At 62.5% G+C, this 115343-nt stretch carries 104 protein-coding genes, 1 tRNA gene and 1 pseudogene (1 of these 106 running past the window's edge); 31 read left to right on the plus strand and 75 right to left on the minus strand.

What is annotated here, in order from left to right; all coding sequences use genetic code 11:
- The 6 genes and pseudogenes from HUS66_RS04775 to HUS66_RS04800 form a co-directional block, all read right to left on the minus strand.
- Window positions 1–116 (minus strand): annotated as a pseudogene (locus HUS66_RS04775) (sulfate adenylyltransferase subunit CysD); the annotation flags it as partial.
- Window positions 117–349: 233 nt separating this feature from the next.
- Window positions 350–1084 (minus strand): phosphodiesterase, encoded by a 735-nt coding sequence (locus tag HUS66_RS04780; RefSeq protein ID WP_175069825.1) that lies wholly within the window; start codon window positions 1082–1084, stop codon window positions 350–352.
- The gene (locus HUS66_RS04785) at window positions 1084–1530 is read right to left on the minus strand and encodes a DUF1249 domain-containing protein (protein ID WP_175069826.1); all 447 of its coding nucleotides are present in this window, start codon (window positions 1528–1530) and stop codon (window positions 1084–1086) included. Before HUS66_RS04785 ends, HUS66_RS04780 begins: the two co-directional genes overlap by 1 nt.
- A 4-nt stretch (window positions 1531–1534) precedes the next feature.
- Window positions 1535–2176: an NUDIX domain-containing protein gene (locus HUS66_RS04790; RefSeq protein WP_175069827.1), complete on the minus strand. Its 642-nt coding sequence runs from the start codon at window positions 2174–2176 to the stop codon at window positions 1535–1537.
- A gap of 85 nt (window positions 2177–2261) precedes the next feature.
- A complete protein-coding gene (locus HUS66_RS04795; RefSeq protein WP_175069828.1) occupies window positions 2262–4256 on the minus strand; it encodes an alkaline phosphatase family protein in 1995 nt (664 codons plus the stop codon).
- A gap of 158 nt (window positions 4257–4414) precedes the next feature.
- A complete protein-coding gene (locus HUS66_RS04800) occupies window positions 4415–5137 on the minus strand; it encodes a tetratricopeptide repeat protein (protein WP_175069829.1) in 723 nt (240 codons plus the stop codon).
- 307 nt (window positions 5138–5444) lie between these two features.
- On the opposite strand from HUS66_RS04800, the gene greB reads away from it, so the two are divergent.
- Window positions 5445–5987, plus strand: a complete 543-nt coding sequence (greB, locus tag HUS66_RS04805; protein ID WP_175069830.1) for a transcription elongation factor GreB — start codon at window positions 5445–5447, stop codon at window positions 5985–5987.
- A gap of 45 nt (window positions 5988–6032) precedes the next feature.
- Here the strand turns inward: greB and HUS66_RS04810 are convergent, their stop codons facing one another.
- Window positions 6033–7073, minus strand: a complete 1041-nt coding sequence (locus HUS66_RS04810) for a methyltransferase (RefSeq protein ID WP_175069831.1) — start codon at window positions 7071–7073, stop codon at window positions 6033–6035.
- A gap of 3 nt (window positions 7074–7076) precedes the next feature.
- Window positions 7077–7955: a methyltransferase domain-containing protein gene (locus HUS66_RS04815; protein WP_175069832.1), complete on the minus strand. Its 879-nt coding sequence runs from the start codon at window positions 7953–7955 to the stop codon at window positions 7077–7079.
- A gap of 232 nt (window positions 7956–8187) precedes the next feature.
- Between HUS66_RS04815 and HUS66_RS04820 the strand changes: the two genes are divergently transcribed.
- The 3 genes from HUS66_RS04820 (at window position 8188) to HUS66_RS04830 (ending at window position 10775) form a co-directional block, all read left to right on the plus strand.
- Window positions 8188–10266: a putative bifunctional diguanylate cyclase/phosphodiesterase gene (locus HUS66_RS04820; protein ID WP_175069833.1), complete on the plus strand. Its 2079-nt coding sequence runs from the start codon at window positions 8188–8190 to the stop codon at window positions 10264–10266.
- Window positions 10267–10325: 59 nt separating this feature from the next.
- Window positions 10326–10402, plus strand: a tRNA-Arg gene (locus HUS66_RS04825).
- 10 nt (window positions 10403–10412) lie between these two features.
- Complete coding sequence (locus HUS66_RS04830) at window positions 10413–10775, plus strand: hypothetical protein (protein ID WP_175069834.1); 363 nt, start codon at window positions 10413–10415, stop codon at window positions 10773–10775.
- A 30-nt stretch (window positions 10776–10805) separates the two neighbouring features.
- Here HUS66_RS04830 and HUS66_RS04835 read toward each other — a convergent pair whose 3' ends face one another.
- Window positions 10806–12767, minus strand: a complete 1962-nt coding sequence (locus HUS66_RS04835; RefSeq protein WP_175069835.1) for a diguanylate cyclase domain-containing protein — start codon at window positions 12765–12767, stop codon at window positions 10806–10808.
- A 467-nt stretch (window positions 12768–13234) separates the two neighbouring features.
- On the opposite strand from HUS66_RS04835, the gene HUS66_RS04840 reads away from it, so the two are divergent.
- Window positions 13235–13453, plus strand: a complete 219-nt coding sequence (locus HUS66_RS04840) for a hypothetical protein (RefSeq protein ID WP_175069836.1) — start codon at window positions 13235–13237, stop codon at window positions 13451–13453.
- 171 nt (window positions 13454–13624) lie between these two features.
- On the opposite strand, the gene HUS66_RS04845 is transcribed toward HUS66_RS04840, so the two are convergent.
- The 3 genes from HUS66_RS04845 to HUS66_RS04855 all read right to left on the minus strand — a co-directional run bounded on the left by HUS66_RS04845 (window position 13625) and on the right by HUS66_RS04855 (window position 16852).
- Complete coding sequence (locus HUS66_RS04845; protein ID WP_175069837.1) at window positions 13625–14659, minus strand: hypothetical protein; 1035 nt, start codon at window positions 14657–14659, stop codon at window positions 13625–13627.
- A 95-nt stretch (window positions 14660–14754) separates the two neighbouring features.
- Complete coding sequence (locus HUS66_RS04850) at window positions 14755–15765, minus strand: porin (RefSeq protein ID WP_175069838.1); 1011 nt, start codon at window positions 15763–15765, stop codon at window positions 14755–14757.
- A gap of 439 nt (window positions 15766–16204) precedes the next feature.
- A complete protein-coding gene (locus tag HUS66_RS04855; RefSeq protein WP_282848169.1) occupies window positions 16205–16852 on the minus strand; it encodes a ProQ/FINO family protein in 648 nt (215 codons plus the stop codon).
- 228 nt (window positions 16853–17080) lie between these two features.
- Here HUS66_RS04855 and HUS66_RS04860 point away from each other — a divergent pair, with 228 nt between their 5' ends.
- The gene (locus HUS66_RS04860; protein ID WP_175069824.1) at window positions 17081–17623 is read left to right on the plus strand and encodes a hypothetical protein; all 543 of its coding nucleotides are present in this window, start codon (window positions 17081–17083) and stop codon (window positions 17621–17623) included.
- Between the two features lie 152 nt (window positions 17624–17775).
- On the opposite strand, the gene HUS66_RS04865 is transcribed toward HUS66_RS04860, so the two are convergent.
- The 4 genes from HUS66_RS04865 to HUS66_RS04880 all read right to left on the minus strand — a co-directional run bounded on the left by HUS66_RS04865 (window position 17776) and on the right by HUS66_RS04880 (window position 21606).
- Window positions 17776–18333 carry a dihydrofolate reductase gene (locus HUS66_RS04865; protein WP_254628695.1) on the minus strand — a complete coding sequence of 186 codons (558 nt, stop codon included), beginning with the start codon at window positions 18331–18333 and terminating at the stop codon, window positions 17776–17778.
- Window positions 18330–19103, minus strand: a complete 774-nt coding sequence (locus tag HUS66_RS04870) for a thymidylate synthase (RefSeq protein ID WP_254628721.1) — start codon at window positions 19101–19103, stop codon at window positions 18330–18332. Before HUS66_RS04870 ends, HUS66_RS04865 begins: the two co-directional genes overlap by 4 nt.
- 226 nt (window positions 19104–19329) lie before the next feature.
- Window positions 19330–20139: a prolipoprotein diacylglyceryl transferase gene (gene lgt / locus HUS66_RS04875; RefSeq protein WP_175069840.1), complete on the minus strand. Its 810-nt coding sequence runs from the start codon at window positions 20137–20139 to the stop codon at window positions 19330–19332.
- 63 nt (window positions 20140–20202) lie between these two features.
- Complete coding sequence (locus tag HUS66_RS04880; protein ID WP_175069841.1) at window positions 20203–21606, minus strand: response regulator; 1404 nt, start codon at window positions 21604–21606, stop codon at window positions 20203–20205.
- A gap of 64 nt (window positions 21607–21670) precedes the next feature.
- Here HUS66_RS04880 and HUS66_RS04885 point away from each other — a divergent pair, with 64 nt between their 5' ends.
- Window positions 21671–21856 (plus strand): hypothetical protein, encoded by a 186-nt coding sequence (locus tag HUS66_RS04885; RefSeq protein WP_175069842.1) that lies wholly within the window; start codon window positions 21671–21673, stop codon window positions 21854–21856.
- Window positions 21847–22644 (plus strand): NRDE family protein, encoded by a 798-nt coding sequence (locus HUS66_RS04890; protein ID WP_175069843.1) that lies wholly within the window; start codon window positions 21847–21849, stop codon window positions 22642–22644. Before HUS66_RS04885 ends, HUS66_RS04890 begins: the two co-directional genes overlap by 10 nt.
- Before the next feature lie 117 nt (window positions 22645–22761).
- Here the strand turns inward: HUS66_RS04890 and ptsP are convergent, their stop codons facing one another.
- Window positions 22762–25023 carry a phosphoenolpyruvate--protein phosphotransferase gene (gene ptsP, locus HUS66_RS04895; protein WP_175069844.1) on the minus strand — a complete coding sequence of 754 codons (2262 nt, stop codon included), beginning with the start codon at window positions 25021–25023 and terminating at the stop codon, window positions 22762–22764.
- Between the two features lie 66 nt (window positions 25024–25089).
- Window positions 25090–25581 carry an RNA pyrophosphohydrolase gene (locus HUS66_RS04900; protein ID WP_175069845.1) on the minus strand — a complete coding sequence of 164 codons (492 nt, stop codon included), beginning with the start codon at window positions 25579–25581 and terminating at the stop codon, window positions 25090–25092.
- A 223-nt stretch (window positions 25582–25804) separates the two neighbouring features.
- Here HUS66_RS04900 and HUS66_RS04905 point away from each other — a divergent pair, with 223 nt between their 5' ends.
- Complete coding sequence (locus HUS66_RS04905) at window positions 25805–26458, plus strand: HAD family hydrolase (RefSeq protein WP_175069846.1); 654 nt, start codon at window positions 25805–25807, stop codon at window positions 26456–26458.
- 498 nt (window positions 26459–26956) lie between these two features.
- A complete protein-coding gene (locus HUS66_RS04910; protein WP_175069847.1) occupies window positions 26957–28351 on the plus strand; it encodes an FAD-dependent oxidoreductase in 1395 nt (464 codons plus the stop codon).
- 160 nt (window positions 28352–28511) lie between these two features.
- On the opposite strand, the gene rsd is transcribed toward HUS66_RS04910, so the two are convergent.
- From rsd to yrfG, 9 genes are all read right to left on the minus strand, one after another.
- On the minus strand, window positions 28512–29018 hold the full coding sequence (gene rsd, locus HUS66_RS04915; RefSeq protein ID WP_175069848.1) for a sigma D regulator: 507 nt from the start codon (window positions 29016–29018) through the stop codon (window positions 28512–28514).
- Between the two features lie 139 nt (window positions 29019–29157).
- The gene (locus HUS66_RS04920) at window positions 29158–29688 is read right to left on the minus strand and encodes a disulfide bond formation protein B (protein ID WP_175069849.1); all 531 of its coding nucleotides are present in this window, start codon (window positions 29686–29688) and stop codon (window positions 29158–29160) included.
- Between the two features lie 68 nt (window positions 29689–29756).
- The gene (gshA, locus tag HUS66_RS04925; protein WP_175069850.1) at window positions 29757–31364 is read right to left on the minus strand and encodes a glutamate--cysteine ligase; all 1608 of its coding nucleotides are present in this window, start codon (window positions 31362–31364) and stop codon (window positions 29757–29759) included.
- Window positions 31365–31536: 172 nt separating this feature from the next.
- The gene (locus HUS66_RS04930; protein WP_175069851.1) at window positions 31537–33897 is read right to left on the minus strand and encodes a Tex family protein; all 2361 of its coding nucleotides are present in this window, start codon (window positions 33895–33897) and stop codon (window positions 31537–31539) included.
- 104 nt (window positions 33898–34001) lie between these two features.
- Complete coding sequence (gene msrB / locus HUS66_RS04935) at window positions 34002–34499, minus strand: peptide-methionine (R)-S-oxide reductase MsrB (protein ID WP_175069852.1); 498 nt, start codon at window positions 34497–34499, stop codon at window positions 34002–34004.
- A gap of 228 nt (window positions 34500–34727) precedes the next feature.
- On the minus strand, window positions 34728–36308 hold the full coding sequence (locus tag HUS66_RS04940) for a phosphoenolpyruvate carboxykinase (RefSeq protein WP_175069853.1): 1581 nt from the start codon (window positions 36306–36308) through the stop codon (window positions 34728–34730).
- 241 nt (window positions 36309–36549) lie between these two features.
- Entirely contained in the window at window positions 36550–37431 is an 882-nt protein-coding gene (gene hslO, locus HUS66_RS04945; protein ID WP_175069854.1) for an Hsp33 family molecular chaperone HslO, read from the minus strand.
- Between the two features lie 61 nt (window positions 37432–37492).
- The gene (locus HUS66_RS04950) at window positions 37493–37879 is read right to left on the minus strand and encodes an RNA-binding S4 domain-containing protein (protein WP_175069855.1); all 387 of its coding nucleotides are present in this window, start codon (window positions 37877–37879) and stop codon (window positions 37493–37495) included.
- Between the two features lie 2 nt (window positions 37880–37881).
- Window positions 37882–38583, minus strand: a complete 702-nt coding sequence (yrfG, locus tag HUS66_RS04955) for a GMP/IMP nucleotidase (protein WP_175069856.1) — start codon at window positions 38581–38583, stop codon at window positions 37882–37884.
- Window positions 38584–38656: 73 nt separating this feature from the next.
- Between yrfG and nudE the strand changes: the two genes are divergently transcribed.
- A complete protein-coding gene (gene nudE, locus HUS66_RS04960; protein ID WP_175069857.1) occupies window positions 38657–39247 on the plus strand; it encodes an ADP compounds hydrolase NudE in 591 nt (196 codons plus the stop codon).
- Window positions 39248–39282: 35 nt separating this feature from the next.
- Here nudE and HUS66_RS04965 read toward each other — a convergent pair whose 3' ends face one another.
- From HUS66_RS04965 to nrdR, 14 genes are all read right to left on the minus strand, one after another.
- A complete protein-coding gene (locus HUS66_RS04965; RefSeq protein WP_175069858.1) occupies window positions 39283–40350 on the minus strand; it encodes an oxidoreductase in 1068 nt (355 codons plus the stop codon).
- Between the two features lie 396 nt (window positions 40351–40746).
- A complete protein-coding gene (ilvD, locus tag HUS66_RS04970; RefSeq protein ID WP_175069859.1) occupies window positions 40747–42591 on the minus strand; it encodes a dihydroxy-acid dehydratase in 1845 nt (614 codons plus the stop codon).
- Between the two features lie 256 nt (window positions 42592–42847).
- Window positions 42848–43570 carry an ATP-binding cassette domain-containing protein gene (locus tag HUS66_RS04975; protein WP_175069860.1) on the minus strand — a complete coding sequence of 241 codons (723 nt, stop codon included), beginning with the start codon at window positions 43568–43570 and terminating at the stop codon, window positions 42848–42850.
- A complete protein-coding gene (gene thiP, locus HUS66_RS04980; protein WP_175069861.1) occupies window positions 43570–45288 on the minus strand; it encodes a thiamine/thiamine pyrophosphate ABC transporter permease in 1719 nt (572 codons plus the stop codon). Before thiP ends, HUS66_RS04975 begins: the two co-directional genes overlap by 1 nt.
- A gap of 42 nt (window positions 45289–45330) precedes the next feature.
- Window positions 45331–46344, minus strand: coding sequence for a thiamine ABC transporter substrate binding subunit (gene thiB, locus HUS66_RS04985; protein ID WP_175069862.1), 1014 nt, complete (start codon window positions 46342–46344; stop codon window positions 45331–45333).
- A gap of 100 nt (window positions 46345–46444) precedes the next feature.
- Window positions 46445–48877: an endopeptidase La gene (gene lon / locus HUS66_RS04990; protein ID WP_175069863.1), complete on the minus strand. Its 2433-nt coding sequence runs from the start codon at window positions 48875–48877 to the stop codon at window positions 46445–46447.
- 128 nt (window positions 48878–49005) lie between these two features.
- Window positions 49006–50253, minus strand: coding sequence for a DUF945 family protein (locus HUS66_RS04995; protein ID WP_175069864.1), 1248 nt, complete (start codon window positions 50251–50253; stop codon window positions 49006–49008).
- A gap of 148 nt (window positions 50254–50401) precedes the next feature.
- Window positions 50402–50875 (minus strand): phosphatidylglycerophosphatase A family protein, encoded by a 474-nt coding sequence (locus HUS66_RS05000; protein ID WP_112054714.1) that lies wholly within the window; start codon window positions 50873–50875, stop codon window positions 50402–50404.
- Complete coding sequence (gene thiL, locus HUS66_RS05005; protein ID WP_254628696.1) at window positions 50872–51852, minus strand: thiamine-phosphate kinase; 981 nt, start codon at window positions 51850–51852, stop codon at window positions 50872–50874. The genes HUS66_RS05000 and thiL overlap by 4 nt, the downstream gene beginning before the upstream one ends.
- A gap of 13 nt (window positions 51853–51865) precedes the next feature.
- Window positions 51866–52375 carry a transcription antitermination factor NusB gene (gene nusB, locus HUS66_RS05010; RefSeq protein ID WP_175069865.1) on the minus strand — a complete coding sequence of 170 codons (510 nt, stop codon included), beginning with the start codon at window positions 52373–52375 and terminating at the stop codon, window positions 51866–51868.
- Complete coding sequence (gene ribH, locus HUS66_RS05015; protein WP_092522121.1) at window positions 52372–52854, minus strand: 6,7-dimethyl-8-ribityllumazine synthase; 483 nt, start codon at window positions 52852–52854, stop codon at window positions 52372–52374. Before ribH ends, nusB begins: the two co-directional genes overlap by 4 nt.
- A gap of 118 nt (window positions 52855–52972) precedes the next feature.
- Window positions 52973–54142 (minus strand): bifunctional 3,4-dihydroxy-2-butanone-4-phosphate synthase/GTP cyclohydrolase II, encoded by a 1170-nt coding sequence (gene ribBA, locus HUS66_RS05020; RefSeq protein ID WP_175069866.1) that lies wholly within the window; start codon window positions 54140–54142, stop codon window positions 52973–52975.
- A 187-nt stretch (window positions 54143–54329) separates the two neighbouring features.
- A complete protein-coding gene (gene ribD / locus HUS66_RS05025; protein WP_175069867.1) occupies window positions 54330–55463 on the minus strand; it encodes a bifunctional diaminohydroxyphosphoribosylaminopyrimidine deaminase/5-amino-6-(5-phosphoribosylamino)uracil reductase RibD in 1134 nt (377 codons plus the stop codon).
- 40 nt (window positions 55464–55503) lie between these two features.
- Window positions 55504–55983, minus strand: coding sequence for a transcriptional regulator NrdR (gene nrdR, locus HUS66_RS05030; RefSeq protein WP_092522115.1), 480 nt, complete (start codon window positions 55981–55983; stop codon window positions 55504–55506).
- A 163-nt stretch (window positions 55984–56146) separates the two neighbouring features.
- On the opposite strand from nrdR, the gene HUS66_RS05035 reads away from it, so the two are divergent.
- Window positions 56147–57931, plus strand: coding sequence for a sugar phosphorylase (locus tag HUS66_RS05035; RefSeq protein ID WP_254628697.1), 1785 nt, complete (start codon window positions 56147–56149; stop codon window positions 57929–57931).
- 111 nt (window positions 57932–58042) lie between these two features.
- On the opposite strand, the gene HUS66_RS05040 is transcribed toward HUS66_RS05035, so the two are convergent.
- The 5 genes from HUS66_RS05040 to HUS66_RS05060 form a co-directional block, all read right to left on the minus strand.
- Window positions 58043–58462, minus strand: a complete 420-nt coding sequence (locus HUS66_RS05040) for a DUF6691 family protein (protein ID WP_175069868.1) — start codon at window positions 58460–58462, stop codon at window positions 58043–58045.
- A complete protein-coding gene (locus HUS66_RS05045) occupies window positions 58459–58917 on the minus strand; it encodes a YeeE/YedE family protein (protein WP_175070105.1) in 459 nt (152 codons plus the stop codon). Before HUS66_RS05045 ends, HUS66_RS05040 begins: the two co-directional genes overlap by 4 nt.
- Window positions 58918–59066: 149 nt before the next feature.
- Complete coding sequence (locus HUS66_RS05050) at window positions 59067–59933, minus strand: MBL fold metallo-hydrolase (protein ID WP_175069869.1); 867 nt, start codon at window positions 59931–59933, stop codon at window positions 59067–59069.
- Between the two features lie 376 nt (window positions 59934–60309).
- A complete protein-coding gene (locus HUS66_RS05055) occupies window positions 60310–61530 on the minus strand; it encodes a glycosyl transferase (RefSeq protein ID WP_175069870.1) in 1221 nt (406 codons plus the stop codon).
- Between the two features lie 88 nt (window positions 61531–61618).
- Window positions 61619–62479, minus strand: a complete 861-nt coding sequence (locus tag HUS66_RS05060) for an HAD-IIB family hydrolase (protein ID WP_175069871.1) — start codon at window positions 62477–62479, stop codon at window positions 61619–61621.
- 372 nt (window positions 62480–62851) lie between these two features.
- Here HUS66_RS05060 and HUS66_RS05065 point away from each other — a divergent pair, with 372 nt between their 5' ends.
- On the plus strand, window positions 62852–63367 hold the full coding sequence (locus HUS66_RS05065) for a gluconokinase (protein WP_175069872.1): 516 nt from the start codon (window positions 62852–62854) through the stop codon (window positions 63365–63367).
- Between the two features lie 434 nt (window positions 63368–63801).
- Here the strand turns inward: HUS66_RS05065 and HUS66_RS05070 are convergent, their stop codons facing one another.
- The 8 genes from HUS66_RS05070 to HUS66_RS05105 form a co-directional block, all read right to left on the minus strand.
- Entirely contained in the window at window positions 63802–65103 is a 1302-nt protein-coding gene (locus HUS66_RS05070) for a TRAP transporter large permease (RefSeq protein WP_175069873.1), read from the minus strand.
- Window positions 65103–65720, minus strand: coding sequence for a TRAP transporter small permease subunit (locus tag HUS66_RS05075; protein ID WP_175069874.1), 618 nt, complete (start codon window positions 65718–65720; stop codon window positions 65103–65105). The genes HUS66_RS05070 and HUS66_RS05075 overlap by 1 nt, the downstream gene beginning before the upstream one ends.
- A 101-nt stretch (window positions 65721–65821) precedes the next feature.
- Window positions 65822–66862, minus strand: a complete 1041-nt coding sequence (locus HUS66_RS05080) for a TRAP transporter substrate-binding protein (RefSeq protein WP_175069875.1) — start codon at window positions 66860–66862, stop codon at window positions 65822–65824.
- Between the two features lie 81 nt (window positions 66863–66943).
- A complete protein-coding gene (locus HUS66_RS05085) occupies window positions 66944–67732 on the minus strand; it encodes a FadR/GntR family transcriptional regulator (RefSeq protein ID WP_175069876.1) in 789 nt (262 codons plus the stop codon).
- A gap of 207 nt (window positions 67733–67939) precedes the next feature.
- Window positions 67940–69205: a serine hydroxymethyltransferase gene (gene glyA / locus HUS66_RS05090; RefSeq protein ID WP_175069877.1), complete on the minus strand. Its 1266-nt coding sequence runs from the start codon at window positions 69203–69205 to the stop codon at window positions 67940–67942.
- Window positions 69206–69390: 185 nt separating this feature from the next.
- A complete protein-coding gene (locus HUS66_RS05095) occupies window positions 69391–70830 on the minus strand; it encodes a polyphosphate:AMP phosphotransferase (RefSeq protein WP_175069878.1) in 1440 nt (479 codons plus the stop codon).
- Window positions 70831–70927: 97 nt separating this feature from the next.
- Window positions 70928–73570 (minus strand): FtsX-like permease family protein, encoded by a 2643-nt coding sequence (locus tag HUS66_RS05100; RefSeq protein ID WP_175070106.1) that lies wholly within the window; start codon window positions 73568–73570, stop codon window positions 70928–70930.
- A complete protein-coding gene (locus HUS66_RS05105) occupies window positions 73570–74298 on the minus strand; it encodes an ABC transporter ATP-binding protein (protein WP_254628722.1) in 729 nt (242 codons plus the stop codon). Before HUS66_RS05105 ends, HUS66_RS05100 begins: the two co-directional genes overlap by 1 nt.
- A gap of 223 nt (window positions 74299–74521) precedes the next feature.
- On the opposite strand from HUS66_RS05105, the gene HUS66_RS05110 reads away from it, so the two are divergent.
- Entirely contained in the window at window positions 74522–75289 is a 768-nt protein-coding gene (locus tag HUS66_RS05110; RefSeq protein ID WP_175069880.1) for an arylesterase, read from the plus strand.
- On the opposite strand, the gene HUS66_RS05115 is transcribed toward HUS66_RS05110, so the two are convergent.
- Together HUS66_RS05115 and HUS66_RS05120 are read right to left on the minus strand one after the other, a co-directional pair.
- Window positions 75280–76170: a DMT family transporter gene (locus tag HUS66_RS05115; protein ID WP_175069881.1), complete on the minus strand. Its 891-nt coding sequence runs from the start codon at window positions 76168–76170 to the stop codon at window positions 75280–75282. The two genes, HUS66_RS05110 and HUS66_RS05115, sit on opposite strands and share 10 nt — an antisense overlap.
- A 176-nt stretch (window positions 76171–76346) precedes the next feature.
- Window positions 76347–76616: a SelT/SelW/SelH family protein gene (locus HUS66_RS05120; protein WP_175069882.1), complete on the minus strand. Its 270-nt coding sequence runs from the start codon at window positions 76614–76616 to the stop codon at window positions 76347–76349.
- A gap of 83 nt (window positions 76617–76699) precedes the next feature.
- Between HUS66_RS05120 and HUS66_RS05125 the strand changes: the two genes are divergently transcribed.
- From HUS66_RS05125 to HUS66_RS05145, 5 genes are all read left to right on the plus strand, one after another.
- Window positions 76700–78016, plus strand: coding sequence for an MFS transporter (locus HUS66_RS05125; RefSeq protein ID WP_175069883.1), 1317 nt, complete (start codon window positions 76700–76702; stop codon window positions 78014–78016).
- Between the two features lie 105 nt (window positions 78017–78121).
- Window positions 78122–78553, plus strand: a complete 432-nt coding sequence (locus tag HUS66_RS05130) for a PAS domain S-box protein (RefSeq protein ID WP_175069884.1) — start codon at window positions 78122–78124, stop codon at window positions 78551–78553.
- Window positions 78554–78685: 132 nt separating this feature from the next.
- Entirely contained in the window at window positions 78686–78946 is a 261-nt protein-coding gene (locus tag HUS66_RS05135) for a PA3496 family putative envelope integrity protein (RefSeq protein WP_254628699.1), read from the plus strand.
- A 199-nt stretch (window positions 78947–79145) separates the two neighbouring features.
- Entirely contained in the window at window positions 79146–80807 is a 1662-nt protein-coding gene (gene ettA / locus HUS66_RS05140; RefSeq protein WP_175069885.1) for an energy-dependent translational throttle protein EttA, read from the plus strand.
- Between the two features lie 261 nt (window positions 80808–81068).
- Window positions 81069–82421 carry a DUF2254 domain-containing protein gene (locus HUS66_RS05145; protein ID WP_175069886.1) on the plus strand — a complete coding sequence of 451 codons (1353 nt, stop codon included), beginning with the start codon at window positions 81069–81071 and terminating at the stop codon, window positions 82419–82421.
- A gap of 78 nt (window positions 82422–82499) precedes the next feature.
- Here HUS66_RS05145 and lpxL read toward each other — a convergent pair whose 3' ends face one another.
- The 13 genes from lpxL to HUS66_RS05210 form a co-directional block, all read right to left on the minus strand.
- A complete protein-coding gene (gene lpxL, locus HUS66_RS05150; RefSeq protein ID WP_175069887.1) occupies window positions 82500–83438 on the minus strand; it encodes an LpxL/LpxP family Kdo(2)-lipid IV(A) lauroyl/palmitoleoyl acyltransferase in 939 nt (312 codons plus the stop codon).
- A gap of 24 nt (window positions 83439–83462) precedes the next feature.
- Complete coding sequence (gene alr / locus HUS66_RS05155; RefSeq protein ID WP_175069888.1) at window positions 83463–84563, minus strand: alanine racemase; 1101 nt, start codon at window positions 84561–84563, stop codon at window positions 83463–83465.
- Between the two features lie 338 nt (window positions 84564–84901).
- A complete protein-coding gene (gene rpoS / locus HUS66_RS05160; protein WP_175069889.1) occupies window positions 84902–85876 on the minus strand; it encodes an RNA polymerase sigma factor RpoS in 975 nt (324 codons plus the stop codon).
- Between the two features lie 120 nt (window positions 85877–85996).
- Complete coding sequence (locus tag HUS66_RS05165) at window positions 85997–87226, minus strand: peptidoglycan DD-metalloendopeptidase family protein (RefSeq protein ID WP_175069890.1); 1230 nt, start codon at window positions 87224–87226, stop codon at window positions 85997–85999.
- Window positions 87227–87243: 17 nt separating this feature from the next.
- Window positions 87244–88176: a DUF368 domain-containing protein gene (locus HUS66_RS05170; protein WP_254628700.1), complete on the minus strand. Its 933-nt coding sequence runs from the start codon at window positions 88174–88176 to the stop codon at window positions 87244–87246.
- The gene (locus HUS66_RS05175) at window positions 88173–88853 is read right to left on the minus strand and encodes a protein-L-isoaspartate(D-aspartate) O-methyltransferase (RefSeq protein WP_175069891.1); all 681 of its coding nucleotides are present in this window, start codon (window positions 88851–88853) and stop codon (window positions 88173–88175) included. The genes HUS66_RS05170 and HUS66_RS05175 overlap by 4 nt, the downstream gene beginning before the upstream one ends.
- On the minus strand, window positions 88840–89586 hold the full coding sequence (gene surE / locus HUS66_RS05180; protein WP_175069892.1) for a 5'/3'-nucleotidase SurE: 747 nt from the start codon (window positions 89584–89586) through the stop codon (window positions 88840–88842). The genes HUS66_RS05175 and surE overlap by 14 nt, the downstream gene beginning before the upstream one ends.
- An 87-nt stretch (window positions 89587–89673) precedes the next feature.
- Window positions 89674–90783 carry a tRNA pseudouridine(13) synthase TruD gene (gene truD, locus HUS66_RS05185; RefSeq protein WP_175069893.1) on the minus strand — a complete coding sequence of 370 codons (1110 nt, stop codon included), beginning with the start codon at window positions 90781–90783 and terminating at the stop codon, window positions 89674–89676.
- The gene (ispF, locus tag HUS66_RS05190) at window positions 90773–91273 is read right to left on the minus strand and encodes a 2-C-methyl-D-erythritol 2,4-cyclodiphosphate synthase (protein ID WP_282848314.1); all 501 of its coding nucleotides are present in this window, start codon (window positions 91271–91273) and stop codon (window positions 90773–90775) included. The genes truD and ispF overlap by 11 nt, the downstream gene beginning before the upstream one ends.
- Window positions 91274–91275: 2 nt before the next feature.
- Complete coding sequence (ispD, locus tag HUS66_RS05195; protein ID WP_175069895.1) at window positions 91276–91998, minus strand: 2-C-methyl-D-erythritol 4-phosphate cytidylyltransferase; 723 nt, start codon at window positions 91996–91998, stop codon at window positions 91276–91278.
- Entirely contained in the window at window positions 91995–92291 is a 297-nt protein-coding gene (gene ftsB / locus HUS66_RS05200) for a cell division protein FtsB (protein ID WP_175069896.1), read from the minus strand. Before ftsB ends, ispD begins: the two co-directional genes overlap by 4 nt.
- An 85-nt stretch (window positions 92292–92376) precedes the next feature.
- On the minus strand, window positions 92377–93534 hold the full coding sequence (locus tag HUS66_RS05205) for a GNAT family N-acetyltransferase (RefSeq protein ID WP_175069897.1): 1158 nt from the start codon (window positions 93532–93534) through the stop codon (window positions 92377–92379).
- A gap of 260 nt (window positions 93535–93794) precedes the next feature.
- On the minus strand, window positions 93795–94052 hold the full coding sequence (locus HUS66_RS05210) for a hypothetical protein (RefSeq protein WP_175069898.1): 258 nt from the start codon (window positions 94050–94052) through the stop codon (window positions 93795–93797).
- Window positions 94053–94062: 10 nt separating this feature from the next.
- On the opposite strand from HUS66_RS05210, the gene HUS66_RS17640 reads away from it, so the two are divergent.
- Window positions 94063–94242: a hypothetical protein gene (locus tag HUS66_RS17640; RefSeq protein ID WP_217487932.1), complete on the plus strand. Its 180-nt coding sequence runs from the start codon at window positions 94063–94065 to the stop codon at window positions 94240–94242.
- 274 nt (window positions 94243–94516) lie between these two features.
- On the opposite strand, the gene gap is transcribed toward HUS66_RS17640, so the two are convergent.
- Entirely contained in the window at window positions 94517–95518 is a 1002-nt protein-coding gene (gene gap, locus HUS66_RS05215) for a type I glyceraldehyde-3-phosphate dehydrogenase (protein ID WP_175069899.1), read from the minus strand.
- Window positions 95519–95738: 220 nt separating this feature from the next.
- On the opposite strand from gap, the gene edd reads away from it, so the two are divergent.
- The 8 genes from edd (at window position 95739) to HUS66_RS05255 (ending at window position 107923) form a co-directional block, all read left to right on the plus strand.
- The gene (edd, locus tag HUS66_RS05220) at window positions 95739–97625 is read left to right on the plus strand and encodes a phosphogluconate dehydratase (protein ID WP_175069900.1); all 1887 of its coding nucleotides are present in this window, start codon (window positions 95739–95741) and stop codon (window positions 97623–97625) included.
- A gap of 70 nt (window positions 97626–97695) precedes the next feature.
- Window positions 97696–98664 (plus strand): glucokinase, encoded by a 969-nt coding sequence (glk, locus tag HUS66_RS05225; protein WP_175069901.1) that lies wholly within the window; start codon window positions 97696–97698, stop codon window positions 98662–98664.
- Window positions 98661–99677: a D-hexose-6-phosphate mutarotase gene (locus HUS66_RS05230; protein WP_254628701.1), complete on the plus strand. Its 1017-nt coding sequence runs from the start codon at window positions 98661–98663 to the stop codon at window positions 99675–99677. The genes glk and HUS66_RS05230 overlap by 4 nt, the downstream gene beginning before the upstream one ends.
- Window positions 99674–100549, plus strand: coding sequence for an aldo/keto reductase (locus tag HUS66_RS05235; protein WP_175069902.1), 876 nt, complete (start codon window positions 99674–99676; stop codon window positions 100547–100549). Before HUS66_RS05230 ends, HUS66_RS05235 begins: the two co-directional genes overlap by 4 nt.
- Window positions 100550–100678: 129 nt before the next feature.
- Complete coding sequence (gene pgi, locus HUS66_RS05240) at window positions 100679–102373, plus strand: glucose-6-phosphate isomerase (RefSeq protein WP_175069903.1); 1695 nt, start codon at window positions 100679–100681, stop codon at window positions 102371–102373.
- Window positions 102370–103344: a carbohydrate kinase family protein gene (locus tag HUS66_RS05245; RefSeq protein ID WP_175069904.1), complete on the plus strand. Its 975-nt coding sequence runs from the start codon at window positions 102370–102372 to the stop codon at window positions 103342–103344. The genes pgi and HUS66_RS05245 overlap by 4 nt, the downstream gene beginning before the upstream one ends.
- Before the next feature lie 123 nt (window positions 103345–103467).
- The gene (locus tag HUS66_RS05250) at window positions 103468–106032 is read left to right on the plus strand and encodes a GAF domain-containing protein (protein WP_175069905.1); all 2565 of its coding nucleotides are present in this window, start codon (window positions 103468–103470) and stop codon (window positions 106030–106032) included.
- A 127-nt stretch (window positions 106033–106159) separates the two neighbouring features.
- The gene (locus tag HUS66_RS05255) at window positions 106160–107923 is read left to right on the plus strand and encodes an EAL domain-containing response regulator (RefSeq protein ID WP_254628702.1); all 1764 of its coding nucleotides are present in this window, start codon (window positions 106160–106162) and stop codon (window positions 107921–107923) included.
- A 141-nt stretch (window positions 107924–108064) separates the two neighbouring features.
- Here HUS66_RS05255 and HUS66_RS05260 read toward each other — a convergent pair whose 3' ends face one another.
- From HUS66_RS05260 to zwf, 3 genes are all read right to left on the minus strand, one after another.
- Window positions 108065–108727: a bifunctional 4-hydroxy-2-oxoglutarate aldolase/2-dehydro-3-deoxy-phosphogluconate aldolase gene (locus tag HUS66_RS05260; RefSeq protein ID WP_112054396.1), complete on the minus strand. Its 663-nt coding sequence runs from the start codon at window positions 108725–108727 to the stop codon at window positions 108065–108067.
- A gap of 302 nt (window positions 108728–109029) precedes the next feature.
- On the minus strand, window positions 109030–109695 hold the full coding sequence (gene pgl, locus HUS66_RS05265) for a 6-phosphogluconolactonase (protein ID WP_175069906.1): 666 nt from the start codon (window positions 109693–109695) through the stop codon (window positions 109030–109032).
- Window positions 109696–109744: 49 nt separating this feature from the next.
- Complete coding sequence (zwf, locus tag HUS66_RS05270; RefSeq protein WP_175069907.1) at window positions 109745–111238, minus strand: glucose-6-phosphate dehydrogenase; 1494 nt, start codon at window positions 111236–111238, stop codon at window positions 109745–109747.
- Between the two features lie 268 nt (window positions 111239–111506).
- On the opposite strand from zwf, the gene HUS66_RS05275 reads away from it, so the two are divergent.
- The gene (locus tag HUS66_RS05275) at window positions 111507–112373 is read left to right on the plus strand and encodes a MurR/RpiR family transcriptional regulator (RefSeq protein WP_175069908.1); all 867 of its coding nucleotides are present in this window, start codon (window positions 111507–111509) and stop codon (window positions 112371–112373) included.
- 126 nt (window positions 112374–112499) lie between these two features.
- Window positions 112500–113201 carry a LolA family protein gene (locus HUS66_RS05280; RefSeq protein ID WP_175069909.1) on the plus strand — a complete coding sequence of 234 codons (702 nt, stop codon included), beginning with the start codon at window positions 112500–112502 and terminating at the stop codon, window positions 113199–113201.
- 43 nt (window positions 113202–113244) lie between these two features.
- On the opposite strand, the gene HUS66_RS05285 is transcribed toward HUS66_RS05280, so the two are convergent.
- A complete protein-coding gene (locus HUS66_RS05285; RefSeq protein ID WP_175069910.1) occupies window positions 113245–113604 on the minus strand; it encodes a RidA family protein in 360 nt (119 codons plus the stop codon).
- A gap of 144 nt (window positions 113605–113748) precedes the next feature.
- Between HUS66_RS05285 and HUS66_RS05290 the strand changes: the two genes are divergently transcribed.
- Entirely contained in the window at window positions 113749–114942 is a 1194-nt protein-coding gene (locus HUS66_RS05290; protein WP_175069911.1) for an MFS transporter, read from the plus strand.
- 23 nt (window positions 114943–114965) lie between these two features.
- On the opposite strand, the gene HUS66_RS05295 is transcribed toward HUS66_RS05290, so the two are convergent.
- Window positions 114966–115343, minus strand: partial view of a universal stress protein gene (locus tag HUS66_RS05295; protein WP_175069912.1) — the 3' end only. It continues 477 nt past the right edge of the window; only the last 378 of its 855 coding nucleotides appear in the window; the start codon falls outside the window, past its right edge — the gene reads right to left on this strand; its stop codon occupies window positions 114966–114968.

The raw sequence follows: 115343 nt of genomic DNA on the forward strand, positions 1-115343 counted from the left end.
ATCGAATAGAGCATGACCGGGTTGGCGAACTCGGCGGCCACCTCACGGATGATATGAATCGACTCGGCTTCGAGTTGCTTCAGATGGGTCTGGCGTTCGGGGGTTAACTCAGTCATCGGCGTTTCGGGCTCTATTGATGGCAGACGAACGGCCGGTAAAGCTCCGCTTGTGGCGGACTCGCGGCAGCGTAATAGCGCTAGGGTAACGAGGCGACGCTGATAACGTCAAAGAATGAAGAACTATCTTTTAAGCTTCATTCGCTATAAAGAGATCCACACGAAGTGACCCAGCCCTGGCCTAGGCGCTTCGTTCAGCGGTGATGCGAGGACATAACGCGAGGCAGTGAGGCCTACAAGTCGACCCGTTCGATCCAGGTGGTCAGCTCATCACCGTGGAAATCGACCACTCGATAGCCGGGACGAGAGGCCTCGTCGACGGCGAAATGCGGCGAGCCGCCCAGAAACTGATCGGTCGTGGACGGGCAGCCGAATACGGCCACTTCACCCTCGGCCAGCGACTCGCGACTGGCAAAGGCCTGGTGAATATGGCCACAGAGGATGGCCCGCACCTGGCCATAGGCGGCCAGGGTCTGCCATAACGCCTCGCGATCGTGAAGGCCGATGGCATCCATCCAGGCCGAGCCGATGGCCACCGGCGGATGGTGCATCACCAGCATGGTCGGGCGCTCATCGCCCTCGAGATGTTCGGCCAGCGCCTGAAGCTTGGCCTGGCCAAGCTCACCATGGGGCTGACCGTTGACGCGAGTATCGAGCAGCAACAGGCGCCAGTGGCCCAGATCGACCTCACCATTGAGCTCGCGATGCTCGGCCATCAACTCAGGCTGGTCATGGTTGCCGGGCAACCAGAACCAGGGGCAGCCCAAGGACGCGAAGGCCTCCTGGGCATGCGCATAGGACTTGAGGGTTTCATCCTGGCTGATGTCACCGGTCACCAGGAGTACGTCCGGGCGCTTTGCTTTAGCATGCTCGAGCACCGCATGCAGCTGGCGCAGCGGAAAGCCGGTGCGCGAGCGCGCCTGGGGGTCGGCGTGCAGGTGGGTATCGGTGACCTGAACCAGCCGCATCAGCGCAGCACCGTAGCGTCCAGAGAGTGACCATGCGCCATGCCATGCTCGAGCCATTCGCCAAGGAAGCGGTTGAGCTGGAGCTTTTCATCGGGCTGGTGCATACGCGCGTTAGGGTAGCGATAGCGGCCATGGAAATGACGCTGACGCTGAAAATCGGTGACTTCAGCCATGCGCACGTCATGGTAGAGGTGAACCCGCATGCAGGGAGGGTCGATAACGGCATCGAGCACCCCGGACTGGCTGACACGCACGATGGTGGTGTAGGGAGCGCACTCGAGCACCTCGAGGTGCAGGGTGCCAAAACGCTGCTCGCGACCGGACAGGGCGACCTCGCGTCGCTCACCGGCACCCAGCTCGCCCAGCAGGCGGCTGAGTCTCAGGTAGTTGGCGCTGCACTCGCCCTGCAGGGTCTTCAGATCGGTGACATAAGCGGTTCTGGCCACAGGGTTACCTCCGTGCGCGCAGTGAGGCCCGCTCGCGCGCCAACCAATGGAAGGCGATCAGGCACATGGCGTTGTCGAGTCGGCCGGCATCGAGCAGTTCCCAAGCCTTCAGATACGGTATCACATGCACCTGAATATCCTCGTGCTCCTCATCGAGCCCATGCACACCCCCAAGCCCAGCACTATCCACTAGGCCACAGAACAGGGTGACGCGCTCATTGCAGGCCCCGGGGCTCGGGTAATAACTGTGTAGTTCGATCAGCTCATCGATCGGGCAGTTGGCCTCCTCGATGGCTTCGCGCCTGGCCACCTCGGCCGGGCTTTCCCCAGGCTTGATCAGCCCCGCCACGGGTTCCAGCTTCCAGGGGCTGACCGCATCGTCCAGGGCGCCCGCGCGGATCTGCTCAACCAGCACCACCACATCGCGTTCGACATCGTAAAGCAGCACCCCCACAGCATCGAAGCGCACGTGCACCTCGCGCACCACCTCATCGCTCCAACCGCCCTCGAAGTGCCGATGGCGAAGGCGCCGGCGTTCGAGGCGAAAGAAGCCCTGGTAGAGGCATTCGTCTTCCAGACGCTCGACATCGACCGGGCCGAAGCGCGGCGGGTCAAGCTCGGCAGTCGGGTCATGATGCTCGCCCATTAGGCCTCCGAGTCGAAATCAAAGACGCCATTATCCTGACCCGGCCACGCCCTGCCAACCTTGGCGATAAGGTCAGCGACGCCATTCAGCGCTCGTCGCGAGGCGGAAAGCACACGTCGAAGCCGCGGGCATCGAGCTGGCGGACCTCTTGGGGACGCCCCTGGTCATCGAGGCGAACCAGGCCAATGCCGGCGCCGTTCCACAGCCGCTCGCCGGCTTTGGCCCGGTCAGGGTCGCGAGGACGAATCCGCAGCGCACGACGCTTGGTGAGTCGGTTGAGCGGCGAGCGCGGCGCATATAGCCAGCGATTCAGGCGGTCGAACCAGTCGAGCAGCGTATCGGGGAAGGTGTTCTTCAGCCCGCTCGAGGTGATCTGCCAAAGCTGTGGCCCACTGTGACGGTGTCGCACTTCGATATCGTAGGCGAAGGAATAGTGCACGTCGCCGGAAAGAATCACGTAGTTACCCGGCGTGCGCGAATGACGAAAGATGTTGAGCATGACGCTGGCCGCCCCGCGATGGGCCATCCAGTTCTCGGCATCCACCAGTAGTGGCTTGCCGGCCAGCGCGAAGAGCTTCTGCACGGCCTCGATCAGCTTGACACCGAACATCGGCGCCGGCGACACGATCAGCACCGAAGGCTCATCGAGCAGTTCCTGCTGCAGATCGCACAGGGCTTCCCAGTCCATCAGTCCCGAGGGGCGATGGCGACGCACCTCGCTGCGCCAGCGCCGAGTGCGGGTGTCGAGCATCAGCAGTTTGGGCGTGCCGGGGACGATTACCTCCCAGCCCTCGAAGCGCAGCAAGCGCGCGATGACCGCATCCTGAGACGCGGCCTCCAGCCAGCCGCTGGCGCTTGCCGGTATTTCCGCTGAGGCTGCCGCCGGTCTTGCATCCTGGGCGTCGCTTGGCGTCGCGGCCCTAGCCAGCAGATTGGCCAGGTCATCGAGTGGCGTCGCCATCCGGTCCGGGTCATTTCCCCAACCCTGGCAGAGCAAATAAGCCAGCAGCGCATTGCCGATGATGCGCCGCGAGAAGTCATGGCCGTAAGCGCTCTCTTCCCAGGCCGCCGTAAGGTTCCAATCATCGGTGACATCATGATCGTCGAAGATCATCAGGGTCGGCACATTGGCCATTACCCGTGCCACCGACGGCAAATCGGCCACGAACGCCTCGATCACCACCGCTTCCTGGTCGTACTGGTTGCGGTTATCTTCCTCGAGGGCTGGCACGGCCGGCGTGATCAACCGCCAGGGCACCGGCGACCAGGCCAGCAGGTACATGGCCAGCATTTCCGCGAAGGTGATCAAATGATTGTGCGCATGGGCGGTGGTAAAGACCGGCTTGCGCACCCCACCAAAGAAGCGCTCTCGCAGGGCCTCGGTAGCGTAAACGTCGGGCAGCAGCGCTTCGCGGGCATAGTAGCCCTTGGGCGAGGCATAAAGATCAGGACTGTTTTTCACCTCGGCGCCTTCAAGGGTCTCGTCGACCAGCCCCAGGCGCGCGATCAGCGCATGAATGGCGGCGAGCATGGGGCCCGCGACATCGTCGGCATATATCTGGTCGCCGGTCATCAACAGCCAGGCCGGCCGCTCGTCGGCCTCTTCCCAGCGCTCGCCCAGCCACTCATCGGCGCGCACCAGACCGTCGCCGCCGGGATGGTGAGGCTTGCGACAGGAACCGTGCAGCAGCTGTCCGATCCGGGAAGCGATCACGAAGCCGGGCAATGCGGCACCGTGATAGCACAGATGCGGCGCCCAGTCGGCGATGCTCCGGGCGTTGTCCGGGGCATCACGAATCACCAGGTCGTAATCGATACGCACGTCCTGTGGCAGAGGCGTCTCGAGCGTCACATCGATCAGGTGCACGACGGCATGGCGTCCCACCGGCAGGCAGCGACAGTGCGATTCATCGAGCGCCAGCCGCCGCCCTTCGCTAGCGTCCGACGGGATCAGCACGAGCTCGAGGGGCAGCGCACGACTGCCCACCAGCCACAGCACCAGCCGCTCGGGGCTTAAGCGACGCAGCAGCGGGCCGGCGAGTACATCAGGCAAAGAGGTTAGGTCATCAGTCGGCATCATGGGCACCAAGAGTAGCGCAGCCACTGGCACCGCGTCTCGCCTGCGATGACGTCTGCATCTTGTTGCCTAGGTCATGCCCTGGATGCAGGCCGTATCTCCCTTGGAAAGACATCTTGTCGAGAGAATTTCTCCAGGCTCTTTTTATTTATCCCCGCTGGTCATCCCAGCTTAGCTAGCCGACGACTTGCCTCTTCTCGGAGGGCCGCGTCCGTTGCGGCACGCGCCGGTCTGATCTGACCCTTGATGGCTTGCTCGAGATGCGTGCGGGCGTCATCCATGCGTCCCTCCTCTTGCAGGAAAGTGGCATAGTAGAAGTGCACGTCGATGCCCTGGGGGCGAATCGCCACTGCGCGCTGGAACATGCGCTCGGCGGTGGCGTCATCGCCAAAGGCCAGCGGCCAGCCCGGCGCCCGATCATAGAGCGCTCCCAGCGTCACATAGGCCGAGCCCTGGAGCCCATCTGGGTCCAGCGCAACGGCGCGTTCGAGCACCGCCCGGGCTTCCTTGGCAAGCCCCAGTGCTGAAAGGCCGCTCTCGGCGCGAGCCTGGGATGCATAGATGATGCCCTGCCATACCAGCGGCTCGGCCTGGTTAGGGTAGCGCTCACTCAGCACTCGGGCTTCGGCGGCCAGGTCCTCGAGGGCCTTGGCCTGCTCGTCATCGGGCAGTTCGGTACTGACACGCTCGAAGCGTTCTACCAATGCGCTCAAGCCGGCTTTCCAGGCAGCGCCAGCCACTTCAGTGTCGGTTTGGGATGCCTGGGTACTTGTACCATTGGCTGCCGCCTGGCCTTGAGTGCCAACATCGGCCTGGGCAAGCAGCGGTGCTGCCAGACAGCCACACAGCACCAGGGCGGTAAAGCGAGAAGACAGAGCTAGCATGGCGAACGTCCTCAAACGAGCAGATGGCAGGAGGTATTGTCTTCACTGCATTCTAACGAACGTTTGATTTTATGCCTGCTCGACTTGCGTCGTAGTCGCGCTCCTGGCATGGCATTGTCTGACCCTGGGCCTAAGATGAACGAGGCCTGTGCTTAACGAGACGCGCATCGAAATGTCATGGTTAGGGCAGCCGACAGCCTCCTTATGGGCGCTATGAACGATAGCGAGCAGAGTAGCGAGCAATGGAGAAAAAGATGAAGAGACAGCTGAAGCCAGACCTGAAGATAGACCTGAAGAGAGCCATGCCATGAAGGGCCGCAACATGACGCGCTGGCGGGACCCCGCCAAGGATCCGCGCCAAGAACCCAAGAGCCAGTTGATCACCGCTGAGGGCCATGCTCGGCTGAAGGGTATCCTCGATCATCTGTCCCGGGTCAAGCGCCCAGCCCTTTCGGCCAAGGTCGGTGAGGCGGCGGCGCTCGGCGACCGCAGCGAGAACGCCGACTACACCTACAACAAGAAGGAGTTGAACCGCGTTATCGCGCGTATCCGCTATCTGACCAAGCGACTGGATGAGCTGCAGGTGGTGGACCGCCTGCCGGCGGATACCGGCAAGATCTATTTCGGGGCCTTCGTCACCCTCGAGGATGAAGACGGCGAGGAGCTCGAGATTCGCATCGTCGGCCACGACGAAACCCGCAGCGATCTTCGCTGGATCAGCGTCGACGCGCCGCTGGCCAAGGCACTGCTCGGTAAATCGCTGGACGAGGAAGCGACGGTCGCCGCCCCCGCTGGGCGAACCACCTATGTGATTACCGGGATTCAGTACCGCACTCCTCCGGCGAGTTAGGGCGACCCGGCAGACCTCCCCTCCTCACGAGGCGCGAGCAACCTGCTACAGACGACCCGCCGATTTTTTCGCCAGATAAACCCGGAACCGCCGGTCATCGGCGAGGACCCGGAAGCCGCCGAATGCCGCTTCCAGCAGGTCCGGATAAGGCAGAAAGGCATTGGCAACCAGCACCAGCTGCCCGCCGGGAGCTAGGTGCGCTGGCGCCTCGCGGATTAGCCGTGCCGCCGGGCCATAGTCGATGGTCCGCTCCTGGTGAAACGGCGGGTTACTGACGATGGCATCGAAGCGCCGACCCTCGAGCCGAGAGTATACATCGCTTTCAAGCGCCTGCCCGTCCAACTGATTGGCAGCAAGAGTGCGACGGGCGGCTTCTACTGCGAAGGCGTTGACGTCCACCGCCGTGACCGCTGCACCGCGACGCGCCAACCAGGCCGCCAGGATGCCATCGCCACAGCCCACGTCGAGTACCGACCCTGCCCACTCGCCCTCACGCTCATCCTTGGCCCCGGCATCAATAGCCGGCAGTATCCCCGGCAAGGTCTCGAGCAGCAGCCGGGTGCCATCATCGAGCTTGCCATGACCAAACACGCCCGGGTGGCTGGCAAGCGTCAGCCCCTCCGCCTCGAAACACGTCCAGGCCAAGTCCGGGTCGATGCCCACCGGCTCCAAGCGCGTTTCAAACAGGGTGCAGCGGCGAGCGCTGTCGCGCTTGCGACAGCCAAGCCCCAGAGACGCCAGCACCTTGAGGACACGCTTGATCCCCCCATTGTTTTCGCCCACAACCTGTAAGGGCGTTCCGGCCGGCAGGGACTGGCAAAGCCTGAGTAGCCACCATTCCCCCAGCGCATGGCTTTTGGGCCAAAACAGCACGGCCCCGGGCGGTGTGCCCAGGGTCTCCTGTAAGGCCGATAACGCCACCTTGCCGGCTTTACGCCAGGCTGCTACGACACCGTGATCGGCAGACAGCAGACGCCCCTCTCCGCCTTCCAGCCACCTATCCCGGGGGGGCGCCACCCACAGCCAGTCACGGTAGTCCATGGCTTGGCGCTCCAGCAGCTGGCAAACAGCAGTCTCAGCGGGCATCTGTCAGGCTCCCTGGGGTGATGAAGGGTGGGATGAAAAGGGTAATGAAGAGGAGGCAGCTGACGTGCTGTCGACGTCAGCGGTCGGCCGAGCCAGGGTATACAGCAGGTAGCGCCCCAGTCGCCAGTGGGGTTCTGCGTCGCAGTAGCGCCGCTCGAGTTCCACCAGTTTATCCAGGGCCTCAGGCGCTAAATCGCGCGTCGTCAGGTAATCATGGAAGACACGCACGCCGGCGCGAGCCTGGATGTCGAGCCCCGCTTCGCTGGCCCAGGTCTCGATCTGATCATGCGTCAATGGCGAGATCGGTGTGAGGCGCTGTCGCTGGCCGGTGCCGGCGAGGCGATCCGCCAACACCTTGTCGAGATTCCCCTTGACCACGTTGGAGAGCCGCAGGGCATCACGATTGAAGACCATCAACGACAGTTGGCCGCCAGGGGCAAGTGCCTCCGTCAGTCGCATGAGAGCATCACGCGGGTCGGACAGCCACTCAAGCACGGCATGACAGACGATCAACTGCCAGGGTCCCGGCGCTCGCTCGGAAAGGGCCTGCAACGGGGCCTGAGTCAGCTCGACCTGAGTGTCGGCCAGTGCTTGCCGAGCGCGTGCCAGCATCTCTCCGGACGGCTCGAGCAGCGTTACCGGATGTCTGCGCTGATCGAACCAGCGCGACATCTGGCCAAGTCCTCCGCCCACATCCAGTACCGGTTGGCCAGCGAGCTCGAGATGACGTGGTAGCAGGTGATCGAGCACGGCGAGGCGAATATCGCCCCGCACGCTGCCATAGAGCCCTGCAGCGAACTTATCGGCCAAACCGTCAAAGTAGCGATCGCCATTCGCGGACAAATACGCCGCCGGGGGATGAGGGGAGTAGTTGGCGACCATCAAGGCTCCGGGCAAGAAGGAATCAAACGGCCATTCTAGCTGGAAACGCCCACTGACTCATTGCCCTCATGGACATACATGGTCGACGTGTACGGGATACGATATGATTCCGGTTATCATTAATTATAACCAAAAACCTCATATCTTTTAATTAGCTAACAATCATTAATTACCGATCGCCTGCGCCAAGCGCAACGGTGCGATACGCTTTCCTACGCCGGGAACAACACCATTGACTCAGCTTGCCACCCTGCCCGACCAACTGACCAAACTACTGGATTCTCCTAGCCTGGCAATTTCAGTGGCCGACGGCGACCTGCATGGTAACCCCTTGATTTACGTCAACGAAGCTTTCGAATGCCTGACCGGGTACCGTCGCGACGATGTGATCGGCCACTCCTGCCGTTTTCTGCAAGCCCCAGATACCGATCCGGAAGCGATCAAGCAGCTAGGCGTCGCCATTGAACAAGGCACCCCGATCACGCTGACGCTGAAAAACAGGCGCAGAGATAACTCAGAGTTCTGGAACGAGCTCAGTCTTTCGACCATACATACCGGATCTGGCCGCCGCTTGCTGGTGGGGCTTCAGCGCGATGTCAGTGAGCGTGAGCGGGCCTGGAAGCAGCTGGAACTGACTCAGGCCGTCTTCCGCAACACTCATGACGGCATTCTGGTCACTGATGCCAGCAAACGAATCATCGATACCAACCCCGCCTTCACTCGCCTGACCGGTTATAAACAGGAAGAGGTATTGGGCAAGCGTCCCAATTTGCTGTCGTCGGGCAAGCACGACTCTGGCTTCTACCAGAGCATGTTCGCCGCCGTCGAAGAGCGAGGCTTCTGGACGGGCGACATCTGGAATACGCGCAAGGACGGCAGCCAGTTGATCGAGAACACCACCATTTCGGCCATTCGCAATGATCATGGTGAGATCATCAACTATATCGGCGTGTTCCGCGATATTACTCAGCGTCGCCTGAATCAAGCACGCCTGGAGCGCATGGCAAGCTACGACACGCTGACGGGGTTATTCAATCGAGGCCATTTCAATATCTTGCTGGAGCGCCAGCTCGAGAGCCTGGAGTTCACCCAAACGGGCATTGCCGTGCTGTTTCTCGATCTCGATGACTTCAAGCCGATCAACGACCGCTTTGGCCATGCCAGCGGTGACGAACTGCTGGTGGAGATCAGCCGTCGACTCAAGCGCCTGATGCGCGCCAACGACCTGACGGCTCGCTTCGGCGGTGACGAATTCGTGATTGCACTGAACGGTCTCGGTACGGCCGAAAAAGCGCGCAAGGTCGCCAAGAAGGTCCTCGATGATATTGTCCAGCCCTTCGCACTAGACAACGGTGAGCTGGTGACGGTCTCGGCGTCGGTGGGCATCGCCTTTACCACCACTCATGACACCACCAGCTCGGCACTGCTGGACGCCGCCGATGCCGCCATGTATGAGGCCAAGCAGCAAGGCAAGAACTGCATCGCCGTGGCCGATTCTCGCCTCACCGAATCAATGGCCGAAGACGCGCACATGCGCATCAAGGCCGCCTTCGACCGAGGCGAAATCGAGCTTTTTTTCCAGCCCGTTCTCTCTCTGGCGACCAATGAGGTCATCAGCTTCGAAGCCCTGGCGCGCTGGCGTCATCCCGAAAAGGGGGTTCTTGGCCCTCAGCACTTCATCGACACTATCATCCATTCATCGATGAGCTTGCCTTTCGGACGCTGGCTGATCGACCAAGCAGGCCAGATGGCCGACCTGCTGCGTCGCCAAGGCTATCATGCCTTGATTGGGGTCAACCTGAGCCAGGACCAGATAGAAACAGGCGCTTTCATTGAAGCGCTAACCGCCACCCGCCACCGATATGATCTCAGCGCCCCCTTCCTGATTGCCGAAGTGCTCGAATCCACGCACTTCCATGATCTGGACCTGGCATGCAGCCTGCTGAACGAAGCGCGCAATCAAAGCGCACACATTGCCCTGGACGACTTCGGCTCCGGCATTTCTTCGATCACCTACGCCAGCCAATTGCCTCTGCATACCATCAAAATCGATCACAGCGCAGTGAAGCACGTGGATACGCGCCCAGCTCAACGCCAGTACATCAGTGGAATTGTGGCTATGGGGCACGCCATGCAACGCGAGGTACTCGCCGAAGGCATCGAAACCGAATCCCAACTGACCAGCATCCGGGAATTGGGCTGCGACATGGCCCAAGGCTATCTGATTGGCAAGCCGATGCCTCTTGACGAGTTACATGAAAGTTACTTATGCGAAACGGCGTCGCCCCGTTATCCGCTGCGTAAGCTATGAACCACAAGATACGGGTTTATCTCGTGCCATCAGGCGCTTATAATACGGCTCCTGCCAAAGCCCCCTTAGCTCAGCTGGATAGAGCAATCCCCTCCTAAGGGATAGGTCGAAGGTTCGAATCCTTCAGGGGGCGCCATGACGCCCGCATGATTGCCACGTTTTCCCCTGTCACCGCGCACCATGCAGCACGGGCGATCAGCGGACACCCAATGGACACCATGAGCAAAAGCCCCGGCCAAATGGCAGGGGCTAGTCTCTTTGCCGCTGGCATAACATGCGCCTCACAGATCGCAGTCATTGCCTCGTTGGCATTGCTTGCAGTGAACCCAGCGTTGACCGTCTTCGTTCTAGATCATAAATGCTGGCGTCTCGCCGCCATCAATGTCATGAACACACTCAACGACGGGGTGGCCGTGATGATCGGTACGGCAGGTGATGCGGTATCCATCTCGATTATTGCATTCAACCCGACGATTCAACCCAGCTATTTAACCCAGCCATTCACTTGAATTCCACGCAATTGAACTCCACTTGGCCAATCAGACAGGCACAACGCTCTCAATGGTCCGGTTACGCCCCTTCCGCTTGGCCTGATAGCTAGCGTCATCGGCACGCGCCAGGATCTCATCGATAGTCGTATCAGTGACGAAAAAGCAAGCAGCGCCCAGGCTCAAGGTGACACGATAGGCTTTACCCTCCGCCGATACGCTCAGGTCTGCCACCGTTTCCAGCAGTCGTCTTGACACCGTTCGCGCCTGCGCAAGAGTGCAGCTGGGCATGAGAATCGCAAATTCATCCCCCCCTTGGCGGGCCACATAATCATTCTTGCGCACCAGCGGCGCAATCCCGCCGGCAATGGCTCGCAGCATCTCATCGCCCAACGCATGGCCACCCTCGTCATTGATCGGCTTGAAGTGATCCAGGTCGAAAATCATCAAGACGGACTGCTGGTCTCGCTGCTGCCATTCGATAAAGGCCTCTTCAAGGCGACGCTCGAAGCCTCGACGATTGAGCAGGCCTGTCAGCGGGTCGTGCTCGGCCTCCCAGCGTTGCAACGCCTCTTGTTCGCGGCGCAGCGTAATGTCCTTGACCGTCCCAACATGACCCAGCAACGCTTGCCATTTCATGACTTGCCCAGTGTGCACCTCAAGCCAGAGCACCTCGCCACTAGCCCGCAAATAACGCACCTGGCGCAGGAAATCGCGACCATGCCGCATGGCCGCGCGCCACAGGTCAACGAAGTCATCGCGGTCTTCGGGATGAATATGCTGCATCCAATCTTTACTATGGAGATCATCACCCTGGTAGCCAGTCAACTCAGCCAGCGCGGGATTCATGTAGTCCACCTCGCCATCGGGTGACGCCACGAACATACCCACCGGCGATGACGCCAGCACCGCATCAAGGAAAGCCTGGCGCTCATGAAGGCTGGCCGTCGCCTCTTCTGTCTGGCGTTGAAGGCGGTTAAATGTCGTGGCCAACTGGCTCAGCTCGCTCATCCGTGAGTGAATATCCACCCGCTTACGCTCACCCGCAGCCACCTGACTGATTTGATGTTCCAGACGATGCAGCGATCCCAGTGCCAGCTTCAGCAGCCACCACAGGAGCGGTAGCATCAGCACGATGGTCACCAGGCCAACCCACCATAGTTTCTCCACCAGCAGCCCAATGGGCGCCTGCACCTGAGACATCGGTCGGGTGACCTGGACGACCCAACCCGCACTCCAGGCCTGCGCATAAGCTCGCAGGGCCTCGGTACCATCGGCCAGCTTGCCCTGGCCGGCTCCCTGCCATCCCAGCAAGGCTTGTTCACGCAGACTGTCGTTACCGTTACTGTCAGCCTGCTGCATGACCAAGCGGTTATCAGGGTGCGAAAGCAAGATGCCGGAAGAGCTGATCAGAGAGGCGAAGCCATCATTGCCGATACGAATACGCCTGAGGCTATCGAAGAAACTGCTGGTCTCGACATTCACCGCCCCAACCAATTGGCCAGCAAAGCCTCCCCGCTCATCCGCGAGTGGCACTGTCACCATCACGAACGGCTTGCCAGACGCTTTACTTAACAGCGGATCGCTGACATAGGGCCTCACCACGGCACGAGCAAACCGAAAGTAGTCGCGATCCGTGACATCGACCCCATTCAAGCGTTCCAAACGAGGATAACTGGCGGTGACCTTGCCCTCTTGGGAGACAAGCGCCAGGCGATCAAACAGGGCAAGCAGCGGGGGGCTCGTGATCAGGGCTTCGCCAGATGCGCTCGCAAGCCGCGGACTGATGCCATCGGCAAGGCGTTCAAGTGCTTCAATGCGTTGCTCAATCGAGCGATCGACCTGACGGGCGATCAGCCCGGCTTCATAGTTGAGGTGGCTGATATTGGCCTGACGAATCAGCTCGCTGCCCGTCAGGTAGGTAAACGCCAGCGTCGCGACGACCAATACACTCCAACCGATGCCGATCCACAGCATGAGGCGGGAATGAAGCGTGCTCAGAATTCGCATCATGCTGAAAACCCTAATAACTCATGACTTAATACCCTTACATTTTATCATGACAAGGATCATTTAATATTCTTAGCGTCGCCATCTATTATGCTAAGGAAACCGAGCAAAATTGACTCTTGTTTGGATGCACGATGGCGCCTATTGCCTGACATCCACCAGCCTCGATCAATAACACCATACAACACATACATTTACCGCCACTCCTGATGTGCAGAGACGTATTGAAAAAACACCTGAGCCCAGCATCGTTGACCCCGCAAGAGATGTAAGGAATCTCCCCCGTCTTCTACCAATACACAGGACCCATAAAGGGATCTTGAAGCCAAAGCCAGAAGCTGTTTCTAAGCCGCTCCGACGCGGACAACGCTTGGCTTCCACTACCTCACCCCATCGAGTGGCGATAAGGCCTGGCTATACAGCACGGCGACAAGGGGTGACTACAGGCGAGGTGCGAGATGAAGACATCGATGAACCTGACCAGACTGACGACAGGACTGATGGCATCATTGTTGCTTGCGGGGTCGGCCCTGGCGATGGATTCTGCCGCCATCGAGGAACGCATGGCGAAAATTAGCGAACAGACCGCCACATCAGAGGCGTCCAGGGTCGAGGCGCTGGAAACCCAGGTGAAGGAGCTTGAAGCCTTGATCCAAATGATGCTCGACGAGGAAGACAGCGACTCCTGAGGCCGACCGTCAGGCCAGCAGATCTGCGGCCTGCCTCCCATCCAGAGAAGAGCCTTCCAGCCAGAGAAGAGCCTGCCATCCTGGCAGGCCTTTCTCTGCCACCCTGGCGTTTACCCAGGCGCTCTGTCTGCCTCGATGCCAGAAAAGCAGACAAGCACGCAATAACGCGCCTCAGTCGAGTTGCTTGACGCGCAGCTCATAGTTGTTGACGCCCGTCATTGCCGAGCCAAATTTCTGGCCATTGACCCAGATACGGTACTTGCCGGGCTCGAGGCGTGTTTCAAGATCGACATCGCCATCGAAGCCTTCACCGGCATCTCGCATCACGACCTTGCCGGCCTCATCCCGTACCTCGAGCTCGATCCGGTAGGTGCCTTCATAGCCGGTCGGATAGGTCGAAGTGGTGATCGCCACGGCACCGGGTTTCTGGACTTCGAACGACAGTACCTCGCCGCGGGCACGAATCTTCACGTCGGTCACGATGGTCTGAAAGGTTTGTGCCTGCGTCGCTGTGGCAGGCGCAGCCGGCTGTGATGCGGTTTCAGGCGTTGCGGAAGCGTCCGGCGCCTCGGGTTGGCTCGGTTGGCTCGGTTGGCTCGGTTGGCTCGACTGGCTAGCGGTAGTCGCGGCCGGTGCCGCCAGAGCAGCCACCGCATCATCATCATTAACGAAGGCGCTACGGTTGCCATCGCGATCGACGCTTGTCGTAACCGTGCCACCATCATCCAGCACATCGGTACGCTTGCCCTGATCGTCGAAGCCCGTCACGGTGACGAAAAAGCTGTTGCCCCGCGAGCCCTTGGAACCATACTTCTGCCCCTCGACTCTCAGCACATAGTCGCCGGGCTCGAGGCGCTGGCGCATTTCCAGGCCGCCGTTCTGACCCAGGGCATCGCCGCGGGCGATCACGCCCCCATCACTATCCAGCAGCCTCGCCTTGACCCGGTAGTCTTCCGACTGACCGCCGGGCACATCGCTTTTGAACAGGTAGTCACCGGCCGTATCGACCGTAAAGGCATGCTCGTGCACGCCATCGTAGTTGAAGCTCTGGCTGCGAGCGTCATTCTCCGGCTGCAGGAAGCCGGTCAAATCCATCGCTTTGCCTTCCTCACGAAAGCGATCTTCGACGGCACTGGCCAGGCTGACACTGCTGATCAGCGTAAGGCCAAGGGCAACCAGCACCCCGCTGACAATGGGCTGTTTCATGGGACCTCTCATCAAGACGAAAAAAGCCGGCCCAGGGGGCCGGCTTTCGTTATATAAGCCTGAGGCTGCGGGGTCAAACCCCGAAAGCGAAAGGCTTAGAACAGGTAGGTGATACCGGTAGCAACGCCGTCGCCTTCGTCGTTTTCACGATCGTCGGAAGCGACTTCGATGTAGGTATACATGGCGCTGGAGATGTTGTAGGTGCCACCCACAACGACTTCGGTGCGGTCATCAACGTTGCTGGCGTCGTAGCTGACTTCCTGCACGGCACCGTAGACGTCGCCCATGCCGTAGCCGTAGCGCGCACCCAGAGCGGCGAAGTCGATGTCATCTTCAGCGGCGCTGCCGTCTTCAAACTGCTCGTACTTGGCAGAGAGGCGCAGCGAGCCTACGGTGTACTGAGCGGTCACACCGTACTGGTCACCGAAATCGGTTTCCGGGGTAGTGGTAACGTCGAAGGTATCCAGGTTGTCGTAGACAGCGGCGAGGGAGAAGGCGCCAACGGTGTACTTGGCACCGCCGAAGAAGGAGGCTTCGCCGGAATCGCTGAGGTTCTCGTCTTCAGCGTCACCCTTGTACTGGCTACCAACGGCGAACTGCAGGCCACCGAAGGACGGCGAGGTGTAAGTCACCTTGTCAGTCTCGCGAGCACTACCCACACCACCTTCGGTTGTGGAATCTGAAACGTCGAAATATTCGTTGTTGGTGATCGGGTCCTGAATCCAGTCGTCGATCAGCTGATCGTAGGAGCCGAGACGCACGTCACCGAAGGAGCCCTTGACACCGACATAGGCCTGGTCACCAGACTCGTCATCATCGATGTCGGTCTTCATCTCATCAGCTTGGATGTCGTCGAACTCGAGCTTCAGGTAACCGGTCACGTCGCTGGTGATGGCGTGCTCAGCGGCGAAGCCGAAGGTAGTACCGTTATCGCCGATTTGGTCACGAGAGTCGCCGTTAGCATCCTTGACACTGGCGTAAACCATCTGGATGTTGCCGTAGATATCCAGCTTGGTGCCGTCCTGGTTGTAGACGGTAGCAGCGGAGGCAGAGGCGGAAACTACCATGGCGCCGGCGATAGCAGTCGCTAAGAGTGTCTTTTTCATCGCGATAAGTCCTTTGTATGACTAGCTTCAGGTTTCGATCGTGAATGCTGCTTGATGCAGCCGGCCTTTCGGTTTTTCCCGCCCGGGCATACTGCTCAAACCCAAGCGTCTATCCGATATTGGCCTTGTTATAATCCAATGCTCGCAGGCAAACCATATACCGGGATTTTCCGGAGTGCAACAAGAAAAAACACTGTTTTTAATCTCGATGCACGATGCATATGGAACGCTTTCTACTCACTGCTGTCGCTTCACGAGTCATGCAGCGGCACGAGGGTGGCATGCCGGTGTGACAATGCGATGACGATCAGCGGCGCCCATCATCCATGGTCGTTGCGTCGACGCAAAGCCGTGATCATCAACGCTTTATCGATTTTTCGCGGGACTCTCTAGCGGGACTCTTTCGTGGAACTGTTTCGCGGGACTCTTTCGCGGGACCTCAGCGCGAGGAGTGCTTGGCAAGCAGCGCCCCGAGCTTGCGTTCCAGGCGTTCGGCGGGCGCCTCTGATGATGGGTCGGCAACAGCAGATGAGGCCGGCTGCGCCTTGTGCGCGCCGGCAGACCGATGCTCAGAGGCCCCATCATTGGCCCGCGCACTGCCCGGACCCGCGCCGTCCTGCCGCCCTGTTTGTCGCTCTGCCCGCTTGCGGTTTTTACTACTGGCCTGCTTGTTGTCGGCACTCTTCCTATCAGCCCTCGGTTTGCCGTCAGGAGAAGTTGCCTTGCCCGAACGCTCTAGCTGCTGCTGGGCGCGCAGCTCTTCGAGTTTCTTGCGCGCATAGCGAGCCTCACCTTCGGTGACCGGGCCTTCGACCTCGCCATCTAGCCCAACCCGTTCGGCATGCTCACGCACCGCTTTCAGGTACCGGGGCAGGTGCACATAGCAGGCCAGCGCGCGGCGCACCAGCTTCTCTGGCCAGGGTTCGCGGGCCAGCAAGTCCTCGTGAATACCCACCCTCAGCGGCCGGGTATGCCCTTTGAAAAAGGCATCCGGATAGCGACGGTACCATTGGTTCAGGAGCGCCTGGGGAGATGGGGCTTCCCCAATCGGCAGCGAGGCCTGAGCGTTTCCATCACTGGCTTGCACATCAGAGGCCGGGGCAGACGACCCGGTTTCTTTCGCTGCAGGTGCTTTCGCTGTAGGTGCTTTCGATACAGGTTCGTGCGCTGCGGGCGTTACAGATTCTTGCGCTGCGGCTTCTTCCGCTGATGGTTCTTGCCCTGGAGGCGTCATGGCGGCGGCATCAGGGTCATCGTCAGACGAAGTAGACCGATCTGATGTGCTTTGAGTGTGCGGAGTTGACGATGACGCATCATGAGCAACGGGCCGAGTGCGATGGGCCAGCAAGGCCGCCAACCCCTGGCTACGGGGGTGCGCATGGCCATCGGCGGTATGCGGCGCGCGCGCGAATTTTTCTTCGAGTTCGCGGCACTTGGCTTCAAGTTCCTGGTGTTTAAGGGCCAGCTCGTGGTGCTGCTGCTCGAGCTCATGGCTCTGCCGCTCAAGCTCATGGCTCTGCCGCTCAAGCTCATGGCTCTGCCGCTCAAGCTCATGGCTGTAGCGTTCGAGCTCACGATTGCGAGCCTCGAGCCGGTGATTTTGCTCCTGGAGCGCCGCCACCTGCCCTCGCGCTCTCACCAACTCATCGACCTGCGCTGTGGCGCAGGCTTCAAGCGTCGCCAGCAAGGTGGCGGTACGTTCATTGTTCAAGGCATGCCCCTCCATGCGCGGCTGACGATAGTTGGCCAGTCCACTTGTCCCGGCCGAACAGGCCGTATGCTGACCGCTCGAACGCGGGCCGGAAAGCCCGGCCCGGCATTTACTCAAGCCACCCTAGGCAAGTGTGTGCCACCCTGACCTTTCTGACAAACGGTGCATGGCCAAACGGCGATTCGAGACACTCTCCGCCCGCCGGCAAGCCCTCGACCAGCCCTTAACCGGCGAGTCCTTAATCGACGGCGCTGCCATCCCTGCCTTCCGCCGACGGATTCTGACGCTGACCGGCAACGCTAGACGCGCCGATACTCGCAGAAAGCATAGGCCGGCTGCCCTTGCACCGGTGTGCCGTCGACAGCCTGCTCCCGCCGCCAGCACGGCCCTTCGAACTCGGGAAAGAAGGCATCTCCTTCAAGGATGATGTCGACTTCGGTGAGGTAGAGCCGGCTGGCGAGAGGCAAGGCCTGAGCATAGATCTGGGCGCCGCCCATCACCATGATTTCCTCGACGCCGTCGATCATCGCCTGCTGATCGGCGAGATCCAGAGCGCTGGCCAGGTCATGACAGACACTCACACCCGGGTGTTCAAAGCTCGGGTCGCGGGTAACCACGATATTGCGCCGCCCCGGCAGTGGGCGGCCGATCGACTCGAAGGTCTTGCGGCCCATCACAAGTGGCTTGCCCTGGGTCATGGCCTTGAAGAACTTGAGATCCTCGGGCAGGTACCAGGGAAGCTGGTTATCGACCCCGATCACCCGGTTACGGGACATGGCCGCGATCATCGCCACCGGCACCACGGTCTCGATAGATGCTATCGCCTCTTGGGCATCACGCATGGTCGTATCGCTCATACCGCCACCTTGGCCTTGATATGGGGGTGGGCCTCATAGCCATCGATGCGGATGTCCTCGAAGCGGAAGGCGAAGAGGTCATCGATCTCGGGGTTGAGCCAAAGCGAGGGGGCGGCCAAGGGCGGCCGGGACAGCTGCAGCTCGGCCTGTTCCAGGTGATTCGAATACAGGTGGGCATCCCCCAGCGTATGCACGAACTCCCCCGGTGCGAGGCCGCAGACCTGAGCCATCATCTGCGTTAGCAGGGCATAGCTGGCGATATTGAAGGGGACACCCAGGAAAATATCGGCACTGCGCTGATAGAGCTGGCAGGACAGGCGACCGTTACTGACATAAAACTGGAAGAGCGCATGGCAGGGCGGCAGAGCCATCTCGTCGACCAGCGCCGGGTTCCACGCAGAAACGATCAGGCGACGCGAGTCCGGGTTGTGCTTGATCTGCTCGATCACCTTGGCGACCTGATCGACGTGGCCGCCCTGGGGATGCGGCCAGCTGCGCCATTGATAGCCATAGACCGGGCCCAGGTCGCCGTTCTCGTCGGCCCATTCGTCCCAGATCCGTACGCCGTTTTCTTTCAGATAGGCGATGTTGGTGTCGCCGGCCAGGAACCACAAAAGCTCATGAATGATCGAGCGCAGGTGCAGCTTCTTGGTAGTCAGCAGCGGGAAGCCACGGGCCAGGTCGAAACGCATCTGATGGCCGAAGACGCTCCTGGTGCCGACACCGGTGCGATCATGCTTGATAGCGCCATGTTCGAGCACATGGCGCATCAAATCCAGGTAGGGTTGCTCGAGCGCCGTGGCGCCGCAGGCTTGATCATTCGGCTCGGTCTGAAGAGCCGCTTCATGCGTGTCGTCTGACATCACGGTATCGCCAAAGGTTGTGACAAAAAGGCGTAGTGTACTGAGCCAGTGAATCCGCCGCCAACCCTTCAGGCCAGCGACTTCGCCAGGATAGAGCTCCTGGGCAGATGAGTACCCGTCAGGCGAACGCTGCTCAGGCCCGCGCCGGATCAGTGCGGCGGGCATCATCCACCGGGCGATGGCGTGACCAAAGCATCAGCAAACCACCGGCCAGAATCATTGGCAGCGACAATAACATGCCCATGGTCAGCCAGTTCCAGGCGATGAAGCCCAGCTGTGGGTCAGGCAGGCGCACGAACTCAATCAAGAAGCGGAAACCGCCATAGCAGACCAGGAAGAGTCCCGACACCAGTCCGCGACGCCGCGGGGTCGCGGACACCCACCACAGAATGGCGAACAGCACCGCCCCCTCGAGAACGGCTTCGTAGAGAGACGAGGGGTGACGAGGGGCCGGCCCCATGCCGGGAAAAGGCATCCCCCATGGCAGGTCGGTCAACCGGCCGGGGAGCTCGGTATTGATGAAGTTCCCGATCCGCCCAGCGCCCAGGCCGATCGGTACCAGCGGTGCCACGAAATCGGTCAACTGGAAAAAGGCCAATCGATGCTTGCGAGCAAACAGCAATGCCGCCACGAGCACGCCAAGCAGCCCGCCGTGGAAGCTCATGCCGCCATCCCAGACCTGAAACAGCCATAACGGATCGGCGAGCAGGCGGTCGAGACCATAGAAGAAGGCATACCCCAGCCGGCCACCCACAACGACGCCGATGGCGGCATAGAAAATCAGATCCCCCACATCATCGCCAGAGAGACCTACCCGGCTGGCGCGACGACGGCCTAGCCACCAGGCGGCAACAAAGCCGATCACATACATGAGGCCGTACCAGTGAACCTTGAAAGGACCAAGGGCAATGGCTACCGGATCGATCGCGGGGTAATTCAGCATCTTGTATCCAGATGTATTGAAGTAATGAGATGTGTGAAAAAGTGCGGAAAGTGAGCGGCCACCTCAGCCAGAGGCGCGACCCAGCCCCGGCAACCAGCGCCAGATCATCTTGATCAGCGCCTGAGGACGATAGGGCTTGGCCAAATGATCGTCCATGCCGGCGGACCTGAAGTTCTCGCAATCGGCCTTGCTAGCGTTAGCGGTCAGGGCAATCAACACGCTTCGCTCACCCTCACCGCTTTCGGTCTCACGTAATGTCTCCCGCGCTCGCCAGCGGCGACTGGTCTCCAAGCCATCGAGCGTAGGCATGTAAATATCCATGAACACCAGGTCGTAGAACTGTTCTGCGGCGAGTTTCAGCGCCTCTTCGCCGCTCTCGGCCACATCGACGTCGAAGCCCTCGGCTTCGAGAACATTACGCGCCAGCATGCTATTGACCGGACCGTCATCGACGACCAGCACCTTGGGCCAATACGGCACCTTGTCGCTTTTTTCAGCGAGCACAGAAGGTTGACCCAGCAACTCCGGCATCGGTTCCGAAAGGCTTGTGACCAAGGCGGTAATATCGGCCAAGCGTTCACGCAAGCGCTCCTGCCCCGGAGGGGCGGCATCGTCGGTGAAATACTGGCTGAGTTCCTGGACCAAGGGCTCGAGCTCACGCTGCAGCAAGGTCATGTAAGTCGACTTGAGTCGCGAGTCTTCTCGCGCGCGATCGCGGGCCTGGACCAACTGACCGGAATAATCCGGCACACTGTCCACCGAGTCGAGGATGCAGAGTTCATGGTCATGACGATCGCGTAATGACAGCATGCGCAGCCCATGCCAGCCGCCCTTGCTATCATGCAACCGCACCTTGGCCCACTCGGCAGCGGGGGCTTCGCAGCGAAGCATGCACTGAGCGCTCAACCCCTTGAGGTCTGCCTTGCTGCAGCCCATCAGTTGCTCAAAGGCGGTATTGGCATCCACCAACACATCATTGCGCATCATGAAGGCCGGCATCGACAAGCCTGCCAGCATCTGCTCGAGCTGAGGACGTTCGGTCAGTCGACTCAACAAGGTATCAAGGCTGTCGAGCAGGGATTCCAAACGCGTCACGGGACTGCCCATCTGAGCACCTCCCAGGTGAGCGCGCTTAGGCTTTAGCCAACTGGGCAGTTCCTTCTGGACTTCGCGCAAGAGCCTTTCGAGACGCTCGTAGGGCACGCCGAGGTGAGTTTCCCAGCGCTGCAGACGATGACGAACCATGACGAGGAAAATGCTGACGATCAGCCCGGTGCCGACCAGCAGCACCAGCATCAACACAGCCAGTGCAAGCGACGTGCTTTGCACCGCAAGCGATGTCCGCCATATCATGACCCAGGCCACGGCGCACAGCGTCACCAGTGATGCTTCGGCCAGCAACAGAGGCCATAGCACCGGCCATATCAGCCGCTGCCAGAGGCTATCTGGACGCGTTTCCACTCGCATTGACTGCCTTTTCGGTTCATCGGTCGAAGATTGGCTGAGTGTACGTGGCTGTGGGAACCCTGTCATGAAACCGATTGCCGATGTCGGCAATCGCCTACATACAAAGCATATCGCCTATTGCCTCTATGCCAAGCACCACCATGCTTATGGCGGGGAAGAAGACCCGGGCAGGAAAGATACCGCAATAGCCACGCGCCTATCAGACTTTGCGGCTTCGGCGTCGCAGGGTAAAGTGGCGGCATGTGCCTGATCGCTTTCGACTACCGCCCCCACGCTTCTGCCTGGTTGCGCCTGGTGGCCAACCGGGATGAATTCTTCGCGCGGCCCAGCGCGCCCTTGGGGGCATGGAACGAGGAACCGGATATCATCGGCGGTCGCGACCTGGTCGCCGGTGGCAGCTGGCTAGCCGTGCACCGCCGGGGACGCTTTGCCGCCGTAACCAATGTCCGCGATCCCGCTATCGAGCCGCCGACCGACGGCCCTAGCCGGGGACATCTGGTACCCGAGGCCCTAAAAGTGGATGACCTCTCGGCTTGGCTGGAGACGCTGGCCAATGGCGGAGCCTATGGTTACGCGGGCTTTAACCTGTTAGTAGGCGATCACTCAGGCCTCTGGCACCTGCACCGCGGTCGAGATACCGTTCAGCTCAAGCGCCTGACCGCAGGCCTGCACGGTCTCTCGAATGCCAGGCTCGACACGCCCTGGCCCAAGCTGACCCTTGCACGCCAGGGACTGGCCGACAGCCTCGCCAAAGGCAACTGGCCGCAGTTGGCACTGGCCGTAATGCGCCAGCCATGCCTCGACATCAACGATCAGGCACTGCCCGACACCGGGGTCGGCCTCACCCTTGAGCGCCAGCTGGCCCCGCCCTTCATTGTTGGCGAGACCTATGGCACCCGCGCCACCACTTGGCTGGAATGGCACCGCAACGGCCACCTCGAACTCGGCGAACGCCGCTTTGGCGCCAACGCCAGCAACCTCGGCGAAACAAACCTATCGGTCTCGACAGAACATTGGGATAGCACGCTGCAGGCATGATATCTGCCGCCTTTATCACCCTGGCTTTCAGCCCCGCCTACTGAGCTTCGCTTTCCAGGCACGATCCAGGCACGATCCAGGCAACATCCCTCTCGAAAATCGACTTAGCCCCTAGTCCTAGTCCCTGGGCGGAAGCAGGTGTGCAAGCTGCCACTCACCCAACCGGGCATTGAGGTGGGCGCGCACCGCCGAAGGCGTCGACAGCGACAGGGTTTCCTGCACGAGTGCCTGGGCCGCCGGCAAGGATACGCGACGAATGGCGGCTCGTACTCGTGGCAAACTGGGAGCATTCATCGACAGGGTATCGAAGCCCATTCCCATCAACAGCAGTGCCCCGGCCGGATCCCCCGCCAGCTCGCCACATACCGACGTCGGCATGGCAAGCGCAGAGGCCTCATCGGCCAGGCGTGCGAGCGCGGACAGAACGCCCGGATGGCAAGGATCATAGAGCTCGGCCACCCGTGGGTTGTTGCGATCCACCGCCAGCAGGTACTGAGTCAGGTCATTACTGCCCACCGAGAAGAAGTCCACCCGCTCGGCCAGTGCTCCAAGCTGGAAGAGCGTGGCCGGCACTTCGATCATCACGCCAATTTGCGGGCGCTCGATCAGCATACCCTCCTCTTCTAGCTCGGCCTGGGCTCGGTCGATCAGGCGCAGGGCACTGTCGACCTCCTCGACGTTAGTGATCATCGGCAGCAGAATCTGCAAATTATCCAGGCCATGGGATGCCCGAAGCATGGCGCGCAGCTGGACCATCAACACCTCGGGGTGGTCCAGCGTCACGCGAATGCCACGCCAGCCAAGGAAGGGGTTGGCTTCCTCGATGGGAAAATAGGGCAAATCCTTGTCGCCGCCGATATCCAGGGTGCGCATCACCACTGGCAGTGGCGCAAAACTCTCGAGTTGGTCGCGATATAGCCGAGTCTGCTCCTGCTCGCCAGGGAAGCGCTCCGTAATCATGAATGGCACTTCGGTTCGATAGAGCCCTACCCCACTGACACGCGGCTTGAGTGACGCGACCGCATCCACGGCCAGGCCGGTGTTGACCATCAGCTTCATCACATGAGCATCAGGCGTTTCGCTGGGCAGGTCCTGCTCGTGCTCGAGCACCTCGGCCAGTGCATCTTCCTCGGCGATCAGGTTCTGATAGTGCCGGTTGAGTTCCTCTGCGGGACGCACGAACAGCCGGCCACGATGCCCGTCGAGGATCACCGGCGCGCCGTTGAGTCGCGTCAGCGGCAGATCGACCATGCCGAGTACAGTCGGCACACCCATCGCCCGGGCCAGGATCGCTACGTGAGAGGTGCTGGAGCCGCGAATCGATACCAGGCCGGCGAGCTTGCCGCGAGGAACCTCGCCAAGGGTCGCCACGCTGATCTCGTCACCAACCAGAATGGTCCGCTCAGGATAGGTAGAGGGCGTCTCAGCGCTTTCTTCCTGAAGATGCGCCAACACACGTCGGCCCAGGTCGCGCACGTCGGCCGCACGCTCACGCAGATAGTTGTCGTCGACTCGCTCCAGGTACTGCACATGGCGGCGCACCACGTCGGCCAGGGCGCCGGGCGCCCACTGCCCTTCACGGATACGCTTCTCGACCTCCTGCCCAAGGGCCGCCTCGCTGAGCATCTGCTGGTAGACCTCGAACAATGCCAACTCTTGGGCACTGATCCGGCTGGCCAGGCGTTCGCCCGTGGCGCGCAGTTCATCACGCACCTTGAGAATTGCCTCCTTGAGCCTGGCGATCTCGTAATCGATATCGGTAGGAATCAAGTCAGGCACGCTGTCCAGGTCAGCGGGTGGGGCAATCAACACGGCGTCACCAATCGCCATGCCCGGCGAGGCGGCAACCCCAGTGAACATGGCCTGGCCATCGGCCCTCACCGGGCTACTCAAAGCGCCGGTGGCCAGCGCATGGGCCAGCACCCCGCCCAGCTGGGCGGCCATGGTCACCAGGAAGGCCTCATCGCCCTCGTCATAACGCCGCTTGTCCTGCTGCTGCACGACCAGGACGCCAAGCATGCGGCGCTGGTGGATGATCGGCACCCCGAGAAAGCTCGAAAAACGCTCTTCACCGGTTTCTTCGAAGTAACGAAACTGCGGATGCGCCGGCGCATCTTCCAGGTTGAGCGGCTCCTCGCGTTGACCGACAAGCCCGACCAGACCTTCACCCAAGGGCATGCTGACCTGCTTGACGGCACGCGAATGCAGCCCGATGGTTTCCATCAACACCAAGCGCTCTAACTCGACGTCGTAAAGATAGAAAGAACAAACGTCGGTGCGCATGGCCTTGCGGATGCGACGGACCATGGTCGAGAGCGCGGCACCCAGGCTGCGCGCCTCGTTGACCTCCTGGACGATACGACGTAGCACGTCGAGCATGAGCGTTCTTCTTGTCATTGTCGGTTTGAATTGCCGCCGGCTTGAATGTCGGCGCCCGGCCCGGGGTCAGTCGCCCCCCAGAGCCAGTCGCTGCGCGCGGGGGGCCAGCTCGCGCAGAGCGCGGCGGTAGACCTCTCGCTTGAAGGGCACCACCTGCCCCAAGGGATACCAGTAGCTCACCCAGCGCCAACCATCGAACTCAGGCTTGGGGGTGGTATCCATGCAGACCCGGCTGTCGGTACAGCGGATCCTCAGCAAAAACCATTTCTGCTTTTGGCCGATGCATACCGGCCGTGAATGGGTTCGTATCATGCGTCGTGGCAGACGGTAGCGCAGCCACCCTCGGGTACAGGCGAGCAGTTCGACATCGGCCTCGGTAAGGCCGATCTCTTCTTTCAGCTCCCGGTACAGGGCCTGTTGCGGTGTCTCGTTGGCCTGGATGCCTCCCTGGGGAAACTGCCACGCATTTTGTCCTACCCGACGCGCCCAAAGCAGCTGGCCCTCGTGGTTGGCAATGATAATGCCAACATTGGGGCGAAAGCCGTCAGCGTCGATCACGGACATCACCTTATGAATCCAATATTGAGGCCATTCTTCCACAAAGCTGGAAAGGGCATCAATACACTTCACAGCGCCCAGCTGCAGCGGTGTTCAATGCCGAACCACTCTGCAATAATCCGCCCTTGATTCAGTTGCCTCCCGGCGACAGGTTCACGCCCTGCGGCACAAGCCCTTTGGCGCACCCCCTGTCGTCCTCCGCCAACACTACAAGGAGTGTGCCTTGAGCCTGGCCATCTTCGATCTTGACAACACCCTGATCGGCATCGATAGCGATCATGCCTGGGGAGAGTTCCTGCTCGAACAGGGCGCAGTCGACCCGGTTGCCTACCGGGAGGCCAACGAACGCTTCATGCGCGATTACGAGAACGGCACCCTCGATATGCATGCCTTCCTTGAAGTTGCCCTGAAGCCGCTGGCCGAAAACACCCCCGAGCAGCTGGCCGCCTGGCACCAACAGTTCATGGCCAGCAAAATCGAACCAGCCATTCTGACGCGCGGCGAGGAGCTGGTGGCACGCCACCGTACGCGAGGCGACACCCTACTGATCATTACGGCGACCAATCGCTTCATCACCGGCCCCATCGCCGAGCGACTGGGTATCGATAACCTGATTGCCGTCGAGCCGGAAATTCATAACGGGCGCTATACCGGCCGTGTCACCGGCACGCCAAGCTACCGAGAAGGCAAGGTCGTGCGGCTTGAGCAGTGGCTCGAAGGTCGCGGCGTGACCATGGATGGTGCCTGGTTCTATAGCGACTCTCATAACGATCTGCCACTGTTGGAGCAGGTGGACCACCCGGTGGCCGTCGACCCCGACCCCAGGTTGCGCCAGCACGCCCTGGATCAGGGCTGGCGCCTCATCAGCCTGCGCTGAGCCAACACCTCCCCTACCCTTTCTCCCGCACCCACATCGCCCTGCTCCGCCGTATTGCTCTCAGTGGCAGGCAGGGCCGTTGCACACCAAGGGGCACACAAGGATCGCCAGCCGGCCCTTGTTCCTACTCGCTTGGCTGCTTTCAGTGCCCTGTCCACCTGCAGATGGCACGAATCGGCAGGGCATATCGACAATTCATGGCTATGATGAAATTTATCCATTGGTGCAATGCAGCAAATATTGCAAACCGCACTGATGCGACAACCCACTGATTTTTATGTGATAAATGTGAATTTAGGAACCCAAGGTATTCCTTATAGGGTTCCTCTTCAGCATAAAGTCGAGCTTTGGGATGGATTTTATTTGTCTGCGAAGAAGCTATAATGCCCGCAGATGCTTCATGTCGACCCTGTAGGCGGCAGCGCCTTGCCTGCAGGCTCAGGGCCTCCGAGATTGTCTCGGAGGGTTCGTCCCGCACCAAGACAAGCGAGAGACCCCATGACTACCCCGACCTACGATGTGCTGATTGTCGGAGGCGGCGTTTCCGGCACCGCCCTGCTATATGAACTGGCCCGTTACACCGATCTCAAGGCCGTCGGTCTGGTCGAGAAGTACGATCATGTGGCGATCGTCAACTCCCATGGTCGCAACAATAGCCAGACCATTCACTGCGGCGACATCGAAACCAATTACACCCTCGAGAAGGCCAAGGTGACCAAGCGGACCGCCGGCATGGTGATTAATTTCGCCACCAAGCTGACCCCGGCCAAGCGAGACAAGGTCGTCTACAAGTATCCGAAGATGGTGCTAGGCGTGGGCGACCGCGAAGTCGACTTCCTGCGCAACCGCTTCACCAGGTTCTCCGAACTCTTCCCCAACATGAAGCTGCTCGAGCGCGACGACATCGCCGAGCTCGAGCCCAAGCTAGTAGAAGGCCGTCGCCCGGAAGAACCGATCGTGGCCATGGGCTCAACCGGTGAATATACCGCGGTCAACTACACCACCCTCTCCGAGGCCTTCGTTGAAGAAGGAAAGAAGGCCGCCGACGAGAAGGGCATGCACTACGACGTGCATCTTTCGACCGCCGTCGAGAAGATCCATCAGGAAGGGGATCTCTTCAAGATCGAGACACCCAACAAGGGCACCCTGACGGCTCGCTATGTAGTGGTCAGCGCCGGCGGTCACTCCTTGCTGTTCGCCCATCAGATGGGCTATGGCCTCGACAAGTCCTGCCTGCCAATGGCCGGTTCCTTCTATTTCACACCGAAGGTGCTCAACGGCAAGGTCTATACCGTCCAGAACGAAAATCTGCCGTTTGCCGCGGTTCACGGCGACCCGGACGTACTGGTCGAAAACAAGACCCGCTTTGGCCCTACGGCTTTGATGCTCCCGCTGCTCGAACGCTACAACGGCAAGACGTTCATCGAGTTTCTAAAGGTCTTGCGCCTGGACCAGAACGTGGTCAAGGCCCTGTGGGACCTGCTCAAGGTGCGCGACATCCGCAACTACATCTTCAAGAACTTCATGTTCGAGGTGCCCTGGCTGCGTGAGCGCCTGTTCCTCAAGGACGTGCAGAAGATCGTGCCTAGCCTGACCGTCAAGGACGTCAGCTTTGCCAAGGGCTTCGGCGGCGTGCGCCCGCAGCTGATCGACAAGGAAAAACAGAAGCTGGTCATGGGCGAGGCCAAGATCAACCCGGGTACCGGCATCGTCTTCAACATGACGCCCTCTCCGGGCGGCACCAGCTGCCTTGGCAATGCCGAGAAAGACATGTTCCTGGCCCAGCAATTCCTCGGCTTCAACATCGACACCGACGCCTTCGAGCAGGACCTGCTAACCGGTGAGGTGCCGTTGACTGACCTGGAGCGCCCCGAGGCCTCATCGCTGATGTAATCTCACTGCCCTGAACTTCAAGTTCAAGTTCAAGTTCAAGCCCAGAACGCAAAACGCCCCGGTCGTGTACCGGGGCGTTTTCGTTGGCGCCTGACCAAGATATCTCGATCGGGGCGAGGCCTAAGGCAGGCACCAGGCTCAGCCCCATTCAAGACTGAGCTCAGGAGCTGGTCACGCCGATAGAGCGCTGGGCCTCTGCTGGCGGTGAATGTGCGGCATGCAGACGACCAATCAGCTGGTCCTCCAGATCGAACCGCGACTCCAAGCCCCGTGCCAGGCGATCCAACCAAGCCGGTAGGCGACACAGATAGTATTCGCAGCGATCCGGGGTGGCGTAATCAGCATCGAATGACAGCACCAGTTCAGTGGACATCTCGAGACGCTCGAGCAGCTGGTCGGCAATGGTCAGCGCTTCGTCGTCGCCAAAGGCCTTGGCTTCCTCGCGCAGCTGCGGGTAAATCTCGAAATGGCCGGCGCTGATATAGTCCATGAGCAGCTCACTGAAGCCATCGATCTGCGCTTTTTCAACCGACTCGAGAGCGTCGTCGCAATCCTTCCTGAGCGCGACGAAGCTATTGAGCATCACTCGGCGCTCCTCGAGCCAACGATCGATTAACCGGTGAACTCCACCCCAGCGCTCCAATGCGGTTTGGCAATCTTCCAGCATAGTGGCCTCCCAAGCCCGGGCTCTATGCCCTCTAACGTAACTCCGTTGTGAGCAAGACTCCGCTTCCAGAGATAGCCTGTCAATGCAAAGATGTCGCCTCTATTGATCCAGGACAACCCTTAGTCAACGCACGGGCGTTTCAAGCAGTCGCTTGACGACGGCGCCCGCTCAAGGCGGAGCGCAACACGCCAAGCGGTGCCAGTGCCAGCACCACAAAGCCGATCAGGGTCCAACCCGGCAACGACAGGCCAAACAGCCGCCCGCCGACTTCCGCACATTCTCCGGAGCCTACCAACACCATGCTCAATACCTTCTGGAGCGGCAGAATCTCCAGCATGTAATCAAGCCCCGGACCACAGCTGGGCACCTCGCTGGGCGGCAGCGACTGGAGCCACAGGTGGCGCCCGGCAAGCCCTATCCCAACCGCCACCGTAAGAAGCCCCAGCACTCCGTAGACGATGCCTCCCCATCCACGTGGCCCATGCAGCGCGGCCAGAGCAAGCACCAAAGCAGTGGCCAGTACCGCGACACGCTGGAAGATGCAGAGCGGGCAGGGCTCCAGCCCCATGACGTGCTCAAGGAACAGCGCAACGCCCATCATCAGCACACAAAAGCCCAGCCCTGCCAACGCAAAGCGTCGCGGCGTCCACGCCTCGAGAGATCGCATCATGCGGAACACATCCTTAAAGAAAATCAGAGACCAAGGCCCCACCCTAGCTGGGGAGGCCCGACCAGCATTCAGGCATCGCCGATGGGGCGAGGTTCCCGCGCCTGAGCGAAATAGTGCGCCAAGAAGTCGTCGAAGTTTTCCACTTCAGCCGCCTCGATGTCGCCCTGCTGCTGCAAGGAGGTCTCGCGAAGCTCTTCCAGCAGCGCATCGCGGGCGCGATCCATCGGCTCGGCGCGCCAGGCATTCGCCTGCTCTCTGGCCAACTCAAGAGTTGCCTCGACGAAGTCTTCATCGTTGTCGCGCAGCCGAGCCGCCAACTGACCGGAAGGCGTCAGGCTCGGATCATCGAGGCGCGGTTTCAGTGTACTCAGCGCCTGGGCATGGGCGTCGCCACCTTCGATGATATCGAGCAATTCGGCCACGTCTTCGAGCTCCGAGAAAATCACGTGGCCGCGCTCGGCAAGACGCTGAGCCTGGCCGTCGACGGTCAGGCGCAGCTCGGGATCACGGCCACGCTCGACAACGAGACGACGATTATCGTCGAGCCGGTCGCACTCTTCATCGGAAATCCACGGGCTTTCGGCCAGCAAACACCACATCAGGAAAGTATCGAGGAAGCGCATCTGCGCCTCGTCGACGCCGAGTGCCATGAAGGGGTTGAGGTCGAGACAGCGCACCTCGATGTACTCGACGCCCCGCGCCTCGAGGGCCTGGGTCGGGGTCTCGTCGTGGCGTGCCACCCGCTTGGGGCGAATATCGCTGTAGTACTCGTTTTCGATCTGCAGGATATTGGCATTGAGCTGCCGCCATTCGCCGTCCACCTTCACGCCCTTGTCCTGGTAAGCCGGCCAGGGGGTGGAGATGGCGTGACGCAGGGTGCCAACGTAGTTGGACAACGAGTTGAAGCAAATCTTGAGCTGCTCCTGCACCTTGTTCTGGTAACCCAGATCGGACATGCGCAGCGTCGTGGCATAGTCGGACAGCAGCGTGCGGCGGCCATGACGATGCAGCTTGTCAGAGGCGGGCCGGCCGTCGAGAAAGCTCTCGTCAATGGCCGGCGAGGCACCGAACAGGTACATCAAGAGCCAGCTGTTGCGCCGGAAATGCCGGATCAGACCGAAGTAGCGCAGCGACCGATAATCCCCTTCGGTGTCGCGACCCGCCTGGCGGTCGAGCTCCTTGAGCAGCGGCCAAAGGTTGTCCGGCACCGAGACGTTGTAGTGCAACCCTGCGATGGCCTGCATGATGCGTCCGTAGCGCACGTCCAAGCCCTTGCGATAGACATGCTTCATGGTGCCGACGTTGGAGTCGCCGTAGTCGGCGATGGGCACGCTGTCGTTGCCATTGAGCCGTGAGGGCATACTGGCCGGCCAGATCAGCTCTTCGCCCAAGTAGCGATAGCTATAGCGATGCAGGTCGCCGAGAAACGCCAGCGCATCCGCCGGCCGACAGTGAACCGGTGTAATGTACTCGAGTAGCGCCTCGGAGTAATCGGTGGTGATGTACGGGTGCGTCAGCTTCGACCCCAGACGACGAGGATGTGGCGTCGCGGCGATCATGCCGTGGGCATCGGCGCGCAGGCCCTCCTTCTCGATACCACGACGCAGCCGGCCGATCAGCCCTTTGCGGGCAGGCCCCTTGAGACGGGAGAGAACGGTGGCGAGTTGCTCGGACAAGGTGAACACCCCATGTCATGGAAGGGCGGGGCCGGGCCCCTCTCTTCGCTCTTGAAAACGGGGCGAGCGCCATAGGCGTGACGCTCGCACGAAACGGGTTCCCACAATCGGGAGCTCAAACAAGTAATTATGCGGCCTCGATGGCAGCTTTCAAGGCGCCATCAGCAGGCCATCACTTGGTCTTGTGCTTGGCCTGCAGAAGAGCCGCACCCAGCGCGCCCACCGGCTGGTCACTCCGCGAGGCTTCGCTTTCCTGGCGACGCGGTTTGCGCTCACGGGTGCTGCGCCGCGAATCACCGCCGCGTCCGCCGCTGGTTTCTGCTCCTGGCGCTTCGGGCTCGTCGTCCAGCCGCATCGACAGGCCGATACGCTTACGCGGAATATCCACCGCCATCACCTTGACCCGCACGATGTCGCCGGCCTTGACCACGCTGCGCGGGTCCTCGACGAAGCTGTGCGACAACGCCGAGATATGCACCAGGCCATCCTGGTGGACGCCGATGTCGACGAAGGCGCCGAAGTGAGTGACGTTGGTCACACTGCCCTCGAGCAGCATCCCGGGTTCGAGATCCTTCAGGGTCTCGACGCCCTCGCGGAACTCGGCGGCCTTGAACTCCGGACGCGGGTCGCGGCCCGGCTTATCGAGTTCTTTGAGGATATCGCTGATGGTCGGCACACCGAAGCGCTCATCGGCATGCTCGGCGGGCTTTATCGCCTTGAGGGTGGCGCTATCACCGATCAGGCTCGCCACCTCGCGGCGCCCGGCCTTGGCGATGCGCTCGACCAGCGGATAGGCCTCAGGGTGCACGGCGCTGGCATCCAGGGGGTTGTCACCGTTCATGATACGCAGGAAGCCGGCACACTGCTCGAAGGTCTTGGGCCCCAGCCGGCTGACTTCGAGCAGCGCCTGACGGCTCGCAAAGGCGCCTTCGGCGTTGCGGCGAGCAACGATGTTTTCGGCAAGCCCGGGGTTGAGACCCGAGACCCGCGAGAGCAGCGCGCTGGAGGCCATGTTGAGATCCACCCCCACGGCGTTGACGCAGTCCTCGATCACCGCCTCGAGGCTGCGGGAGAGCTGCACCTGGGAGACGTCGTGCTGATACTGGCCAACGCCGATCGACTTGGGCTCGATCTTGACCAGCTCGGCCAGCGGGTCCTGCAGACGACGGGCGATCGAGACCGCCCCACGGATGGTGACATCGAGATCCGGGAACTCCCGGGCCGCATACTCCGAGGCGGAGTACACCGAGGCCCCGGCCTCGCTGACCATCACCTTGCTGACCTTGCGGCCACTCTGACCGCCCAGACGACTGATCAGGTCGCCGGCCAGCTTGTCGGTCTCGCGACTGGCCGTGCCGTTGCCTACCGCGATCAATTCGACGCCGTGCTTCTCAACCAGCTTGCCGAGCACGGCAAGCGACTCATCCCAGCGATTCTGAGGCGCATGAGGGTAGATGGTGGCGTGCTCGAGGAACTGGCCGGTAGCGTCCACCACCGCGACCTTGCAGCCGGTACGCAGGCCAGGGTCGAGGGCCAAGGTAGCCTTCGGGCCCGCCGGTGCCGCCAGCAGCAGATCCTTGAGGTTGGCGGCAAAGACGTTGATCGCTTCAAGCTCGGCGCGTTCACGCAGCCGCCCCATCAGCTCGGTTTCGAGGTGCGTGTAGAGCTTGACCCGCCAGGTCCAGCGCACCACCTCCCGCAGCCAACGGTCGGCCGGGCGGCCGTGATCCTGGATACCGGCCTGGCGGGCGATAGCGACCTCGGCCGGGTGCACCGGCGCCTCATCCTCGCCGGGCAGTTTCAGGGCCAGTGCCAGGACGCCCTCGTTGCGACCGCGGAACATCGCCAGCGCGCGATGCGACGGCACCTTGACCAGCCGCTCATCATGTTCGAAGTAGTCGGAGAACTTGGCGCCCTCCTCGGCCTTACCCTCGATCAAGCGAGCGCTGAGTTCGCCCTCCTCCCAGAATCGCTCGCGCAGGCGACCGACCAGCTCGGCATCCTCGGCAAAGCGCTCCATGAGAATTTGCTTGGCCCCATCGAGAGCCGCCTTGGCATCCTCGATGGCCGGGGTATCACCCTCGGCGGCACGCAAATAGCCTTGGGCTTCCTGCTGGGGATCGAGAGAGGGATCGGCAAGCAGTGCATCCGCCAAGGGTTCCAGGCCAGCCTCGCGGGCGATCTGAGCCTTGGTACGGCGCTTCTTGCGATAGGGCAGGTAGAGGTCTTCGAGTCGCTGTTTGGTGTCGGCATCGCGAATCTGCTTGGCAAGCTTGGGGTCGAGCTTGCCCTGCTCGTCGATGGCGGCCAGCACCGCCTCGCGGCGCTCTTCGAGTTCACGACAGTAACGCAGGCGCTCGTCGAGCTGGCGCAGTTGGGTGTCGTCCAGCCCGCCGGTGACTTCCTTGCGGTAGCGGGAGATGAAGGGCACGCTGGCCCCGCCATCGAGCAGCTCAACCGTGGCCGCCACCTGCTGGGGGCGAACAGCGAGTTCTTCGGCGAGGCGAGCATTGATCTTGGCTTGTGCGTCCATGGAGTCCTTGACGTTCGACCGACGAAAGATCGCGACAAGGTATCATAAACGCTTCGGCATCGCTGCCTGACGCGGGGCCGGCGCAGAACCACCCCGTCTGGCCGTCAGGCTGCGACGAAGGTCAGCGCCAAGCCGTTGTTGCACCAGCGCAGGCCGGTGGGCTCTGGGCCGTCCTCGAATACATGCCCCTGATGCCCACCGCAGCGCGCGCAGTGATACTCGGTGCGCGGCCAGATCGCCGAATAGTCGACCTCGGTCAGCAGATGGCCTTCCAAGTGGGTGAAGAAGCTTGGCCAGCCGGTGCCGGAGTCATATTTCATGTCGCTCTTGAAGAGCAGCAGCTCGCAGCCCGCACAGCGAAACTCCCCCTTTCGGGTTTCCTTGTCCAAGGGGCTCGAATGCGCAGGCTCGGTACCCGCCTCGCGCAGCACATGAAACTGCGCTTCGCTGAGCCGCTCACGCCACTGCGCCTCGCTGAGCTCGAGCACCTCGAGGCCCGGAGCGCGCTCCAGGTTCGGTTTGGGCCGGGCATTGGCCAGTGCGGGAAACAGACTTGCCATGCCACCGGCGCCAAGCAGACCGATAAAGTGTCGACGTTTCATTACTACCTCCACTGATGGCACCGATTCATCCAAGATGGCGACGGTTCGCCTGAAAGATCCGGTGCTTAACCCGAGTGCCTGGATATGCGTCAGCACTTGAAGACAGGCATCCAACTACTGCTGCCAGAAAGGCGACACCCACAAAAAAGGGAAGCCGCGGCTTCCCTTATCTGACTCTCGATTCGCGCCGGGGTTCGTCCCGGCGCTAACCTTTGGACCGATAGGCGCTTACGCCAGTTTCGGCCCGGCTGCCACGATCGCCTCGTCGACGCCGGCAAACTTCTTGAAGTTGTCGACGAACTTGGCCACCAGGTCCTGCATGTGACGATCATAGGCGGCGCGGTCCTCCCAGGTCTCGCGCGGATCGAGCAGGCTGGAGTCGACGCCCGGCACGGAAAGCGGCACCTCGAGATTCAGGCCCTCGACGGTGCGGGTCTCCACGTCGCGCAGCACGCCGGACTGAATGGCGCTGATGATGCCACGAGTGGTGGGAATCGCGAAGCGCGAGCCACCCTCGCCATAGGCACCGCCGGTCCAGCCGGTATTGACCAGGTAGACGCGGGCGTCATTCTCTTCGACGCGCTTGATCAGCAGATCGGCGTACTCGCGCGCCGGGCGCGGGAAGAAAGGCGCACCGAAGCAGGTCGAGAAGGTCGCTTCCAGACCTGCCGAAGAGCCCATCTCGGTGGAGCCGACCTTGGCGGTGTAGCCGGACAGGAAGTGGTAGGCAGCGGCTTGCTTGGACAGCACCGATACCGGCGGCAGCACGCCCGACATGTCGCAGGTCAGGAAGATGATGGCGTTGGGCTCGCCTGCCCGGTTCTCCGGCACCCGCTTCTCGATGTGCTCGAGCGGATAGGCGGCGCGCGAGTTCTGGGTCAGGCTGTCATCGGCATAGTCCGGGCTGCGGCGGTCATCGAGCACCACATTCTCGAGTACCGCGCCGAACTGGATGGCCTGCCAGATGACCGGCTCGTTCTTCTCGGACAGATCGATGCACTTGGCATAGCAGCCGCCCTCGATGTTAAACACCGTACCCTTGCCCCAGCCATGCTCATCGTCGCCGATCAAGTAGCGCGCCGGGTCGGCTGACAGGGTGGTCTTGCCGGTACCGGACAGGCCAAAGAACAGCGTGGTCTCACCGTCTTCACCGACGTTGGCGCTGCAGTGCATCGGCAGCACATCATGGGCCGGCAGCAGGAAGTTCTGCACCGAGAACATGGCTTTCTTCATTTCGCCCGCGTAGTGCATGCCGGCGATCAGTACCCGGCGGCCGGCGAAATCCAGGATCACCGCCGCTTCGGAGTTAGTGCCATCGCGAGCCGGGTCGCAGGCGAAATGAGCGGCATTGAGGATGGTCCACTCATCCTTGGTGGCCGGATTATAGCCTTCGGGACGCACGAACATGGTGCGACCGAAGAGATTCTGCCATGCCGTCTCGGTGGTCATGCGTACCGGCAGGTAGTACTGCGGGTCGGCCCCCACATGCAGCTCGGAGAAAAAGCTGTCGCGCTCGCCCAGGTAGGCCTCGACCCGCTGCCACAGCGCCTCGAAGGCGGCCGCATCGAAGGGGCGGTTGACGCTGCCCCAGTCGATCTGGCTGCTGGTCGACGGCTCATCAACGATAAAGCGATCCGCCGGCGAGCGCCCCGTGCGCGCCCCGGTGTTCACCACCAGAGCGCCGTTGTCGGCCAGCCGCCCCTCGCCGCGAAGCAGGGCATGCTCGACCAGCTCAGCGCTGCTCAAGTTGGTGAATTGCTGATGGCTGACGGTCGCGTCGACGCGAGGCACGGCTTGGTTCGTGGTCATTTAGGTGTCCTGGGCCCGAAGGCACTTCTCTCTCGATGGCCGGCGCGTCATGACGCGCCCTCTGTGTTCGCACCGGCGCCGGTGACAGGTGAGCCTGTTCTTGTGGGGAAACGGCGCCGGGCGGCTCGAATGGTCGAGCATTATGGCAAAAAGGGACGCCTGGGAAAACGTCCCGTTTCGCTATCGTTCGTGTAGTTTTTCTACTACATAGAAGCACTTATCCGACGATGGCGTGAATCGCTCAATGCAGGGTCGGCGAAGGCGCATCAGGCGACTCGATCAGCGCCTCGATTTCCGCGGCACCAAAGTGGTAGCGGGTATGGCAGAAGTGGCACTGGGTGTCGACGGCCTGCTGCTCCTCGAGGATGCTGCGCAGCTCCGCCTCCCCCAGGTTGTGTAGTGCCCGCGCAATGCGCTCACGAGAGCAGCTGCAGGCGAAATACAAGGGTTTGGGATCGAAGACCCGCACGGTTTCCTCGTGATAGAGGCGATGCAGCAGCTCACGCTGCTCCAGGCCGAGCAGTTCTTCATCCTTGAGGGTGCTGGCCAGATGCACGGAGCGTTCCCAGGCGTCCTGGTCCTGGTTCTGGCTTTCATCAGGCAGGCGCTGCAGCAAAAGCCCACCGGCCCTGTGCTGTTCGGCATCCGCCGCCAGCCAGAGTTTGGTTGGCAGCTGTTCGGAGCGGGCGAAGTAATCTTCCAGGCAGCCGGCCAGGCTGTCTTCGGTCAGCTCGACGATGCCCTGGTAGCGGTTGCCCTCTTTCGGGTCGAGGGTGATCACGATACGGCCATCGCCAAGCAGCTCGCGGAAACCGGCGCCATCACCAGGAATGGACTGATCCTCGGCCAGCCGAGCGATACCGCGCAGCTCTCCGCCGGGGTTGGACTCGGCCATCAGCAGGCCCAGCGGTCCGTTACCGCGCACCTCGAGGCTCAGTGTGCCGTCGAGCTTGACGGTCTCGGTGAGTAACGCAGCGGCTCCCAGCAACTCGCCCAGTAGTCGGGCCACCGGCGCCGGGTAGGTCTGGGTATCGAGCACCGCCGCATAGGCGGCGTCGAGGGTCATCAGCTCGCCGCGCACGTTGGTGTCGTCGAGCAGGAAGCGTTGAATCTGATCGGTCATGTGAAGATTTCCGGTAACGTCGAATCTGGGGAATGCGGACCCTGTCGAGGACTGGCGGCGCCTAGTCGCCCGAGTCGCGCATGAAGCGTTTGATCTCGCGCCGATCGCGGCGGTCGGGCCGCTTCACTGGGTGCTGCATGGCCTGGTTGGCCAGCCGGCGCTGCTCGGTTTCCTTGGCACGGCGTGCAGCGCTTTCTTCGGTCTCGCGGTATAGGGTGCGCGCCTCCGGGGCGCCGCGACGCTGGCCGGAAAGCTCAAGCACCTCGACCTCATAGGTATCCCAGCCCTGCGGCACGCGAATCAGAGCCCCCACCTCTACCATCTTGCTGGTCTTTGCACGGCCACCGTTGTAGTGCACCTTGCCACCCTCGACCGCCTTCTTGGCGAGCTGGCGGGTCTTGAAAAAGCGCGCCGCCCACAGCCATTTGTCGAGCCGTACGTCGGCCATGCTCAGCCCTCCCCTTGCTGTTGAGACTCGGTATGGGACTCGTCGCCGGGGCGCTCGCTGGGCAGGATGCTCGCGAAGCGATCCAGGGCGATAAATTCCTCGAGATCGCGTTCCGGGCGACGGCTGTCGGGCTGCTTGATGCCCAGCAGATGGCGGATGCCGAACTCGCGGGCGCTCTCTAGCACCGCCGGATTGTCATCGATGAAGAGCGTCCGGGCGGGATCGAAAGGCTCGATTTCCTGCAGGGCGAACCAGAATTCCTGCGCCTCCTTGGGAACGCCGACATCCGCCGAGGAAACAATCGCATCGAGAAAGTCCTCGAGCCCGGTCAGCGGCAGCTTCAGCGCCAGGCTCTCGCGGTCGGCATTGGTCGCCAGCACTACCCGAGGATGGGCATGCTTGAGCCAGGTAAGAAAATCCATGGCGTCGCTGCGCAAGCCGATCAGGTGCTGCACCTCACGCTTCAGGGTGACGATATCGACGCCCAGCTCGCGGCTCCAGTAGGCCAGGCTGTACCAATTGAGGGTGCCCTGCTCTGAAATGATGCGCGAGCGGATTTCCTCCTGGCTGGCGGCATCCAGGCGGTGCAGCTCGACATAGCGCCGTGGCAGGTGCTCGAGCCAGAAATGGCTGTCGAAATGCAAGTCCAGCAGGGTACCGTCCATGTCCAACAACACGGTATCGATGGCGCGCCAGTCGATCATCGGCCAAGGGCTCCGCAGCAATGAATAGAGTGCTATTGTACCCCTTCACGCCATCGCTGCCCACGGAGCCCCTATGCCACAAGACGCCGACTGGCCACAGAAACCCCGCACTCTGGCACGCCGCGAGGTGGCCAGGAGCCGACTGTTCGCCATCGAGGAAATGGAGCTGCGATTTGCCAACGGCGCCGAGCGCACCTTCGAGCGCCTGATGCCACGCGGCAACGGCGTTGGTGCGGTGATGATCGTGGCCATGCCCGACCCCGAGCATGTATTGCTGATTCGCGAGTATGCCGCCGGTTTCGACGACTACGTGCTGACGCTGCCCAAAGGGGTGGTCGACCCCGGCGAGGATATCGTCGGTGCAGCCAATCGTGAGCTGATGGAGGAATGCGGCTTCGGCGCCCGTCGCCTGGAACCGCTGGTCGAGCTGTCGCTGGCGCCCAACTACATGCATCACCGCATGCAGGTGATGCTGGCGAGCGACCTTTACCCTCACCGGCTGCCCGGCGACGAGCCGGAACCGCTGATCGTCGAGACCCACGCCATCGAATCATTGCCGAACCTACTTGCCCGGGAAGACTTCCATGAAGCCCGCGCCATCGCCGCGCTTTACATCGCCAGAGACCGGCTGCGCGAGGACAGCCCGTCGATGGATCTCTGGTAGCCCTGACACCTCAGGACGGCGAAACGGCCCGTGGACTAGCGCTGGCGCATGCCAGTGCCCTCGCGCAATTTGACCCAGCGCTGCTGGCGATAGCTGTCGAGGCCTGCTTCCAGCAGCATCATCACCTTGATGGCCGAGCCGGCATCGACTGGGTTCTCCGCCTGGCCCGCCAGCGCATCAGCGATGCCCTGATAATAGGCCAGGTAATCACCGGGCAGCGTCGGATGCTCGTGGGCCACCAGGGCCTGCGACGCTTGGTCCCACGTGCGCAGCGTGCCGTGGTGGGTATCGACACCCCACGCTGGCCCCGGCGTTTCGCCGGCCTTGAGGCGATCTTCCTGTGGGTCGAGACCATACTTGAGGTAGCTGCCCTGAGTCCCGTGGGCGGCGAAGCGCGGCGTCGGCTCGGCGATCAAGGCACTGGCCTTGAGCGTCACGCGGCGCTCCTCATAATCGAGCAGCGCCACGAAATCATCATCGGTCTGAGCACCGTCACGACTCACCGCCAGGTCGAGCAGGATGCGCCGCGGCATGCCAAACAGCTCCAGCGCCTGGTCCAGCAGGTGCGGCCCCAGGTCATACCAGATGCCACCGCCGGGTTGGGCCTGCTCCCGCCAACGATCGCGCACGTCGGGACGAAAGCGGTCGAAGCGTGACTCCAGTGATACCAGGCGACCCAGGTCGCCAGCTTCCAGCAGCGCCTTCAGGGTCAAGTAGTCGCTATCCCAGCGGCGGTTATGGAATACCGACAGCAGCCGGTCGCTCTCATCTGCCAACCCGCGCAGCAGCTTCGCCTCGGACAGGGTCACCGTGAATGGCTTGTCGACGACCACATGCTTGCCGGCGGCGAGAGCTGCCTTGGCCAGCGGAAAGTGGCTCTGATTGGGCGTCGGGATCACCACCAGATCGATGTCGCTGCGCGAAAACAGCTCCTGTGGCTTCGCCTCCACGGCCATCTCGGGCAGGCTTGCGTGCACCTTGTCGGGGTCACTCGAGGAAATCGCCACCAGTTCGAGATTGGGCGTGGCCTGGATCAATGGCACGTGAAAGGTCTGGCTGGCAAAGCCGAAGCCCACCACGCCGACCGTAAACTTCTGCTTCATCGCGGATCCTTGAGGTATGTCGGGAAGATAAGCGCCCTTATGGGCCTGAAGAGGTCGCGACCGATAGAGCCGTCGCGCCCATGCATATCATCAAACGGTCAGAGAATCGTCATATCGACCTTGGTCGAATCAACCATACTGAAGAGTGGCTGTTGTTTTCCACCATCGTGGTTTTCCATGATCAAGGGAGGCTGGTTTGATGTGTTACAGCGAGGAAAGTCTTTCACTGCTGCTGCTGTGGTTTGAATTGGAATGTGAGCTATATGCGCCACTGGAAGAAGAAGAGATGATTCCCGAGGCGGCGTAAGGCCAGGATCTGCCGAATTTCATAAAGGCCCGCGCCGGAAGGTGCGGGCCTCATTATTGCAGTTAAGCGCATTAAGGTTGGCGAGCGCCTCAATCGAGCTTGTCGAGATCGCGCACCGCGCCCTTGTCGGCGGAGGTAGCCAGCAACGCATACGCCTTCAGCGCCGCCGACACCTTGCGCACACGCTCGATGCTCGGCTTCCAGGCCTGCTTGCCGCGCGCCTCCATAGCTTCGCGACGCGACGCCAGGGTGGCGTCATCCAGCAGCACGTCGATGCGGCGACTGGGGATGTCGATGCGAATCGGATCGCCCTGTTCGACCAGGCCGATGGCACCACCGGCCGCAGCCTCCGGAGAGACGTGACCGATGGAGAGGCCCGAGGTCCCGCCGGAGAAGCGCCCGTCAGTCAGCAGCGCACAGGCCTTGCCCAACCCCTTGGACTTCAGATACGAGGTCGGATACAGCATTTCCTGCATGCCCGGTCCGCCCTTGGGCCCCTCGTAGCGAATCACCACCACATCGCCCTCGCTGACCTTGTCGGCAAGGATATGTTCGACCGCCTGATCCTGGGACTCGACCACATGGGCGCGGCCCTCGAAGACCAGGATCGAGTCATCGACGCCAGCAGTCTTGACCACGCAACCATCGACGGCGATGTTGCCCTTGAGCACCGCCAGCCCACCCTGGGGTGAGAAGGCATGGGCGAGGTCGCGAATGCAGCCGGTGGCACGATCACCGTCCAGGCTCGGCCAGCGAGCACTCTGGGAAAATGCGGTCTGGGTGGGAATACCGCCGGGGCCCGCGCGGAAGAACTCGACGACCTCGGGGCTCGGCGAGCGCATGATGTCCCATTCCTCAAGCGCCGCGGCCAGGCTGTCGCCATAGACGGTCGGCACACGGGTATCGAGCACCCCGGCCCGATCCAGCTCCCCGAGAATCGCCATGATGCCGCCGGCCCGATGCACGTCCTCGATATGATACTTCTGGGTGTTGGGCGCCACCTTGCACAATTGAGGCACTTCTCGGGACAGCCGGTCGATATCGTCCATGGTGAAGTCGATCTCGGCCTCCTGCGCTGCGGCCAGCAGGTGCAGGATGGTGTTGGTTGAGCCACCCATGGCGATATCCAGGGTCATGGCGTTCTTGAACGCCGCCTTGGCACCGATGGCACGCGGCAACAGGTGCGCCTCATCACCCTCGTAGTAGCGCTTGGCCAGCTCGACGATGCGGTGGCCCGCGGTCTCGAACAGCCGCCGGCGATCGGAGTGGGTGGCCAGCATCGTACCGTTGCCGGGCAGCGCCAGGCCCAGGGCTTCGGTCAGGCAGTTCATCGAGTTGGCAGTGAACATGCCTGAGCAACTGCCACAGGTTGGGCAGGCGCTGCGCTCGACCTCGTTGAGCGTCTCATCGTCGACGCTGTCGTCGGCAGCCATCACCATGGCATCGACCAGATCCAGGCCGTGATCCAAGAGCTTGGTCTTGCCGGCTTCCATGGGCCCGCCAGAGACGAAGATTACCGGCACGTTGAGGCGCATGGCGGCCATCAGCATTCCCGGCGTGATCTTGTCGCAGTTGGAGATGCAGACCAAGGCATCGGCGCAGTGAGCATTGACCATGTACTCGACGCTGTCGGCAATGATGTCGCGACTCGGCAAGGAGTAGAGCATGCCGTCATGGCCCATGGCGATGCCATCATCCACCGCGATGGTATTGAATTCCTTGGCCACGCCTCCGGCCTTCTCGATCTCGCGAGCCACCAGTTGGCCCATGTCCTTGAGGTGCACATGGCCCGGCACGAACTGGGTGAAGGAATTGGCCACGGCGATAATCGGCTTGTGGAAGTCGTCGTCCTTCATGCCGGTGGCGCGCCACAGGGCCCGGGCGCCAGCCATATTGCGGCCGGCGGTGGTGGTACGAGAGCGATATTCGGGCATGCAATCCTCTGTCTTCTTGCGCGTCTCGTGGCTCGAGACGTCGTTTTCGTCGTCCTGGCGCCACGGTCGTTGCCGGGCGCTCGGTGTCCAGTGAACCGTCGATTCTTACATGAGCCTGGGGCGCATGGAAGCCACATGGCAGCGCCCGCCCTCTCTCCAGCTCTCTCCAGAACTCTCCAGAGCTCCCCAGCACTTTCCAGACGATCTCAGCCGGGCTCTGCACAAGGGCCTTGGCAAGTACGGCCTGCGGTCGCTGCTAGGCTGTTACCAGCCGCCCATCCAGCAGCTGCAGACGATGCTGGGCCAGGGCGTCGACGTCTTCCGGATCGTGGCTGACCAGCAGCACCGCGACGCCAGCCGCCTGCTGGCGGCGCACCAGGCCCCAGAGCGCCTCGCGATTGTCGCGATCCAGGCCGCTGAAGGGCTCATCGAGCAGCAGCACGCGGGTCTCACGCAGCAGCGAGCGCAGCAGCGCTACCCGCTGCTGTTGCCCGCCAGAGAGCTCGCCGGGCAAGCGATCATGCAGCCCGCCCAGGCCGACCTCGGCGAGGCCATCGAGAATGCTCTCTCGCTGGGCGTCCGAGAGTTTGAGGTCCGGCGCAAGCCCCAGGCCGACGTTGATCCAGACCGGCAGGTGTTCAAAGAGGTTATGGTCCTGAAAAACCGTGGTCATGCCGCGTGCCCAGGGCGGTTGCTCGACCAGGTTTTCGCCTATCTCCTCGTTCAGCCCCTTGGGCAGGCTCTCGCCCTGCCCCTCACCGAACCTCTCACCCACCGCCTCACCAACCCAGCAGAGCCTGCCCGCGCTCGGGGTGAGGAACCCCGCCAACAGGTTAAGCAGGGTGCTCTTACCCGCCCCGGAGGGCCCGGATACGGCCAGGCACTCACCCGGCGCCAGGTGAAAGGTGAAAGCGAAGTCCGGCGTCTCGCCCGGATCGCAGCGCGTGTAGTGAAAACTCAGATGATCGGCACAAAGCATCAGGGCTCCGGGCGGTCGTTGGCAGGGGGCTGAGGAAAATCCGGTCGAGGCGGACAAGCAAATGGATAGCGCGGCAAGCGACGCGTCAGCCAGGCAAAGCACATGAACAGCGCCGCCACCGTTGCCAATAGCACCAGGGCAGTCGCCGCCGCGGTCTGCCAGCGATAGCTGCCAAGTTGCTGGTAGAGCAGCATCGGCAGCGTCGGCGCCGAGGGGCTGCCGAACAGGGCAATGACGCTGAAGTCGCCCAATGACAGGGTCATGGCATAGGCAAGGGCCAGCGCCGCCGGTCGCCGCAGCCGCGGCCATAGCAGCCAGCGAAAGCGCGCCAGGCCTTGAATATCGAGCTGATCGGCGAGCCGCCGCTGCGCCACCGGCAGGCCAAGCAGCGCCCCGCGCAGCACCTGCATGACGAACGGCAGGGCCATGAAGCCATTGACCAGCACCACCAGACCGTAGCCCTGCCAGCCGCCACCGAGCCGCGGACGCAACAGCAGGAAGAGCCCGGTACCCAGCACCAGCGCCGGTAGCACCAGAATCAGCTGTCCGCTGCCCTCCATCAGCCCCGCCGTCAAGCGCTGCCCGCGTGCGGCCAGCCAGCCGCGACCGGCGAGCAGGGCAAGCCCCAGCATCAGCGCCAGGCTCCCCGCGCCGGCAGCCATGACGAGACTTCGCCCCAGCGCCGGCCACAGGCTCGACTGAGCGGCGAGATCGGTCACACCCCCGAGCCCCGCCAGCACCACCGCCGCCAGGGGCGGCAGCAACAGCAGTGACAGGGCCACGAGCCAGCAGCCATCCGTGAACCGCGAGACGCCCAGGGCGTCGCGGCGCTGCCAACGGCCCTGGAGCGGCATTGCGTCGTCGCCGGCCACCAGCGACGGCGCCCCGCCCTGACTGAGCGCCAGGGCCCAGAGCCCCAGGCAGATCGTTAGCTGGACGAGCGCCAGGAGTGCCGCCAGCGCCAGGTCGTTATCGAACTTCAGCGCCTGATAGAGCGCCACCTCAAGCGTCGTCGAGCCGGGGCCGCCGCCCAGGGTCATGACGATGGCGAAGCTAGTGAAGCACAGGGTGAAGATCAGCGCGGCGAGTCGCGGCAGCAGCCGCTTGAGGGCCGGCCATTCGAGGGTGCGCCAGATGGCCTGGCGTTGGAGGCCAAGCTGCGCCGCCAGCCGCCAGTGGGCGGCGGGGGCGCGTTCGAGTTCCTGCAACAGCAGTCGCGCGGCCAGCGGCAGATTGTAGAAGACATGGGCCAGCACGATGCCGGAGAGGCCATAGAGATAGCCCGCCGGCGCACCCGTCAGCGCCTCCCACAGCGGCGCCGCCCAGCCCTGACGGCCATGCACCGCCACCAACCCGAACAGCGCGATCAGGCTGGGGACCACCAGCGACAGTTCCATGGCACGCAGCAGCAAGCGGCGCCCGACAAAGCGCGGCCGCCTAGCCAGGGCCACCGCCACCGGCACCGCCAGAGCCAGCGAGACAAGCGTCGAGAGGCTGGCCTGCCAAAGGCTGAAGCGCAGCACGCCAGCCAAGTAGGGCTCCCGCCACAGGCTAGACGGCGAGACGCCGGGTGCCTGCACCAGCAGCGCACCAAGACTGCCAAGCCCCAGCCCGACCAGCGCCGCCAGCGCCGTGAGCCCGGCCCACAGAGGCAGCTGGGTCAGCCGCCGCTGGCCGTGAGGCGACGCCTTGCCCGCTGTTAGCGCCTCAGATGCCATGGCACGCGGCCAAGACCTGAGGGGGCCTGGTCTTCACCCGCATCATCGGGTACTGGCGTTGAGCCATTCACGGATCCACTCGCGGCGATGGGCCTGCACCTCGTCGGGGGTGAAGGTGAAGCTCTCGGGCTCGATCAGTCGATCAAAGACCGCCGGGCGCTCCTCGCCGAGTTCGATGGCCGGGTACATGACGTTGCCAAGCGGTATATGGCGCTGGAAGTCCGCGGTCAGCACGAAATCCAGAAAGTCGCGAGCGAGCGCCGGATGCTCGCTGGTCTTGAGCATCGCGGCGGTCTCCACCTGCAGGTAGTGGCCCTCGGCGAATTCGGCGGCCTGGTAGCGATCGGTGTTCTCCACGGCCATGTGGTAGGCAGGCGAGGTACTGTAGGAAAGTACCATCGGCGCCTCGCCGTTCATGAACAAGGAGAAGTAGGCCTGGCTCCAGCCGCCGGTGACGGTCAGGACGTGATCGTTGAGTTTCTCCCAGGCGGCAGGCGCCTCGTCGCCGTAGACCCGCTTCATCCACAACAGCAGCCCAAGACCGGTAACGCTGGTGCGGGGGTCCTGAATGATCACCTTGAGATCATCCGGTGCCGCCAGCAGCTCAGCGAAGCTCTTGGGTGGGTTGGGCAGGGCCTCGCGGTCATAAACGAAGGCAAAGCGCCCCCAGTCATAAGGAAGAAAGACGGGATCGTCCCACTCTACCGGCAGCGACAGGCGCGACAGGTTCGCCTGGTGTGGAGCCAGCAGGTCCAGGTCGCGGGCTTCGGCCATCAGGTTCATGTCCAGGCCAAGCACCAGGTCGGCGGCACTGCCCTCGCCTTCCAGACGCAGCCGCTGCAACAGGTCGACGCCGCCCGAGAGCGCCACGAACTCGAGCCGGCAGTCGCCGCAGCGGGCCTCGAAGGCTTCCTTGATACCGGGGCCCGGGCCCCATTCGGCGACGAAGGAATCGTAGGTGTAGACCGTCAGGGTGCGCGGCTCGTCGGCCATCGCGGACACGGCGGCGAGCCCGGCCACCACCCCCAGCGCCGTGCAGATCGGCTTGGCATTCATGATTGTGTCGGTTCCTCATGCGCAGGGCCCCAAGCGGGGCCCTCTCATGGTGATAGTGCGGCCAGTGGCTGCCCACGGCCGCTAGATAGCAGACCGGTTGCTAGAAGACGACCTTGGCCACGTCCTTGTACTGCTTGGCGAAGTGCACCGTCATGCCTTCGCGCAGGTAGTCCGGCAGCTCGGCGTAGTCGCGACGATTGGCCTCGGGCAGGATCACCTCGAAAATGTCGCTGCGCCGGGCGGCGATGATCTTCTCGCGGATACCGCCTACCGGCAACACCTGGCCGGTCAGGGTCAGCTCACCGGTCATGGCCAGAGAGCGACTGATGGACTGATGGCGCGCCAGCGAGAGCAGTGTCGTGGCCATGGTCACACCCGCCGAGGGGCCATCTTTGGGCGTCGCTCCCTCCGGCACATGCAGGTGGATGAAGGCGTCATTGAAAAAGTCAGCATCGGCACCGAACTCCCCCAGATGACCCTGCACATAGCTGTAAGCGATGTTAGCAGACTCTTTCATTACATCGCCGAGCTGGCCGGTGAGCTTGAAGCCGCGATCCAGGGCATGCACCTTGCCGGCCTCCACCGGCAAGGTCGCGCCACCCATCGAAGTCCAGGCAAGCCCGGTGACCACACCCTCTCCCTTGAGCACCGTTTCCTTACGGAACGGCGGCGCGCCGAGGAATTCCTCGAGGTTGTTGACCGAGACCTTGACCGTCTGCTGATCGTGCTCGAGCAGCTTGACCGCCGCCTTGCGCACGATGCGGTGCAGCTGTTTCTCCAGTTGGCGCACGCCGGCCTCGCGGGCATAGCCCTCGATCACCTGGCGAAGCGCCGCATCGGTCAGATTGATGCGCTTCTTGGGGATCTTGTCGCGTTTGAGAAGTTTCGGCCAGAGGTGGTGCTTGGCGATGGCCACCTTTTCCTCGGCGATATAGCCGGACAGGCGAATCTGCTCCATGCGGTCGAGCAGCGCTCCGGGAATCGAGTCCAGGGTGTTGGCGGTGCAGACGAACAGCACCTTCGACAGGTCCAGCCGCACATCGAGATAGTGATCGAGGAAGTCGACGTTCTGCTCCGGGTCGAGCACTTCGAGCAGCGCCGAGGCCGGATCGCCCTGGAAGGACTGGCCGAGCTTGTCGATCTCGTCGAGCATGATCACCGGATTCTCGACTTCCACTTCCTTGAGCGCCTGAACCAGCTTGCCCGGCATGGCGCCCACATAGGTGCGACGGTGGCCCTTGATTTCGGCCTCATCGCGCATGCCGCCTACCGAGAAGCGATAGAACTCGCGGCCCAACGCCTCGGCGATGGAGCGTCCCACCGAGGTCTTGCCGACCCCGGGCGGCCCCACCAGCAACAGAATCGAGCCGCCCACGTCGCCCTTGAAGGTGCCCTCGGCGAGGAACTCGACGATGCGTTCTTTCACATCGGCGAGGCCGTCATGGTCGCGATCCAGTACCGTGCGGGCGTGCTTGAGATCGAGCTGATCCTGGCTGGTGATGCCCCAGGGCAGCGAGGTCAGCCAGTCGAGATAGTTGCGGGTGGTGCCATACTCCGGCGAGCCGGTCTCGAGCACCGAGAGCTTGTCGAGCTCATCGTCGATGCGGCTCATCACCCGCTCGGGTACCTCGAGCTCGGTGAGACGCTTCCTGAAGGTGTCGACGTCGTTGTCGCGGTCGTCCTTGGAGATGCCCAGCTCGCGCTGAATCACCTTCAGCTGCTCGCGCAGGAAGAACTCGCGCTGGCGGTCCTGCATCTGGGCGTTGACCTGATCGCTGATCTCGCTCTGCAGCTGGGCGACCTCGATCTCCTTGCGCAGCAGCGGCAGCACCTTCTGCATGCGCTCCATTACCGGCCAGGTCTCGAGAATGGACTGCAGCTCAGGGCCCTTGGCGGAGGTCATGGCGGCGGCAAAGTCGGTCAGCGGACCCGGCTCATGAGGGCTGAAGCGGTTGAGATAGTGCTTGAGTTCTTCGCCGTAGAGCGGATTGATGGGCAACAGTTCCTTGATGCCGTTGATCATCGCCATGGCATAGGCGCGGGTCTCGTCCTCGTCGGCGTTGACCGGCTCCTTGGGATAGCTGACCTCGACCAGGTAGGGCGGCTTCTTCGACAGCCAGCGCTGGATGCGAAAGCGCCGCATGCCCTGGGCGATGAACTGAATCTGATCATCCTCGCCCTGCACCTTGTGCATGCGCACGGCGGTGCCGGTGACCGGGAAGTGGCCGTAATCCAGTTCGTCGATCTCGGTATCGCCCACATAGGCGAGGCCAACCGTATGATGCGGCGTATTGCCCACGCGCTTGATAGTCTCTTCCCAGCGCGGGCGATGAATCACCAGCGGCTGTACCTGCGCCGGAAAGAAGGGACGGTTGTGAATCGGCAACAGGTAGATCCGCTCGGGAAGGTAGTCTCGAGTCGGCACCACTGCGCCACTTTCGATGTGAGCATCTTCGTCCGGCGTCCCCTCGTCGGAGGCCCGGTCATCGCGTTCATAAAAGACTTGCTGAAGATCGTCGTCGCGCTCGCTCATGATCCATCCTGTGATCCGGTTGGCCATATGACCCTAGGCCATGGAATGCGGGCGGCGGCGGCGAACTTCAAGTCATGCACTGCTTCGGGAACGAACCGGGCCCAGCCAATGAGCTGGGCCCGAGTGCCTCACAGCAGTGGCGGCAGGGGACGGCCATTGACGCTCGGCCGTCCGTTTTCGATGAGGATATTCAGGCGTTCGGTGGTCATCGGCAGGCCCAACTGCATCACCGCCATCGGCGGCACATCCTGCCAGTCGAACTGGCCATTGAGTCGACGCACCCAGCGCAGGCGCTGCTTGGGCTGGTCCAAATCCTCGAACGACAGGTTCTCGGCGCCTTCACCGTCGAAGGTCAGCTCACCACTCAGTTCGGTGTCCATGGAGAGCATGTCGCTCTTAACGGCGAGATGATCCAGCGTCAGTGTTGGCGAGTCAACGAATAGCGCCAGCAGCTGGGGCTCAAGGCGCTCGAGCAGAGCGGAGAACTCGGCATCGTTGAGCTCTTCGATGGGCGTTCCGCCAGCTGTCTCATCATCGAGGGCGGTCTCGAGGGTGCGGACCGCGTCAGCATTGATCTGCGACAGCGAGAAAGCGAGCTCACCGGAAAGAAGAGGCTCATCGCCGACCCGCGCTTCGCCGAGTTTGAAGGTACCGCCCAGCTGCAACTCCTCGGCACCGAGACTCAGGTCGCCCTGATAACTCAAGTCGACGAGTTCGACCGTGGGATTGTAATCCCGCGCCATCGTCAGGCTATCCAGTGCGAAATTCGCCTGCTGATCACGCTCCTGGCCCGTTTCGTCCTGTTGGTAGCGAGAAGTCAGCGTCAGGCGCCCCAGCTTCAGGCTTCCCTCCTCGTCACGAAACTCCAAGGGTGCAATCTCACCGTCCAGGTGCACGTCGTTAGGCTGCCCCTTGACGGTGAAAAAGCCACCTTGGCTGATCAGCCGGTCATCGGCGTCCTGGATGTCCATGGCAGAGAAATCGAGGCGCCCGGTGAAGTCACCGCTCAGGGTCTCGATCTCGGCGTGCCAGCGCGGCGGCGCCGCTTCAAGCTTATCGGCGAACAATGTCTGGTCGTCCGCAACGACTTCCATCTCGCCGGAAAGCCGCGTGCTGGTAAGCCCGTGGTTGGCCGTGTAGGGAAAACTCAGGCTAAAGCGCTCATCGCGCTTGAGGGTGAGAAGGATCTCACCGCTGGAGGTGAACCAGCCCTGCTCGATGTTCTTACGCTCGAACGTGACATCCTCGCTTTCCTCGAGGGACTTCAGGCCCCGCGCCAGCTCGTCATCGAAGCGTTCGCTCGAGTAGACCTGAGCGGCGAGATAACCGCCACCCACTAGTACGACCGCCGTCACGGCCACGAGTCCCTTGCGCATTGTGTTCCCTCACTGGCAATGCTCATCGCTTGGCGATGATGAATGAATGTCGATCGAGCGCTCTATCAGCGCCCCACACTGGCTAACTGGCTCACGCGGCTAGGCTGTGTTTGAAAAGTCGACGAGCGCAGTACTTTTCAGACATTGCCTAGTGCAACCACAGCCAAAGATGGATGGTACTCCAGGCATAGATGCCGGCCAGCACGTCATCGATCATGATGCCGAAGCCACCGGCCACACGCCGGTCGGCCCAGCGAATCGGCCAGGGCTTGTAGATATCGAAGACCCGAAAGATGGCGAAACCCCATAGCGCCGCCTCCCAGGAGAACGGCACCGCCGCCATGGTGATCCAGTAGCCGACGAACTCATCCCAGACGATACCGGAATGGTCGTGGACGCCGAGATCCCGCGAGGTGCGATCGCACAACCAGATCCCCAGAAAATAGGCCACGACCACGACGCCCAGGTACCAGGACAGCGGCAGATCCGTCATCAACCAGTAGAAAGGGATCGCCGCCAGGGTCCCGAAGGTACCTGGCGCGAAGGGAACGACGCCGCTGCCCAGACCAAAAGCCAGGAAATGGCTGGGGCGTCGCCAGACGCTGCCCGGTGCACGATTCATGGCGTTGCTCCTGAAAAGTGTTGCCAGCCCCCGGGGCCATGCGCTTCCACCCCCTGAATGCCGGGTGTGGCAGTGAAGCGTCCAATGACGGTCAGCGGCACCCCGAGAGCGTCGAGCGCCTGGCGAGCCGGCGCTAGGGCCTCTGCCGGCAGGCCGAGCAGCAGTTCGTAATCGTCACCGCCGCTAAGCGCCGCCTGACGGGCGCCCTCCCCCAGCCGCTCGACCAGGCCCTCGGCCAGCGGTAGTGCCTCAACCTCCAGCTCCACACCAAGTCCCGAGGCATCGCAGAGATGCTGAAGATCGGCGAGCAGGCCATCGGAAACGTCGATTGCCGCACTGGCCAGGCCGCGCAGCGCTTGCCCGGCAGCAAGGCGCGGCTCGGGCAACAGGTAGGCAGCCAGCAGCGGGTCGTCAAGCGAGCGCTCGCCTGACTGCCAGGCGGCCAAGCCCCCGGCCCCGCCGCCCAGCGAGCCGGTGACGACGAGCAGATCACCTTCAGCGGCACCGTGGCGAGTCAAGGCTTCGCCGGGCGGAACCTCACCCTGCACGGTGACGCTAACCGAAAGCGGGCCGCGGGTCACATCGCCGCCGACCAGATCGACTCCGGCGCGGACACATAGGGCATCGAAGCCTTGGGCAAAAGGCTCGAGCCAGGCATCGTCGGCATGGTCGAGAGTCAGTGCCATCAGGCACCAACGGGGAACGGCGCCCATGGCCGCCAGATCGCTCAGGCTGACCGCCAGCGCCCGGTGGCCGATGACCGCGGCGGGCGCGGCATGTGGGAAGTGGACGTCAGCCACTGACGTATCGACGCTGACCGCCAGCTGATGACCGGGTGTAGGCGCCAAGAGGGTGCAATCATCGCCCACCCCCAGCACCACGCCGGTGCGGCGCGCGGGACGCGTGAAGTGACGGGCGATCATATCGAACTCGCTCGGCGAGGCACCCATGGACAGGCGTGGCGTCGGCTTTTGCATCGCGAGTGACATTTCAGCGACGGGCGCTGACCTCGGCATAGCGCAGACGCGCCGCGAGCTTGTCGAGCAGACCGTTGATGTACTTGTGACCATCGGTGGCACCGAAGGACTTGGCGAGTTCAACACCCTCGTTGATCACGGCCCGATACGGGACCTCGAGGCGCCGGGACAGCTCGTAGGTACCCAGTCGCAGGATCGCCAGTTCAATGCTGTCGAGATCCTCGAGACGACGATCGAGCAGCGGGCTCAGCGACGCATCCAGATCCGTCTGGAAACGCACCACGTTGTGGACCAGCTCATGGAACAGCGCCAGGTCGGCGATCTCCATGACCTTGTGCCAGTTTTCATGGTCCTCGAGATCTTCATCGGCGATCTGGCTACGGAACTCAGCCTCGATGGTGCTGACCGGCTTGCCGGTCATCTGCCAGGTGTAGATGGCCTGAACAGCCAGCTCACGAGCCGCATGGCGGGAGACCTGGCTCTTCGACGGCGCCCGACGCTCATTGTTCGAGGAGCGGCTCATTCTTCACCTCCGAAATGCTTGAGCAGCGAGACCATTTCCATGGCGGCCATGGCGGCCTCGGCGCCCTTGTTGCCGGCCTTGGTGCCGGCTCGCTCGATGGCCTGCTCGATGGAATTGACGGTCAACACGCCGTTGGCGATCGGGGTATCGAACTGCAGCTGCAAGGAGCCAAGCGCGGTGTTACAGCTGCCGGCGACATGCTCGAAGTGCGGCGTGCCGCCGCGAATTACCGCGCCGAGAGCGATCACCGCATCCGGGCTAGCCACCTGGAGGGCACGCTTGACCGCTAGCGGCAGCTCCCAGGCGCCCGGCACATGGACGATGTCGATATGTTCGGCGTCCACGCCATGGCGAACCAGGCTGTCCACGGCACCTTCGACCAGGCTGTCGACCACATGGTGGTTGAACCGGCCGACCACGATCACGTAGCGGCCATCGACATCGGTGAAGTTACCTTCGACTTGGGAGATCGGTTGCATGCTTGTCTTCCTGCTTGAATCTTCTACGCGCCCAGGAGGGCACTTCTCGGGTGTTGCGTTCGTTGCCGGGACGCCGCTCACGTCGAGCGGGCGCCCCGGGTATTACGATATCGAGGGCTCAGGGGCTCAACCGCTCGACCACTTCCAGGTCGAAGCCGGAAAGCGCCGAGAACTTCCAGGGCGAGCTCAAAAGGCGCATCTTGCCGACGCCCAGATGACGCAGGATCTGTGAGCCGGTGCCGATGGTCAGGTAATTGCCGGCGCCATCGGAGTCGCTCGAGCGCGGCGCGCGCTTGCGCTCGAGCAGTACATCGAGCTGATCCTTGAGATCAGATGCCTGACGAGCATCATCCAGCAGCACGAAGACCCCGCTGTCGGCGTTGGCGATCTCGGCCAGCGCCTGCTGGGCGGTCCAGCTCTGGCTCTCCGGGCGAGTAAGCGCCAGAATGTCCCGCAGGGTGTCGGCCAGATGCACACGCACGGTGGTCGGTTCCTCGGCGCGGGGCGTGCCCTTGACCAGTGCCAGATGATGGGCGCCCTGAATGCTGTCGCGAAACACGTGAAGGGTGAGCTCACCGTAGGCGGTCTCCACGGGCGTCGCCTCGAGGTGATCCACGGTCTGCTCGTTATGAATGCGATAGTGGATCAGATCGGCAATGGTGCCCATCTTCAGGCCGTGCTCGGCAGCGAAGCGCTCGAGCTCCGGGCGACGCGCCATGCTGCCGTCGTCATTCATCACTTCACAGATCACGCCGCTGGGGTCGAGACCGGCCATCGCGGCAAGGTCACAGGCCGCTTCGGTATGGCCGGCGCGGCGCAGCACGCCACCTGGCTCGGCCATCAGCGGAAAGATGTGGCCCGGCTGGACGATATCGGAGGCCTTGGCATCCCGCGCCGAGGCGGCACGCACGGTACGGGCGCGATCGGCGGCAGAGATCCCGGTGGATACGCCCTCGGCGGCCTCGATGGACAGCGTGAACTTGGTGCCAAAACCGGAACCGTTGTCGTGCACCATCAATGGCAGCTGCAGTCGCTCGCAGCGTTCGCGGGTCATCGGCAAGCAGATCAGGCCGCGGGCGTGGCGAGCCATGAAATTGATGTGTTCGGCCTCGACCTTCTCGGCGGCCATGATGATGTCGCCTTCGTTCTCGCGATCCTCATCGTCCATGAGGATCACCATCTTGCCCTGACGGATGTCCTCGATCAGGTCCTCGATACGTGCCAGATCGCTGGCCGTCTCGTTCTGGTCGTCCGCGGTCTGGGAAGACAGGTCATTGGAAAGCGCCATGGGGTCTCCGAATTACTGTGCGTGCTGGCGTCAACGGTAGGCGCCGCATACCGGGGCGCCGCTGCAGAAAGCTGGCGCCGATGGGCTGCCGATGCATGATGCCGGCAGCAGATCGGCGCTCAGGGTACCTTGGCAAGCCGCGCGGCGCCAGCATTGGGCCGTCCTGCCACCACTCTCGAAGCGACCTTCAGGGCGACTGGCGCTGGGGACGCGCGATGATTCGCCAGTCGCGCCCCACGGCCCGCATGTCGAGTATATCCAGCGGCCGCTGTTGCGCCATGCGCTCAAGCCCGGGCAGTGCCACCAGCGGGCGTGCCTCACCGCCGAGCAGGGTCGGCGCGACGAACAGCTGCATCTCGTCGACAAGCTCGGCATCCAGCATGCCACCGGCCAGCGTCGCCCCGGTCTCGAGCAACACCTCGTTGGCCTGCTCTTCGCGGGCCAGATATTCGAGCAGCGCGACCAGATCGACTCGCCCATCGGCTCCCGACGGCAAGCACAGCACCTTGGCGCCGGCCGCCTCGAGCCTTGTCCGGCGCTCGGCGTCACGGCAACAGGTGGCGACCAGCGTGCGCCCCGGTTCGCTCAGGCAGGCCGCCGCCAGCGGCAGGCGCAGGGAGCTGTCGACGATTACTCTAAGCGGCTGGCGGCGGGCGATCGCCTCGCCGTCATCGAGATCTAGCTGGGAGGCGCGCACCGTGAGGCGCGAATTGTCGAAGATGATCGAGTCGACGCCACTGATCACCGCACTGGAACGGGCGCGCAGGCGCTGCACCTCGGTGCGTGCCCGTGGCCCGGTGATCCATTGCGATTCACCGGAGCGCATCGCGGTGCGTCCATCGAGGCTCATCGCCATCTTCATGCGCACGAAGGGTCGCCCACGGGTCATGCGCGACACAAAGCCGGGGTTCAGCGCCCTGGCCTCGCCCTCGAGCAGCCCGCATTCTACTTCGATCCCGGCCTCGCGCAGCATGGCGAACCCCTGCCCGGCCACTGCCGCGTGGGGGTCCTGCATGGCGGCCACCACCTTATTGATGCCGGCCTCGATCAGCGCCTGGGCGCAGGGCCCAGTGCGACCGTGATGAGCGCAGGGCTCGAGAGTGACATAGGCGGTGGCGCCCCGCGCGGCGTCGCCGGCTGCGGCCAGGGCATGGATTTCGGCATGGGGCTCGCCAGCCCGGACATGATAGCCCTCGCCGACGATCTCGCGGCGTTTGACCAGCACGCAGCCGACCCGCGGATTCGGATCGGTGGTATAGAGGCCGCGGCGTGCCAGGGTCAGGGCACGGGCCATGAAGGCTTCCGGAGTCGCAGTGGCCATGGGTATCCTAGGCAATTGAGCGGGCAAGAGGTGTGCGGCGTCAGTGATCGTCCTGGGGCGAGAAGCTCGGCTCCTGGGCCAGGCGGTCGATTTCTGCACGAAACTCGTCGATATCCTGAAAGCGGCGGTAGACCGAGGCGAAGCGGATATAGGCAATCTGATCCAGACGCTTCAGGGCATCCATTACCTCCTGGCCGACCTCAATGGCCTTGATCTCACGCTCGCCCCGTGCCCGCAGTCGCTGACGAATGCGCTCGACGGCGGCTTCGATCGATTCGGCACTCACCGGACGCTTCTCCAGCGCCCGCAGCATGCCGGCACGCAACTTGGCCTCATCGAAACTTTCCCGTGACCCGTCCGCCTTGACGACCCGCGGCATGACCAGCTCAGCGGTCTCATAGGTCGTGAAGCGTTCACCGCAGGCGGCGCACTGACGTCGACGACGAACCTGGTCGCCCTCGACGACCAGGCGCGAATCGGTGACCTTGGTGTCATGGGTACCGCAGAAAGGACAATGCATCGGCTGGATTCCGGCCTGTTCGACACAATAACTATTATTCTATTGTAACGATTTGGCCGCATGGCGCCCAGCCACTCTTCACCTTTGGCACGAGCCCTGCATGATGCCAAGGATATGCCCCACCGCCCGCTAGGTGCGCATTCCGGCCCTCGAGGAATTGACCATGAGCTCATCCATGCCCCCCACGCCACCACGCCAGTTGGACGAAGCCGGCTTCGTCCATGCCGCTCGCGCACGTCTCGAGGAGGTCTACGGCCCCCGCAGCGACGCGATCCTGCGCCGTTTGGTCACCTTGATTTCGCACCAGCGTGGTGCCATCGATGCCACGCCGCGTCCATTATGGAGCGAGCGCGACCAGTGGCTGATCACCTACGGTGACAGCCTGCTCGACGGTGATCGTGCACCGTTGGAAGTGCTGAAGGGATTTCTCGATGAGCGCACTGGAGACATCTTCAGCGGGGTGCATGTGTTGCCTTTCTTTCCCTGGAGCAGCGACGATGGCTTCTCGGTGGTGCACTACCGGGAGGTCAACCCGGAACTCGGCGACTGGCCGGATATCCGCTCGCTGGCCGATCGACGGGACCTGATGGTCGACCTGGTGATCAACCATGTGTCGCGAGACTCGCTGTGGTTCGTCGACTACCTGGCCGACAGCCAGCCCGGGCGCGACTACTTCATCGAAATGGACCCGGCGACCGACCTGTCTCAGGTCACGCGGCCGCGCAACTCACCGCTGCTGGTGCCGGTCAGCACCCGCCGCGGCACCCGCCACCTCTGGGCGACCTTCTCGGAAGACCAGATCGATCTCAACTTCGACAATCCAGACGTACTAATCGAATTCGTCGGCATTCTGCTCTTCTACCTCCAGCAGGGGGCCCGCACCATTCGCCTGGATGCCATCGCCTACCTGTGGAAGGAAGTCGGCACCTCCTGCATTCATCTACCCCAGACCCACGCCATCGTGCGACTGCTGCGGGCCGTCGTCGATTACGTGGCGCCGGGCACGCGGCTGATCACCGAGACCAATGTGCCACACCGCGAGAACATGAGCTACCTGGGGCTCGAGCGAGCGGCCATGGAGGGGACGGCGCCGGACGAGGCGCACCTGATCTATCAGTTCACCCTGCCTCCACTGCTGGTGCATACCCTGACCAGCGGCGATGCCACGGCGCTGACTCAATGGGCCAAGAGTCTGCCCGCACTGCCGCCGGGCTGCAGCTATTTCAACTTTACCGCCAGCCACGACGGCATCGGCGTGCGGGCCCTGGAAGGGCTGCTGCCGCAGCATGAGGTCGAGGTGATGCTGGATCTCATGCATCGCTTCGGCGGTTTCGTCAGCATGAAGACCAACTCGGACGGCCAGGACTCCCCTTACGAGATCAACATCACCTACTTCGATGCCATGAAGGGCACCCGGCGCGGCGCCGACGCCTGGCAGGTCGAACGCTTCCTGCTGAGCCAAAACCTGCTGCTGGCTCTGCAAGGCATTCCCGGTATCTACCTACACTCATTGACCGCGACGCTCAACGACCACGAAGGCGTGGAGCGCAAGGGCCATCTGCGAGCCATCAACCGCCGCCGTTGGCAGCTTTGTGAACTCAACGAGCTGATCGACAGCCGCAGCACCCCGACCCGCGAGGCCTTCGGGTCGCTCAAGGAGCGCCTCAAGCTGCGCGCCGCGGAGCCCTGCTTTCACCCCGAGGCACCTCAGCGGGTGCTCGAGACGCCACCGGGGATCTTTGCGATTGAGCGCGGCCCGCTGCCGGACGGACGTCGACTGCTGGCGATCTATAACATCAGCGACCAGCGCCAGCCGCTCAGCATGCCCGAACTGGATCAGGGCCAATGGCTCGACGTGCTCGCCGACGGCAACCTCTGGGCACCGGAAGAGCGCGAGATACTGCGCCCTTACCGCAGCCTGTGGCTGGTGCAGCCGGGCCCGAACTAAGCTCCAGGCAGACTTAAGCTGAGAAGGCTAAGCCGAGAGGACTGAGCCGAGCGGACTGAGCCAAGCCAAATTAAGCCGCGGCTGAACCAGACCACGCCGAGAACCTGGCGATTATCCCAGGCGCCTCGCCAGCCACCAGCCGGCCACCATCGCGGTCAGCATGGCCGCAAGCGGCAGGCTCACGCCCGAAAGCGAGGCGACAGCCGGCCCCGGACAGTAACCGGAGAGCCCCCAACCAATGCCGAATAGCGCCGCACCGCCCAGCAGTTTGGCATCCAGGTCGCGGCGCGTCGGCAGTTGGAAGCCCCCCGCGAAGAGTGGCGCGCGGCGGCGCAGCACCCACCGGTAACCGATGAAGGTGGTCACCACGGCGCCGCCGAGCACAAACATCAGCGTTGGGTCCCTGTCACCGGCCAGGTCGAGAAAACCGATCACCCGGGCAGGGTCCGTCATGCCGCCGAGTGCCAACCCGAGTCCGAACAGCAGGCCGGCGAGGTAGCCCGCGATGGGCTTGAGCATCGCTGTCGTCATGCCGCGCCACCCAGCAGATGGCGCATCACATAGACCGTCACGATGCCGGTGACCAGGAAGGTCAGGGTCGCCGCCAGTGAGCGTGGCGAGAGCCGCGACAGGCCGCAAACGCCATGACCGCTGGTGCAGCCACTGCCGATGCCGGTACCGACCCCCACCAGCAGGCCGGCGACGAGCATCAACCCCACCCCGCCGGCGGGGTCACCGATCACCGTGCCGGGCGCGCCGGCGACGTTGCCCGCCCCGCCCAGCGCCATCAGCAGCAGCGGGCCTGAGATCAGCCCCAGCAGGAAGGTCAGACGCCAGGCGGTATCCCCCTTGGGGCGCTCCAGCACCAGCGCCGAGAGAATGCCGCTGATACCGGCGATGCGCCCCAGGGCCGCCATCAGCCACACCGCCGAGAGACCGATCAATACGCCGCCGGCCAGGCCATGCAGACTCGAAGTCCCATCCAACATCATCTCCTCCGTCGCTTCCCGTTACAGATTTACCTGAGCCATTGCGTTACCTCGGTGCTCAACATCAGTGCTCAGCGCCATTGCGCTTGGCGGCCATTTCCGCAGTGGCACAAGCGAAATAACCGGCAGACCCTCGAGCAACAACATCAGAACAGATTGAGCGGCACCTTGAGGTAAACCTGGCCATTCTCTTCGGCCGGAGGCATTTCGCCGGCGCGCATATTGACCTGAACAGACGGCAGGATCAGGCGTGGCATGCCCAGGGTCGCGTCCCGCTCGGTGCGCAGCTTGACGAAGTCCGCCTCGCTTACGCCTTCGTGGACATGAATATTGTTGGCGCGCTGCTCGGCCACCGAGGTCTGGTGATGATAGGTATCGCGCTCCGGGCTCTGGTAGTCGTGACAAAGGAAAAGCCGCGTTTCACCGGGCAGGGCCAGCACTTTCTGAATCGAACGAAAGAGCGTGGCGGCATCGCCACCGGGAAAATCGCAGCGGGCAGTGCCGTAATCGGGCATGAACAGGGTGTCGCCAACGAAGGCGGCATCGCCGATCACATAGGTCAGGCAGGCCGGCGTATGCCCCGGGGTATGCAACACTCGGCCTTCCAGACCACCAATGGCAAAGATATCGCCCTCTTCGAACAGGCAGTCGAACTGACTACCGTCCCGGGCGAAGTCGAGTCCGGCATTGAAGACATTGCCGAAGATCTCCTGTACCTCGGTGATACGGGCACCGATGCCGGTCCGGCCGCCAAGCTTCTGGTGCAGATAAGGCGCGGCCGACAAGTGATCGGCGTGGACGTGGGTTTCCAGAATCCAGGCGACCTCGAGCTCATGCTCCCGGATGAAGGCGATGATCGCATCGGCACTCTTCACATCGGTGTGCCCGGCGGCATAATCGAAATCCAGCACCGAGTCGAGAACCGCACAGGCCCGACTCGCCGGATCCTGAACCACGTAACTAAAGGTATTGGTGGGTTCGTCAAAGAAAGACGTGACGATCGGGTTGGTCATCGCGGATACCTCTGCCATCAGAAAACACGGGCAATCCACAGCGCGTGGATAGCGCAACTGACCTCAGGATAACGCAAAAAATGTTCTAACGTTATACGGTTTAACTATATAAAAGAGACTATCTGAACTGGCCGACAGGAGATCTCCACGCCATCCGACAATGTCAGGCGCCGCTTGAGTTACGTCAAGCGGCGGGAGGAGCAGCACAGGTCCAAGCCGACCACCTGCCGACAGCCCCAGAAAGTTCAATATCGTTATCAGTGCTGCCTCCGGCTGCCGAGTGTACGCACTCAGATGGCCGAGTACGCGATCAGGCCAAGACAGTTAGAGCCAGGACGGCCACGGCGAGTAAAGTTAGCTCAACTCAGATGCACGACTACACCTTGCCCTGATTGTCGAGCTCCACCGCTTCATGCATTCGCTCGAGCAGATCGGGAATCGCCGCCTGCACCCGGTTCCAGCTGGGGATGAAGGGCTTGTCGCGGGGATTGTCGAGGAAGGCCGCCCCCGCCTCCATGATGTTGGAGGCAAACAGTTCCACCGCCTGCTCCTCGCTGTGCCGGTCAAGCTTGAGACCATTCATGGTGGCATCGTTGTCGTAGGCCTCTATCAGGTCCAAGGCGATGCGGTAGTAGGTGGCCTTGATGGTACGGAAGGTCTCGGCATGGATCTCGATACCCAGGGTCGCCAGCTTGCGATAAAGCGCCTTGGCGATGTCCAGGCTCATGCGGTTGAGACCGGTGGTGGCATCCTCCTCTGAGACCGCCTGATGCTTGTGGTCATACACATCGGCGATATCGACCTGGCAAAGCTGCTTGGTGGAGTAGTTACGGTGCACCTCCGAGAGCACGCCGATTTCCAGCCCCCAGTCGCTGGGAATGCGAATGCCATCGAGCACATCGGTGCGCATCGAAAACTCTCCGGACAGCGGATAGCGATAGCTGTCGAGGTAGTCCAGATACGGTAGCGGGCCATAGATTTTCTTCAGGGCTCGGATCAAGGGGGTGACCATCAGCCGTGCGACCCGACCATTGAGCTTGCCTTCGGCGATGCGCGAGTAGTAGCCCTTGCAGAATTCATAGTTGAACTGCGGGTGCGCCACTGGATAGATCAAGCGCGCCAGCAGGCCACGATCGTAGGTGACGATGTCGCAGTCATGCAGGGCAACCGCTTCGGTGCGCCGCGAAGCCTGGACATAGCCACCGCAGAACCAGACGTTGCGCCCTTTGCCAGGCTCCTGAGGCGAGATGCCCTTCTCCTCCAACTCCGCATCCAGCGCCTTGAGCCGCGGACCATCGTTCCAGAGGATTCGATGGTGCTGGGGCAAGCGGGAAAAGAACTTCCGAGCGTGCAGAAATTGCTCGCGATCGGCTCGGTCCAGCCCGATCACTATCTCGGAGAGGTAGGGCACCTTGGCCAGCTCATCGACGATATGGGAAAGCGCCGGGCCCTCGAGCTCGGAGAACAACGAAGGCAATATCAGGCCCATCGGCCGACGCCGAGAAAAGCGCACCAGATCGGCCTCGATGTCTTCCACTGGGCGCCGCATCAGGTTATGAAAATTGGTGATGATGCCGTTCTGGTAAAAGTCGCTCATCCGAGGCTCTCCTGATCATGGTGCTGGTGACTGTTGCTAGTAGTTACGTCTTGTCATCGTGCTTCGTGATCGTGTCGTGTGCTGGCGACTAACCTTCGTTGATCGGCTTGGGAAGCTCGTCTCCCCACCAGTAATCAAGCCCTTCGGCCCAGCCCATGGGGCCCGGGTGTCGTGCATGATATTGGTGACTATTGGAAAGATGCACCGTATGGCCATGGTGGCCCGGAATCAGCACGGCTCTATCTACTGCCTCGAGCAGCGCTACGTCGTTGGGCCCATCGCCGAGCCCCAGGGTCAATGGACGATGGCCTCGCAGGGCCTGATAGCGTTCAACCAGCCAGCGAACGCCGTCGCCCTTGTCGAGCTGGCCCATGGCATGCCAGAAACGCCCACCGCGAAGCAGACATAGCCCGTCCGCCTCCAGCGCCTGGCGAAAGTCTACGAGCGCCACCTCAGTGTCATCCCAGATCAGCGGCTCGCAGCCCTCACGAACTCGGGCCAGGCGCGCCTGGGGTTCCGGCAGGCCGGTAAGCGACATGATCTCGTCGATGCCGAGCTCTCCCATGCTGCGAAAGCGGACGCCGAGACGCTCGCGCATCACGCCAAGTCGGGCGCGCAGAAAACTGATATCGATTCCCGGCGTCTTGATCGCCAGGCCATCGACAAAGCGCGGATCACGATCCAGACGGGCGTGCTGCCAAGCGGGTGGCAGGCCAATCACCGCCCCGTTCTCGGCAATGAAAGGCGTATCTTGCAGGCCCAGTTCGCGACGCAGCGGCATCAGCTCAGCCCGCGTCTTGCTGGTAACCGGAATCACCGCCACGCCAGCGTGACGGAGACGTTCAAGCCAAGGTACGGCCGGCTGCCACTCGTAGCTGTCGTGGTCGAGCAGGGTACCGTCGAGGTCAGTAAAGACCAGGCGAGGCAAGGAGGACGAAACGGAAGACATGGGCGTTACCTGCTGGCTGGCATGAGCATGCCAATATGGAAAACCCTAGCACGCAGCGTGCCAGACTAATGCATTCGCCATGGCGCATGGCCCAACGCTGGATGCCGTTGAGCCCGACAGCGTCCTTGAGCACCATAATAAGGCAGTCTTTCAATAATTCACCGCCACCTTGCACTATTTTAGGTCAGGAAGTGGCCGTGTACCGCTGGTCACCGAAAAACACACCGAAAGCATATGCCTAATGAGGCGTTGAAATGCCATCATGGCCGCACCAGGTTGGCAGATGAAATCGTCATATTACCACTGGCCATCAATGGCTAATTTTCGCTATTATCTCCCCAAGTTCACCGTATTATTTATCGAGAAAAGCGCATGAACACCTCGCCACTCACTCTACTCGTCATGGGCGTTTCCGGATCGGGAAAATCACATATCGGAAACCTTCTTGCCCAGGCAGTCCATGCCAAGTTCATTGATGCAGACGACCATCACAGCGAAAACAGTATCGCCAAAATGGCGCGGGGAGAGCCGCTGAACGATAGCGATCGTCAAGGCTGGCTGCTGACACTTGCGGACCTTTACCGCGACTATCGCGCACAGGGAACGGATGTCGTCATCGGTTGCTCAGCACTGAAGCACCGCTACCGTGAAGTGCTACGCCAAGGCGCTCCCGAACTGAAAATTCTCTATCTTCATGGCTCACGGGAAGTATTGATGGACCGCCTGGGCGGTCGTAGCGGCCACTTCTTTACCGGCGAACATATGCTGAACAGCCAGCTTGCCGATCTCGAGATGCCTGACGAAACCGAGGCCGTTCGCCTGGACATCCGTCAACCACCTAAAGACATTGTGATGGAATTTCTGTCGCGATCCGATATCCAGTGCTGAGTGATCATTCAGAGACAAGCCCCTAATAAGAAGAACCTCTAGGAAGACCCTCTAGGAAGAACACCAGACGAATATTTCAGCAAACCTTCAGCCCAGTAGCGCCATGACTTTTCACGTGGCGCCTGCCTTTAATTTACGACACAACCTTTGCCACCCCCTTCATCCCTTCTGATATTTTTCTTATAACCGCTTAAGTTCCGTTCATTACTTAACCTTAAATTTCTCGCTTAGCATCACGCCAAGTGTCTTCATAAGGGGTGCTTTTTTGCTGCCTGGCTGATGCATCCACGGCTGACCATCATGGCCGCCGCTATAACGCATTGTCTCCATGAGTCACCCCGCAGACACGCCAATCAAAAACGCCCCAACCATTCGCATGGTCGGGGCGTTAAGTCAGGCGTATTGCGTGACACTCAGGAACTAAGTGTCGTGAATCAGACCAGCCACATGGCCAGATCAGGGAAGAACAGCAGCAGGAACAGCACGCACAGCTGAATGGCGATAAACGGCAGCAGCGATACGAAAATGTCCTTGAGGCTGATACTGGGTGGCGCCACGCCCTTCAGATAGAAGGCGGCTGGGCCGAACGGCGGCGACAGGAAGGAGACCTGCATATTGACCGCAAACAGGATGCCGAACCAGATCGGGCTATAGCCCAACTGCACCACGATCGGCACGAAGATCGGCAGGGCCAGCATCGCCACCCCGATCCAGTCGAGGAACATGCCCAGCACCAGCAGGATCGCCATCATCACCAGCAGGATCACGATCGGCTCGACGTCCATACCAAGGATCACCTGCGAGATGAAACGGTTACCGCCCATCAGGTTATAGACCCCAACCAGCGCCGCGGCACCGATACCGATCCAAATGATCATGCCGCAGGTGGTCATGGTCTGGCCGAGGCTTGCGTGCAAGGTCTTGAAGGAAAACTCACCGCGCAGCACGATCGCCAGCAGCACCCCGAACACGCCCATCGCCGCCGCTTCGGTCACCGAGGCCACACCGCCGTAGATCGTGCCCAGCACCATGAAGGCGATCAGCCCCGGCACCATGATGGCCCTCAGCGCCTGCCAGCGGTTGGAGAAGCCGTCTTCACGATCAGCATCGGTCATCGGCGGCCCCATCGCCGGATTGCGCATGCAGCGCACCAGCACATAGGCGATGTAGGAGCCCATCAGGATCACCGCGGGGGTAATCGCGGCGGTAAACAGATCGGCGATCGATACGCTGGCAATCAAGCCATAGATGATCAGCACGATCGAGGGCGGCATCATGGTGCCAAGAGCACCGCCCGCACAGACCACGCCGATCGACAGATGCTTGTCATAGCCCAGGCGCAGCATCTGCGGCAAAGCCAGGATACCCAGCAGCACGATCTCGCCGCCGATAATCCCAGAAAGCGCGGCCAGAAAGAAAGCCACCACGATGGTCTGCACCGCGACCCCACCAGGCAGGCGGCCGGCAAAGACCCGCATGGCATTGAAGAGATCCTTGGCGATCCCCGATCGGTCAAGTAACGAGGCCATCAACACGAACATCGGCACCGCTACCAGCGAATACTCGGTAACGAAGCCAAACACCCGGCTAGTGACCAGCGGCAGGGCGTTGCCGCCGAACCAGCCGAAGGTAAAAATGAGGGCCACCAGGCCAGTGATGAAGGCCAGCGGCAGGCCCGTCACCAACAGCGCAAAGATGGCGGTAACCAATAACAGCGTTCCGTCGGCGATATCCATTACCGGCTCCCCTCAGCGTTGGTGGTCGGCTTGGCACGCAGCGACTGGATGCTATGAATCAGCGCCTGGATGCTCATGATCATCAGCGAGATCATGATGATGCCCTTGACCAGGGCCGGAAACGGCGGGTTCCAGGAGGTGCCCGAACGCTCCAGCGACCAGTCGCCCAGCGGGTTGTGGGAAGCATCCCAGAACATCACGAAAGCGGCATAGCTCATCGCCAGGCAAAAGCACAGCGTCACCAGATCATTGAAGCGATCCAACCAGACCTTGAGCCGCGGACCGGCATGGTCATAGAGCACGCGTACGCGAATATGCTGGTTACCGGCCAATGCCGCGGGGCCACCCAGGGCAAAGCTCACCGCCACCAGCATGACCACGGTCTCATGCACCCAGGAGGTCGGCGAGTCGAAGCCGTAGCGCATGATGACCTCGAAGACACTGATGCCCATGGCGATGAAGACCAGCCAGGCGGCACCGCGGGCGCACCAGGTCACGCCGCGATCGAAGGCGCTGCGGGTCGGATCACTCGGCTCGGGCTCCCCCGCGGTGGCGGCGACCAACTCGTCGTCGCGCGTCACGCCGGCTGCCTCGTGGCGTTGGGATTGTCGAGACATGACGTTTCCTCTCAAATCAATAGGGACGACGGCATCGCCACCGGGTGCTCAGTGGCGATGCCGTCGACGCGGGGCCGGCATTCAGTCCGGTCCCGGACGGGTTACATCAGGTTATGGTCCTGCAGATAGCTGACCACGGAGTCGTAGTACTTCTGGGTGATCTCGTTCTTCTCGGCCCAGACCGCCCACTCTTCCTTGGCGATATTGCGGAACTTGGCGCGCTCTTCGGCCGGCATGTCGATGATCTCGATGTTGGGATCCTCGTTCACCTCCTTCACTGCTGCGAGGTCGCGCGCCTTGAGCATGGCCACCATTTCATAGGACATGCTGTCGACGGAGGTCTCGAGGATGGTCTTCAGGTCATCCGGCAGGCCGTCCCAGATGTCCTTGTTGAGCGAAATCGCCACCATCGGCAGCGAGTGGAAGCCCGGATAGTTGGGGTAAGGCGCGAACTCGTAGAGACCCTGGTCATAGTTGGTGGCGAAGACCGTGTAGTCGGCGGCATCGATGACGCCCTTCTCGAGAGCGGTATAGACCTCGGAACCCGGCAGGTTGACCGGTGTGGCACCGGCCTTCTCGAAGATGTTGTACACCATGCCCTGAGGCGCGCGCAGCTTGAGCCCCTCAAGGTCTTCGACGGTACGAATCGGGCGCTTGGAGGGCAGCGCCTCGAGGCCAGTGGCGGCTGCACCGATCAGATGCACACCGTAGGGCTCGGCCAACTCGTTGTAGATGTCCTCGCCGCCGGCGTAATTCATGTAGTCAAGAAACTCCACCGGATCGCCCCAGGCGCCCACCAGATTGCCCATCATGCCGAAGGCTGGATTCTGCCCGGAGAAGTAGCTCGGATCGGTCATATGACCCTGGAGGATGTTGGCGCTCACCGCTTGCAGGGTTTCGGTCGCCCCGACCACGGCGTTGACCGGCAGAATCTCGATCTCGATACGACCGCCGGACATGGTGTTGACGTTCTCGGCCCAGGCCTTCTTGAGCTCGAACTGCGGCTCACCGGAGGTCTCCGAGGTCTGGAAGGTCCACTCGTATTCTGCCGCCTGGGCGCCGAACGCCATGGAGCCGAGCACGGCAGCCGTCAGGGCCTTGAGGGCGAAAGGCTTGAGAGCGGAAGACTTGATAGTTTTCATGGTGCGTTTCCTCGTCATCGGTTGAGAGTGAGGTTGTTGTTACCGGTACGCGAAGGCACCGCGGACGGCCCGATCACGTCGTCATGACGCGGGCGGCAATGCACCCGGAAGGCGCAAATGAGAAAGCGGCGTGGCAAAGATGCTATCGATGCCCAGATCCAGCCCGGTGCGTTCGAGAACGCGCAGGGCGGCCTGCTCGGCCTCTTCGGGGCGACGCAGGCGAATGGCCTCCAGCAGCTGGCGATGGCGCTCCATGCTGTCCTGCAACTCGTCGGCGCTGTGGTTCGAGGTCTCGACCAGTAGCGCAATCGCCGGCTTGAGCACATGGCTGATCTGAGACCACAGCAGGTTGTGTGTGGCCGCGAAGATCGCTTCATGGAAGGCCACGTCGTGATCGTCATGACTGACGTCCTGATGGCAATGGTCGGGCGACTCCAGCGCCCTGATCATGCCCAGATACGCGGTCTCGATCTCGTTGAGGTCGGCGGCCGTGGCATGCTCCGCTGCCAGACGGGCCACGAAAGGCTCCACCGCTACCCGGAAAGCGAAAATTTCCTGACGGATGCGCGGGTTCGGCTGGGCGAACCGCGCCATCCAGTCGCTGACCCTTGGATCCAGCAGATGCCACTGCGCCAGTTCCTGGACGCGGCTACCCTGTCCCGAGATGCGCTTGATCATGCCGGCGGCGACCAGAGACTGCAGGGCGCTGCGCACGGTGCTGCGGCTCACGCCATGGATCGCACAGAGGTCGAGCTCCTTGGGCACGAAGTCGCCCGGCGCATAGACACCGCCGAAGATGGCCTCGGCCAGCTGTTCGGCGATATCCGGCCGCGTGGCGCGACTGTTTGTGGTGGAAGCTGCTTGGCCCATGAGGGAACCTGCCCGGCGTGTCTGTTTGTTGAATCGCTATGTCTGACATAGGATCAACCAACAACGGACATAGTGCCTTTAGACCATGGTCGCGTTTTCGCCACTGACACCGCCCGGAAGCGACTCCCAGGCACAAAAAAACGCCCCGGCCAATGGTGGCCGGGGCGCTATCATGTCCCGTCAGGTAATAGGCAGTGGGGACAAGGCTCAGTCGCGATAGACCGGGAAGCGGGTGCAAACCGCTTCGACCTTGGCCTGTACCTCGGTTTCGGCGGCGCTGGAATCACCGCTGACCATGGCGTCGAGGATGTCGCAGATCCAGGTGGCCAGATCACGGCATTCGCTCTCACCAAAGCCGCGGGTCGTGACCGCAGGGGTGCCGATACGCAGGCCGGAGGTGACGAACGGGCTCTGCGGGTCACCGGGCACGGCGTTCTTGTTGACGGTGATATGGGCGCGGCCAAGAGCGGCGTCCGCATCCTTGCCGGTCAGGCCCTGCTTGATCAGCGACAGCAGGAAGAGGTGATCTTCGGTACCGCCGGAGACGATGTCGAAGCCACGCTCGATGAAGACCTTGGCCATGACCTGGGCGTTCTTGACCACCTGCTGCTGGTAGGCCTTGAAGCCCGGCTCCATGGCTTCCTTGAAGCAGATCGCCTTGGCGGCGATGACGTGCTCGAGCGGGCCGCCCTGGCCACCCGGGAAGACGGCAGACTGCAGCTTCTTCTCGATATCGGCATTGCCTTCGGCGGACAGGATCAGGCCACCACGCGGGCCACGCAGGGTCTTGTGGGTGGTGGTGGTGACCACATGGGCGTGGGGCAGCGGCGTCGGGTAGACACCGGCGGCAACCAGGCCCGCCACGTGGGCCATGTCGACCAGCAGGTAGGCGCCCACTTCGTCGGCGATCTCGCGGAACTTGGCCCAGTCGATGATCTGTGAATAAGCGGAGAAGCCGGCGATGATCATCTTCGGCTTGTGCTCGCGGGCCAGGCGCGCGACTTCCTCGTAGTCGATCAGGCCGCTGTCGTCGAGACCGTACTGGATGGCTTCGTAGTGCTTGCCAGAGAAGTTCGGCTTGGCGCCATGGGTCAGGTGACCGCCAGCGTCGAGACTCATGCCGAGGATGGTGTCACCCGGCTTGACCAGCGCCTGGAAGACCGCACCGTTGGCCTGGGAACCGGAGTGCGGCTGAACGTTGGCATAGCTTGCCCCGAACAGCTCCTTGGCGTAATCGATGGCCAGCTGCTCGACGACGTCGACATACTCGCAGCCGCCGTAGTAGCGTTTGCCAGGATAGCCTTCCGCATACTTGTTGGTCAGCTGCGACCCCTGCGCTTCCATCACTCGCGGGCTGGCGTAGTTCTCGGAAGCGATCAGTTCGATATGCGCTTCCTGGCGAGCAGTTTCCTTCTGCATCGCCTCGAGCAGAGCATCATCGAATCCGGCAATCTGCATGTCACGGCTGAACATCGTCGTAGGTCCTCGAGCTAGGGGGGTGAAACGATGGCGTCATAATACCGCAGCCAAGGACGCCTTTCACATGAAAGCCGGTCATCCCGTACTCGATAATTTCTCACCTTGGCTTTAGTCACACTAAAGCCAAGGCGTGCCTCACGCAGGGAGACGACCAAGCGGCGCTCACCTATCAGCCTAATTTAGATAGCACCGTCCAAGCGACGCTCAAGCAGCGCATTGACCTGCTCGATCACCTCGAGACGCGCCTGACGCTTGTCATCACACGCAATCAACGACCAGGGGGCATGCGTCCGATGGGTCTGGGCGAACATCTCATCGATGGCGACCTCGTAGTCATCCCAGCGAGCGCGATTGCGCCAGTCTTCCTCGGTCAGCTTGTGTTGCTTGCGAGGCGTGTTGGCTCGCGCCTCGAAGCGCTTGAGCTGCTCATCCTTGCTGATCGACAGGAAGAACTTGCCAAGCACCGTGCCGTGCTCGAGCAGGCATTTCTCGAAGTGGCGAATCTCGCCATAGGCGCGGCGCCATTGAGCCGGGGCGGCAAAGCCTTCCACCCGTTCGACCAGCACTCGCCCGTACCAGGAACGATCGAAGATGGCGAAGCGTCCATCGGCGGGCAGCCGTCGCCAGAAACGCCACGCCCAGGGGTGGAGACATTCCTCATCGGTAGGCGCAGCGATGCTGTGCACGCGATAGTGCCGCGCATCCAGCGCCGAGGTCACCCGGTGAATACTGCCCCCCTTGCCGGCGGCGTCATGGCCTTCGAAGACCAGCACCACGGGAATGCCGCGCTGGGCCGCCGCGCGGCTGTTATGCGACAGCCGCGCCTGCTGCTCGACCAGCCGCTGCTGGTAGTCGTCCTTTTTCAGGTGCCCGCCCGGCTGAGAGGCGGGGTCAGGTTTGGTCACCGAGGGGGCATTTTTGGCCGCCGGTGCCAGGTGACAGCTTGCCCAGGGCGCCTCGGGATCGACCGTCGGCTGCTTCGCGGTATCGAGCAGCCGCTCGGCCACCTGATGGATCAGGTCTTCCGGGTCGTCACCGGCAATGCAGTGCCAGGGCGCCCATTCGGTATGGGTGATCTCGCGTAGCGGCTTGCCGAGCGCCTTGATCAGCGGATGCTGGAGATGGCGCTGCCAGTCAGCGGGATCGAGCTGCCATGCCCGACTCGGATCCTCCTGCATGGCGGTCAAACGCTCGCCTTGCGTTTTGCGATCGATGTCCAGCCAGATCTTGACCAACGCCACGTTCTCGGCGGCGAGCTCGGCCTCGAACTCGCGGATCATCGCCAGGCGATCCTCGAAAGCGCCGGCGCCGATGCGCCGCTCGGCACGGGTGAAGAGTGCATCGCCATACCAGCCATGGACGAAGATACCGGTAGTGCCACGAGCCGGAATACGCCGCCAGTAGCGCCATAGCGCCGGCCGCTTGGCATCCTCGCTGCTGGGCTCCAGGGCATGCACCTCTGTACGGCGGTTCTCAAGCCAGTGATTGAGCATGTTGAGCATGGGATGCATGTAGCTCGCCGCCTGGCCGCTAAGCACCAGCACCAGGGCCCGGTTTTCTCGCTTGGCCATCTCCAGCTGGGCTTCCAGCAGTTGATAGCGCAGGGTCTCTGTCTTCATCTATCGGCCTTCATCCTTGTGTCTCGACCCACCTGGCCTGGCTGCCCCTTGTCAGTACCGGGACTGCCCGAGGGCTGCCGGTCTCATGGGTCCTGCCTCACGACTCGCCGAGCAGGCCAAGGCTCGCCATGGGAGTCTGGCGGCGCAGGCTGCGCGACAGACCATGACCGATCAGCCCCACCAGCAGGGCGCCACCCAGCGGCAGCCCTATCCACAGCCAGGGATGCAGACGCGGCGCCAGGTCCAGCCAGCCGGCATAGATCCCTGCGGCGGCAAGCTCGGCGAGCAGCGCGCCCATCAAGCCACTCGCCAGGCCCAGGATGGCAAACTCGGCGCCCTGTACCCGGGAAATCAGCCGGTCGCCGGCACCGAACACCCGCAGCAGGCCACTCTCGTGGGCACGCAGCGGACGGCTGGCAATCAGCGCCGCATAGAGCACGCTGATGCCGGCCAGCAGCACAAAGCCAAGTACCAGCTCCACCGAGCGGGTGACCTGAGTCAATAGCTCGCGCACCTGGCCGAGGATCGCTTCGACGTTAAGCAGCGACACTGCCGGGAAATTCTCGACGATCTGGCCGGGCAGCGGACTCTGGGCATCGCCCAGATGGAAGGCGGTGATATAAGTGTGACCGAAGAGCTCCAGCACACCAGGCGGGAAGATCACATAGAAGTTGGGACGAAAGCTGTCCCAGTCGAGATCGCGAAGACTGGTGATACGCCCGGTAAGAGTGTCGGCGCCGATGGTGAAGCTCATGGTGTCACCAAGCGCCAGACCAAGACGGTCGGCCAGCTCACCTTCCAGCGATATCGGCACAACCTTGTCGGACGGCTCCGTGGCCGCCCGGTCACCGGCATTCGCTGCATCGTTTGAAGACGCCTCTGCACCCGAAACCGTATCGCCCGGCCCGAACCACTCCCCCGCCACCAGGCGGTTGCCCTCTGGGAGAGTGTCGCGCCAGGTCAGATTGAGCTCACGCCGCAGGGCATTGCTGCCCCGGCCGCTTTCGGGCACCGCCTCCTGGGGCGCTTGACCGTTGAGGGCGGTGATGCGCCCGCGCACCATCGGATAGAGCGCGGTGCGATCGTCTACCGCCCCGGCCAGGGTCTCGACGAAGGCGTCACGCTCCTGAGGCTGGATGTTGATGGCGAAGTAGTTGGGCGTATCCTCGGGCAGTTGGTCCTGCCAGGCGGTGAGCAAATCGCCGCGCACCAGGCCGATCATCGCCATCGCCGCGAAGGTGACCGCAAAGGCCAGTAGCTGACCGAGACTCGCCTGACGACGGCGGCCCAGCTGGCGGGCGCCGAGCCGCAGTGCCCGGGTCGGTGAGGAGCCATGCGAGCCTTGGGGCAGCAGCGCGGCCAGGCGCAGTACCCCGCTCAACAGCAGCATGCCGACCCCGCCCAGGATCACCAGCATCACCAGGCCCCCGACCAGCAACGCCGCAGACAGCCAAAGATCGCCTGAGTAAAGCCACATCAGGCCTCCGAATACCAGACTCGCCATGGCCACCACCAGCCAGGCCGAAGCGGGCAGCGGGTCGAGTTCACGCCGCAGCACCTTCAGGGCACTGACCCGCTTGAGGCGCAGCAGCGTCGGGCCGGCGAAGCCGACCAGCACGGCAAGCGCCGTGAGCACCCCGAGCGCCAGAGGCAAAGGGCCAGGCGGCGGCAGTTCAAGCGGCAGGAAGGCGGTCAAGAGCGCCAGCAGACCCGCCTGACCGGCCAGGCCCAGCAAGGCCCCGCACACGGAGGCGGCCAGCGCCAGCCAGCCGAGTTGCAAGGCAAAGAGCCGGGTAAGCTGGCGCTGAGAGGCACCAAAGCAGCGCAGCAAGGCGGCGGTATCGAGGTGGCGATCCACATAGCGCCGAGTGGCCATGGCCACCGCCACCCCGGCCAACAGCACGGCGGCGAGGCCGGCCAGCGCCAGGTACTTTTCGGCACGCTCCAGGGCGCGCCCGAGGCCCGGTCGATCAACTCGCACATCCCGCACCTCGACCCCGTCGCGCTTGAGCGCTGCGAGACGCGCATCGAGGCTGGACACCGCCGCCGGCGGCCCGGCCGCGAGAATCTCGTACTCGACCCGCGAGCCCGGCTGCACCAGGCCGGTGGCCGCCAGGTCATCGACGTGCATCATCAGCCGCGGGTTGAAGCTCGAGAAGCCGCCGGACTGATCGGCCTCGCGCTCGATGATACCGCTCACGGTGAGGGTGGTGCGCCCGACCCTTACCTCATCGCCTAGCTGAAGACCGATCAGCGACTCGAGCCTCGGATCGACCCAGGCTTCCCCCGGCGCAGGCCCGCGAGGCAGCGGCTCGACGCCGTTGCCCACATCGACCCGTGAGGCGCCATACAGCGGGTAGGCGCTGTCGACCACCTTGAGGCTGGCCGGCTGGAAGCGCTCGCCGCGACTGATCATCGACACCAGGTCGACCTGATCCGAGAGGGTCAGGCCGGCCTCTCGCAAGGTGCTTTTCAGCTCGCTGGAGAAGGGCTCGCCCTGCTCCAGCACCAGGTCCCCCCCCAGCATCTGTCCAGCCTGGCGAGTCAGGCCGCGTTCGAGACGATCGAGGAAGAAGCCGATCATGGTCGAGGCCGCCACCGCCAGCGCCAATGCCACGAACAGCGCCCGTACGTCGGCGGCACGCAGATCGCGCTTGAGGCCTCGGGCCGCGAGCCCCAACCAGTGCAGGCCATTGCCCCAAGTTCGGCGGGTGTCGCGCCGTGAATCACCGCTTGCCATCATGCGCCCACCTCCTCAAGGGTCATGTCCACCAGCTGGCCGTCGATGAGCCGCAGGCAGCGATCGCAGCGCCGCGCCAGAGCATGGTCGTGAGTCACCAGCATCAGGGTGGTGCCGGCCTCGCGGTTGAGGGCAAACAGCCGCTCGATGATGCGCTCACCGGTAGCCGGATCCAGGTTGCCGGTCGGCTCGTCGGCAAACACCAGCTCGGCGCCGGTGACGAAGGCGCGGGCCAAGGCCACACGCTGCTGCTCGCCGCCGGACAGCTGCTTGGGCAGGTGATCGAGGCGCTCGCCAAGTCCTACACGCATCAACCAGTCGCGGGCCCGGGCATCATTGTCGGCGGCAGGCGCCAGCTCAAGCGGCAGCAGCACGTTTTCAAGCGCGGTAAGGGTCGGCAGCAGCTGGAAATTCTGGAATACGAAACCCACCCGGCCGGCCCGCAGTTGAGCACGTCCGTCCTCGTCCAGGGCAGCCAGCGACTCGCCAAACAACTTGAGCTCACCGCTGCTTGGCGCATCGAGTCCGGCCAGCAGTCCCAGCAGGGTAGACTTGCCGGCGCCACTCTCGCCGAGGATCGCCACCGTTTCCCCGGGGAACACCGTGAGCGAAAGATCACTCAGAATGGTCAGCGACCGATCGCCACTCCTGACCTGCTTGCCGAGATGGCGAGCCTGTAGGATGGGCGCAAGATCATGATTCGAGGAGGTAGACGTAGTGGAGGACATAGTGGAGGACGACGTAGTGGAGGACATGGTGACTGGATTCCCTGTTGGCCTGAAAAGGTCGAAACGCGGTGCCAAGGGCCCCGCGGGGCGAAACGCTGCGCTGAGCGCCGAACCGTTCGCTTGGACGGGACGGTACGCCCGACACGCAAGACATCTGGTGCAAAGGCTGGGCCGTTGTCTGCTGGGAGCGGCCCCTGCCAAGAAATCCGAGGCGACATCCACCATGACAAGAGGTCGCGGTCCGCTAGCAGGGCTGACGGCTGGCCTGAGCATGGGCCTGGCCGCGCTGGGCATGGCGGCGCCAGCCCTGGCCGATACCTCCTCGGCCGGCTCCACCGCCGACCACCCCACCCTTTTGGTGATGGGAGACAGTCTGAGCGCCGCCTACGGGCTCGAGCGGCCAGAGGACGGCTGGGTCAGTCTCTTGGCTGCAAGGCTCGACGACGAGGCACAGGTGGTCAATGCCAGCATCAGCGGCGAGACATCCGCCGGCGGCGCCACACGCCTGCCTGAGCTGTTACGACAGCATTCACCCGATATCGTGCTATTGGAACTTGGCGCCAACGATGGTTTGCGCGGCCTGTCGCCTAGCCAGATGCGCAGCAATCTCGAATCGATGATCGAGAAAAGTCAGGCCAGCGGCGCCCAGGTGGTGCTGCTGGGCATCGATATTCCGCCCAATTACGGCGACGCCTATCGGTCGGCCTTCACCGGCGTTTTCGAAGACCTGGCCGAGCGCCATGAGCTGCCGCTGGTGCCCTTCCTGCTCGAAGGGGTCGCCCTGGAAGATGCGCTGATGCAGGACGACGGCCTGCATCCTACCGCCAAGGCCCAGCCAATGATCCTGGATAATGTATGGCCGACCCTGGCGCCGCTGCTCGAGCAGGCGGCGGCAGGGGCAGAGACCTCTTCTCTAACCATTTCACCATCCGCCTACCTATTCACCGACCTATCAGCCTCACTACCCACTCCCCTGTTCGCTCAGACCTGAGGGGCCGGCTCGGCGGCCTTCTGCCACTGCTGAAGCCCCAGGCCGCCGAGAATCAGCACCAGGCCAACCAGCGTCGAGATCAGGATTGGCTCACCGACCACCAGGTGCAGCAGCAGCAGGGAAATCGGCGGCGACAGAAAGATCAGGTTGGCCACCTTGGCGGTGCGGGAAATGCCCCGCACCGCCAGCTGCCAGAGCACGAAGGCAATCCCCATCTCGAAAAGCCCCACATAGACCCCGGCACTAATGCCCTTCCAGCCATACCATTCGAAGCCCGGTCCCAGCGCGATCAGCAGCGTGAATACCGGCAAGCCAACACTGAAGTTCTGCCACTGCGCGACAAGCGGGGGGCGACTGTCACGCGCATTGAGCAGCCAGTAGAGCGCCCAGAGCAGGGTCGAGGCCAACGCCAGCCCCACGCCCAGCGGGTCGGCGAAGGCCACGTCGAGCACTGAGCCACGGGTAGCGATGGTCCAGACACCGGCATAGGCAATCAAACCGGCGATGATATCGATGCGGGTCAATCGCTGGCCGAGAATCGGCACGGCGAGAAAGGCCATGGCCAGCGCCCAGGTGTAGTTGAGCGCCATTGCCTCCTGCCCCGGGAGGCGATCATAGGCCGCGAACAACACCAAGTAGTAGGCGACCGGATTCATCATCCCCGCCCACAGCGCGGTACGCCAGCCCTGCCCCAGCGCCTGGCGCAAGAGCCCCTTTCGCCATACAAGAATACCCATCAACGCCCAGGAGACCAGGGCAGCGATCCACATCAGTTCCAGCGGCGACATTTCGCCAAGCGCAACCTTGAAGGCCGTGGCCACCGTGGACCATAGCCCCACGGCGCCCAGGCCGCACAGCATGGCGTGACGTTCCTGTGTCATGCGTTCTCCTCGTTTATGATGCGCCATTGGCGGGCAGTATCGGCGCGGCTGACGGCCGGCGATGCAGAGCCATCAGCTATTTATTGAGAGCCATCAGCCATTTATTGAAAGCCATCAGCCATTTATTGAAAGCCATCAGCCATTCATTGAGAGCCTTCAGTTATTCATACAAGCCCTCAGCGGTCCAGATGCCCCAGGTCTCGCGAGGGGTCGAGTCGATCACGCACCCGCTGCTTGAGCAGCTTGATATCAGGGAAGCCGTCATCGCGCTTGCGCTCCCAGAGTCGCTCATCGTCAAAGGTGATCTCGAAGTGCCCGCCGTGGCTTGGCACCAGCGCGACCTCATCGAGGTCTTCGCCGAACGTCGACAGCAGTTCCTGTGCATACCAGCCGGCGCGCAGCAGCCAGTGGCACTGGGTACAGAAATGGATACGCACGCTTGCCATTGGACCTCCTCCCTGTTGGACATTTGCCCGGCATCATAACTGAGGCATCATGGCCGCTGGAATGCGCACAGGGAGCCCACTGCATGCCACCAACCGAGATTTCACAGACCCGCCTCTACGAGTGGCTGACCGGCGATGACGACAGCCGGATGTGTAAGGATATTCCCGACTCCGCCTGCCAGGTGCAACCCAGGAACTTCCTGCAGCATTTGATTGCCTCGCTAGGCAACAAGCTGGCCGATGAGTTGTCCAGTGCCCGCCTGGTGTTGCCCTGGTTGATGGGGGCGATCGGTGCACCGCTGTGGATGGTGGGTCTACTGGTCCCGATCCGCGAGGCCGGTGCCCTGCTGCCACAGGTGTTCGTGGCCGGTTTCATACGCCACCAGGCGCAACGCAAATGGACCTGGGTGGCCGGCGGGCTGGTTCAGGCCGTGGCCGCTCTGCTGCTGGTCGCCCTCGCCCTGTGGGGCCAGGGTGGCGTCGGCGGCAGCCTGGTGCTGGTCGTACTGATCATACTGTCACTGGCCCGCGGCCTGTCGTCGATCGCCACCAAGGACGTGCTGGGCAAGACCATCGCCAAGCAGCGCCGTGGCACCCTGATGGGGTGGAGCGGCAGCATCGCCGGGGGCGTGACCTTGGCCGCCGGTATCCTGCTGTTGTTTTTCGATGAACGCCCCAGTGAGCTGGCCCTGGCGGTACTGATGAGCGTAGCGGCGCTTGGCTGGGGGCTGAACGCCCTGTGTGCAGCCCTCATCGAGGAGGCACCGGGGGCCGTGGAAGGCGGTGAGAACGCCTGGGACAGCGTGCGTCAGGGCCTGCACCTGTTGCGCGAAGACCCGGCCTTTCTGCGCTTCAACCTGGCGCGCGCCCTACTGCTCTCCAGCGCCCTGGCGCTGCCCTACATCGCCTTGCTGGCTCAGCAGCGCAGCGGCTCGAACCTGGGCGACCTGGGCCTTCTGATCATCGTCTCGGGGCTTGCCGGCATGCTGGCGAGCCCCATGTGGGGCAAGCGGGCCGACAACTCCAGCCGACGGGTGATGCGCGATGCCGGCCTCGCCGCGGCGACTTGCTGTGCCCTGGCCGCGCTGGCGGGCGGACTCCCCGGTGCCTGGACAACCACTCCCTGGCCCTACGTCCTGCTCTACGGGCTGCTGGTGATCGCCCATGCCGGGGTGCGCCTGGGACGCAAGACCTACGTAGTGGATCTCGCCAATAGCGACCGACGCGCCCTCTATGTGGCGCTGTCCAATACGCTGACCGGCTTTTTGATGCTCCTGGTCGGAGGCCTGGTAGGCGCCCTCGCGCAGTGGTTCGGCAGCGCGGTACTGCTTGGATTGCTCGCCGCCTGCGCGCTTGCCGCCGCGCTAACCGCTCAGAGCCTGCCCGAGGTCGAGGAGTGAGCGCAACACATTGAAATCTGGCAACCGCCTAGCCATGATATAGCGATATACACTGTGGCTAGGCCATATCTACTCCCTCTTAGGGTCGCGACAGGAACGCTTCGCATGAAAAGACCGCCCATGATCAGCCCCGAGCTTCTGGAACGCATCATCGACGCCTCGGAGGACGGTATTGTCGTTGCCGAACGCGAGGGTGAGGAACACATCCTGATTTACGTCAATCAGGGCTTCGAACGGCTGACCGGTTACAGCACCGATGAAATCCTCTACCGTGACTGCCGCTTCCTGCAGAACGACGACCGCGATCAGCCCGGCCTCGCGCGCATACGCGATGCCCTGATCGAGGACCGCCCCTGCCGCGAGATCCTGCGCAACTACAAGAAGGACGGCACCCTCTTCTACAACGAGCTGTCGATCACCCCGATGCACGACGACCAGGAAAACATTACCTACTACCTTGGCGTGCAGAAAGATGTGACCGAACGAGTCGAGGCCATCGCCGAGCTCGAGCGCGTCAAGGGCAAAGCCAAAGACTGATTTTTTCCCATTCCCCTCTTGTCCTCATTCGCAACTGGCGTTATATAGCCAGCTACGCACCCGCGTTGCCCGATGCTCGCTCGAAGCGAGCATCCGTAGCCATCTCTACATGGGGTCATGGGAGGATATCGCATGAGCCGCAAACACCAAGTACACGACGCGTCCGACGATGCCACTGATGACGTGATCTATGACGGGGACGTCGATGCCTTCATGGACGCCGTGAATGACAGCCAGTACACCCCCTCTCGTTCCTCACGCACGGAAAGCCTGCAGGCACGGCGCCGCCTAGAGAGCCTATTGGAGGAACGTCGCCTCAAGCAGGTCATCGACGATGACTGGGGGCTCGACGGCGAAGAAGAGGAAGAGGAAGAGGAAGAGGAAGAAGAGTAAACCACTCGGCGAATGCCATCCCCGCATAGCAGCCACCTTCACCACAACCAGCTCCAGAACGAGCATAAGGACGCGGGCCCCGCCGCCCGCGCCACCCTGCGCAATCCCCCATCTCTTCGGCTCAATCACCGCCCAGCGCTGGCCTTTCGCGGGTGCGGCCACTATCATCGTGCCGAAACCCTCAACCCAATGGATATCCATGGCGCAATACGTCTATACCATGAACCGGGTGGGCAAGGTCGTCCCTCCCAAGCGTCAGATCCTCAAGGATATTTCGCTTTCCTTCTTCCCGGGCGCCAAGATTGGCGTGCTCGGCCTGAACGGCGCCGGCAAGTCAACGCTGCTGCGCATCATGGCCGGGGTCGACACCGAGTTCGAAGGCGAAGCGCGCCCCATGCCGGGCATCAACGTCGGCTACCTGCCCCAGGAGCCGGAACTCGACGACGACAAGAACGTTCGTGAGACCGTCGAAGAGGCGCTGTCCGGCATCAAGGAAGCCCAGGAGCAGCTCGAGGCCGTCTATACCGCCTATGCCGAGCCCGACGCCGACTTCGACGCCCTGGCAAGCGAACAGGCGCGCCTGGAGAACATCATCGAGGCCGCCGACGCCCACAACCTCGAACGCAAGCTGGAAGTAGCGGCCGAGGCGCTGCGCCTGCCGGCCTGGGACGCCCGTGTCGGCCACCTGTCCGGCGGCGAGCGTCGCCGTGTGGCGCTGTGCCGGCTGCTGCTGTCGAGCCCGGACATGCTGCTGCTCGACGAGCCCACCAACCACCTGGACGCCGAGTCCGTGGCCTGGCTCGAACGCTTCCTGCACGACTACAGCGGCACCGTGGTAGCCATCACCCACGACCGCTACTTCCTCGACAACGTGGCCGGCTGGATCCTCGAGCTCGACCGCGGTCAAGGCATCCCCTTCGAAGGCAACTACTCCGGCTGGCTGGAGGCCAAGGAGAAGCGCCTCGAGCAGGAGTCCAAGCAGGAAGCCTCGAAGAACAAGGCCATCAAGCAGGAACTCGAGTGGGTACGCAGCAATGCCAAGGGCCGTCAGGCCAAGAGCAAGGCGCGCCTCAACCGCTTCGAAGAAATGCAGTCCGGCGACTTCCAGAAGCGCAACGAGACCAACGAGATCTACATTCCGCCCGGTCCGCGGCTGGGTGACAAGGTCATCGAGTTCCACGACGTCGCCAAGGCCTTCGATGGCCGCCTGCTCTACGAGGACCTATCCTTCAGCGTGCCCAAGGGCGCCATCGTTGGCATCGTCGGCGGCAACGGCGCCGGAAAGTCCACGCTGTTCAAGCTGATCACCGGCAAGGAAGAGCCCGATGCCGGTGAGGTGGTGCTCGGCGATACCGTCGACATCGCCTATGTCGAACAGCTGCGCGATGCCCTCGACGACAAGCAGACGGTGTGGGAAGCGGTCTCCGACGGCCAGGACATGCTCAACATCAATGGCTACGAGGTTTCCTCGCGGGCCTATGTGGGTCGCTTCAACTTCAAGGGCAATGACCAGCAGAAGCGCCTCTCGGAGCTTTCCGGCGGCGAACGTGGCCGCCTGCAGCTGGCGCAAACCCTCAAGCAGGGCGCCAACGTACTGCTGCTCGATGAGCCCTCGAACGATCTGGACATCGAGACCCTGCGTGCCCTGGAAGACTCCCTGCTGGCCTTCCCGGGCTGCGCCATGGTGATCTCCCACGACCGTTGGTTCCTTGACCGTATTGCCACCCACATCCTCGCCTACGAGGGCGATTCCAATGTGGTGTTCTTCGAAGGCAACTACACCGAGTACGAGGCCGACCACAAGAAGCGCGTCGGTAACGACACGCCGCATCGCATGAAGTACAAGCGCATCGACGCCTGAAGCCAATGGCATTTGCGTGATGACCCGACGGGCGGTGGCAACACCGCCCGTTTTTCATGCCCGGATGACGGTTTCGCCGTCGTTCCTGGCGCCACCTCGCGTCACCCCCTCTCGATGCTCCCCTTCTCGACCAGCGCAGGCATTTCCCTATGGGGGATACCGGGTCGGTGTTGCCCTTGGCGTCGCTGAGCCTCTCAGCAACCTTGCATGGCACGTCTACAAAGGGGATAACTCACGCATGATCTTCATAGGGATGTGCTCATGACGAACCCCATACGCTGGCTGATCAATCGCGTTCTGAGCTTTCGACAGAGCATTGCCTTCCTGCCGAGCCTGCTGGCCATGCTGTATCTGGTGCTAGGACTCTTGGCCGTTCTTCCGCTGGGCGAGCGCTTGCCACTGCCGGACCTTCTGACAGGCATTCGCTTCACGGATATACAAACGCCGCGCACCCTGCTGTCGACGCTGATTGCCGCCATGATCTCGCTGACCGTGTTCAGTTTTTCCATGGTGATGTCGGTGCTGACCCAGGCCGGCGGCAACTTTTCTCACAAGCTGGTCTTCGGACTGATCACCGAACGTCATCATCAGCGAGTTCTCGGCCACTACCTGGGCACCATCCTGTTCATCCTGATGCTGCTGATGATTCCAGTGAGCGGTGATGTACCCAGCACCTGGCGTTCGCTGAGCACCTATCTGGGCGTGGCCATGGTCACCCATTGTTTGGGGCTCTTTGTCTACTTCATTCACAACGCCTCCCAGTCGGTGCAGATCAATGCCGTGAATCGTGGCCTGCACCAGGCCACCCGCAAGTCGCTTGCCAAGCTAGAGACGCGCCAGCAACGCCCGGGGTGGTGTCACCGGCCGACATCACAGTCGGTACAGCCCCACTGGCCACGCATCAAGGCACGCCGCAGCGGCTATATCCAGAACGCCGATATCGAGGCGTTGGCACGCCTGGCCATCGAGGCCGATGTGGTGGTGCACTTGAACTTCAGCTTCGGCGACTTCACGGTGGAGGGCTTTCCGCTGTTCACGATAGAGGCCTCCGAGCCCCCCGGAGAGCGCTTCGAAGCATCGGCACTGGGGCTGCTGGTCTACGTGGAGGGGGAGGTCGCCGAGGATCTTTACGTCAACGGCTTGACGCAGCTGATGGAGGTCGCCGTCAAAGCGCTGTCGCCAGGCATCAACGATCCGGGCACGGCTCGCCTCTGCCTGCACCAGCTAACCGAACTACTATGCCGGCGCTTGGAGTTTCATCCTTGCAACACCCTTACCGATAAGCAGGGAAAACGGCGCGTGATCTGGCAAACCGAACGCTTCGATAGCCTGCTCTACCGGCTAGTCAACCCGATCCTGCACTACGGCAAGGATGATGTGAGCATCGGCCTCGCCCTGCTCAAGTCGCTGAAGACGCTGTCGCTGTTCGCCGAGGAAGCCGAGCTCACCACCATCCAACGCCATGCCGAGCGGGTGATTGCCAGCCTCGCCGAGCGCGGCACTCACCTCCTGGATCGGCAATTCATCGGCGAGCGGCTAGCCAGCGGCGAGCATCGTCTCTCGCTTCCCGCCGAACTGCCGACGCCGAAGGAGAAGCCGGTAACGCCGTATTGAGACACTCTTTGGCTGGGCATCCAGCGATCTACATGGGCCAACGAGCACGCTCACGCCATCAGGTGAGCCACAACGCGCTCAGTAGAAGCCCGCCTCGCCCCGTGGGCGAGTCTTGAAGCGGCGATGCAGCCACAGATACTGTTCGGGGTGGCGGCGGATCGCCGCCTCGATGACCGCATTGACCTGAGTCGCATCGGCCACCTCGTCGCCGCTCGGGAAATGCTGCAATGCCGGCAGGTATTCGAGAGTGTAAGTGCGGTCGTCGGGGTTGCGGTGGAAAATCAGTGGCATGACCGGCGCGCCGGTCATGCGTGCGATCTTGGCGGTGAGCTTGATGGTCGCCGCATTGATACCGAAGAAGGGCGCGAAGACACTGGCGTCACGCCCGAAATCCTGGTCCGGCGAATACCAGACGTTGTTCCCGGCCTTGATCCGGCGCACCACGCCACGCAGGTCGTGTCGATCGATGGCTCGGCCGAAGATCCGGTTGCGCGCCTTGGTCATGAAACGTTCGAATAGCGGATTGTCATGCGGGCGATAGACCACATCGGCAGGGAAGAACAGTGAGTGCAAAGCCCCGCCCAGGTCCAGGGTCGAGAAATGCACGCCGATAATCAGCACTCCCTTGCCCTGGGCCTGTGCACGCACCATGTGCTCTTGGCCCTTGAAGGTGACGCGGTGGCGAAGATGCTCCGGGTCTCGGCACCAGCCGGTGGCGGTCTCGACCAGCCCCATGCCATTGGCGATGAAGGCCTCGCGCACCAGACGAGCCTGGGCCTTTTCATCCCGCTCGGGAAAGCACAGCCGGATGTTGGTCTCGGTGATGTGCCGACGGCGCTTGGCAAAACGCCAGGCCAAGAGACCGATCAGGCGACCGATGGCGAGCTTCAGGCACCAGGGCAGCCAGGCGATCAGGCGCATCAGCCCAATCGACAGCCAGGTCGGCCAGTAGCGAGGATGGGCGAAGGAGGCCTGGGTGCCGGTCTTGGTATCGGTTTTGGTGTCGTCCTGTGACATGCATTTCTCTAGTTCAGGGGCGGATCAGCCACCATGATACCGCCTCGGCGCCCGCGGCAGCACCCCGGTAAGCAGCGTATAGCTGATGGTATCGCAGTAACGGGCGACCTCATCCACCGATAGCACCTCACCGTTGGCCGCTTGGCCCCATAGCACCACCTCGCTGCCGATACCGGCAGACGGGAGATCGGTGATATCCACGATCAGCATATCCATCGACACTTTGCCGGCCAGCCCCACACGCTGGCCGTCCACCAGTAACGGGGTGCCATCCACCGCATGGCGATCATAGCCATCGCCATAGCCACAGGCCACCACGCCGATGCGAGTCGGGCGCGGCGCCTTGAAACGCCCGCCATAGCCCACCGGCTCGCCGGCATCGATCTCACGCACGGCGATGATCTCGGAACGCAGCGTCATCACCGGCACCAGAGAACGGCTGGCGTCATTGGCGCCCTCCAGGGGGTCGCTTCCATAGAGCATCACTCCGGGGCGATTCCAGGCACCATGGGCCTCGGGCCAAGCCAGGGTGGCAGGCGAGTTGGCCAGGCAGGTCGGCGCATCGAGGGACTTAGCCAGCGCATTGAGCAAATCGAGCTGGCGGCGGAAATAGCCCGGCTCGAGAGCGTCGGCGGTAGCGAAATGGCTCATCAGATGAAGGTCGGCGACATGGTCGGGCGCCGCCTGCAGGCGCGCCCAGATATCGGCGGCCTGAGCCGGGGGAAAGCCCAGGCGGTGCATACCGGAGTCGACCTTTAGCCATACAGGAATGGGGCGACGAGGCGTGAACGACAGCAGCGCTTCGACCTGCCATTCGCTATGCACCGCCACCCACAGGCCGAGGGCATCCACTCGCTCAAGCTCCGGCGCCTCGAAGATGCCCTCGAGCAGCACGATCGGCGCCTCGATCCCCGCCGCGCGCAGCGTTTCCGCCTCTTCGAGGCAGGCCACCGCGAAGGCCGGCGCCAGATCCTCGAGCGCCCGCGCACAGGCCACGGCACCGTGGCCGTAGGCGTCGGCCTTGAGTACCGCCACCGACTGGCTATGCGGCGCCAGGTCTCTTGCCAGGCAATAGTTATGACGCAAGGCATTGAGGTCGATGTCGGCGATCAGGGGGCGAGCCATGGAGGTCTCCGGCCAGGTAAGAGAGGACAAAAAAGAGGCTAAGATTATTTGTCATCCTGCAGGCTTTTTCACGGATTTTTTGACCAATTTTAGCTAAATTTACGGCTAAAAAGACTGCTAAATATAATTAATGAAGGCCATCAGCCTATCAGCCATGCCCTGAGTATTTCAGACCACCATGGCAACCGAAAATCGCACGCGAGAATACCAGGGAGAGAGGCGGGAAAACGCCCGGAACGGCATTGTCAGCAGCAACGGATCCGAGCGCTAAGATGAGGCAAGGCTTGAGCAGACGCAAAAACGCCGCGATGCAGGCATCGCGGCGTATCTCGGGAGGGTCACTCGAAGATGGCGTCCAGCGATAGCCCCTGCTTCTCGAGGACGCGCCGCAGCTTCTTTAGCGCCTCCACTTGAATCTGGCGAACTCGCTCACGGGTCAAACCAATTTCTTCACCGACTTCTTCGAGCGTTGCCGCCTCATGACCGCGCAGGCCAAAGCGCCTGACCACCACCTCCATCTGTTTCTCGGTGAGCTCGGCCAGCCAATCATCCACGTGCTGTTTAACATCGCCATCGACCAGCGAAGACTCGGGGCCATGGTCATTGTCATCGGCCAGCGTCTCGATCAGCGGCTTGTCGCTCTCACCGCCCATCGGATAATCCACCGAAGACACCCGCTCATTGAGGCCCATCATCTTCTTGACCGTCGACACTGGTTTGTCGAGGAAGTCGGCGATCTCCTCGGCGGTCGCCTCATGGTCGAGTTTCTGCGTCAGCTCACGGGCCGCACGCAGATAGATATTGAGTTCCTTGACCACGTGAATCGGCAGTCGAATGGTACGCGTCTGATTCATCAGCGCCCGCTCGATGGTTTGACGAATCCACCAGGTCGCGTAGGTAGAGAAGCGAAATCCACGCTCGGGATCGAATTTTTCCACGGCGCGAATGAGGCCGAGGTTGCCTTCCTCGATCAGGTCGAGCAGCGACAGCCCCCTGTTCAAGTAGCGCCTGGCGATCTTGACCACGAGCCGGAGGTTGGACTCGATCATCCGCGAGCGGCCAGCAGGGTCACCGGCTTGGGCGAGACGACCAAAATGCACTTCTTCTTCGGGACTCAGCAGTGGCGAGAAACCGATTTCGTTGAGATAGATCTGGGTAGCATCGAGACTGTGATGATAGGTATTCTCTTCCCGATTCAGGGCCTTCTCGAACGCGCGTTCATCTTTCTCTTGTGCTTCATCGACCTCATCGTCAACGGTCGTTTCGATATCCTCTATCTCGACATCCTGAAGATCCCGTTCAAGCATGCTCATCTCGCTACCCCACTATCTTCTTAGCCATGGCCAGACCGCCCCGAGCACTTATACTGCGATAGCGACGACCTGGCCATTAAGCTTCTGTCGTAGGCTTGCGCCTGCGTCAAGCGCTGCGGGTCACCGCCCAGGAAGGAAATCCAGGGGATCCTTGGGCTGCCCATCCTTGCGCACCTCGAAGTGCAGTTTGACGGCATCGGCGTCGGTATCTCCCATGGTGGCGATCACTTCACCGGCTTCGACCACGTCGTTTTCCTTCACCTGCAGACTGTCATTGTGGGCATAGGCACTCAAGAACTGATTATTGTGCTTAAGCAGGATCAGGTTCCCGTATCCCCGTACGCCATCCCCTGCATAGACCACAATTCCTGGGCCAGCCGCCTTGACAGATTGACCCTTTTGACCTCCGATATCAATGCCTGCCGTAATGCTCGAGCCTTCACCGAAGCCGTTGATCACCTCGCCGTCAGCAGGCCACTGCCAAGGCACCTCATCGACGGGCTGATAGGTGCGTCGCTCGGAAGCCGGTTCACTTCCCCCGGCAACTGCAGCGCCGGCGTCAGCCTGGCGAGATGACGACTGGCCTTGCTGTGACGACTGGCCTTGCTGTGACGACTGGCCTTGCTGGGGAGACTGGGCTGAAGCCGTTTCCGTTTTGGTCTGCGTCGCGTCCGCATCCTGTTGCTGCTGCTCGACGGCCTCTGCCTGCTCACGGGCTTCCCGCTCAGCTCGGTCGGCAGCACTCAGTTCCCCATCGGCACCGGGGCTTTCGTAGTTATAGACAGGCCCCGGTCCTTGCTCGCCATCGGCTTGCGCTGAGTGTTGGTCAGCCCCCTGGCTGGCTCCCTGATTGGCGGCTTGGCCACTGCCGGCCGCTGATGCCTGGGCCTGCTGACCGGCCTGCCCACTCGACGCATCGGATAGCGGTGTAGAAGTCAGCCGGCGGTTACGCTCGATGGCCGAAGTATCCGGCGCCAGCCAATCCGGGCTTTCACCACCGCCACTGCTAGCCGGGCTGGCCTGAGCCCCATCCGTCGTTTCGGCCTGAGCGATGGCGGCTCCCTGCTGATCGCCGCCTTGGCCGTCTGACAGGCGCAACTGCTGGCCAGGCTGAATGCGATAGGGAGGCGTAATGCCGTTGAGCTGGGCCAGGTTGCGAAAATCCATTTCATAACGCCAGGCAATGCCGTAAAGGGTATCGCCGGGTTCAACGGTATAAGTGCCGGTAGTCGCCTGCTTACGGGTCAACGAGAGATCTTGTACCTGTATGCCATTTGCCCCTTCCGGGGGCTGGGCCGCACAGGCGGCCAGGGACAACGTCACGGCAGAGGCCAATAGAGCCTTGCGCATCGCACACTTCCTCCTTGTCAGTGGCTGGCGGTCGGTGAAGCAAAACGCCCCACCGCCAGCACCAGAATCAGGCCGCCCAGCATCAGAGCCACGGCCGGTAACAGAGCCGACGGATCGCCCGTCAGTTGGGCATAGTCATTGGGCAGCAGATATCGGTATTCCATGGGAATGATCTGCTCATCGGGACCCAGACGGTAGCTAACCAACTCCCGCCAGGGCCAAAGCAAGGGCAAGGACCCGAGAATGAAGCCGATCAGCAGTTGCAGGGTCGCGGTATGAAAACGTGAAAGCAACCAGGATAGCAGCCGCGAGAAGGTCATCAGCCCCACCAAGCATCCCAGCCCAAATTGCACCATCAGCACTACGTCGAAGGCCTTGATGCCCTCCATCACATTGCTATAGAGCCCCATGGTCAGCAGCAGGAAACTGCCTGAAATGCCCGGCAGAAGCATGGCACTGATGGCGATCGCACCCGCCACGCCAAGCATCAAGCCCTCACTGCCCAGACCACCCACCAGCGGCATCAGCGCTGGCAGACCGTCCGCCAGCAAGAGGCCTGCAACCAACGGCAGCACATGCCAGATTCGCCAGTCGGTCAGGCGACAACTCACGATCCAGGCCGAGGCAGCGACCAGGCCAAAGAAGAAGGCATCGAGCAGCAACCGCTGGTTGTCCAGCAGGTAGGTGACCAGGTGAGCAACGCTTACCAGGCTGACGGCGATCCCCAGCACCAGAGGGATCACGAAACCGAGATTGAGATGAACCGCCAACCCCTTGAGGCCACCACGCCGCCAGGCGCCCCAGGCACTGGGCCCGAAGTTTTTGATGGAATAGATCAATTCCTCATAGATGCCGGTGATAAAGGCAATAGTACCGCCGGAGACGCCGGGCACCGCATCGGCGGCCCCCATGCCGGTACCCTTGAGGAAGACTGAATAGGACCGCTTCAACGTATGACTCCCTGTAATAGCGGCACGAAGCGCACGGGCTCAAGCCGCTGGTATTCAAAATGTTGGCCCTGGCGGCGCACCCGCGTCAGCCATTGCTGGCCGGCATCATCCTCTAGGGGAGCGATCAGGACACCGCCCTCCGCCAGCTGATCGAGCAGCGTCGGCGGCAGTTCACTGGCGCAGGCTGTAAGCAGGATCACGTCGAAGGGTGCGGCCTCTCGCCAGCCGTGCCCGCCGTCGGCCAGACGCAGCGTGACGTTATCCACCAGCAGCCGCTTAAGCCGCTCGGCGGCCCGTTCCTTGAGCGCGGCGATACGTTCGACAGAAAATACCCGCGGCACCAGCCGCGAGAGAATCAGAGTCTGGTAGCCAGAGCCGGTCCCGACCTCGAGCACTTGCTGCGGCGCCTCAGCCACCACCAGTTCGCTCATCCGCGCCACGATCCATGGCTGAGACAGGGTCTGGCCATGGCCGATCGGCAGGGAGCTGTCCTCGTAGGCGCGATGCGACAGTGCCTCGTCGAGAAAGAGGTGACGGGGCTCTCGGCTCAGCGCATCAAGCACGCGTTCATCGCTGATGCCGGCTTCTTCCAGGCGCCCCGCCATTCGATTCCGGGTGCGCTGTGAGGTCATGCCGACCCCGATCAGCGCCGGGTCTTTCAACTCACGCAAAGGCATCCAGCCACCCCTGTACGTCTTCCAGCGCGGCATGGCGCGTCAGATCGGTCTGCAATGGCGTGATCGACACGAATCCAGCCTCCACGGCGGCAAAGTCGGTATCCGGGCCATCATCGGCGTTCTCGCCAACGGCGGCGATCCAGTAACGCTCGCGGCCACGCGGGTCGAGCACTTTCATCGGCTTGGCGGCGGGACCACGATACCCCATCCTGGTGACCTTGAAACCACGGACCTGCTCCCAGGGCAGGTCCGGCACGTTGACGTTGAGCAAGCTGCGGGGCGGCAGTGATAGGGAAGAGGCGGCACCGACCAGGCTTGCCGCCACGCGCCCCGCGGTTTCGAAATAACGCTGGCCGACCAACGACATGGCGATCGCCGACATGCCCAGGTTGCGCCCCTCCATGGCCGCGGCCACGGTACCGGAGTAGAGGACATCATCGCCCAGGTTGGCGCCATGGTTGATGCCCGATATGACCAGATCCGGGCGCTCTTCCCACACGCCGTTGACGCCAAGATAGACGCAATCGGCCGGCGTGCCATCGACGCTGTAGAAGCCGTTATCCAGCCCCGACAGCATCAGCGGCCGGTTCAGGGTCAGCGAGTTGCTGGCTCCGCTCTTGTCGCGGTCAGGCGCCACCACTCGCAGGTTGGCATGATCACTCAGGGCGTCATACAGCGCCCGAAGCCCCGGGGCATGGACGCCATCATCATTGGACAGCAACAAACGGTGCATCCGATCTCCTTGCCTTACCCACATCCGACCGGCAACCGCCGGCGAAAGGTCAACCGTTTAACGGCTGGCCATGTGTTATCACCCTCTCTAGAGAGTGGGGTGTGTCATCAACTCACGTAGCACCGCAGTGGCGAAAGCGCCCCGCGGCAGGCCGAACGCCAGCCGAAGTCCTTGAGCGTCCCGTGTCAGACGCGGCTCGTCGAGGCGCAGGCGCAGCGGACGGCGCCCCATGCGCACTTCGGCCGCCTCGAGCCCGGAAGCAAGCTGGGGCTCAGAGGCGATCATCTCAAGCTCCCGCTCGGCCGCCTGGCCCTGACTGGCCAGGCGGCCACTACCCCACAGCACGCCGCTGGGATGAACATCCAGGCACGACGCACGTTTGCGCAGCGCGTCGTCGATGTCCTCCGCCAGAAACTGGCTGGCGGTGCCCTCGAGCATGACAAGCTCGCCCGGTAATGGCGTGGCCCAACTGTTATCCACGATTCGCGCGGCCAGGAGTTGGTTGAACAGATAACTGCGGGCCGCCGACAGCAGCATGCCCTGGCGATCGTCCCGCTTGCGCCAGCCCCGCGCTAGCAGGGCTCGCGCCCTGGCCAGATTGCGTCCCTCGGGACCGAAACGCTGCGGGCCGAAATAGTTGGGCACTCCCCCTTCGATCAACCCCTGCCAGCGGGATTCGAGCGCTGGGTCGGCGACGACATCACCACTCAGGCGCAGCAGAAAGCGGTTGCCCCGATGCACGCCTCGCTTGAGTTTGCGCGGATGACGGGCCTGTTCGAGCAGGCGCACCGAGCGGTCATCGTCGCTTGCAAACCTAGTATCGAACGCCGCTTGAATACCCTCGGGGGCTTCACGGCCAGGCAAATGCACCGAGAACCACTGGCGCGTTACCGCCTGGCGGTCCTTCATACCCGCATAGCCGATATCGCGCTCCTTCACGCCGCACAGCTTGGCCAATAGCCGCGCCAGCTCGTGAGTCGTCAGGGCGCGTTTTTCGATCCACAACCAGAGGTGCTCGCCCTCGCCTTCCGGGCTGAACCCCAGGCATTCCTCGACCACGAAATCTTCGGGTACGGCTCGGTAATCGCCGGCCGGCAGTGCCTCGTGCGATGCCTCGTTCGATGCCTCGTTCGATGTCTCGTGCGATGACAAGGCACGCGGCCAGGCCGGGGGCCAGGATGTCGCTTCAGCCGTCATGGCGGGCTCCCGACGGAGGACACGCCTCCAGCAACACGACCGCCTCGGCGGCGATGCCCTCGCCGCGACCGGTGAAGCCGAGTTTTTCCGTGGTCGTGGCCTTGACGTTGACGGCGTCGGACGCGACGTCGAGATCAGCGGCCAGGTGGTCGATCATGGCCGCTAGGTAAGGCGCCATCTTCGGCGCCTGGGCGATTAGCGTGACGTCCAGATTGCCGACCCTAAAGCCTTTATCCTGCACCAGGCTCATGACGTGGCGCAGCAGCTTACGGCTGTCGGCTCCCGCCCAGGCCTGGTCGGTGTCGGGGAAGTGGCGGCCGATATCGCCAAGGGCGCAGGCACCAAGCAGGGCATCGCAAACGGCATGCAGCAGCACATCGCCGTCGGAGTGGGCGACGAAGCCGTGCTCGAAGGGGACCCTTACCCCGCCGATCGTCAGGTGGTCACCCTCCCCGAAACGATGAACGTCGAAGCCGTGGCCGATTCGCAGCGTCATGTGGAGCTATTCCCGAAAGCTTGTGAAGACGCAGCCTGAGCGGCCAGTACATGAGCCGCCAGCGCCAGGTCTTCGGGATGAGTGATCTTGAAATTATCGCGACGCCCCATCACCAGACGCGGCGCGCCTCCCAGCGCCTCGACGGCGGAGGCCTCGTCGGTGACGGTCACGCCTCGCAATCGAGCGAACTCGAGGGCCTCGCGCAGCAGGCCGACGCGAAAGCCCTGTGGCGTCTGGGCGTGCCATAGGCCGCTGCGCGGCTCGGTAGTGGCGATCCGCCCGGCGGCATCGGCACGCTTCATGGTGTCGGCCACCGGCGTCGCCAGCAGTGCGCCGGCCGACTCTTGCTCGAGAGCCGCCCGCAATCGGATCAGATCGTCAAGGGATACACAGGGCCTGGCCACGTCATGGACCAGCACCAGGTCATCGTCGACGGCCTGATCACCGAGCCTGGCAAGCGCCAGGCTCACGGTATCGGCCCGCTCCGCCCCGCCCGAACTGCGAAGCCAGTTGGCAAAGGGCACCCAGGCGGGGTCGAACCAGCGGTCATCGTCATCCAGGCAAAGGCAGAGACCGGCCTCAGGAAAGGCCTGGTAAAGGCGTGACAGGGTATGCGCCAATACCGGACGACCGTCCAGCTCCAGATACTGCTTGGGGCGGTCGGCACCCATGCGCCTTCCCTGGCCGGCAGCCGGCACGATCAGCCACAGGCGGCTCATGGCGGCTCCCCGCCGGCGTCGACGTCCGGCACCCAGTAGAACTGCTCATCGCGACGCACCATACCGATGTCGCTCCGCGCTCGCTCTTCGATGGCATCCAACCCCTTCTTGAGATCGACCACCTCGGCAGCAAGCCGCTGGTTACGCGCCCGCATCGGCTGGTTCTTCTCTTCCATGGCATCGGCCCGGGCCCGGATCTGGGAGTACTCCTTGAGCCCGCCCTCGCCGAACCACAGTCGATACTGCAGCAGCAAAATCAGGGCAACCAGCACGATGGCCAACCACTTGAGCATGAAGGGTCCTGTCAGGGGAATCGATGGGGCGCATTATGCCATCATCTCTCGACCAGCGGCGAGCGGCTCCACCCGCCCACTGTGATCAATGCTTGAAAGGCAGCGACGCCTCGGCCCGCTGACAGTAAGCTTCGACCTGAGCGCCTTCCTCGTGGCAGAAGCGGGCCACGGCGTCATGCAGGCGAGGGTCGGCGATATGATGCAGCGAGCGCAGCCGGCGGGGCGAGAACCCTCGGGTAAGTTTATGCTCACCCTGGGTGCCGGGATCGAAACGACTGAGCCCCCGCTCCAGGCAGTGCTCGATGCCCTGGTAATAGCAGGCTTCGAAGTGCAGGCAATCAGCCATGACTTCACTTCCCCAGTAGCGCCCATAGAGGGTATGACGCCCCTGCAGGCATAGTGCTGCGGCCACCGGCTTGCCGTGTAACCGGGCCTGAATCAGCACCAGCGCCTCGGGCAGGCTTTCCCACAGGCGCTGGAAAAACTCGATATTCAGATAGCCCTGTCGGCCACGCTCCAGGTAGGTGATCTGGTAGCAGCGGTAGAAGTGTTCGAGGGCGCTCGCGTCGATGGCCTCCCCTTCCAGGCGGTGCAGACTGAGCCCCTGATCGGCGACGATGCGACGCTCGCGGCGAATCTCCTTGCGCCGGCGCGACGTCATGGCCATCAGGAAACCGTCGAAGTCCCCGTAGCCTGCGTCCTGCCACTGGAACTGCACGCCCCGTCGCTCGATGAGCCTGGGACGAGCGGCGCACCAGTCATCGACTTCGGCGTCTTCGGCAAACAGCAGGTGCCAGCTGAGAATATCGCGCCGCTCCCAACTGCTCGCCAGCAGCCGCATGGCCGCCAACCGATCCTCGCCGGGCGCCAGGACCAACCGAGGGCCAGGAGCCGGCGTAAAGGGAATGGCCGACAACGCCTTGGGGTAATACGCCCCGCCGGCACGCTCCCAAGCGTCCGCCCACCCCCAGTCGAAGACGTATTCACCGTAGGAGTGGGCCTTGTCATAGCTCGGCAGCACGCCGACCAGCGCGCCGCCCCGCCATAGCGTCAGGTGCCTGGGCGCCCAGCCGGTTTCCGGCGCCACCGCGCCGCTGGCTTCCAGGGCATGCAGAAATTCGTGACGCAGGAAGGGATGATCATCCCCCACCAGAGCATTCCAGTCATCACGCGGGATAGCAGCAACGGCATCGACACAGGAAAGCGACAGACCCGCCTGCTCGGACCGGGAGGGAACGGTCATCGCGACCTCAGAAATCAAAAAAGGGTGACGAGTGGACGACTGAAAGGCCATTGAACGGCAGACTCAAAGGCGGGCGAGCATTCATCGCCGATACCTGGACCTGATGACCAACGCGAACAGCTGGCACTAATACCCAAATCTCATGGCTCGAACTAAAATCAAGGCCAGGATCAAGCGCGTCCACCGTGCCCGACACAAAGCTTTCTGACTCGACATACAATCAATGAACAGGGTTACACCCGGCAGCTATTAATGCTCACTCACATCCAGGTATTGGGAAAGTTGCGCCCAAGCTCAGCGCCGACCATCGCTGCCGGTTGCCAGGGGGCGATAGCCTGCCGCCCCAGTCGCTGCCGATGAGGCAGCATTGGGTGCAGGGTCATCATCTCGAGCGCGACCCGCCGAGCGGTCTCTGCGCGAGCGCTCGGCCGCATGCGCAGCGGAGCGAGAAGGCTGGCGTTCAGAGGAAGTCCCGTCGCCGCTAACATTTCCACGCACATTATCACGTGCACTTTCACGTGCGCTTCCATGTACATTGCGCTCATGGGCAAGGCTTGCCGTTACCAGGTCAGAGAGCTCGGTGATGCTAAGCGCCACTCGCTCTACGCCCGACTGGCCCCAATTGACCAGCAGTGCCGGGGTCTCGCGGGACTGATCGATGCCCACGATGCGACCCAGGCGCCCGCTGTCTGGGTCACGCAGCTGTGACCCCAAGAGGCAATGTGTGTCTGCTACTGCCTTGTCCATGATGGCTGGCTTCCTGAAGCTGAGGAAGATGATTGACCTTGATAAGTGAGAGCTTAGCAGCTAAGCCGCCTGTGCGAGACCCCATTAGCGTCAAGTCATGGAGAAAGGCAACAAAAAAGGGCGCCTGTCGGCACCCTTTGCTGCAAGTAGGACATCCCGCCGGCCTGCGAGCACGAGCGGAGCCGTGAGATCGCCGGAACCGCAGGCTGACGAGACGTCCGTACCCTTTACCGCCTCAAGAAGCGGCGTGCATGGCCAGCGCTGTGTCCAGCATGCGATTGGAAAAGCCCCACTCGTTGTCATACCAGGCCATTACCTTGACCAAGCGACCATTGACCCGAGTATGGTTGGCATCGAAGGTGGAAGAGTTGGCATCATGATTGAAATCGATCGACACCAGCGGCTGGGCATTGACAGCCAGCACCTTGGAGCCTTGCGCCGCCTTGGCGACGATCTCGTTGACCTCTTCCTTGGTGGTATCGCGGCTAGCGGTGAACACCAGATCCACCAGCGACACGTTGATCACCGGAACTCGCACTGCCAGACCATCGAACTTGCCTTCGAGCTCCGGCAGCACCAGTCCCACCGCCGCCGCGGCCCCGGTCTTGGTCGGGATCATCGACTGAGTCGCGCTGCGCGCCCGATACGGGTCCTTGTGGTAGACGTCAGAGAGGTTCTGATCATTGGTGTAGGCATGGACAGTGGTCATCAGGCCGTTCTCGATGCCCACGGCATCGTTCAGGGCCTTGGCCACAGGCGCCAAGCAGTTGGTGGTGCAGGAGGCGTTGGAGACCACCTTATGTTCGGCGGTCAGCACGTCGTCGTTGACGCCAAAGACCACGGTGGCGTCGGCATCCGGACTCGGCGCGGAAATCAGCACGCGACCGGCACCGGCCTCGAGGTGCTTGCCGGCATCGGCCTTCTTGACGAAGAGACCGGTGCACTCCATGACCAGATCGACGTTCAGGGATTTCCACGGCAGCTGCGCCGGATCACGCTGAGCGTAGATGCTGATGCGCTGACCATCGATGCTGATGCTCTCGTCGTCGTGCTCGACCCGATGCGGGAAATGCCCATGCACGCTATCGTGCTTAAGCAAGTGAGCGTTGAGCGACGAATCACCCAGGTCATTGATGGCAACCACCTCGATCCGGTCGCTGTAACCGTTTTCGTAGAGTGCTCGCAGCACATTGCGACCGATACGGCCGAAACCATTGATAGCTACTCGTAACGTCATGACGGCATCCTCACACTGATTCTGCTGGCGTCTGCTTGAATCGAGGGTCATATGCAGGAACATTGCCCGAAACATACGAGAGACGGTCAAAGCTCCGTCGCCCCCGGTGAAATAATCTTACATTTGCGCCCCAATTTGGCCCAAAGCATGACGACATTCAAGGCAATTTTTTGCTAAATTTACAAACATTGCCACCCACCATCCCTTAGCGAGGCTGCCCATGGCTACTCAAGATACCCCTCTGAACGACGTCGTCCGCCAGGTCACCGAACGCATTCGAGAGCGCTCCCAGGAGCGGCGGGCTCTCTATGAACGTCGCATGGCCGACCAGCATGGCCGTGGCGTGCATCGCGGCGAGCTATCCTGCGGCAACCTGGCTCACGGCTTCGCTGCCTGCGGCGAGACCGACAAGGGTCGGCTCAAGATGATGAACAGTGCCAACCTCGGCATCATTTCGTCATATAACGACATGCTGTCGGCACACCAGCCGCTGGAATCCTTCCCGGAAACCATCAAGGACGCCGCCCGCGCCATGGGCTCGACCGCCCAGTTTGCCGGTGGCGTCCCGGCCATGTGCGACGGGGTCACTCAGGGCCAGCCGGGCATGGAGCTATCGCTATATTCCCGCGAGGTGATCGCGATGGCCGCCGCCGTGGGGCTGTCACACAACATGTTCGACGGTGCGATCTTCCTCGGAGTATGTGACAAGATCGTGCCGGGACTGTTCATCAGCGCCGCGCGCTTCGGTCACCTGCCATCGACCTTCGTGCCGGCAGGCCCGATGACCAGCGGCCTGCCCAACAAGGAAAAGGCCCGCATTCGCCAGCTGTTTGCCGAAGGCAAGGTCGGCCGCGACGCCCTCCTGGAGGCCGAATCCGAGTCCTACCATGGGCCGGGCACCTGCACTTTCTATGGCACCGCCAACTCCAACCAGTTGATGATGGAGATCATGGGGCTGCACCTGCCCGGCGCCTCCTTCGTCAACCCCGGCACCCCGCTGCGCGAAGCGCTGACACGCTACGCCGCCGAGCAGACGATCCGTAACACAGAGGCCGGCGGCGACTATCGCCCCTTCTACAAGCAAGTCGATGAGAAGGCGATTGTCAACGCCATGGTCGGCCTGTTGGCCTCCGGTGGCTCGACCAACCATACCCTGCACCTAGTGGCCATGGCCGCCGCAGCGGGCCTGACCATCACCTGGGACGACTTCACCGCCCTTTCCGCCGTCGTGCCCAGCATGACGCGCATCTATCCCAACGGGCAGGCCGACATCAACCATTTCCAGGCCGCCGGCGGCATGAGCCTGCTGATTCGCGAACTGCTCGGGGCCGGGCTGATCCACCAGGACATCGCCACCGTTTTCGGCAGCGACATGAGCGCCTACACCCAGGAACCCTTCCTCGAGGACGGCAAGCTCGTTTGGCGCGAAGGCCCCACCGAGAGCCACGACCTTGATGTGCTGCGCCCGGTGTCCGAGGCCTTCGCCCCGACCGGTGGCCTGACCGTACTCGACGGCAACCTGGGCCGCGGTGTGATCAAGGTCTCTGCCGTGGAAGCCGAGCACCGGTTGGTCGAAGCGCCGGTACGCATCTTCGATGATCAGAATCAGCTCAAGGCCGCCTTCGAAGCCGGTGAGCTCGACCGCGACGTAGTGGTCGTGGTGCGCTTCCAGGGGCCGAAGGCCAACGGCATGCCGGAGCTGCACAAGCTCACCCCCTTCCTCGGCGTGCTGCAGGACCGTGGTTTCAAGGTCGCCCTGGTCACCGATGGACGCATGTCGGGCGCTTCTGGCAAGGTGCCGGCGGCCATCCACATGACCCCGGAAGCCATCGATGGGGGCCCGCTGGCCAAGCTCAAGGAAGGTGATGTGGTGCGCCTTGACGCCAACCGCGGCGAACTCAGCGTGCTGGTGAAAGCCGATGAGCTGGCCAAGCGCCCCCTGGCCGATGCCAACCTGGATCACTATCACTCCGGGCTTGGCCGCGAGCTCTTTGCCGGCTTCCGTCATCTCGCCAGGGGTGCCGAAGAAGGGGCTGGCGTCTTCGGCGGCTTCGAGGCCGACGACCTGGCGCGCCAGCAACAGCAGATCCAGGAAGAGGACGCCTAGTGACTCGCCAAGCTCCGATGGATGCCGCCGCATGCGGCGGCATCCTAGTCCGAAAGCCGGAGGCTGACACATGACCCGCCCGGCCCTGATTGGTGATATTGGCGGCACCAATGCGCGTTTTGCGCTGGTGGCGCCAGGAAGCTTCGCCCCCCACGATATTCTGAGTCTGCCCTGCGCCGACTATCCGAGCTTGGTGGAGGCCGTCGAGGATTATTTAGCCCGGGTCGGCCAGACTGGCGAGCACGCCCCCCGTGAAGCCTGCCTGGCCTTCGCCTGCCCGGTGCACGACGACTGGGTGAAGATGACCAACAATGCCTGGGCCTTCTCCAAGGCCGAGGTACAGCAGACCCTCAACCTAACGTTGTTCAAGGTCATCAACGACTTCACCGCCCAGGCGCTGGGCGTGCCGCATGTCGCCTCCGAGGATCTCGTTCCGGTGGGCGGCGGCTCGGCTCAGGCACACAGCATCCGTCTGGTGATCGGCCCTGGCACCGGTCTCGGTGTAGCCGCGGTATTCCCCGGTCAGCACGCCTGGATTCCGCTACCAACCGAGGGGGGACATGTGACCTTTGCCCCCACCGACGAGCGGGAACAGAACCTGCTGCGCTATTTCCATACACGCTACGGCCGAGTGTCGGTGGAACGCATCCTCTGCGGGCAGGGACTTCTCGACCTATATTGCGCTCATGCCTCCCTGAAGGGCGCTAATCCGCGCTACCAGAGCCCCGCCGAGGTCACGGCCGGTGCCGCCGAAGGCGATGCCATCGCCGTGGACACCGTGCAGCGCTTCCTCAAGATCCTCGGTGACGTGTGCGGCGATGCAGCCCTGACCACTGGCGCCCGTGGCGGCGTCTATCTATGCGGCGGCATCCTGCCTAGGCTGCTCGACTGGTTGCCAGATAGTCGCTTTCGCGCCGCCTTTGCCGACAAGGGCCGAATGAGCGCTTACAATGCCGACATCCCGAGCTGGGTGGTGACCGCACCCTGGACGGGGCTGCTGGGCGCTGCCGAGGCATTGCACAACGAGGAGGTCGAATGATTCCAAGGTCCCTGCGCGAACTGCTGGACGCCACCCACGGACAGCGCCAAGCCGAATGGCAGGGCCGCACTCTGTGGCTGGCCCGCGAGCCCTGGGGGGAGCTTGCGGTATCGCTGCAAGGCGCCCAGGTGCTGCACTTTTTACCTTTCGCCCCCGAAACCGAGCGAGCCGCAGGCGCTTCAACCGCGCCCGATGCCGCGCGACAAGCACCCACCACTCAGGCGCCCGATGCTGCGCTGGAAGCGGCGGAATCTCCGGCGGCGGACACCGATGAAAGCGGCCTGGTGACCGGTGGCTGGCTTTGGGTCACGCCCACGCCACAGCAGCGGCCGGGCGCGATTCGCGGTGGCATCCCGCTATGCTGGCCCTGGTTCGCCGATGAGCATACCGCCGATGAGTCGCCGGACCGTTCCGGCCCCATGCATGGTCCGGCACGCCTGGCGGACTGGCGCCTGGACGGCGTGGATGAGCATGAGGAAGGCGTCGAGCTGCACCTCTCGCCTGCCCAGCGCCTGCACTCTCAGCTCTCGGTACGCGCGGTTATCCAGGCCAATGCCCAGCGCCTGCACGTGGAGCTGATCAGCGAGCATGTCGGTGAAACACCGGTCAAGCTGACCGCCGCCCTGCACAGTTACCTGGCCGTGGCCAATGTTCAGGGCTGTCGCCTCACTGGGCTGGCGGGCGCCCGCTATCTCGACAAACGCGCCGACTTCGCCGAATGCGAACAGCAGGGCGAACTTGGTATCCGTGGCCCGCTGGACCGCATCTATCATTCCAACCGGCCGCTGGTACTCGATGATGGCGAGCGCCAGCTCACCATCGCCAAGCAGGGCAGCGATTCGACGGTGGTCTGGCATCCCGGCGATGACCTGCCGGCCGACACCTCAGCGGATGCCGGCCGCCATTTCCTGTGCGTCGAGCCGGCCTTCACACGCCTCGATCCGGTCTGGCTGGTCCCCGGCGCTCAGCACCTGCTGGGCACTACCCTGTCACGTGCGGAGGGTGATCGATGAGCACCGAATTTTTTCGCGATGCCCCCTTTCTGCTGGGCATGATGCGGCTGCATGAATACGAGGCCCTGCACCGACCGAACGCCATGGCTGACTGGATCGAAGCACGCCTCGACCAGGGCCTCGACTGGTTCGATCATGCCGACATTTACGGCGACCGTCAGGGAGAAACCCTGTTCGGTCAGGCGCTGCGCGCCCGGCCGGCGCTCGCCAAACGAGTCAAGATCGTCACCAAGGCGAGCATCGTCACCCCCGGACGCGACCTCTCGCCGATGGGCGTCAAACACTATGACAGCTCACCTGAGTACATTACCCAGGCCATCGACGATGCCCTGGATCGTCTCGGCGTCGAGCGCCTCGAGCACTTCCTGCTCCACCGCCCCGACCCGCTGATGAACGCTGAGGCCACTGCATACGCACTGGACGCCGCCATCGATGCCGGCAAGATCGGCGCCGCCGGGGTCTCGAACTTCCTCCCCGAACAGTGGCGTCGCCTGCAGCACGCCATGCAACACAAGCTGGTCGGCCATCAACTGCAGCTGTCGCTGGCCTATCCTGACCCGCTGTTCGATGGACGCTATGACGCCCTGGTCGCCGATAACCTGCAACCCATGGCCTGGTCACCACTGGGCGGAGGCATCGTCTTCGAGGACGTTCTCGGCGAGTCGCTCTCGAGGATCGCGGAGGATCTCGAAACCAGTTCCGCCGGCCTCGCCCTCGCCTGGCTGAGGGCCCTGCCCCAACGTCCGGTGCCGGTAATCGGCACCCTGAGGTCCAGCCGCATCGATGAATTACTGACCGGCGCCAACCTGAATCTGGAGCGCCCCACTTGGTTCGCCCTGCTCGAGGAGGCTCGTAGCCACCGAGTCGCCTGAGCAGCCTGGGTGCCGATAGGAGGGCTGAAAAGGCCCATCCGCTATGGGTGACTCGATTCATCCAATCGGCGACCATGATAACAAGCCACCATCACAACAATGACGCCACCCACGACCCCGGAGGACGGCATGTTCCAACTGACCCGCAGCGTCACCTGGCAGGCCCTTGAACGCCTGCACCAGCAGACCGCCAATGATCGCATCAGCGACTACTTCAAGGCTGACCCTGAGCGCTTCGAGAAGATGAGCCTGCGCGTCGGTGGACTCTTCCTCGACTACTCCAAGCACCAGGTGTCCGACGAGGTGCTCAAGACACTGCTCGAGCTTGCCGACCACTCCGCCCTGGTGCAGCGGCGCGCACAGATGTTCTCCGGCGACATCATCAATGTCACCGAAGACCGCCCGGTGCTGCACACCGCCCTGCGCAACCTGAGCGACGAACCGGTCTATGTGGATGGCAAGAACGTGATGCCGGAAATCCACCAGACCCGCGAACAGATCAAGCGTTTCTCGGAAGAGGTTCGCAGCGGCGAGTGGAAAGGCTACAGCGGCGAGCGCATCAAGGACGTGGTCAACATCGGCATCGGTGGTTCGGATCTCGGCCCCAACATGGCCTGCCGGGCGCTGCTCAAGCATCGTCATCCCGAGCTGAACTTCCACTTCGTTTCCAACGTCGATGGCACCCATATCCAAAAGGTGTTGAAGCGCCTCGACCCGGCGACCACGCTGTTCATCGTCTCGACCAAGACGTTCTCGACCCAGGAGACGCTGCTCAACGCCAAGACCGCCAGGCGCTGGTTCCTCGACGGTGCCGGAGAAGACGCCGATGTAGGCGCTCACTTCATCGCTGCCTCGACCAATCGCAAGGCAGCGATGGAGTTTGGCATTCGCGAAGAAAACGTCTTCGAGTTCTGGGCCTGGGTCGGCGGGCGTTATTCGATGTGGTCATCGATCGGCCTGCCCATCGCGCTATCCATCGGTTTCGAGGGCTTCATCGAGCTGCTCGAGGGCGCCCAGGAGATGGACAGGCATTTCATCGAGGCCCCCTTCGCCGAGAACATGCCGGTCCTGATGGCGCTGATCGGCATCTGGTACATCAACTTTCACGGCGCCGAGACGCAGGCCATCGTGCCCTATGACCAGGCCCTGCATCAGTTGCCCGCCTTTCTGCAGCAGCTCGACATGGAGTCCAACGGCAAGTCGGTGGATATCTTCGGCCAGCCGGTCAACTACAAGACCGGACCGATCGTCTGGGGCGAGACCGGCTCCAACGGCCAGCATGCTTTCTTCCAGCTGCTGCACCAGGGTACACGCTTCGTGCCGATCGACTTCATCGCCTCGCTGAAGCCCGAATCCGGCTTCGAAGACCACCACTTCGCGCTGCTGACCAATATGCTCGCCCAGGCCAATGCCTTCATGGAAGGCAGTCAGGACAGCAGCCAGCTCGACCCCTACAGCTGCCCGGGCAACCGTCCGTCGAGCACCCTATTGCTGGATGAACTAACGCCGAAGAACCTGGGCGCGCTGATTGCCCTCTACGAACACAAGGTGTTCGTGCAGGGCGTGATCTGGAACATCAACTCCTTCGACCAGTGGGGCGTCCAGCTCGGCAAGCGCATCGCCGGCGAGATCAGCGAACGCATCGACGAGAACAGCCAGGACTTCGATGCCTCAACCCAGGGGCTATTGGCCTTGGTTCGCGGTCACTTCGGCGAACGCCAGAGCGGTGCCGCTGCAAAGGCCAAGGCCGCTGAAGGTGGAAAGAAAAATACCGCCAAGGCCAAGGCCACCCAGTCACCGGCCAAGCAGGATACTTCCTCATGACACCCATCATTGCCTTCGGCGAGGCCCTCGTCGATATGCTCTCCAGCCGCCTTGGCGACGATACCCAGGGCCCCGAGACCTTTACCCCCTACGCCGGTGGCGCGCCGGCCAATGTCGCCGTGGCCTGCGCTCGCCTAGGCGTGCCCAGCCGGTTTCTCGGCATGCTCGGCGACGACCACTTCGGCGACTTCCTGGCCGCAGAGCTGGAGTCTCATGGCGTCGATACCTCGGGCGTAGTGCGCACGCGTGAAGCACGCACTGCGCTTGCCTTCGTCTCTCGCGACGCGGCGGGCGAACGCACTTTCGACTTCTATCGTCCACCGGCAGCGGACCTGCTGTATCGCCTCGAGCACCTGCCTCCCGGCGTATTCGAGTCCCCAGCGATCCTGCACCTGTGCAGCAACAGCCTGACCGAAGACGGCATCGCCGAGACCACCCTGAGTCTCGCCGACATGGCCGCCAAGAGCGGAAGCCTGGTCAGCGTCGATGCCAACCTGCGACACAACCTCTGGTCGACCGGCCAGGCTGAAATCGGTCCGGTGACCCAACTGATCGAGCGTGCTGCCCTGGTCAAGCTATCCCGCGAGGAACTCGACTATCTGCGCGGGGACCACCCGGCCGAAGACTGGCTGGCCGAGCGCCTGACCGCCGGCGTACGCCTGATTCTGATCACCGATGGTCCTGGCGCAGTCGAAGTGCGCACCGTGAATGGCTGTTTCACCGTCACGCCCCCTCCCGTCACCGCGGTGGACACTACCGCCGGCGGCGATGCTTTCATCGGAGGACTGCTGGCCACGCTTGCCGACCAGGACCTGTCTGCCCAGCAAGCCGGCAACGACTGGTGGCACGAGGAAGCCATACTGCGCCGCGCGGTGAACGTCGCCTGCCGCTGCGGTGCCCACGCGGTCACACGTCCCGGCGCCTATGAAGCCTTACCAGGGCACGAAGAGCTGGCTGGCTGGCGGCCCTGAAACCTGAGGGTCGGACACCTGCAGTACTTACATTAGGCAAACATACTAAAGTTTTTGACGGCCACTCCGATATATTGTGGTTAGGGGGAGTCTGCCCTTGGCAACTAGCGCTCGGAGCTGGCCATGAAAACACCTGGTAAACATCCTGAAGAAGCGCGGCGCCTCGCCGCTCTAGAGGCACTTCAGGTCCTTGACACCCCCGCCGAGGACGGCCTGGATGGCCTCACACGCTTGGCCCAGGTCATCTTCGACGTTCCTATCGCCTTGATCTCACTGGTCGACGACCAACGTCAGTGGTTCAAGTCATGTCATGGCCTCGACATCCGCGAAACGCACCGCGATATTTCCTTCTGTGGCCATGCCGTCGCCGATGACGCCCCCTTTGTCATCGAAGACGCTGGCAACGATCCAGCCTTCGTCGATCACCCCCTGGTCACCGGCCCCCCGCACATCCGCTTCTACGCCGGTCACCCGCTGCGCCCTCAGGACGCCATGCCGATCGGCACCCTGTGCTTGATCGACACTCGTCCACGCACTTTCGGCCCTAACGAGCACCAGCGCTTGGCCATGCTAGCCGCCCAGGCCGAAGAGTTACTGCGCTTGCACCTGCTGCGCCTCGAGGAGGCCGAGAAAAAGACCGAAATCAGGCATCTCAGCAGTTTGTTGCAAGGCGTCCTCGATAGCAGCCGAGACCCCATCTATGCCCGCAGCACTGGGGGACGCTATCTGACGGCCAACCGCGCTTGCCTGGACAGGCTGGGACTCGACGGCGTTCCGTCAGATCCCCAGACAGTCGAAGATTACCTGCCTACGCCCATCGCCGAGCGCCTGGCCGCCGCGGAGCAGTCAGTCATTCGTCTGGGCGAGCCGGAGCGCTTCGTCCTGCCACCGCTAGACCACATGGTGTTCGATGTGACCGTATCGCCACTGCGCGATTCACAGGGCAACATTCGCGGCACCGTCGGCGTCGCCCACGACATCACCGCCGCTCAGCGACAAGCGGCGCTGCTCAAGGTGCTTCACCACGGCATCACGGACTACCAGGCGCTGATGTCGGGCGAGCACCTCTGGGAATTCCTGATGGATGGCCTACGAAAACTCACCGGCAGCGACTATGCGCTGATCGGCGAAGTCATCGAGGTCGAAGGGCATTCCGCCCTGAAGATTCATGCCATCACCGACCTGAGCTGGAGCGAGGAATCTCGTAAACTGATGTTGCGGCTGCGCAGTGGCGACATGACGCTGGACAATCCCAACAGCCTGCTTGGTCGGGTGTTCGCCCACGGCGAAACGGTGATGACCAATGACCTCGCTTCACACCCTCATCGCGGTGGCTTTCCTTCCGGTCACCCCAACATCCACAACTATCTCGGCGTACCGATTCATGACGGCGACAAGGTGATCGGCATGTACGCCATCGCCAACAGCCCCCAGCGTTTCGACAAGGCGTTGCTCGACTGGATCGAGCCCTTTACGGCAACCTGTGCGCTGTTGATCAACTTCTATCGTCAGCGAGCACAGCGCGAGAACATCATTGCCGAACTGGCTGCCGCAAGAGACCAGGCGGAAAAGGCCAACCTGGCCAAGAGCGACTTTCTGTCTTCGATGAGTCATGAGCTGCGCACCCCGCTCAACGCGATTCTCGGCTTCGCTCAGTTGCTTGCCAACAGCCGCAAAGCGCCGCTCAACGAGCGCCAGCAGCGCCAGGTCCAACAGATCGAAAAGAGCGGCCATCATCTGCTCGGCTTGATCAATGAGGTACTTGATCTCGCCAAGATCGAAGCCGGCCGCCTGCAGCTTTCCCTGGAGCCCCTGTCGATTGGCAGCCTTATCAAGGATGCCAGTGACACCCTGGCAGGCATCGCCGAGAACGCCGGCATCAATCTGACGGCCGAGACACCCGAGCCGGATGTTGCCGTGGTCGCCGACTATACCCGCACCAAGCAGGTGCTCTTGAACCTGATGTCCAATGCCATCAAATACAACCGTGAAGCCGGGTGCGTGAAACTCTACGTCACACAGATCGACTCTCGTGTGCGCGTCACCGTCAGTGACACCGGCCTCGGCATTCCCGACAAGCATAAAGCAGAGCTTTTCGAGCCCTTCCAACGACTTGCTGCCGAACACAGTGCCATTGAGGGCACCGGGATTGGCCTGGCCATCACCCGCGAGCTGGTTGAGCACATGCAGGGCACCATCGGCGTCGAAAGCACTCCTGGCGAGGGCAGCGACTTCTGGTTCGAACTACCCTTGGCGGTTAACGGTGAGGCACAGGCAGATGTCGCCTCGCCGGATGCACGAGCAACAGACACCCTGCTGACGAGTCATCGGCTGCTCTATATCGAAGACAACCCAACCAACCAGCGCCTCATGGAGGACATCATCGAGGACCTCGAGGGTTTCAGCCTGCAGGTGGTGCCCAGCGCTGAAGTCGGCCTCGAGTTGATCCGTCACTCCCCCCCAGACCTGGTGCTGATGGACCTGCACCTGCCGGGCATGGACGGCTATCAGGCACTTGACACCTTGCGCCGATCTCACGCGCATGCCGATCTGCCGGTGGTCGCTCTGTCGGCCAATGCCATGGCTCATGACCAGCAACGCGGCCTAAAGGCTGGATTCGATGCCTATCTCACCAAGCCGCTGGAGCTAGGCACCTTTAGTGAGACGCTGGCCCGCCTGCTGTCCTGATATTCGATGTTCGACACCCGGTGCTCGATGCCCGGTGCTCGATGCCCGATACCTGATGCCCGATGCCCGATGCCCGATGCCCGATGCCCGATGCCCATATGATGCTCGCGACTCGAGGAGTCCTAGATTGACGGATGACACCGCCCTGACCCATAAACGCCTGCTGGTGGTTGACGATAATCCGACCAATGTCGAACTGCTGCTCGATCTGCTCGACGAGCATGGCTTCGAGAACGTCACCAGCACCTGCGACAGCACGCGCGTGGTGTCACTCTGCGAGGCCGACTACCCGGACCTGATTCTCCTCGATATCCGCATGCCGAACCTCGACGGCCATGGCGTCATGAGTGCCCTTACGGAACGCTTCGGCTTTCAAGCGCCACCGGTGATCGTGCTCACCGCCCAGCACGACCATGAGACCCGGCAGACAGCCCTGTCGCTGGGCGCGCGTGATTTCCTGACCAAGCCATTTCGTCACGACGAGGTCTTGCAGCGCATCAACAACGTTCTCTCGGTTCAGCACCGCTTCGAGGTCCGTGATCAGCAAGCAGAAGCCCTCGAACACCTGGTCGCACAGCGCACCCAAGCGCTCGAGCGACAGGCGCGAACCAACCCCACCACCGGCCTGCCCAACCGCCAGGGACTGACCCTGGTCCTCGAGGAGCTGTCGCAGCTGGACGAATCTACCGGCATCCTCTTCATCGCCCTGGATGGACTGGATGACATCATGCGACTGCATGGCTACGGCACCATCGAGGCGCTGCTCAACCGCCTCGGCCAACAGCTGTCGGCGACGCTGCCGCCTTCCCATGTCGTCGGCCCTTGGGGAGGGACTGAATGGCTGGTGATCTGCCCCGATCCCGAGAATACCGCTGCTCTGGTTGAACTTGCCGACAGTCTGTGTCGCCTGGTTCATCAGGATCATCCCGTAGGCGATCTGCTACTGCCCATCAAGGCACGCATCGGCATCTGCCAGGCCAGCCACTTCGACCCCGAGCGTCTGATCCACCAGGCCGCTCTGGCCCTTCCTCATGGTTACGCGCCGATGGTGCAGTACTACTCCGAAGCCCTTGAGCAACAACAACGACGTCGCCTGAAACTACAACAGGCCCTGCGCGGCGCAGGAGATAGAGGAGAGCTCGAACTGGCCTTCCAACCCAAGGTCGACCTGGCCAGCGGACGAGCAGTCGGTGCCGAAGCGCTGCTGCGCTGGCACCATCCCGACTTCGGTACCGTCTCGCCGGCCGACTTTATCCCCCTGGCCGAAGCCAGCGGTGACATTCTCGCCATCGGCGACTGGGTTATCGATGCGGCGCTCGGGCACCTCAAGGCATGGCAGCAGGAAGCCTGGATCGATGAGGACTTCCACCTCGCCATCAACGTAGCCGCCCGCCAGCTGTCACGACAGGATTTTGCTGAACGGCTGCTCGAGCGACTGCGCCGCCACGGTCTGCCCGGCACCAGCCTGGGACTCGAAGTCACCGAATCGGGCCTGATGGTGGATGTCGACCTGGCCCGTGAACAGCTTACCCTTCTCGCTCGCGCCGGCACTCGTATCGCCATCGATGACTTCGGCACCGGCTACTCGTCGCTTGCCTACTTGAAGACCCTCCCGGTCAGCACTCTGAAGATCGATCGCGCTTTCGTCAGCCCGCTGCCGGATAGCGATGAAGACCGCAATCTAGCGGCTACCGTCATCGCCATGGCACACAGCTTCTGTTGCGATGTGGTGGCCGAAGGCATCGAACAAGCCGCCCAGGCCGCCATGCTCTACGACCTTGGCTGCGAAACCGCTCAAGGCTACTACTACTCACGCCCGCTACCGTCCGAGGCCTTCGCCGACTGGTATCGCCAGCAGCAAGCAACGATGGCTCAGTTCTCACCCAGATAGCCCCTCTCGGCGGAGCGTTCCTTCGGTAGTGCTGCGCAGCGACTCGCCAGATAAAAAAAGACCCGCCAGCGGCGGGTCGAACAACAGCAGAGCTGTCGAGAGAGAAACGTTAAGCGATGAAGGACTCTGCCAGCGGCGGGCTCAGTGGTGGAAACGCTCGGCAGCCTGACGGGCCAGCTCGCGGATGCCATCCCAGTCCTCGGCCTCGACCAACGCCTGGGGCGTCAGCCAGGAACCGCCGACGCACATCACGTTAGGCAGTTTGAGGTAGTCCTCGGCATTATCGACGGTGATGCCGCCGGTCGGACAGAAGCGCGCCTCGGGAATCGGGCCCCCGAAGGACTTGATGGCCTTGGCACCGCCGCTGGATTCCGCCGGGAAGAACTTGAAGCGACGATAGCCATACTGCCAGCCGGTCATCAGCTCAGAGATGGTGGAAATGCCGGGCAGCATGGGCACCGGGCTCTCGACCCCATAGCGATACAGCGCCTCGGTCGCCCCGGGAGTCACCACGAAATCGGCCCCGACCTGTTCGGCCTGACGGTACTGAGCCGGCGTCAGCACGGTGCCAACGCCGATGCTGGCGCCGGGCAGCGCTTCGCGCATGCGGCGAATGGCCTCGAGCGCGCAGTCGGTACGCAGGGTGATCTCCAGCACTGGCAGGCCGCCCTCGACCAGAGCGCGCGCCAGAGGAACGGCATCTTCGATGCGTTCGATGGTGATCACCGGGATCACCTCGGCCTTAAGACAGATGCTGTCGAGTTCGGTCGTGCGGGTGGAAGGCAGCTGCTTGTCGATGGTCATGATGGTCTCCAAAAAATCAAGGAAGCGCTGAATCAATCGTCGAGCGGTTCAAGCACAAGGCGCACGGAGCACAGGAACCGGGGCATATGCGGTATATGTGAGGATTCCGAGCACCGCACAACGCAGTGATTGAAACGCGCAGGCATTCATTCAGTGTTTCCTAGGCTTTATCTGAAAAGTCGACGAGCGAAGACCAGACAAGGCAAAAATCGGCGAAAGCGCGGAGTTTACGGGGTGTAAATGAGCATCTTGAGCCGATGTTTAACGCCGTATGGCCGAGCGCAGTACTTTTCAGACATTGCCTAGGGCGCCCAGTAGATCGCCAGCGGGCAAGCAAGGAAGGCGCGAATCGGCAGCGCTTGCACATCATCGCCGCCGAGGGCCGCGGCCAGTTTGGAACGCTTGCCCTCGCCGTTGAGATGTAGCACATGGCGCTTGGACTGATGCAGCCGGTCGGCGCTCAGCGTAATGCGTGCCTGGGGCTGGCTGGGAGTACGCACCGCAACGACCGTCGCTTCGGTACTCAGCGCCAACGGCAGTTCCTGGCTATCCGGGAACAGCGAGGCCGTATGGCCATCGTCGCCCATGCCGAGAATGACCACGCTCGCCGGCCAGCTAAGCCCTGCCAGGCGCTCGCCGACGACCGCCGCACCCTGTTCCGGGGTAGCATCGTCGGTGGTCAGAGGCACAAAATTGGCGGCAGCCGCTTCTGCCGTCAGCAAATGCTCGCGCACCAGCCGGGCATTGCTGTCGGAAGCCGACTCGGCGACCCAGCGCTCGTCGGCCAGCGTCACGTCGATACGCGACCATGGCAGCGACTTGGTGGCCAGCGCATGGAAGAACGGCACCGGAGTAGAGCCGCCGGAGACCACCAGCAAGGCCCTGTCCTGTGCTGCGAGATCTGCGCGCAGCGCTTCGGCCACGGCCTCAGCCAACTGCTGGGCCAAATGTTCGCGACTGGTGCTCATGTTGCATCCTCGTGCAGTTATCGTGGTGCCCCGCTCGCGGGGCACCGGGTCAGTAGTCTTCGTACCAGCTACGGCCGTCCTGGGTGATCATGGCGATCGAGGCCACCGGCCCCCAGGAACCCGCCGGGTAGCGGCGGGGTGGCGTGCCACGGTCTTCCCAGCCAGCGATCAGCTGATCACACCAACGCCAGGCATATTCGATCTCATCGCGACGCACGAACAGGTACTGCTGTCCCTTCATCACCTCGAGCAGCAGACGCTCGTAGGCGTCGGGAATGCGCGTCTTGGGGAAGGCACTGTTGAAATCCAGGTGCAGCGGACCGGTGCGCAGGCGCATACCTTTGTCGAGTCCGGCATCCTTGGTCAGCACCTGCAAGGCAATGCCTTCTTCAGGCTGCAGACGGATGACCAGCTTGTTGGCTGCCAGGCTGCGTTGGTCCGGGTCGAAGATATAGTGCGGCTGCTGGCGGAAATGGATCACGATCTGCGACAGCTTGTCCGGCAAACGCTTGCCGGTGCGCAGATAGAACGGCACTCCCGCCCAGCGCCAGTTGGCCACTTCGGTCTTCATGGCCACGAAGGTCTCGGTATGGCTGTCGGTATTGGCGCCCTCTTCCTCGAGATAGCCAGGCACTGCCTGCCCGGCGCTGGTACCGGCCGTGTACTGACCGCGCACCACATCCCGATCCAGCGACTCATGGGTGAAGGGTTTCAGCGCCTTGAGCACCTTGACCTTCTCGTCACGGATGGCATCGGCGTCAAGATTCGAGGGCGGATCCATGGCCGTCAGGCAGAGCAACTGCAGCAAGTGGTTCTGCACCATATCGCGCAGCTGGCCGGCCTGGTCGAAGTAGCCCCAGCGCCCTTCGATACCCACTTCCTCGGCCACGGTGATCTCGACGTGGGAGATATGGTTCTGGTTCCACTGGGTGCCGAACAGCGGGTTGGCAAAACGCAGCGCGATCAGGTTCTGAACGGTTTCCTTGCCCAGATAGTGATCGATGCGATAGATCCGCGATTCCGGGAACACTTCGCCGATGACGTCATTGATTTCCTGAGACGAGCTCAGGTCATAACCGATCGGCTTTTCGACCACCACCCGCGACTCGTCATCCAGGCTGTCGCTGGCGTCGAGGTTACGGCAGATGTCACCATAGATTTTCGCCGGCACCGACAGATAGACCACCATCGGCCGGGGCGACCCCTCTCGCCAGGCACGCACGGCCTGATAGTCGTCGGGCTTGGCGAAGTCGACCTTGGCGTAGTCGATACGCTCGAGGAAGCGAGCCAGGCTTTCGGCGTCCTGCTCCTTGGGCTTGACCCGCTTCTTGAGGGCCTCGGCCACCTTGTCGCGAAAATCGCTGACATCCAGCTCATGGCGTGCCAGACCGAGCACGCGGGTATCGGCGGGCATCAGCCCTTCGCGATCCAGCTGATAGAGCGCAGGAAACAGCTTGCGCAGGGCCAGATCGCCCAAAGCACCGAACAGGGCCAGGTCGACATCCAGACGGCCAGTGTTCTGAGAATGGGTATCGCGGGTCATGCCTCGCCCCCTGAAATATGGTTAACTTACGCACAAAATACGTTATTCGTGCGACAAAAAGCAATATTTATAAGTAACTTTACCACACAAACAGCATGGCAATGGCGATGATTTGGCGCACTCCCACTGCTCACGCTAGCATATCCTGCACAATGTAGTTAAATCACTACATGACGAGAAGCGCGCCGCAGATTGCTCTGCCAGTTCGGTACAGCCATCCCATCATGCCGCCTCGTCATGTTCGTCGCTACGGAGACATTCCCTCAGCATGGCCAGTCACGATCTGATCGCCCGCATCCGCGCTCGTCTGGACGAGCTTAATCGCTCCGAGCGCAAGGTGGCCGATGTCATCCTACAGGATCCGGCCTCTGCCACCGGCATGAGCATCGCCACCCTGGCACAGGCGGCCTCGGTCAGCGAACCGACCGTCAATCGCTTCTGCCGCAACTTCGAAGCCAAGGGCTACCCGGATTTCAAGATCAAGCTGGCACAGAGTCTGGCCGGTGGTACACCCTACGTCAGTCGCAACGTCGAGCGCGACGACGATGCCGCCCACTACGGTGACAAAATCTTCGGTGCCACCATCGCTGCCCTCGATGAAGCCCGCCGCGAACTGGATGCCAAACGCGTCGAACGAGCCGTCGATTACCTGATTCAGGCCAAGCAGATTCACTTCTTCGGCCTCGGTGCCTCGGGGCCGGTGGCCCAGGATGCCCAGCACAAGTTCTTCCGCTTCAACCTACCGGTGATGGCCTACGAGGATGTGCTGATGCAACGCATGGTCGCCGCCTCCTGCCACACCGGCGACGTGGTGGTGATCATCTCCTATACCGGCCGCACCCGAGAGCTGGTCGAAATCGCTCGACTAGCCCGTGACAACAGCGCTGTGGTACTGGGTATCACCGCTCCTGGCTCGCCGCTGGCCAGGGAGTGCACCGAAACCCTCGAGGTCACGACGCCAGAAGATACCGATGTCTACATGCCGATGACCTCACGCATGATCCACCTGGCACTGATCGACGTATTGGCCACCGGCGTGACCCTTCGCCGCGGCGAGGATTTCCTCGATCATCTCAAGAAGATCAAGGAAAGTCTGCAGCCGACTCGCTTCCCGACCGATTCGGATGCGTCCTGAGAGTCGCACGAAGTGCCTGCTTTGGCCGACAGCGGCTGGCAGGCACCCGCTGCGCTACACTAACGACCCTCCCGTCTGCAGATACAGAGAGCGCCCGATGAACGGTGCCACGCCCAGGAAAGGATCATGAACGTCAGAGCACTCGCCCTGCTGCTACCTCTAGGCTTGGCAAGCCTGCCGGTAAAGGCCTTAGATCTCGATGAACTGGAGACACGCTTGGCCACTCCCACGCAGTTGCAAGGCCATTTTCGCCAGCTCCATTGGCTGGCCGAACGAGAAGTCCGCCTGCATAGCCAAGGCCGTTTTCTGTATCAGCGTGACCGACAGCTGATCTGGCTGTTCGCATCTCCCAATCGTCAGGCACTGACTTTCACGCCGGACCAGGTAGCTTATGGGCCAACAGCCGGCGTAAACGATATTGAGACTAACATTGAGGCGCTGCTACCCGAGCGCGATACCTTTCAGCGTCACATGGTCGATCTAATCGGCGGGCGCTTTTCGGCGCTGCGTGAGGACTACCGACTCGACCTTTCCGGTGATACTGACGCATGGCAGGTATCCCTGCATCCCCGGGCCCTAGACCTGGAGCTGCCGCTGTCGACCCTGACCCTTACTGGCGGCGAGCGAGTCGAACGTTTGGACATGGCCATCAGCAACGGAGACACCCTCACCATCCGGCTGACTGACGCCCAAGAAGTGGTCAACCAAGGCTTGGTGCACTGGCTGGTGGACTGGCTAGGCAATGAGCCCGCAGCAGCGGGGAAAATGCCACCCACGAAAACCGCAGACGATAGCGCCAGCCATTCGGCAGGAGAGCAGGAAGGCTAGGCGGGGAGCGAAGAAGACGCTCCCCGGAAGAGCGAGGCGTCGCTCAGCCCTTGATGGCACAGGTCACGGTGATCTCGACCTTGAGCTCATCGGCTGGCATCGGTGCGGTGATGCAGGTCCGCGCCGGGGCATGCCCGTCTGGCACCCAGGCATCCCAGACCTCGTTCATGGAGGCAAAATCGTGGCCTTCTTTGAGGTAAATGGTCGCCGATAGCAAGTGCTCACGGTCGGAGCCCACTTCCTCGAGCAGCGCATCGACCCGCTCGAGCATGCTGCGAGTCTGTTCAGCAATATCGCCGTGGCGGGCTTCGGGGCTAGCCACCTGGCCGCACAGATAGCCTACCCCATTGTGGATCACGGCGCGGCTCATGCGTGCCTTAGTATCATGTCGAACGATGGTCATGAGTGTCTCGCTGCTTGAGTTTGTGAGTAAGTGAGTGACAAATCCAGACGGCATCCTAATACAGCGCAACAAAGCGGAAAACACTTTACTTCAGCACGGTAATGCAACGCGGCACCGTGCCAGCCAAAAGGGACTTTGGTCATTATGGCGGGATATCAAGACTTGCTGCGCCATCATCGCGGCCTGCTGTCCATCGCCTTTCTGGCGATGTTCTCATCCAGCTTCGGGCAGAGCTTCTTCATCGGGCTCTTCCAGGCGCCCATCAGTGCGAGACTGGGTCTGACGGCCGGCGAGTTCGGCAGTGCCTATGCGCTGGTCACTCTGGTCGCGGGCTTCGCCATGCTAAGACTGGGCCCGAGCATCGACTGGATTCCGCCACGACGCTTCGCCATTCTCGTGCTGGCAAGCCTGACCCTGGGCGTCATGCTGCTCACTCTATCCCCCTGGTGGCTCCTGGGCCTGCTCGGCCTGGGCCTAGTGCGTCTTTGCGGTCAGGGTATGATGACTCACTTGGGCAACACGCTGGCCGGTCGCGAATTCGTGGCCGAGCGCGGGCGCGCGCTGGGGTTGATCAGCCTGGGAGTGATGCTGGGTGAGAGTGCCCTGCCACCGCTGATCGCCATGCTGCTGGTATGGTTCGGGTGGCAGGAGCTGTGGTGGCTGTTTGGTCTGGTACTCGCCGCCCTGTGGCTACCGCTGCTCTTGCGCGGCCCCTGGCCGCAAGCGCCGAGCAGGCGGCCGGCCGCGCACGAAGGCCGTCAAGGGCCGCGCCCGTTCCGCGAGACGCGCTTCTGGCGGCTGCTGCCTCTGCTGATGACCCTACCGATCTCGATGACCGGACTCTTCATTTACCAGGCGCGCATGACCGAAGACCTCGGCAGCACCCTGGCAACCTACGCCCTGGCGCTGACCGGCATGGGGCTTGCCAAGTTGCCCGGTGCCTTGCTGGGTGGACGCCTGGTGGATCATATCGGCCCCATGCTGCTGGCCCGCCTCTACCTGCTGCCGTTCGCTCTGGCGCTGCTGCTGGCCATGCTGGTAGGCGGCGATCTCGGGGTATGGGCGCTGATGGTCGGTGGAGGCCTGGCGATGGGCACTCAACAGCCGATCGCCACCAGCCTGCTGGTCAGCATATGGGGTAGCGAGCACCTGGGCACCGTGCGCGCGACGCTCAGCGCCGCCATGGTGTTCTCCACCGGCATTGCGCCGGCGTTACTTGGCTTCGCGCTGGATGCCGGCGTCACCTTCGAGGGCGTGCTGGGGGCCATGCTGGCTTTGCTGATGGCCGGCTGGTGGCTGGCTCAGGGCGCCTTACCGGCAGGTACCGACACGCCCTGAGCTTCTCAATCCGCGCAGCGCCGTTAACGCAACAGCAGCACCGGCAGGCTGGCGCGACGCAGCATGGTGGTGGTCGTACTCCCCACCAGCAGATGGCGCACCCGCGAGTGGCCATAGGCGCCCATCACCAGCATGTCGATATCGTGCTCTTCGGCGTAGCCGCGCAGGCTCGCTTCCACCTCACCGGCGCGAATCTCGCCGTGGGCTTCGAAGCCAGCATCCGAGAGAGTCTTCAAGGCCCAGTCGAGCTGCGAGCGCACATCGGCCACCTCTGCTCCAACCATCACCACGTGACAGTCGATGCCCTTGAACAACGGGCTCTGGGCGATCATTTCAACGCCCTTGCGGGTGGTCTTGCTGCCATCGAAGGCAATCATCACGCGCTTGGGGGCACGAAACTC

The sequence above is a fragment of the Onishia taeanensis genome (assembly GCF_013349955.1).
GTDB lineage: Bacteria > Pseudomonadota > Gammaproteobacteria > Pseudomonadales > Halomonadaceae > Onishia > Onishia taeanensis_B.

Coding starts and splice junctions, on each gene's coding strand:
- HUS66_RS04780 (WP_175069825.1), bottom strand. CDS start 1,084: ATGCGGCTGGTTCAGGTCACCGATACCCACCTGCACGCCGACCCCCAG.
- HUS66_RS04790 (WP_175069827.1), bottom strand. CDS start 2,176: ATGGGCGAGCATCATGACCCGACTGCCGAGCTTGACCCGCCGCGCTTC.
- HUS66_RS04795 (WP_175069828.1), bottom strand. CDS start 4,256: ATGATGCCGACTGATGACCTAACCTCTTTGCCTGATGTACTCGCCGGC.
- HUS66_RS04800 (WP_175069829.1), bottom strand. CDS start 5,137: ATGCTAGCTCTGTCTTCTCGCTTTACCGCCCTGGTGCTGTGTGGCTGT.
- greB (WP_175069830.1), top strand. CDS start 5,445: ATGAAGGGCCGCAACATGACGCGCTGGCGGGACCCCGCCAAGGATCCG.
- HUS66_RS04810 (WP_175069831.1), bottom strand. CDS start 7,073: ATGCCCGCTGAGACTGCTGTTTGCCAGCTGCTGGAGCGCCAAGCCATG.
- HUS66_RS04815 (WP_175069832.1), bottom strand. CDS start 7,955: ATGGTCGCCAACTACTCCCCTCATCCCCCGGCGGCGTATTTGTCCGCG.
- HUS66_RS04830 (WP_175069834.1), top strand. CDS start 10,413: ATGATTGCCACGTTTTCCCCTGTCACCGCGCACCATGCAGCACGGGCG.
- HUS66_RS04835 (WP_175069835.1), bottom strand. CDS start 12,767: ATGATGCGAATTCTGAGCACGCTTCATTCCCGCCTCATGCTGTGGATC.
- HUS66_RS04840 (WP_175069836.1), top strand. CDS start 13,235: ATGAACCTGACCAGACTGACGACAGGACTGATGGCATCATTGTTGCTT.
- HUS66_RS04845 (WP_175069837.1), bottom strand. CDS start 14,659: ATGAAACAGCCCATTGTCAGCGGGGTGCTGGTTGCCCTTGGCCTTACG.
- HUS66_RS04850 (WP_175069838.1), bottom strand. CDS start 15,765: ATGAAAAAGACACTCTTAGCGACTGCTATCGCCGGCGCCATGGTAGTT.
- HUS66_RS04860 (WP_175069824.1), top strand. CDS start 17,081: ATGAGCAACGGGCCGAGTGCGATGGGCCAGCAAGGCCGCCAACCCCTG.
- HUS66_RS04865 (WP_254628695.1), bottom strand. CDS start 18,333: ATGAGCGATACGACCATGCGTGATGCCCAAGAGGCGATAGCATCTATC.
- HUS66_RS04870 (WP_254628721.1), bottom strand. CDS start 19,103: ATGCGCCATGTGCTCGAACATGGCGCTATCAAGCATGATCGCACCGGT.
- lgt (WP_175069840.1), bottom strand. CDS start 20,139: ATGCTGAATTACCCCGCGATCGATCCGGTAGCCATTGCCCTTGGTCCT.
- HUS66_RS04880 (WP_175069841.1), bottom strand. CDS start 21,606: ATGCGAGTGGAAACGCGTCCAGATAGCCTCTGGCAGCGGCTGATATGG.
- HUS66_RS04885 (WP_175069842.1), top strand. CDS start 21,671: ATGAAACCGATTGCCGATGTCGGCAATCGCCTACATACAAAGCATATC.
- HUS66_RS04890 (WP_175069843.1), top strand. CDS start 21,847: ATGTGCCTGATCGCTTTCGACTACCGCCCCCACGCTTCTGCCTGGTTG.
- ptsP (WP_175069844.1), bottom strand. CDS start 25,023: ATGCTCGACGTGCTACGTCGTATCGTCCAGGAGGTCAACGAGGCGCGC.
- HUS66_RS04910 (WP_175069847.1), top strand. CDS start 26,957: ATGACTACCCCGACCTACGATGTGCTGATTGTCGGAGGCGGCGTTTCC.
- rsd (WP_175069848.1), bottom strand. CDS start 29,018: ATGCTGGAAGATTGCCAAACCGCATTGGAGCGCTGGGGTGGAGTTCAC.
- HUS66_RS04920 (WP_175069849.1), bottom strand. CDS start 29,688: ATGATGCGATCTCTCGAGGCGTGGACGCCGCGACGCTTTGCGTTGGCA.
- HUS66_RS04930 (WP_175069851.1), bottom strand. CDS start 33,897: ATGGACGCACAAGCCAAGATCAATGCTCGCCTCGCCGAAGAACTCGCT.
- msrB (WP_175069852.1), bottom strand. CDS start 34,499: ATGAAACGTCGACACTTTATCGGTCTGCTTGGCGCCGGTGGCATGGCA.
- HUS66_RS04940 (WP_175069853.1), bottom strand. CDS start 36,308: ATGACCACGAACCAAGCCGTGCCTCGCGTCGACGCGACCGTCAGCCAT.
- hslO (WP_175069854.1), bottom strand. CDS start 37,431: ATGACCGATCAGATTCAACGCTTCCTGCTCGACGACACCAACGTGCGC.
- HUS66_RS04950 (WP_175069855.1), bottom strand. CDS start 37,879: ATGGCCGACGTACGGCTCGACAAATGGCTGTGGGCGGCGCGCTTTTTC.
- yrfG (WP_175069856.1), bottom strand. CDS start 38,583: ATGATCGACTGGCGCGCCATCGATACCGTGTTGTTGGACATGGACGGT.
- nudE (WP_175069857.1), top strand. CDS start 38,657: ATGCCACAAGACGCCGACTGGCCACAGAAACCCCGCACTCTGGCACGC.
- HUS66_RS04965 (WP_175069858.1), bottom strand. CDS start 40,350: ATGAAGCAGAAGTTTACGGTCGGCGTGGTGGGCTTCGGCTTTGCCAGC.
- ilvD (WP_175069859.1), bottom strand. CDS start 42,591: ATGCCCGAATATCGCTCTCGTACCACCACCGCCGGCCGCAATATGGCT.
- HUS66_RS04975 (WP_175069860.1), bottom strand. CDS start 43,570: ATGCTTTGTGCCGATCATCTGAGTTTTCACTACACGCGCTGCGATCCG.
- thiP (WP_175069861.1), bottom strand. CDS start 45,288: ATGGCATCTGAGGCGCTAACAGCGGGCAAGGCGTCGCCTCACGGCCAG.
- thiB (WP_175069862.1), bottom strand. CDS start 46,344: ATGAATGCCAAGCCGATCTGCACGGCGCTGGGGGTGGTGGCCGGGCTC.
- lon (WP_175069863.1), bottom strand. CDS start 48,877: ATGAGCGAGCGCGACGACGATCTTCAGCAAGTCTTTTATGAACGCGAT.
- HUS66_RS04995 (WP_175069864.1), bottom strand. CDS start 50,253: ATGCGCAAGGGACTCGTGGCCGTGACGGCGGTCGTACTAGTGGGTGGC.
- HUS66_RS05000 (WP_112054714.1), bottom strand. CDS start 50,875: ATGAATCGTGCACCGGGCAGCGTCTGGCGACGCCCCAGCCATTTCCTG.
- thiL (WP_254628696.1), bottom strand. CDS start 51,852: ATGCAAAAGCCGACGCCACGCCTGTCCATGGGTGCCTCGCCGAGCGAG.
- nusB (WP_175069865.1), bottom strand. CDS start 52,375: ATGAGCCGCTCCTCGAACAATGAGCGTCGGGCGCCGTCGAAGAGCCAG.
- ribH (WP_092522121.1), bottom strand. CDS start 52,854: ATGCAACCGATCTCCCAAGTCGAAGGTAACTTCACCGATGTCGATGGC.
- ribBA (WP_175069866.1), bottom strand. CDS start 54,142: ATGGCGCTTTCCAATGACCTGTCTTCCCAGACCGCGGACGACCAGAAC.
- ribD (WP_175069867.1), bottom strand. CDS start 55,463: ATGGCCACTGCGACTCCGGAAGCCTTCATGGCCCGTGCCCTGACCCTG.
- nrdR (WP_092522115.1), bottom strand. CDS start 55,983: ATGCATTGTCCTTTCTGCGGTACCCATGACACCAAGGTCACCGATTCG.
- HUS66_RS05035 (WP_254628697.1), top strand. CDS start 56,147: ATGAGCTCATCCATGCCCCCCACGCCACCACGCCAGTTGGACGAAGCC.
- HUS66_RS05040 (WP_175069868.1), bottom strand. CDS start 58,462: ATGACGACAGCGATGCTCAAGCCCATCGCGGGCTACCTCGCCGGCCTG.
- HUS66_RS05050 (WP_175069869.1), bottom strand. CDS start 59,933: ATGACCAACCCGATCGTCACGTCTTTCTTTGACGAACCCACCAATACC.
- HUS66_RS05055 (WP_175069870.1), bottom strand. CDS start 61,530: ATGAGCGACTTTTACCAGAACGGCATCATCACCAATTTTCATAACCTG.
- HUS66_RS05060 (WP_175069871.1), bottom strand. CDS start 62,479: ATGTCTTCCGTTTCGTCCTCCTTGCCTCGCCTGGTCTTTACTGACCTC.
- HUS66_RS05065 (WP_175069872.1), top strand. CDS start 62,852: ATGAACACCTCGCCACTCACTCTACTCGTCATGGGCGTTTCCGGATCG.
- HUS66_RS05070 (WP_175069873.1), bottom strand. CDS start 65,103: ATGGATATCGCCGACGGAACGCTGTTATTGGTTACCGCCATCTTTGCG.
- HUS66_RS05075 (WP_175069874.1), bottom strand. CDS start 65,720: ATGTCTCGACAATCCCAACGCCACGAGGCAGCCGGCGTGACGCGCGAC.
- HUS66_RS05080 (WP_175069875.1), bottom strand. CDS start 66,862: ATGAAAACTATCAAGTCTTCCGCTCTCAAGCCTTTCGCCCTCAAGGCC.
- HUS66_RS05085 (WP_175069876.1), bottom strand. CDS start 67,732: ATGGGCCAAGCAGCTTCCACCACAAACAGTCGCGCCACGCGGCCGGAT.
- glyA (WP_175069877.1), bottom strand. CDS start 69,205: ATGTTCAGCCGTGACATGCAGATTGCCGGATTCGATGATGCTCTGCTC.
- HUS66_RS05095 (WP_175069878.1), bottom strand. CDS start 70,830: ATGAAGACAGAGACCCTGCGCTATCAACTGCTGGAAGCCCAGCTGGAG.
- HUS66_RS05100 (WP_175070106.1), bottom strand. CDS start 73,570: ATGGCAAGCGGTGATTCACGGCGCGACACCCGCCGAACTTGGGGCAAT.
- HUS66_RS05105 (WP_254628722.1), bottom strand. CDS start 74,298: ATGTCCTCCACTACGTCTACCTCCTCGAATCATGATCTTGCGCCCATC.
- HUS66_RS05110 (WP_175069880.1), top strand. CDS start 74,522: ATGACAAGAGGTCGCGGTCCGCTAGCAGGGCTGACGGCTGGCCTGAGC.
- HUS66_RS05115 (WP_175069881.1), bottom strand. CDS start 76,170: ATGACACAGGAACGTCACGCCATGCTGTGCGGCCTGGGCGCCGTGGGG.
- HUS66_RS05120 (WP_175069882.1), bottom strand. CDS start 76,616: ATGGCAAGCGTGCGTATCCATTTCTGTACCCAGTGCCACTGGCTGCTG.
- HUS66_RS05125 (WP_175069883.1), top strand. CDS start 76,700: ATGCCACCAACCGAGATTTCACAGACCCGCCTCTACGAGTGGCTGACC.
- HUS66_RS05130 (WP_175069884.1), top strand. CDS start 78,122: ATGAAAAGACCGCCCATGATCAGCCCCGAGCTTCTGGAACGCATCATC.
- HUS66_RS05135 (WP_254628699.1), top strand. CDS start 78,686: ATGAGCCGCAAACACCAAGTACACGACGCGTCCGACGATGCCACTGAT.
- ettA (WP_175069885.1), top strand. CDS start 79,146: ATGGCGCAATACGTCTATACCATGAACCGGGTGGGCAAGGTCGTCCCT.
- HUS66_RS05145 (WP_175069886.1), top strand. CDS start 81,069: ATGACGAACCCCATACGCTGGCTGATCAATCGCGTTCTGAGCTTTCGA.
- lpxL (WP_175069887.1), bottom strand. CDS start 83,438: ATGTCACAGGACGACACCAAAACCGATACCAAGACCGGCACCCAGGCC.
- alr (WP_175069888.1), bottom strand. CDS start 84,563: ATGGCTCGCCCCCTGATCGCCGACATCGACCTCAATGCCTTGCGTCAT.
- rpoS (WP_175069889.1), bottom strand. CDS start 85,876: ATGAGCATGCTTGAACGGGATCTTCAGGATGTCGAGATAGAGGATATC.
- HUS66_RS05165 (WP_175069890.1), bottom strand. CDS start 87,226: ATGCGCAAGGCTCTATTGGCCTCTGCCGTGACGTTGTCCCTGGCCGCC.
- HUS66_RS05175 (WP_175069891.1), bottom strand. CDS start 88,853: ATGCCTTTGCGTGAGTTGAAAGACCCGGCGCTGATCGGGGTCGGCATG.
- surE (WP_175069892.1), bottom strand. CDS start 89,586: ATGCACCGTTTGTTGCTGTCCAATGATGATGGCGTCCATGCCCCGGGG.
- truD (WP_175069893.1), bottom strand. CDS start 90,783: ATGACGGCTGAAGCGACATCCTGGCCCCCGGCCTGGCCGCGTGCCTTG.
- ispD (WP_175069895.1), bottom strand. CDS start 91,998: ATGAGCCGCCTGTGGCTGATCGTGCCGGCTGCCGGCCAGGGAAGGCGC.
- ftsB (WP_175069896.1), bottom strand. CDS start 92,291: ATGCTCAAGTGGTTGGCCATCGTGCTGGTTGCCCTGATTTTGCTGCTG.
- HUS66_RS05205 (WP_175069897.1), bottom strand. CDS start 93,534: ATGACCGTTCCCTCCCGGTCCGAGCAGGCGGGTCTGTCGCTTTCCTGT.
- HUS66_RS17640 (WP_217487932.1), top strand. CDS start 94,063: ATGTACATTGCGCTCATGGGCAAGGCTTGCCGTTACCAGGTCAGAGAG.
- gap (WP_175069899.1), bottom strand. CDS start 95,518: ATGACGTTACGAGTAGCTATCAATGGTTTCGGCCGTATCGGTCGCAAT.
- edd (WP_175069900.1), top strand. CDS start 95,739: ATGGCTACTCAAGATACCCCTCTGAACGACGTCGTCCGCCAGGTCACC.
- glk (WP_175069901.1), top strand. CDS start 97,696: ATGACCCGCCCGGCCCTGATTGGTGATATTGGCGGCACCAATGCGCGT.
- HUS66_RS05230 (WP_254628701.1), top strand. CDS start 98,661: ATGATTCCAAGGTCCCTGCGCGAACTGCTGGACGCCACCCACGGACAG.
- HUS66_RS05235 (WP_175069902.1), top strand. CDS start 99,674: ATGAGCACCGAATTTTTTCGCGATGCCCCCTTTCTGCTGGGCATGATG.
- pgi (WP_175069903.1), top strand. CDS start 100,679: ATGTTCCAACTGACCCGCAGCGTCACCTGGCAGGCCCTTGAACGCCTG.
- HUS66_RS05245 (WP_175069904.1), top strand. CDS start 102,370: ATGACACCCATCATTGCCTTCGGCGAGGCCCTCGTCGATATGCTCTCC.
- HUS66_RS05250 (WP_175069905.1), top strand. CDS start 103,468: ATGAAAACACCTGGTAAACATCCTGAAGAAGCGCGGCGCCTCGCCGCT.
- HUS66_RS05260 (WP_112054396.1), bottom strand. CDS start 108,727: ATGACCATCGACAAGCAGCTGCCTTCCACCCGCACGACCGAACTCGAC.
- pgl (WP_175069906.1), bottom strand. CDS start 109,695: ATGAGCACCAGTCGCGAACATTTGGCCCAGCAGTTGGCTGAGGCCGTG.
- zwf (WP_175069907.1), bottom strand. CDS start 111,238: ATGACCCGCGATACCCATTCTCAGAACACTGGCCGTCTGGATGTCGAC.
- HUS66_RS05275 (WP_175069908.1), top strand. CDS start 111,507: ATGGCCAGTCACGATCTGATCGCCCGCATCCGCGCTCGTCTGGACGAG.
- HUS66_RS05280 (WP_175069909.1), top strand. CDS start 112,500: ATGAACGTCAGAGCACTCGCCCTGCTGCTACCTCTAGGCTTGGCAAGC.
- HUS66_RS05285 (WP_175069910.1), bottom strand. CDS start 113,604: ATGACCATCGTTCGACATGATACTAAGGCACGCATGAGCCGCGCCGTG.
- HUS66_RS05290 (WP_175069911.1), top strand. CDS start 113,749: ATGGCGGGATATCAAGACTTGCTGCGCCATCATCGCGGCCTGCTGTCC.